The 114,546-nt window shown below is 58.3% G+C and carries 106 protein-coding genes and 1 riboswitch (2 of these 107 running past the window's edge); of the genes, 49 read left to right on the plus strand and 57 right to left on the minus strand.

The features are described from left to right. Positions 1–92 carry the beginning of a YcjX family GTP-binding protein gene (locus AC2TDJ_RS07470; protein WP_480841431.1) on the minus strand. The gene continues 1,324 nt to the left of window position 1, outside the view, so 92 of the gene's 1,416 nt are visible here — the first part of the coding sequence; the start codon lies at positions 90–92; its stop codon lies beyond the left edge, outside the window. Between the two features lie 107 nt (positions 93–199). Between AC2TDJ_RS07470 and truA the strand changes: the two genes are divergently transcribed. Continuing rightward, positions 200–964: a tRNA pseudouridine(38-40) synthase TruA gene (gene truA / locus AC2TDJ_RS07475; RefSeq protein ID WP_480840786.1), complete on the plus strand. Its 765-nt coding sequence runs from the start codon at positions 200–202 to the stop codon at positions 962–964. Here truA and AC2TDJ_RS07480 read toward each other — a convergent pair. The 4 genes from AC2TDJ_RS07480 to AC2TDJ_RS07495 all read right to left on the minus strand — a co-directional run bounded on the left by AC2TDJ_RS07480 (position 961) and on the right by AC2TDJ_RS07495 (position 4,650). Further along, positions 961–1,896, minus strand: a complete 936-nt coding sequence (locus AC2TDJ_RS07480; RefSeq protein ID WP_480840788.1) for a nickel/cobalt transporter — start codon at positions 1,894–1,896, stop codon at positions 961–963. The two genes, truA and AC2TDJ_RS07480, sit on opposite strands and share 4 nt — an antisense overlap. Then, entirely contained in the window at positions 1,881–2,528 is a 648-nt protein-coding gene (locus tag AC2TDJ_RS07485) for a DUF1007 family protein (RefSeq protein ID WP_480840790.1), read from the minus strand. Before AC2TDJ_RS07485 ends, AC2TDJ_RS07480 begins: the two co-directional genes overlap by 16 nt. A 75-nt stretch (positions 2,529–2,603) precedes the next feature. Continuing rightward, positions 2,604–3,410, minus strand: coding sequence for a thioesterase family protein (locus AC2TDJ_RS07490; protein WP_480840792.1), 807 nt, complete (start codon positions 3,408–3,410; stop codon positions 2,604–2,606). Positions 3,411–3,414: 4 nt separating this feature from the next. Next, positions 3,415–4,650 carry an acyl-CoA dehydrogenase family protein gene (locus AC2TDJ_RS07495; protein ID WP_480840794.1) on the minus strand — a complete coding sequence of 412 codons (1,236 nt, stop codon included), beginning with the start codon at positions 4,648–4,650 and terminating at the stop codon, positions 3,415–3,417. A gap of 128 nt (positions 4,651–4,778) precedes the next feature. On the opposite strand from AC2TDJ_RS07495, the gene AC2TDJ_RS07500 reads away from it, so the two are divergent. Then, complete coding sequence (locus AC2TDJ_RS07500; RefSeq protein ID WP_480840796.1) at positions 4,779–5,714, plus strand: 2-hydroxyacid dehydrogenase; 936 nt, start codon at positions 4,779–4,781, stop codon at positions 5,712–5,714. A 24-nt stretch (positions 5,715–5,738) separates the two neighbouring features. On the opposite strand, the gene AC2TDJ_RS07505 is transcribed toward AC2TDJ_RS07500, so the two are convergent. Beyond that, on the minus strand, positions 5,739–6,095 hold the full coding sequence (locus AC2TDJ_RS07505; RefSeq protein WP_480840798.1) for a hypothetical protein: 357 nt from the start codon (positions 6,093–6,095) through the stop codon (positions 5,739–5,741). A 166-nt stretch (positions 6,096–6,261) separates the two neighbouring features. On the opposite strand from AC2TDJ_RS07505, the gene AC2TDJ_RS07510 reads away from it, so the two are divergent. The 3 genes from AC2TDJ_RS07510 to AC2TDJ_RS07520 all read left to right on the plus strand — a co-directional run bounded on the left by AC2TDJ_RS07510 (position 6,262) and on the right by AC2TDJ_RS07520 (position 8,540). After that, on the plus strand, positions 6,262–7,095 hold the full coding sequence (locus tag AC2TDJ_RS07510) for a bifunctional allantoicase/(S)-ureidoglycine aminohydrolase (protein ID WP_480840800.1): 834 nt from the start codon (positions 6,262–6,264) through the stop codon (positions 7,093–7,095). Between the two features lie 80 nt (positions 7,096–7,175). Further along, positions 7,176–7,502: a hypothetical protein gene (locus AC2TDJ_RS07515; RefSeq protein WP_480840802.1), complete on the plus strand. Its 327-nt coding sequence runs from the start codon at positions 7,176–7,178 to the stop codon at positions 7,500–7,502. A 51-nt stretch (positions 7,503–7,553) separates the two neighbouring features. After that, on the plus strand, positions 7,554–8,540 hold the full coding sequence (locus AC2TDJ_RS07520) for a type I glyceraldehyde-3-phosphate dehydrogenase (protein WP_480840804.1): 987 nt from the start codon (positions 7,554–7,556) through the stop codon (positions 8,538–8,540). A 90-nt stretch (positions 8,541–8,630) separates the two neighbouring features. On the opposite strand, the gene AC2TDJ_RS07525 is transcribed toward AC2TDJ_RS07520, so the two are convergent. Together AC2TDJ_RS07525 and puuE are read right to left on the minus strand one after the other, a co-directional pair. Next, positions 8,631–9,119, minus strand: a complete 489-nt coding sequence (locus AC2TDJ_RS07525) for an ureidoglycolate lyase (RefSeq protein WP_480840806.1) — start codon at positions 9,117–9,119, stop codon at positions 8,631–8,633. Continuing rightward, entirely contained in the window at positions 9,116–10,534 is a 1,419-nt protein-coding gene (gene puuE / locus AC2TDJ_RS07530; protein WP_480841433.1) for an allantoinase PuuE, read from the minus strand. The genes AC2TDJ_RS07525 and puuE overlap by 4 nt, the downstream gene beginning before the upstream one ends. Positions 10,535–10,699: 165 nt before the next feature. Here puuE and uraH point away from each other — a divergent pair, with 165 nt between their 5' ends. Then, entirely contained in the window at positions 10,700–11,056 is a 357-nt protein-coding gene (gene uraH, locus AC2TDJ_RS07535; protein ID WP_480840808.1) for a hydroxyisourate hydrolase, read from the plus strand. A 194-nt stretch (positions 11,057–11,250) separates the two neighbouring features. Here the strand turns inward: uraH and AC2TDJ_RS07540 are convergent, their stop codons facing one another. Further along, the gene (locus tag AC2TDJ_RS07540) at positions 11,251–12,171 is read right to left on the minus strand and encodes a LysR family transcriptional regulator (protein ID WP_480840810.1); all 921 of its coding nucleotides are present in this window, start codon (positions 12,169–12,171) and stop codon (positions 11,251–11,253) included. 96 nt (positions 12,172–12,267) lie between these two features. Here AC2TDJ_RS07540 and AC2TDJ_RS07545 point away from each other — a divergent pair, with 96 nt between their 5' ends. The 3 genes from AC2TDJ_RS07545 (at position 12,268) to AC2TDJ_RS07555 (ending at position 19,543) form a co-directional block, all read left to right on the plus strand. Then, on the plus strand, positions 12,268–13,491 hold the full coding sequence (locus tag AC2TDJ_RS07545; RefSeq protein WP_480840812.1) for a urate hydroxylase PuuD: 1,224 nt from the start codon (positions 12,268–12,270) through the stop codon (positions 13,489–13,491). A 125-nt stretch (positions 13,492–13,616) separates the two neighbouring features. Further along, positions 13,617–15,455, plus strand: a complete 1,839-nt coding sequence (locus AC2TDJ_RS07550) for an autotransporter assembly complex protein TamA (RefSeq protein ID WP_480840814.1) — start codon at positions 13,617–13,619, stop codon at positions 15,453–15,455. Next, the gene (locus tag AC2TDJ_RS07555) at positions 15,452–19,543 is read left to right on the plus strand and encodes a translocation/assembly module TamB domain-containing protein (RefSeq protein WP_480840816.1); all 4,092 of its coding nucleotides are present in this window, start codon (positions 15,452–15,454) and stop codon (positions 19,541–19,543) included. The genes AC2TDJ_RS07550 and AC2TDJ_RS07555 overlap by 4 nt, the downstream gene beginning before the upstream one ends. Before the next feature lie 22 nt (positions 19,544–19,565). On the opposite strand, the gene AC2TDJ_RS07560 is transcribed toward AC2TDJ_RS07555, so the two are convergent. The 5 genes from AC2TDJ_RS07560 to AC2TDJ_RS07580 all read right to left on the minus strand — a co-directional run bounded on the left by AC2TDJ_RS07560 (position 19,566) and on the right by AC2TDJ_RS07580 (position 26,469). Next, the gene (locus AC2TDJ_RS07560) at positions 19,566–20,078 is read right to left on the minus strand and encodes a thioesterase family protein (RefSeq protein ID WP_480840818.1); all 513 of its coding nucleotides are present in this window, start codon (positions 20,076–20,078) and stop codon (positions 19,566–19,568) included. A 12-nt stretch (positions 20,079–20,090) separates the two neighbouring features. Further along, positions 20,091–20,885 carry a cyclase family protein gene (locus AC2TDJ_RS07565; RefSeq protein WP_480840820.1) on the minus strand — a complete coding sequence of 265 codons (795 nt, stop codon included), beginning with the start codon at positions 20,883–20,885 and terminating at the stop codon, positions 20,091–20,093. Between the two features lie 116 nt (positions 20,886–21,001). Continuing rightward, on the minus strand, positions 21,002–23,785 hold the full coding sequence (fdhF, locus tag AC2TDJ_RS07570) for a formate dehydrogenase subunit alpha (RefSeq protein ID WP_480840822.1): 2,784 nt from the start codon (positions 23,783–23,785) through the stop codon (positions 21,002–21,004). Positions 23,786–23,798: 13 nt separating this feature from the next. Continuing rightward, on the minus strand, positions 23,799–25,502 hold the full coding sequence (locus AC2TDJ_RS07575; RefSeq protein ID WP_480840823.1) for an NAD(P)H-dependent oxidoreductase subunit E: 1,704 nt from the start codon (positions 25,500–25,502) through the stop codon (positions 23,799–23,801). Between the two features lie 85 nt (positions 25,503–25,587). Next, on the minus strand, positions 25,588–26,469 hold the full coding sequence (locus tag AC2TDJ_RS07580; RefSeq protein ID WP_480840825.1) for a LysR family transcriptional regulator: 882 nt from the start codon (positions 26,467–26,469) through the stop codon (positions 25,588–25,590). Positions 26,470–26,635: 166 nt separating this feature from the next. Between AC2TDJ_RS07580 and AC2TDJ_RS07585 the strand changes: the two genes are divergently transcribed. Next, on the plus strand, positions 26,636–27,148 hold the full coding sequence (locus AC2TDJ_RS07585) for an ester cyclase (protein WP_480840827.1): 513 nt from the start codon (positions 26,636–26,638) through the stop codon (positions 27,146–27,148). A gap of 54 nt (positions 27,149–27,202) precedes the next feature. Here AC2TDJ_RS07585 and ychF read toward each other — a convergent pair whose 3' ends face one another. Beyond that, on the minus strand, positions 27,203–28,300 hold the full coding sequence (gene ychF / locus AC2TDJ_RS07590; protein WP_480840829.1) for a redox-regulated ATPase YchF: 1,098 nt from the start codon (positions 28,298–28,300) through the stop codon (positions 27,203–27,205). A gap of 195 nt (positions 28,301–28,495) precedes the next feature. Between ychF and AC2TDJ_RS07595 the strand changes: the two genes are divergently transcribed. The 8 genes from AC2TDJ_RS07595 (at position 28,496) to AC2TDJ_RS07630 (ending at position 36,475) form a co-directional block, all read left to right on the plus strand. Next, positions 28,496–28,981, plus strand: coding sequence for an acyloxyacyl hydrolase (locus AC2TDJ_RS07595; RefSeq protein WP_480840831.1), 486 nt, complete (start codon positions 28,496–28,498; stop codon positions 28,979–28,981). Positions 28,982–29,060: 79 nt separating this feature from the next. Then, complete coding sequence (gene trpA / locus AC2TDJ_RS07600) at positions 29,061–29,852, plus strand: tryptophan synthase subunit alpha (protein WP_480840833.1); 792 nt, start codon at positions 29,061–29,063, stop codon at positions 29,850–29,852. 166 nt (positions 29,853–30,018) lie between these two features. After that, entirely contained in the window at positions 30,019–31,185 is a 1,167-nt protein-coding gene (locus AC2TDJ_RS07605) for an alpha-hydroxy acid oxidase (RefSeq protein WP_480840835.1), read from the plus strand. A 122-nt stretch (positions 31,186–31,307) separates the two neighbouring features. Further along, entirely contained in the window at positions 31,308–31,976 is a 669-nt protein-coding gene (locus tag AC2TDJ_RS07610; RefSeq protein ID WP_480840837.1) for a 50S ribosomal protein L25/general stress protein Ctc, read from the plus strand. Between the two features lie 166 nt (positions 31,977–32,142). After that, positions 32,143–34,062 (plus strand): DUF3604 domain-containing protein, encoded by a 1,920-nt coding sequence (locus AC2TDJ_RS07615; RefSeq protein WP_480840839.1) that lies wholly within the window; start codon positions 32,143–32,145, stop codon positions 34,060–34,062. 99 nt (positions 34,063–34,161) lie between these two features. After that, the gene (pth, locus tag AC2TDJ_RS07620; protein ID WP_480840841.1) at positions 34,162–34,845 is read left to right on the plus strand and encodes an aminoacyl-tRNA hydrolase; all 684 of its coding nucleotides are present in this window, start codon (positions 34,162–34,164) and stop codon (positions 34,843–34,845) included. 82 nt (positions 34,846–34,927) lie between these two features. Further along, positions 34,928–36,091, plus strand: a complete 1,164-nt coding sequence (locus AC2TDJ_RS07625) for a serine hydrolase domain-containing protein (protein ID WP_480840843.1) — start codon at positions 34,928–34,930, stop codon at positions 36,089–36,091. Between the two features lie 9 nt (positions 36,092–36,100). Then, a complete protein-coding gene (locus tag AC2TDJ_RS07630) occupies positions 36,101–36,475 on the plus strand; it encodes a DUF2237 family protein (RefSeq protein ID WP_480840845.1) in 375 nt (124 codons plus the stop codon). Positions 36,476–36,543: 68 nt separating this feature from the next. On the opposite strand, the gene AC2TDJ_RS07635 is transcribed toward AC2TDJ_RS07630, so the two are convergent. The 8 genes from AC2TDJ_RS07635 to AC2TDJ_RS07670 all read right to left on the minus strand — a co-directional run bounded on the left by AC2TDJ_RS07635 (position 36,544) and on the right by AC2TDJ_RS07670 (position 44,194). Continuing rightward, positions 36,544–38,016, minus strand: coding sequence for an autotransporter domain-containing protein (locus AC2TDJ_RS07635; RefSeq protein WP_480840847.1), 1,473 nt, complete (start codon positions 38,014–38,016; stop codon positions 36,544–36,546). A 691-nt stretch (positions 38,017–38,707) separates the two neighbouring features. Beyond that, positions 38,708–39,955: a tryptophan synthase subunit beta gene (trpB, locus tag AC2TDJ_RS07640; protein WP_480840849.1), complete on the minus strand. Its 1,248-nt coding sequence runs from the start codon at positions 39,953–39,955 to the stop codon at positions 38,708–38,710. A gap of 67 nt (positions 39,956–40,022) precedes the next feature. Then, complete coding sequence (locus AC2TDJ_RS07645) at positions 40,023–40,358, minus strand: hypothetical protein (RefSeq protein ID WP_480840851.1); 336 nt, start codon at positions 40,356–40,358, stop codon at positions 40,023–40,025. A 47-nt stretch (positions 40,359–40,405) separates the two neighbouring features. Continuing rightward, positions 40,406–41,050, minus strand: coding sequence for a phosphoribosylanthranilate isomerase (locus AC2TDJ_RS07650; protein WP_480840853.1), 645 nt, complete (start codon positions 41,048–41,050; stop codon positions 40,406–40,408). Between the two features lie 9 nt (positions 41,051–41,059). After that, the gene (locus AC2TDJ_RS07655; protein WP_480840855.1) at positions 41,060–41,410 is read right to left on the minus strand and encodes a lipopolysaccharide assembly protein LapA domain-containing protein; all 351 of its coding nucleotides are present in this window, start codon (positions 41,408–41,410) and stop codon (positions 41,060–41,062) included. A gap of 7 nt (positions 41,411–41,417) precedes the next feature. Further along, a complete protein-coding gene (gene ihfB / locus AC2TDJ_RS07660; protein ID WP_008758048.1) occupies positions 41,418–41,702 on the minus strand; it encodes an integration host factor subunit beta in 285 nt (94 codons plus the stop codon). Between the two features lie 271 nt (positions 41,703–41,973). Next, entirely contained in the window at positions 41,974–43,650 is a 1,677-nt protein-coding gene (gene rpsA / locus AC2TDJ_RS07665; RefSeq protein WP_068337749.1) for a 30S ribosomal protein S1, read from the minus strand. Between the two features lie 16 nt (positions 43,651–43,666). After that, complete coding sequence (locus tag AC2TDJ_RS07670) at positions 43,667–44,194, minus strand: DUF6525 family protein (protein ID WP_480840857.1); 528 nt, start codon at positions 44,192–44,194, stop codon at positions 43,667–43,669. 194 nt (positions 44,195–44,388) lie between these two features. On the opposite strand from AC2TDJ_RS07670, the gene AC2TDJ_RS07675 reads away from it, so the two are divergent. Continuing rightward, a complete protein-coding gene (locus AC2TDJ_RS07675) occupies positions 44,389–45,864 on the plus strand; it encodes a sulfatase family protein (RefSeq protein WP_480840859.1) in 1,476 nt (491 codons plus the stop codon). Between the two features lie 295 nt (positions 45,865–46,159). Here the strand turns inward: AC2TDJ_RS07675 and AC2TDJ_RS07680 are convergent, their stop codons facing one another. The 13 genes from AC2TDJ_RS07680 to miaB form a co-directional block, all read right to left on the minus strand. Next, entirely contained in the window at positions 46,160–47,842 is a 1,683-nt protein-coding gene (locus AC2TDJ_RS07680) for a tryptophan halogenase family protein (protein ID WP_480840861.1), read from the minus strand. Positions 47,843–48,142: 300 nt separating this feature from the next. Then, positions 48,143–48,658, minus strand: coding sequence for a hypothetical protein (locus tag AC2TDJ_RS07685; RefSeq protein ID WP_480840863.1), 516 nt, complete (start codon positions 48,656–48,658; stop codon positions 48,143–48,145). A gap of 91 nt (positions 48,659–48,749) precedes the next feature. Beyond that, positions 48,750–49,376 carry a (d)CMP kinase gene (locus tag AC2TDJ_RS07690; RefSeq protein WP_480840865.1) on the minus strand — a complete coding sequence of 209 codons (627 nt, stop codon included), beginning with the start codon at positions 49,374–49,376 and terminating at the stop codon, positions 48,750–48,752. Continuing rightward, positions 49,376–50,734, minus strand: coding sequence for a 3-phosphoshikimate 1-carboxyvinyltransferase (aroA, locus tag AC2TDJ_RS07695; protein WP_480840867.1), 1,359 nt, complete (start codon positions 50,732–50,734; stop codon positions 49,376–49,378). The genes AC2TDJ_RS07690 and aroA overlap by 1 nt, the downstream gene beginning before the upstream one ends. A gap of 98 nt (positions 50,735–50,832) precedes the next feature. Next, positions 50,833–51,807, minus strand: coding sequence for an amidohydrolase family protein (locus AC2TDJ_RS07700; protein ID WP_480840869.1), 975 nt, complete (start codon positions 51,805–51,807; stop codon positions 50,833–50,835). Between the two features lie 189 nt (positions 51,808–51,996). After that, positions 51,997–52,710 carry a tRNA (guanosine(46)-N7)-methyltransferase TrmB gene (gene trmB, locus AC2TDJ_RS07705; RefSeq protein ID WP_480840871.1) on the minus strand — a complete coding sequence of 238 codons (714 nt, stop codon included), beginning with the start codon at positions 52,708–52,710 and terminating at the stop codon, positions 51,997–51,999. Between the two features lie 113 nt (positions 52,711–52,823). Beyond that, the gene (gene metK, locus AC2TDJ_RS07710; RefSeq protein WP_480840873.1) at positions 52,824–54,005 is read right to left on the minus strand and encodes a methionine adenosyltransferase; all 1,182 of its coding nucleotides are present in this window, start codon (positions 54,003–54,005) and stop codon (positions 52,824–52,826) included. Positions 54,006–54,010: 5 nt separating this feature from the next. Beyond that, positions 54,011–54,059, minus strand: a riboswitch (SAM-SAH riboswitch). Positions 54,060–54,102: 43 nt separating this feature from the next. Beyond that, on the minus strand, positions 54,103–55,608 hold the full coding sequence (gene lnt / locus AC2TDJ_RS07715) for an apolipoprotein N-acyltransferase (RefSeq protein ID WP_480840875.1): 1,506 nt from the start codon (positions 55,606–55,608) through the stop codon (positions 54,103–54,105). Then, positions 55,605–56,492, minus strand: coding sequence for a hemolysin family protein (locus AC2TDJ_RS07720; protein ID WP_480841435.1), 888 nt, complete (start codon positions 56,490–56,492; stop codon positions 55,605–55,607). Before AC2TDJ_RS07720 ends, lnt begins: the two co-directional genes overlap by 4 nt. Before the next feature lie 37 nt (positions 56,493–56,529). Next, positions 56,530–57,024 carry an rRNA maturation RNase YbeY gene (ybeY, locus tag AC2TDJ_RS07725; protein ID WP_480840877.1) on the minus strand — a complete coding sequence of 165 codons (495 nt, stop codon included), beginning with the start codon at positions 57,022–57,024 and terminating at the stop codon, positions 56,530–56,532. A gap of 41 nt (positions 57,025–57,065) precedes the next feature. Next, positions 57,066–58,088: a PhoH family protein gene (locus AC2TDJ_RS07730; RefSeq protein ID WP_480840879.1), complete on the minus strand. Its 1,023-nt coding sequence runs from the start codon at positions 58,086–58,088 to the stop codon at positions 57,066–57,068. A gap of 159 nt (positions 58,089–58,247) precedes the next feature. After that, positions 58,248–59,009: an outer membrane protein gene (locus tag AC2TDJ_RS07735; RefSeq protein ID WP_480840881.1), complete on the minus strand. Its 762-nt coding sequence runs from the start codon at positions 59,007–59,009 to the stop codon at positions 58,248–58,250. A 169-nt stretch (positions 59,010–59,178) separates the two neighbouring features. Further along, on the minus strand, positions 59,179–60,498 hold the full coding sequence (miaB, locus tag AC2TDJ_RS07740) for a tRNA (N6-isopentenyl adenosine(37)-C2)-methylthiotransferase MiaB (RefSeq protein WP_480840883.1): 1,320 nt from the start codon (positions 60,496–60,498) through the stop codon (positions 59,179–59,181). 121 nt (positions 60,499–60,619) lie between these two features. Here miaB and AC2TDJ_RS07745 point away from each other — a divergent pair, with 121 nt between their 5' ends. Continuing rightward, entirely contained in the window at positions 60,620–61,483 is an 864-nt protein-coding gene (locus AC2TDJ_RS07745; RefSeq protein WP_480840885.1) for a hypothetical protein, read from the plus strand. A 54-nt stretch (positions 61,484–61,537) separates the two neighbouring features. Here the strand turns inward: AC2TDJ_RS07745 and AC2TDJ_RS07750 are convergent, their stop codons facing one another. Then, a complete protein-coding gene (locus tag AC2TDJ_RS07750) occupies positions 61,538–62,335 on the minus strand; it encodes a phytanoyl-CoA dioxygenase family protein (RefSeq protein ID WP_480840887.1) in 798 nt (265 codons plus the stop codon). On the opposite strand from AC2TDJ_RS07750, the gene AC2TDJ_RS07755 reads away from it, so the two are divergent. Next, positions 62,334–63,317: a LysR family transcriptional regulator gene (locus AC2TDJ_RS07755; RefSeq protein WP_480840889.1), complete on the plus strand. Its 984-nt coding sequence runs from the start codon at positions 62,334–62,336 to the stop codon at positions 63,315–63,317. The genes AC2TDJ_RS07750 and AC2TDJ_RS07755 overlap by 2 nt on opposite strands. On the opposite strand, the gene irrA is transcribed toward AC2TDJ_RS07755, so the two are convergent. Next, the gene (gene irrA, locus AC2TDJ_RS07760; protein WP_480840891.1) at positions 63,318–63,737 is read right to left on the minus strand and encodes an iron response transcriptional regulator IrrA; all 420 of its coding nucleotides are present in this window, start codon (positions 63,735–63,737) and stop codon (positions 63,318–63,320) included. A 188-nt stretch (positions 63,738–63,925) separates the two neighbouring features. Here irrA and fabA point away from each other — a divergent pair, with 188 nt between their 5' ends. Genes fabA through AC2TDJ_RS07780 form a run of 4 tightly spaced genes read left to right on the plus strand, consistent with a single transcriptional unit; the run spans position 63,926 to position 66,733 of the window. Next, positions 63,926–64,435, plus strand: coding sequence for a bifunctional 3-hydroxydecanoyl-ACP dehydratase/trans-2-decenoyl-ACP isomerase (fabA, locus tag AC2TDJ_RS07765; protein WP_480840893.1), 510 nt, complete (start codon positions 63,926–63,928; stop codon positions 64,433–64,435). 32 nt (positions 64,436–64,467) lie between these two features. Then, a complete protein-coding gene (gene fabB, locus AC2TDJ_RS07770; protein ID WP_480840895.1) occupies positions 64,468–65,697 on the plus strand; it encodes a beta-ketoacyl-ACP synthase I in 1,230 nt (409 codons plus the stop codon). Between the two features lie 5 nt (positions 65,698–65,702). Next, entirely contained in the window at positions 65,703–66,494 is a 792-nt protein-coding gene (locus AC2TDJ_RS07775) for an enoyl-ACP reductase FabI (RefSeq protein ID WP_480840896.1), read from the plus strand. Positions 66,495–66,553: 59 nt separating this feature from the next. Continuing rightward, positions 66,554–66,733, plus strand: coding sequence for a hypothetical protein (locus AC2TDJ_RS07780; protein WP_480840898.1), 180 nt, complete (start codon positions 66,554–66,556; stop codon positions 66,731–66,733). 23 nt (positions 66,734–66,756) lie between these two features. On the opposite strand, the gene AC2TDJ_RS07785 is transcribed toward AC2TDJ_RS07780, so the two are convergent. Further along, on the minus strand, positions 66,757–67,185 hold the full coding sequence (locus AC2TDJ_RS07785; RefSeq protein WP_480840899.1) for an FKBP-type peptidyl-prolyl cis-trans isomerase: 429 nt from the start codon (positions 67,183–67,185) through the stop codon (positions 66,757–66,759). 124 nt (positions 67,186–67,309) lie between these two features. On the opposite strand from AC2TDJ_RS07785, the gene AC2TDJ_RS07790 reads away from it, so the two are divergent. The 9 genes from AC2TDJ_RS07790 to AC2TDJ_RS07830 all read left to right on the plus strand — a co-directional run bounded on the left by AC2TDJ_RS07790 (position 67,310) and on the right by AC2TDJ_RS07830 (position 75,497). Continuing rightward, on the plus strand, positions 67,310–67,996 hold the full coding sequence (locus AC2TDJ_RS07790; protein ID WP_480840901.1) for a haloacid dehalogenase type II: 687 nt from the start codon (positions 67,310–67,312) through the stop codon (positions 67,994–67,996). Beyond that, positions 67,996–68,823 (plus strand): alpha/beta fold hydrolase, encoded by an 828-nt coding sequence (locus AC2TDJ_RS07795; protein ID WP_480840903.1) that lies wholly within the window; start codon positions 67,996–67,998, stop codon positions 68,821–68,823. The genes AC2TDJ_RS07790 and AC2TDJ_RS07795 overlap by 1 nt, the downstream gene beginning before the upstream one ends. Beyond that, positions 68,820–69,794, plus strand: a complete 975-nt coding sequence (locus AC2TDJ_RS07800; protein ID WP_480840905.1) for a threonine ammonia-lyase — start codon at positions 68,820–68,822, stop codon at positions 69,792–69,794. The genes AC2TDJ_RS07795 and AC2TDJ_RS07800 overlap by 4 nt, the downstream gene beginning before the upstream one ends. A gap of 74 nt (positions 69,795–69,868) precedes the next feature. Beyond that, a complete protein-coding gene (gene pcaD / locus AC2TDJ_RS07805) occupies positions 69,869–70,657 on the plus strand; it encodes a 3-oxoadipate enol-lactonase (RefSeq protein ID WP_480840907.1) in 789 nt (262 codons plus the stop codon). Between the two features lie 12 nt (positions 70,658–70,669). Then, entirely contained in the window at positions 70,670–71,383 is a 714-nt protein-coding gene (locus tag AC2TDJ_RS07810; RefSeq protein WP_480840909.1) for an alpha/beta fold hydrolase, read from the plus strand. Between the two features lie 83 nt (positions 71,384–71,466). Next, on the plus strand, positions 71,467–72,666 hold the full coding sequence (locus tag AC2TDJ_RS07815) for a TCR/Tet family MFS transporter (RefSeq protein WP_480840911.1): 1,200 nt from the start codon (positions 71,467–71,469) through the stop codon (positions 72,664–72,666). Between the two features lie 82 nt (positions 72,667–72,748). Further along, positions 72,749–73,837 (plus strand): Zn-dependent alcohol dehydrogenase, encoded by a 1,089-nt coding sequence (locus AC2TDJ_RS07820; protein ID WP_480840913.1) that lies wholly within the window; start codon positions 72,749–72,751, stop codon positions 73,835–73,837. Between the two features lie 27 nt (positions 73,838–73,864). Next, entirely contained in the window at positions 73,865–75,097 is a 1,233-nt protein-coding gene (locus tag AC2TDJ_RS07825) for a mandelate racemase/muconate lactonizing enzyme family protein (protein ID WP_480840915.1), read from the plus strand. 112 nt (positions 75,098–75,209) lie between these two features. Further along, positions 75,210–75,497 carry an ArsR/SmtB family transcription factor gene (locus AC2TDJ_RS07830; protein ID WP_480841437.1) on the plus strand — a complete coding sequence of 96 codons (288 nt, stop codon included), beginning with the start codon at positions 75,210–75,212 and terminating at the stop codon, positions 75,495–75,497. A 6-nt stretch (positions 75,498–75,503) separates the two neighbouring features. Here AC2TDJ_RS07830 and AC2TDJ_RS07835 read toward each other — a convergent pair whose 3' ends face one another. Continuing rightward, positions 75,504–78,500: an ABC transporter transmembrane domain-containing protein gene (locus AC2TDJ_RS07835; RefSeq protein WP_480841439.1), complete on the minus strand. Its 2,997-nt coding sequence runs from the start codon at positions 78,498–78,500 to the stop codon at positions 75,504–75,506. 213 nt (positions 78,501–78,713) lie between these two features. Between AC2TDJ_RS07835 and AC2TDJ_RS07840 the strand changes: the two genes are divergently transcribed. Next, entirely contained in the window at positions 78,714–79,103 is a 390-nt protein-coding gene (locus AC2TDJ_RS07840) for a DUF3307 domain-containing protein (protein ID WP_480840917.1), read from the plus strand. Positions 79,104–79,106: 3 nt separating this feature from the next. Here the strand turns inward: AC2TDJ_RS07840 and AC2TDJ_RS07845 are convergent, their stop codons facing one another. Continuing rightward, a complete protein-coding gene (locus AC2TDJ_RS07845) occupies positions 79,107–79,568 on the minus strand; it encodes an Lrp/AsnC family transcriptional regulator (protein WP_480840919.1) in 462 nt (153 codons plus the stop codon). Between the two features lie 143 nt (positions 79,569–79,711). On the opposite strand from AC2TDJ_RS07845, the gene AC2TDJ_RS07850 reads away from it, so the two are divergent. Continuing rightward, complete coding sequence (locus AC2TDJ_RS07850; protein WP_480840921.1) at positions 79,712–83,107, plus strand: indolepyruvate ferredoxin oxidoreductase family protein; 3,396 nt, start codon at positions 79,712–79,714, stop codon at positions 83,105–83,107. Here AC2TDJ_RS07850 and AC2TDJ_RS07855 read toward each other — a convergent pair. From AC2TDJ_RS07855 to AC2TDJ_RS07880, 6 genes are all read right to left on the minus strand, one after another. Continuing rightward, a complete protein-coding gene (locus AC2TDJ_RS07855; RefSeq protein ID WP_480840923.1) occupies positions 83,104–84,408 on the minus strand; it encodes an NAD(P)/FAD-dependent oxidoreductase in 1,305 nt (434 codons plus the stop codon). The genes AC2TDJ_RS07850 and AC2TDJ_RS07855 overlap by 4 nt on opposite strands. Further along, positions 84,395–85,078 (minus strand): TetR/AcrR family transcriptional regulator, encoded by a 684-nt coding sequence (locus AC2TDJ_RS07860; protein WP_480840925.1) that lies wholly within the window; start codon positions 85,076–85,078, stop codon positions 84,395–84,397. Before AC2TDJ_RS07860 ends, AC2TDJ_RS07855 begins: the two co-directional genes overlap by 14 nt. Beyond that, entirely contained in the window at positions 85,079–86,620 is a 1,542-nt protein-coding gene (locus tag AC2TDJ_RS07865) for a trimethylamine methyltransferase family protein (protein ID WP_480841441.1), read from the minus strand. 5 nt (positions 86,621–86,625) lie between these two features. Next, on the minus strand, positions 86,626–89,028 hold the full coding sequence (locus tag AC2TDJ_RS07870; RefSeq protein WP_480840927.1) for a GcvT family protein: 2,403 nt from the start codon (positions 89,026–89,028) through the stop codon (positions 86,626–86,628). A 109-nt stretch (positions 89,029–89,137) separates the two neighbouring features. Further along, positions 89,138–89,767, minus strand: a complete 630-nt coding sequence (locus AC2TDJ_RS07875) for a glutathione S-transferase (protein WP_480840929.1) — start codon at positions 89,765–89,767, stop codon at positions 89,138–89,140. A gap of 90 nt (positions 89,768–89,857) precedes the next feature. Next, positions 89,858–90,355: a class I SAM-dependent methyltransferase gene (locus AC2TDJ_RS07880; RefSeq protein WP_480840931.1), complete on the minus strand. Its 498-nt coding sequence runs from the start codon at positions 90,353–90,355 to the stop codon at positions 89,858–89,860. A 233-nt stretch (positions 90,356–90,588) separates the two neighbouring features. Between AC2TDJ_RS07880 and AC2TDJ_RS07885 the strand changes: the two genes are divergently transcribed. The 5 genes from AC2TDJ_RS07885 to AC2TDJ_RS07905 are packed head-to-tail and all read left to right on the plus strand — an operon-like array spanning position 90,589 to position 97,813. Continuing rightward, positions 90,589–92,361, plus strand: a complete 1,773-nt coding sequence (locus tag AC2TDJ_RS07885; RefSeq protein ID WP_480840933.1) for an ABC transporter ATP-binding protein — start codon at positions 90,589–90,591, stop codon at positions 92,359–92,361. Further along, the gene (locus tag AC2TDJ_RS07890) at positions 92,354–94,267 is read left to right on the plus strand and encodes an ABC transporter substrate-binding protein (RefSeq protein ID WP_480840935.1); all 1,914 of its coding nucleotides are present in this window, start codon (positions 92,354–92,356) and stop codon (positions 94,265–94,267) included. The genes AC2TDJ_RS07885 and AC2TDJ_RS07890 overlap by 8 nt, the downstream gene beginning before the upstream one ends. Positions 94,268–94,281: 14 nt before the next feature. Continuing rightward, positions 94,282–95,310 (plus strand): ABC transporter permease, encoded by a 1,029-nt coding sequence (locus AC2TDJ_RS07895; RefSeq protein WP_480840937.1) that lies wholly within the window; start codon positions 94,282–94,284, stop codon positions 95,308–95,310. Further along, the gene (locus AC2TDJ_RS07900) at positions 95,307–96,461 is read left to right on the plus strand and encodes an ABC transporter permease (RefSeq protein ID WP_480840939.1); all 1,155 of its coding nucleotides are present in this window, start codon (positions 95,307–95,309) and stop codon (positions 96,459–96,461) included. The genes AC2TDJ_RS07895 and AC2TDJ_RS07900 overlap by 4 nt, the downstream gene beginning before the upstream one ends. After that, entirely contained in the window at positions 96,458–97,813 is a 1,356-nt protein-coding gene (locus AC2TDJ_RS07905) for a CoA transferase (protein WP_480840941.1), read from the plus strand. Before AC2TDJ_RS07900 ends, AC2TDJ_RS07905 begins: the two co-directional genes overlap by 4 nt. An 87-nt stretch (positions 97,814–97,900) precedes the next feature. On the opposite strand, the gene AC2TDJ_RS07910 is transcribed toward AC2TDJ_RS07905, so the two are convergent. After that, on the minus strand, positions 97,901–100,285 hold the full coding sequence (locus tag AC2TDJ_RS07910) for a mechanosensitive ion channel family protein (protein ID WP_480840943.1): 2,385 nt from the start codon (positions 100,283–100,285) through the stop codon (positions 97,901–97,903). Positions 100,286–100,653: 368 nt separating this feature from the next. On the opposite strand from AC2TDJ_RS07910, the gene AC2TDJ_RS07915 reads away from it, so the two are divergent. From AC2TDJ_RS07915 to AC2TDJ_RS07945, 7 genes are read left to right on the plus strand one after another with little or no spacing between them, the layout of a single operon-like run. Beyond that, positions 100,654–101,868 (plus strand): glycosyltransferase family protein, encoded by a 1,215-nt coding sequence (locus AC2TDJ_RS07915; RefSeq protein WP_480840945.1) that lies wholly within the window; start codon positions 100,654–100,656, stop codon positions 101,866–101,868. After that, on the plus strand, positions 101,865–103,112 hold the full coding sequence (locus AC2TDJ_RS07920; protein WP_480840947.1) for a glycosyltransferase family 4 protein: 1,248 nt from the start codon (positions 101,865–101,867) through the stop codon (positions 103,110–103,112). The genes AC2TDJ_RS07915 and AC2TDJ_RS07920 overlap by 4 nt, the downstream gene beginning before the upstream one ends. After that, complete coding sequence (locus AC2TDJ_RS07925) at positions 103,112–104,188, plus strand: glycosyltransferase family 4 protein (RefSeq protein WP_480840949.1); 1,077 nt, start codon at positions 103,112–103,114, stop codon at positions 104,186–104,188. Before AC2TDJ_RS07920 ends, AC2TDJ_RS07925 begins: the two co-directional genes overlap by 1 nt. Then, positions 104,185–104,769, plus strand: a complete 585-nt coding sequence (locus AC2TDJ_RS07930) for a histidine phosphatase family protein (RefSeq protein ID WP_480840951.1) — start codon at positions 104,185–104,187, stop codon at positions 104,767–104,769. The genes AC2TDJ_RS07925 and AC2TDJ_RS07930 overlap by 4 nt, the downstream gene beginning before the upstream one ends. Further along, positions 104,766–105,908, plus strand: coding sequence for a glycosyltransferase family protein (locus AC2TDJ_RS07935; RefSeq protein WP_480840953.1), 1,143 nt, complete (start codon positions 104,766–104,768; stop codon positions 105,906–105,908). The genes AC2TDJ_RS07930 and AC2TDJ_RS07935 overlap by 4 nt, the downstream gene beginning before the upstream one ends. After that, positions 105,905–106,690, plus strand: coding sequence for a polysaccharide deacetylase family protein (locus AC2TDJ_RS07940; RefSeq protein WP_480840955.1), 786 nt, complete (start codon positions 105,905–105,907; stop codon positions 106,688–106,690). The genes AC2TDJ_RS07935 and AC2TDJ_RS07940 overlap by 4 nt, the downstream gene beginning before the upstream one ends. Next, positions 106,677–107,177, plus strand: a complete 501-nt coding sequence (locus AC2TDJ_RS07945) for a class I SAM-dependent methyltransferase (protein WP_480840957.1) — start codon at positions 106,677–106,679, stop codon at positions 107,175–107,177. The genes AC2TDJ_RS07940 and AC2TDJ_RS07945 overlap by 14 nt, the downstream gene beginning before the upstream one ends. Here AC2TDJ_RS07945 and AC2TDJ_RS07950 read toward each other — a convergent pair. Continuing rightward, positions 107,154–108,296, minus strand: coding sequence for an alpha-D-ribose 1-methylphosphonate 5-triphosphate diphosphatase (locus AC2TDJ_RS07950; RefSeq protein ID WP_480840959.1), 1,143 nt, complete (start codon positions 108,294–108,296; stop codon positions 107,154–107,156). The two genes, AC2TDJ_RS07945 and AC2TDJ_RS07950, sit on opposite strands and share 24 nt — an antisense overlap. 53 nt (positions 108,297–108,349) lie before the next feature. Between AC2TDJ_RS07950 and AC2TDJ_RS07955 the strand changes: the two genes are divergently transcribed. Beyond that, complete coding sequence (locus tag AC2TDJ_RS07955) at positions 108,350–109,033, plus strand: DUF1045 domain-containing protein (RefSeq protein WP_480840961.1); 684 nt, start codon at positions 108,350–108,352, stop codon at positions 109,031–109,033. Here AC2TDJ_RS07955 and phnN read toward each other — a convergent pair. The 8 genes in view from phnN to phnG are tightly spaced (at most 24 nt apart) and all read right to left on the minus strand, a layout consistent with a single transcriptional unit that may run on beyond the window. Further along, positions 109,015–109,563 (minus strand): phosphonate metabolism protein/1,5-bisphosphokinase (PRPP-forming) PhnN, encoded by a 549-nt coding sequence (gene phnN, locus AC2TDJ_RS07960; protein WP_480840963.1) that lies wholly within the window; start codon positions 109,561–109,563, stop codon positions 109,015–109,017. The genes AC2TDJ_RS07955 and phnN overlap by 19 nt on opposite strands. Continuing rightward, on the minus strand, positions 109,560–110,243 hold the full coding sequence (gene phnL, locus AC2TDJ_RS07965) for a phosphonate C-P lyase system protein PhnL (protein ID WP_480840965.1): 684 nt from the start codon (positions 110,241–110,243) through the stop codon (positions 109,560–109,562). Before phnL ends, phnN begins: the two co-directional genes overlap by 4 nt. Positions 110,244–110,267: 24 nt before the next feature. Beyond that, the gene (gene phnK / locus AC2TDJ_RS07970; RefSeq protein WP_480840967.1) at positions 110,268–111,038 is read right to left on the minus strand and encodes a phosphonate C-P lyase system protein PhnK; all 771 of its coding nucleotides are present in this window, start codon (positions 111,036–111,038) and stop codon (positions 110,268–110,270) included. Further along, the gene (locus AC2TDJ_RS07975; RefSeq protein WP_480840969.1) at positions 111,035–111,895 is read right to left on the minus strand and encodes an alpha-D-ribose 1-methylphosphonate 5-phosphate C-P-lyase PhnJ; all 861 of its coding nucleotides are present in this window, start codon (positions 111,893–111,895) and stop codon (positions 111,035–111,037) included. The genes phnK and AC2TDJ_RS07975 overlap by 4 nt, the downstream gene beginning before the upstream one ends. After that, positions 111,892–112,488 carry an HAD family hydrolase gene (locus AC2TDJ_RS07980; RefSeq protein ID WP_480840971.1) on the minus strand — a complete coding sequence of 199 codons (597 nt, stop codon included), beginning with the start codon at positions 112,486–112,488 and terminating at the stop codon, positions 111,892–111,894. The genes AC2TDJ_RS07975 and AC2TDJ_RS07980 overlap by 4 nt, the downstream gene beginning before the upstream one ends. Continuing rightward, on the minus strand, positions 112,485–113,576 hold the full coding sequence (locus AC2TDJ_RS07985; protein WP_480840973.1) for a carbon-phosphorus lyase complex subunit: 1,092 nt from the start codon (positions 113,574–113,576) through the stop codon (positions 112,485–112,487). The genes AC2TDJ_RS07980 and AC2TDJ_RS07985 overlap by 4 nt, the downstream gene beginning before the upstream one ends. 3 nt (positions 113,577–113,579) lie before the next feature. After that, positions 113,580–114,155, minus strand: coding sequence for a phosphonate C-P lyase system protein PhnH (phnH, locus tag AC2TDJ_RS07990; RefSeq protein ID WP_480840975.1), 576 nt, complete (start codon positions 114,153–114,155; stop codon positions 113,580–113,582). Next, on the minus strand, positions 114,155–114,546 hold the 3' portion of the coding sequence (gene phnG / locus AC2TDJ_RS07995; RefSeq protein WP_480840977.1) for a phosphonate C-P lyase system protein PhnG. 67 nt of this gene lie beyond the right edge of the window; only the last 392 of its 459 coding nucleotides appear in the window; its start codon lies off the right edge, out of view — the gene reads right to left on this strand; the stop codon is at positions 114,155–114,157. Before phnG ends, phnH begins: the two co-directional genes overlap by 1 nt.

Consider the following 114,546-nt stretch of genomic DNA (forward strand, 5'->3'; position numbering starts at 1 on the left):
CGGATCACCGGCTCGAAAAAGGTCTCGGACACGCTGTCGCCGATGGTTTCGAAGCCGCGCACAAGACTGTCTGCCAGTGATGAGATGACCAAGCTGTCGCCCCGCAATTATCGTTTCGTCCAAGATAGGTAGCGGGTCGCAGACATGCCAGAGCTTTCCCGCTCTTGCCCGCAGCGTCCGGGCGCGATACCAGCGCCTCATGGCGAGATACGCATTGAAAGTTGAATACCAGGGGGCGTCGTTTGCCGGGTGGCAGCGGCAGAAGGACCTGCCGTCAGTACAGGGGGCCATCGAAGAAGCCCTGTCGTGCATTCAACCGGGTGAGCACACAATTGCCGCCGCCGGGCGTACCGACGCCGGCGTGCATGCGCTGGGACAAGTGGCGCATTGCGATCTGGTCAAGGACTGGGATCCGTTCCGCCTGTCCGAGGCGCTGAACTACCACCTCAAACCACAGCCGGTTGCCATTGTAAAAGCGGCGCGCGTCGACGACGACTGGCATGCGCGCTTTTCTGCTGTCGAGCGGCAATACCTGTTTCGCATCCTGATGCGCCGCGCGCCTGCGACCCATGACAGTGGGCAGGTCTGGCGGATCAATCACCGGCTGGATGTCGACGCGATGCAGGCCGGAGCGAATACGCTGATCGGAAGACATGACTTTACAACCTTCCGATCCTCGATCTGTCAGGCGGCAAGCCCGGTCAAAACTCTGGATGAACTTCGCGTCGAACAGGTCGAGGGCTTTTCAGGTCCCGAGGTGCATTTCCACGTCCGCGCCCGGTCCTTCCTGCACAATCAGGTGCGCAGTTTCGTCGGCACGCTAGAGCGTGTCGGTGCAGGGGCGTGGACGCCCGAAGACGTAAGGGATGCGTTGGAGGCAACTGACCGTGCTGCCTGTGGTCCGGTCTGCCCGCCACAGGGCCTGTATCTGGCGCGGGTGGGATACCCGGATCTGGTTTTCTAGAGCGTTCGCAGCAGCAATCCCCCTGCGATCACGGCGATCAGCAGACCCGCCACCAGCTCGATGGTGGGGGCCAGCACCGATGCAAAGCGCGTCGCGGAAGCCGAGGCAAGCAACCCTCCACGCAGCCCGAACGAGGTCCAGCCAACGAGCGTCGTAACCAATGCCGTGCCCAAAGCCATGGCAAATGCTCCGGCAATTCCGACCATCGCGATGCCCATCTGCCATGTCAGGATCAACACGAACAAAGCCCCGGTGCACGGCCGCGCCGCAATACCGCCAATCAAAACGAGTGCCTCGCGTAGACTTCCGACACTGGCGACATCTTCGGCGCTGGGTCCGTGGCGATGGCCGCAATCCGAACAGGCTGCATCATCATGTCTGTGGTGGTCGTGATCACGGCCATGATGGTCATGATGAACGTGGGATGCGTGGTTGCGGTGCCGCCTTGCAAACCCGCGCACCCCGCGAAAGACCAGCCATAGGCCAATCGTAGAAATGGCTGCGTAACTGATCGGGGCCATTACCTGTTCGGTCGCGCCAACAAGACTCTGCCGTGACATCTGAAAGATCAGCACACCGGCGTAGACCAGAATAATGGCCGTGACAGCCTGACCGAGACTGGAAAGGACGCTGATGGCCGACAAGCGCCAGAACGCGACACGGCGGCCCAGACCATATCCGCCGATCAGGACCTTTCCGTGCCCCGGGCCAATGGCATGAAAGAAGCCGTAGGCAAAACAGACGGTCAGCAGGGTTGCAACAGCCTCGGGCTGTTCGGCACGGGCCGCCCGCAGCGATCGGGCGATTTCATTCTGAAAGGCGCGCTGTTCTCCGGCGGCCCAGGCGGCCAGGCTGTCGAACCCTCCGCTGCCCCAGAACCAGAGAAGCAGGCCACAGGCGATAGCAACCGGGACAATCAGGTATTTGGACATGAAACGCGGATCTCTGTCGCAAAGCTTTCCCCGACCAAGGGAATATCGTTTTCCTCAAGATCATAGTCCGCGTCCAGTGTGAGCAGAAATGCCTGCATCTGCGCCAGTTGCCCGTCGATATCCGGCTCGGTTCGGTCTATCGAACAGGTGTCCAAACCTGAAACCGTCACCGGCCGCGTGACCTCATAGGCCGTATAGAAGCTTTCGTCGTAAGCCTTTGCCATGAGGCCGGCCGCCGGGATCGGGCCGTCATGGACTGCGCGCAGATGACTTGTAACGATACGGCCGTCTTCGGTCGTGGCCGTTGGCTTCATCGGGCCGGACAACGCGACGGGCTGGCCTTCTGAAAAAACAACCAGATCACCGTTATAGCCTTCGACCCACTGGGCGTCGAAACCGGCCAGAACCTGTTGCTCAGCCGGTGTCAGCTGACCGTCGCCATCCTGATCCAGCCTCATGTCTTCCAGAACCAGCAGCGAGTAAAAGTCATCATAGGCCCAAGTCACCCTGACATGGGTCAGATGGCCGGCATCGTCCACGATGAATTCCAGCCCGGTGTCTATGAAGACATGCGGGTGCGCCATTGCAGGCAGCGGCAAGCAGCAAGTCAGAAACGGGATCATCCAACGCATGGCCGAAAGATAGGGGCAACCATGGGTCCCGGCAACGAGTTTCCAAGCAAAAGCGCAGAAACCAGCCGAGCGGATTCAACCCGGTGGGAACAGAACCAAAGTCTGCAAGGCCGTTCCGATCGGTCCATGAGTATCATACAAGACCGCCTGAGACATACCGATGCCGGACGGCTGCCAGTGCGATATAGATTGCGAGGCCATCCAGTCGGATACAGGTTCACGGTGGATATTCACCGTCAGGTCCGTGTTCATGAACCCCATTTCGGTTGGCTGGGCATTCCAGGATATCCCGTTACCGCAATCCGCCAGCGCGCAGAGTGACTGGATGGGGGATTGCGCTTCACCGTCCAGCAACTGAGGCGTGCGCATCCAGATCGTCTTGGGACCCGGCCCCTGATTGCCTTCTGCCGGATAGAGCACGTCTGCGTAATGGGCAAAACCGGGAAGGCTGTGGCGTAACTGGTTCAGGGGGAATGGTCCCTCGACAACTTCGGCAAGGTCCGGATGGGACGTCGACGCATTCGGAACCGCACCAAGATCCCTGCGCACAATATGCATGGTGGTTGCAGTGGCACATAGCGTGTCATCCAGGTCGTGCACCGTCACACGAGTCGTCGCCAGAGTCTTGGTATGCCGGGTGGTTTCCGCCGCAACGCGCAATCCTGTCAGGGGCAGAGGCCGCAACAGGTCGACCGTCAACCGGGTCAGCATTTTGTCGGGCCCCACCTCGGTTTCTGCCGCACGTACAATCAATCCGCTGACCGGGCCGGCATGGCAGTGGTTCGGCGACCACGGGCCTCGCGCCGGATCGTTACCGACAAATGCACCGTCATCGCGCAGGTGGAAATAGGGCGGTTTCCCGAAATCGTCCCGCATCGTCATGGTCTCAAATCTTTTCCTGAGTGTGTTTCTTCAACTCCGCCCGCGCCACCTGTCGGCGGTGGACCGCGTCGGGACCATCGGCCAATCGCAATGTTCGCACATGGGTCCATGCGCTGGCCAGAGGCGTATCCTGGCTGATTCCTTGGGCTCCGAACATCTGTACGGCCTCGTCGAGCACCTTAAGGGCAACACGCGGGGCAACAACCTTGATCTGACTGATCCACGGTGCGGCCGCGCGCGCGTCGCCCTGATCCATGTACCAGGCCGCCTTGAGGCACAACAAACGCGCCATTTCAATCTCCATCCGGCATTCCGCGATGATGTCGAAATTCGCGCCCAGCTGCGCCAGCTTCTTTCCAAATGCCTCACGCTGAAGGGATCGCTTGCACATCTGCTCCAATGCAATCTCGGCCTGCCCAATAGCACGCATGCAATGATGAATGCGACCCGGCCCCAGACGACCCTGCGCGATTTCGAAACCGCGCCCCTCGCCCAGCAGTATGTTCTCGGCAGGGACACGCACATCTGTAAAACGAATATGCATATGACCGTGCGGTGCATCGTCGTGACCGTAAACCTCCATCGGTCGCAGAACCTCGATCCCCGCAGTGTCGGCTGGCACCACAATCATGGACTGGCGCTTGTGTTTCGGCTGCTCTTCCCCGGCGGTTCTGACCATAACGATATACACCTTGCAGCGCGGATCACCGGCGCCGGAGGCCCACCATTTCTCACCGTTGAGAACGTAGTCGTCACCGTCGCGCACACAGGACATCGAGATATTGGTCGCATCTGACGAGGCCACATCCGGTTCGGTCATCAGATAGGCGGATCGGATTTTCCCGTCGAGCAACAGAGCCAACCATTGCGCTTTCATCTTCTCGGTTCCGTAGCGCTCGAAAACTTCCATATTGCCGGTGTCCGGGGCCGAGCAGTTGAACACCTCGGCGCCCAGGGGCGTCTTGCCCATTTCTTCGGCGAAATAGGCGTATTCAACTGTCGTCAGGCCGAACCCCTTGTCGCTGTCGGTCAGCCAGAAATTCCACAACCCGGCAGCTTTGGCTTTGGCCTTGAGGCCCTCCAGTATTTCCGCCTGCCGCCTCGTGTACTGCCAGCGATCGCCCCTGTTGATCTCGGCCTGATAATCGTTTTCCAGGGGCATGATCTCGGTGCGGATCATGTCTGCGACCCGCTGCAGCAATTCGCGGTTTTCCTCGCGCAATCCGAATGCCATGTTCATCGCGAAATCCTCCTCGGAGCCCGTGGACGGGCTTTACCTTTGGCAAAAGGATGGCTTAGCTGCCCGCACACTGTCCAGTTGGGTGACGGGACGTCACAGAACCCAAATTGAAAAGAAGGAGCCGTCCAATGGCCTTGTTGATCGACGCCGGAATGTCCAATTGGATGACCGATACGGAAATCGCTGACGGTATCCGTAAAACCGCACCCGATCTGGACGTGCGAACACCTGAAACAATTGGCAACGCGGATGAGATTACAATGGTCGCGGTCGTCGGTCTTCGTGACGATCATCTGACGGACCTGCCCAACCTGAAACTGGTGCAAAAACTGGGCGCCGGGGTCGAGACGATTCTCAGCAATCCTGCCCTGCCGAACCATTTGCGCGTTGCCCGTCTGAAACCCGATGCACCTGCACAGGGCATTGCCGAGTGGTTTCTGGCCTATGTCCTGCGCACCCAGCGCAATATGGCCTTTCACGAGGCTGCGCAGAAACGGGCAGAATGGGCCCCAAAGGCGCCTATGTTCTCGCCAGAGACCGTAGTTGGTGTTCTGGGGCTGGGCCATATCGGCAGTCGCACCGCCCGCATGATGCACGCCGTGGGTTTCAAGGTTCTGGGGTGGAGCCGCTCGGCCAAACAAATCGATGGTGTCACCAGCGTTCACGGCATGGCGTCATTGCCTGACATGCTGAGCAAATGTGATCATGTCTGCGCAATCCTGCCGTCGACCCCGGAAACGATCGGGATGTTCGATGCCGGCATGCTGGCGCAGATGAAGCCCGGCAGTCAGTTGTTGAACGCAGGCCGTGGCGATCTGATCGACGAAGAAGCTCTGGTGGCGGCACTTGACCTCGGAACTCCGGCCCATGCGGTTTTGGATGTGACCAGTCAGGAGCCTCTGCCTGCCGTTAGCCCACTCTGGCACCATCCGGGCGTTACGATTACGCCGCATGTGTCCGGTTGGTATTTGGGGGATGCTCTTTCGGATGTTGCCAGAAACTATCAGAATCTGACGGTTGGAGCGCCCCTGCTGCACGAAGTGGACCGGACGCGCGGGTACTGATCCGAGATCTGGCGCGGTCTTCGGCTACGGGGTCAGTATCCACTTACCATTGCCGTCCCTGCAGCGCCGCGTTCGGATCTCCCGCGACGCGTCTGCGCCGGCAGGCTGAACGAAATGCTGCAGGCTGACGCAGTTGTTCTGCACGCTGCGCACCCGGATGGTGCCCTTCGAACCGGTATCCTCATTGACCCAGCTGCGTTCTTGCCCGACGCTGGGCGTGCCGCCTGACAGCATTGCATTCGAGGTCGCGTTGACCACCTCGAAATCTGCGGGGCTCAATCCCATTTCGGCAATGATTCGTGAAATTGACTTGGCCTGCACCGTCCCTGCCGCTGCGAGCGCTGCCAATGTGATAAATGCTAATATCTTTCGGGCTTTCATATCTGCCTCGCCATGGTGAAATCGATTTGCGCCCAAGGATATACTTCGTCACGTAGGTGGCCAAGCCCACCTTCAAATTATCCCGAACAAACCTATTGCACCGCCAGTGCTAGGCCCGGCGCTGCGATCCCGCCATAGTGCACCAAACTTTGTTTCCGAGGCTACGATGGCAAACCCAACCTATTACGCGCCCGCCGGCGGGCACCCTGACCAAACCCAGCTTTTGACGGACCGGGCCATGTTCACCGATGCCTATGCGGTGATCCCCAAAGGCACGATGCGCGATATCGTTACCAGCTTTCTGCCCTTCTGGGAGGGCACGCGGCTTTGGGTTCTGTCCCGCCCCCTCAGCGGATTTGCCGAAACCTTTTCTCAGTACATCATGGAGGTCCAGCCCGGGGGTGGGAGCGACACGCCGGAAACCGATTCAAATGCTCAGGGTGTCCTCTTTGTCGTCGAGGGCAGAGTGACCCTAACGCTGAACGGGGCAGAGCATATTCTGGAAGAGGGCGGTTATGCCTATATCCCGGCAGGCAGTGTTTGGACACTGCACAACCGTGGCGAATCCACCGCCCGCTTTCACTGGGTCCGCAAGGCTTATGAGGCCGTGCCCGGGCTACCTGCCCCCGATCCCATCATTACCAATGAGCGTGATGTCGCCCCCATTTCTATGCCCGGCACCGAGGGGCGCTGGGCCACGACCCGCTTTGCCGACCCCGAAGACCTGCGCCACGACATGCATGTCAATATCGTCACGTTCGAGCCCGGCGGCGTGATCCCCTTTGCCGAAACGCACGTGATGGAACACGGCCTTTATGTCCTGGAAGGCAAGGCGGTCTACCGGCTCAATCAGGACTGGGTCGAGGTCGAGGCCGGCGATTACATGTGGTTGCGCGCTTTCTGCCCGCAGGCCTGTTATGCAGGTGGACCGGGGCGGTTCCGTTATCTTCTCTACAAGGATGTGAACCGTCACATGCCGCTGTCGCTTTCCAAGCGTTAAAAGGCAATGCGCATCGGGGCTTCACAGAAGCGGTTGAATCTGTTGAAATCAGATCAGATTTTCAGCACTGGAGATTTTCGATGCGACTGCGCTTAGCATCTTTGGCACTGGCAACCGCGATTGGCCTGACAGCCATTGTCGCGATGCCCGTTGCAGCCAAGGAAGAGACCAAAACCGTCAATGTCCTCAGCCGCACCTGGGCGGTAACCCAGGTTTCGGACGAGCCGGTGGTGTACCGGGCGACACGCGACAACAACAACCTCAATCCATTTGGTCCGCCGCCGCGCCTGCGCACCGTGCAGGCCATCGCCGCGATTCAAAAGGCGACAGGGTGCAAGGTGATCTTTTCCAGCATGTACCAGAACATATCCGGCCAGTTCTTCTCGCAAGTCAGTTGCGGATCGTGAGGCCGATCAACTGGCATTGAGGTCGGCAGAGCGGCCTGCCATAGCTTGCACATGAAACTCGCAATTAACGGATTCGGCCGAATTGGCCGCACGATTCTGCGGCAGGTTCTGGCCATGCCGCGGGATACGGATATCGAAGTGGTGCTGATCAACGATATCGCGCCACTGGAAACCTGTGCCTACCTGTTCAAATATGACAGCACCTTTGGCCCCTTCCCCGGTGACGTGGCGCAAGGCAACGCCGCCCTTGAGGTCGACGGACGCAGCTTTCCCGTGACTCACAGCCCGGATCTGACCCGTGTTGACCTGTCGGATGTCGATGTCCTGCTGGATTGCACCGGTATCGCGCGCACGTCGGATGTGGCCAGCCAGGGTTTGACAGCCGGGGCCGGCAAGGTTCTGATCTCAGGACCCTCCCCTGCCGCCGAGGTCACAATTGTACTGGGCGCAAATGAGGACAAGCTTGGCAATGCGAGGATCGTGTCCAACGCTTCCTGCACCACCAACGGGCTGGCCCCTCTGGTCGCTGTTCTGGATCGTATCGGTGGCGTTGCGTCCGCTCACATGACCACCATCCATTGCTATACCAACAGCCAGCCAATGGTCGACGCGCCGCGCGGTGATCTGGCCCGGTCGCGGGCGGGTGCCCTGTCCATGGTGCCCACAACCTCCAGTGCCACCCACCTTATCGATGAAATCCTGCCGCATCTGGCCGGGCGTATCTCGGGCGCCGCTGTCCGCGTACCTACGGCCAGTGTTTCGGCGGTGGATCTGGTTGTAACGCTTGAAAACAGGCTGTCGCCTGAGTTCTTCCAGGACACCCTGCGGGGAGCGGTCGACCAATCATTTGTTCTGGGTTGGACAGACCAGCCGCTCGTGTCCTCCGATCTGCGGACACGCCCGGAATCCCTTGTCATTGCAGGCCCCGAAACGCGCATCGTTGACGGACACCAAATCCGCCTCTTTGGCTGGTACGACAATGAATGGGGATTCTCGGCACGCATGCTGGACGTCGCCCGATTGATGGCAAATAGCTGACACAGCATGCGGGCCTGCCCGCTCGCCACCCTCCGCAACTGGTCGGGATACATCTCTGATGCATACGGGTCAGGCGCGAGCTATTGCGCCTCAGCCCGCAACAACTTCATAGGGTGCATCAAACCAGAATTCCTCCAGATTGGCGCCATCGCCGATCCGGTCCACGACCGCAAACAGGCCCGGCGCATGTAGCGGCGTCAGCACCCCGTGCCAGGTGCCGCGATGATAGTTCACAGCCTGCCCCGGCCGGGTCACAAAGGCACGCGGCCGCCCCGGTTTGCCACTGTCATCCAGCGCCACGATGACAAGAAACGGCTGGTGCGTCATTGGAATGAATGCCTGACTGCCTTCCGGATGCCTCTCGACCATGTCGAGTTGATAAGGCAACGCGCGGGGGTTGGCATCGAACAGGCTGATCCCGGCGCGGCCATCGCCGAAATCCAGCTCTGCGCGATCATGGTATCGACCGCATTGGCCCTGATTGATGATCTTGTCCGGCGCGCCGGACAATTCAATCAGGTCCCCGAAAGGCGCAAACACCGCCGCCGAAATCGGCTCGATCACGATCTGCCGGGTCATGACGGCAGCAGATCCTGCAAGCGGAACTCGGCTATACGCTCGACCTGACGGCAGGCCTCGGCAAATTCTGTTTCCCGATCCTGATCAATGCGCCGTTCGAAGGCACGCAAGATCGAGGTTTTGTCATGATCCCGAACCGCGATGATGAACGGGAACCCGAATTTCTCGGTGTAACGTGCGTTCAGTTCTGTAAATGCCGCTTTCTCGTCATCTGTCAGTGCGTCCAGACCGGCCGAGGCCTGTTCGGACGTGCTTTCCTGTGTCAGCCGTTTGGCCTGTGCCAGTTTACCTGCAAGGTCCGGATGCGCCGTCAGAACACCCAGCCGTTCATCTTCGGAAGCGGACCGGAACACACGGGTCAATGCGTTGTGCACTCCTCCGGCAGTATCGTGTGCCGGTCCAAGCTCCAGATCATATGCCCGCTCGGCAATCCACGCGGAATGTTCGAAAATACCACCATATGAAGCAACGAATTCATTCTTCTCCATCTCAGACGGCCTGACACGCTCCGCAGGCGGATGCATCGCGGCCCAGTGTTCCGCGATATCCAGCCGTGTGGCAAACCAGACGTCGGAAAACCCGCGCGCGTAGTCCAGGAAGCGCTTCAGCGCCATCACACGTCCCGGCCGCCCGATCAGACGGCAGTGCAACCCGATGGACAGCATCCTGGGAGATCCGGCCTCGCCTTCCGAATAGAGCGTATCGAAACTGTCTTTTAGATAGGCAAAGAACTGATCGCCGGAGTTGAACCCTTGCGGCGTGGCAAAACGCATATCGTTGCAGTCCAGCGTGTAAGGAACAATCAACTGATCCCGCCCGCCTGTTTGAATCCAATAGGGCAGATCGTCCGCATAAGTATCGGCGACATAGGCGAACCCACCCTCTTCGGCTACCAGTCTCACTGTATTCTCGGAACACCGTCCGGTGTACCAGCCGTGCGGGCGTTCACCGACGACTTCCGTGTGGAGACGCACGGCCTCTTCTATCTGGGCGCGTTCTTCGTCCTCGGGCATATCCTTATGTTCAACCCATTTCAGCCCGTGACTGGCGATCTCCCACCCGGCCGCCTTCATCGCGGCAACCTGATCGGGAGATCGTGCCAATGCGGTCGCCACACCATAAACCGTGACAGGTAAATCCTTCATCAACCGATGCAGCCGCCAAAACCCCGCGCGGGCGCCATACTCATAGATCGATTCCATGTTCCAGTGGCGCTGACCGGGCCATTGCGCCGCGCCCACGATCTCGGACAGGAACGCCTCGGACGCCGCATCGCCGTGAAGAACGCAGTTTTCGCCCCCTTCCTCGTAATTCAGCACGATCTGAACGGCCAGCTTTGCACCGCCGGGCCATTGCGCATCTGGCGGGTTGGCTCCGTATCCGATCATGTCACGGGGGTAACGTGGGGGCTGCATAGCGTCTTCCATTCCGGTTTGGTGTTTCGACAGCATTAGCCTAGAAATGCGCGGGGGATTATCAAATCAATCCGAACGCTGTTTCCGGTTCTTTCGGCATTTCAACTGTTTTGATGTTTGTTCCACACTGTGGCAAACCAAAAAAGCCAATCAACGGAGATCCCCATGGCAGGCTATCTGACGACCCATGTACTGGACACGGCCCGCGGTTGCCCTGCCCAGGGGTTAAAAATCGCGCTCTACAAAGTGTCCGGGAACTCTCATCAATTGCTGGTCGAGATGGAGACCAACTCTGACGGGCGCACCAACAGCCCGATCCTGCCTCAGGCAGACTTTGAAACCGGTACGTACGAGTTGATCTTCTTCGCCGGGGATTACCTGCGCGCAACCGGTCAGGACGGGGACGATCCCCTGTTTCTGGATCAGGTTCCAATACGGTTCGGCATGTCGGACCCCGACGCCCACTACCATGTACCCTTGCTGCTGTCGCCCTACGGCTATTCAACATATCGCGGCAGCTGATCCATATACAGATGCTCTCCCGCCCGTCGGACGCCCCCTTCGGGATCGCCTCCCGTTAGGCCAGGCGCCACGCCTTTCAGGCGCGGCGCGGGAGTGCCCTGCGAAATCATTGCTTCCACGACACATTTCGCAACCGCGCCGCAGCCTAACGCTGCACAGCGCCTATACGGCGCAAGCAGGGGCGGGAGCCTTTGCTACTCTGTTTTTTCCGAGTTTCGGACGACCTTGCCGATATGCGAGACCATAAAATCCATGAACAGTCGCGCTTTGGGGTCCTGATGACGACGATGGGTATACAGGCAGGCCATCTGAACCGGCACCGGTGGCATTTCTTCGGCAACGGTAACAAGCCTGCCAGCCTTCAAATGCTCGGCCACCTCGAATACCGGCTTCATGGCGATCCCCTGCCCCGACAAGGCCCAATCCGTCAACACATCGCCATCGTCACATTCGAACCGGCCCGAGACGGCGAATCGTTTCGCGCCTTCCGGCGTTTCCAGCATCCACTGGAACTCGGTCGCGCCTGGAAACCGCAAATTCAGACATTCATGCCCGCCTGAGATAAGGTCAGCACCGGTGCGAGGCATGCCCCGCCGCTTGACGTAATCCGGCGCGGCGCACAGTACGCGCTGGCAATCTGCGATTTTCCGGATTCTCAGCGTGCTGTCCTCGGGCTGGCCGATGAAAAAGGCCAGATCGAGCCCCTCGGTCGTCAAATCAACAGCTCTGTCCGTTAATCGCAACCGGACGTCAATCTCGGGATATTCCGACAAAAATTCAGGCACATGCGGTGCAAGCAGCCTTCGCCCGACACCCAGTGGGGCGGCCACGAACAGCGACCCGCGCGGGGCCTCGGTCAGATGCATGACCTGCGCCTCGGCTTCATCCACCGCGTCCAGAACCGACACGGCGCCTGGATAAAAAGCTCGTCCCTGCTCGGTCGGTGTCAGGTTTCGGGTCGTGCGCTGGAACAGACGCACGCCAAGATGGTCTTCCAACTGAGAAATCCGCGCCGAGGTCACCGCAGGTGAAATGCGCAGATCCCGCCCGGCCGCAGACATGCTGCCCAGATCATAAACCCTGACGAAGGTACGGATATTGTCGAGATAGGACATCTTATCGTTTTTTTTGATACAGTTTGACAATATACGGGAATACCGAAGAAAAGCCCACTTGCCTAGTGTGACGGCAAGCAATCGGAGACCTCTGAAATGTACGACTTCGCCGTGTTCTGGGACTGGATGGCATTTGCCGTGCGCTGGCTGCACGTCATCACCGCAATCGCCTGGATCGGATCATCCTTTTACTTCATCGCACTGGACCTTGGCCTGAACCGCAATATCCCCGGCCCCGCTGACGGAGAAGAATGGCAGGTTCACGGAGGTGGGTTCTACCATATCCAGAAATATCTGGTTGCCCCCGAGCGGATGCCGGATCACCTGACCTGGTTCAAATGGGAAAGCTATGCAACGTGGCTCAGCGGTGCAGCGCTGCTGATGATCGTCTATTGGGTCGGTGGAGAGCTGTATCTGATCGACGCGCAGAAAGCCGATCTGGCGCTGTGGCAGGGTATCCTGATCTCGGCGGCTTCTTTGACCATTGGCTGGCTGATCTACGACTTCCTGTGCAAATCCGGCCTGGGCGAACGCCCGACGCTTCTGATGCTGCTTCTGTTCGTCCTCCTGGTGGCGATGGGCTGGGGCTACAACCAGATCTTCACCGGACGGGCGATGATGCTGCATCTGGGTGCCTTCACCGCCACGATCATGACGGCAAACGTTTTCTTCGTCATCATGCCGAACCAGCGCATCGTGGTGGATGACCTCAAGGCCGGTCGCACACCCGACCCGAAATACGGCAAGATCGCCAAGCTGCGCTCGACCCACAACAACTACCTGACGTTGCCAGTCGTGTTCCTGATGCTGTCGAACCACTATCCGCTGGCTTTTGCGACGGAATACAACTGGATCATTGCCGCACTGGTCTTTCTGATGGGTGTCACCATCCGGCACTACTTCAACACCCGCCACGCCCGCGCAGGCAACCCGACCTGGACCTGGCTGGTCACCGCGTTGCTGTTCATCGCCATCATGTGGCTGTCGACCGCACCGATGTACAAACCTCTGGAAGAGGCCGAGGCGCAACCGCTTACGCCCTATGAACAGAAATTCGCCGCCGCCGACGGATTTGAAGAGGCACATGACATAGTTCTGGGCCGTTGCTCCATGTGCCATGCGCGAGAACCGGTCTGGGAAGGGATCCTTTGGGCGCCAAAAGGTGTATTGCTGGAAACCGAAGGCGACATCGCCCGCAATGCCGAACAAATCTACCTTCAAGCCGGCGTCACCCATGCCATGCCGCCTGCCAATGTGACATTCATGGAGCCCGAGGACCGCGAAGTCATCATACGCTGGTTCCGCAGTGTCGGACTGTAATGCCGGGGCCTGCCGACCACAGGGCGGACAATTCTCATGCTCTGACGCATAAGGACTTCCCCTGAATGCAATCAAATGCTCTAAGATGAAGTCAACTCGCCGCTATCAAGGTTTTTGCGGCAATAATGATTTCGACCTGGGGCAGTTGGTATCACATGATGATGGGGAGCAGGCCGCGCGGTGTTCTGAGATACTGGCTGTTTGGTGCCGTGGCCGCCCTTGTTCCGAGCCTGTCCGCGGCTTTGGAAATCACCCTGACAGCCCCCGGCGCGTCGAAGGACCTGATTGAGCGATTAAAGGAAACTTCTTCAGTATATACGGCGGATTCGCGCGGTCTGGATACCTCGCTTGAGATTTTGTCTGCCGCGCTTTCAGACTACCGGACCATCGTACAGATCATGTATGACGAAGGTTACTTCGGCCCGGTCGTCAGCATCAAGCTGGACGGAAGAGAGGCCGCGGATATCAACGCGCTTGACGCTCCGGCTCAGTTCCAACGTGCAACAATTTCTATTACGCCCGGACCGACGTATCGCTTTGGGTCAGCTATCGTACAACCGCTGGCACCGGATACCGAGTTGCCGGATGAGTTCGCCACAGGCAAATTGGCAACAACTGGTGCCATTCAGCAAGCCACATCAGCAGGCGTGCAAGGATGGAAGAATGTCGGCCACGCCAAAGCGGATGTTGAGGATCAGAAAGTCATTGCGCGTCACGCACAGGCGCGATTGGATGCCGAGATCGATCTGGCACCTGGACCGCGCCTGACCTTCGGGAAAATGATCATCCACGGCGACTCCAGAGTACGCCACCGCTCCATCGAAAAGATTGCCGGATTTCCCTCGGGTGAGGTCTATTCGCCGCAAGAACTGCAAAAAGTCGGCACCCGCCTGCGGCGTACCGGTACATTCAGCACGGTTTCCATCAAGGAACGGGACACGTCGAACCCCGACGGAACGTTGGATTTCGACGCCACGTTCGAGGATTTGCCTCCGCGGAGGCTGACGTTCGGCGTCGAAATCGCTTCGCGGGATGGGGTCGATGTGACCGCGACCTGGACGCATCGGAATGTCTTCCGACGCGCCGAGAGGCTGCGGTTCGAGGCGGCACTCCGCAATATTGGCGGGTCGGAGGATCTGGATGGTCGCATAGGTCTGCGACTGGACCAGCCTGACCGGCTTGGCCCGGATGACAACACATTCTGGAGCGCCCTGCTGGAGCGGCGCAATACCGACAACTACAACGTGTCTGTGGCATCGCTTGCCTATGGTGCGCGGCGTACGTTTTCTGATCGGCTTTATGCCGAGGCGTCAGCCGGCTTTCAGTGGTCGGATGCAGACGACGCCTACGGCTCAGGGCGGAAGTTCAGGTACTTCATCCTGCCGCTCCGTTCGGAATGGGACCAACGGGACAGTAAGGTCAGTGCTACGCGCGGCTTCTATCTAGACTCACAGGTAATGCCATTTGTCGGGCTGTCCGGAACCGACACCGGTTTGAGGCTGTTCTTCGACGGGCGTGCTTACAATGATCTGGGCACCAGCGGCCGATTGGTTCTGGCCGGACGGGTGCAACTGGGTTCGGTCATCGGGCCACCAGCTGATGGAGTAACTCCGGATTTTCTGTTCTTCTCAGGCGGCGCAGGCACCGTACGCGGTCAACCCTTCGAAAGCCTCGGTATCCCTGTCGGAACGGGCGTGGCAGGCGGCAAATCGTTCCTTGGCTTTTCCGGCGAGGTGCGTGGCCGCGTGACCGAAACGCTGTCTCTAGTCGGTTTCTATGACTACGGAACCGTCGACATTTCATCCTTTATTGGCAGCGGTGCCGAATACCATGCAGGTGCCGGTATCGGTGTTCGCTACGACCTGGGCGGATTTGGCCCGTTAAGGTTTGACCTGGCCTTCCCGGTTCAGGGCAATACCGGGGACGGGTTACAGTTCTATATCGGGATCGGGCAGGCCTTTTGACACGCCGTATCGCATATCCACTGCTTATCGCCTCGGTGGCGATGGCCATGCCCGTGCCTCTGGCGGCGCAGGATGACGGCGGCGGCAGCATGATCGAACGGTTTCTGCAGGACACTTTGTCGGGTGACGACCAGAATGTCCGCGTCATCGGCCTGCAAGGCGCGCTGAGTTCACGCGCCACGATTCAGGAAATCACGGTCGCCGACGATGAAGGCATCTGGCTGACCATCAAGAACGCAGAACTGGACTGGAACCGCCTGGCGCTGATCCGGGGGCGGTTCTCGGTCAATGCCCTGACGGCTGAAGAGATCGACGTCGCCCGGGCTCCGGGTACGACGACCAAGGAAACTCCTCCGCCCTCGGCTGAAACCCAGCCGTTCCAGCTTCCGGAGCTGCCGGTTTCGATCGAGATCGGGGAACTGCGCGTCGACGACCTGTCTTTGGGTGAGCCGTTGATTGGCGTCGCCGCCGACCTGCAGGTAAATGGAAACCTGACACTTGCGGATGGGGCATTGAACACGTCTCTGGATATCGACAGGCTTGACCGGGCCGGTGACACAATTGATCTGACTGCCGGGTTCAGCAATGAAAGTCGCCAGATCGACCTGGACCTGACCGTAACCGAAGCCTCGGGCGGGCTGATTGCCACCGCCCTGGGCATTCCCGACAGCCCCCCTATCGGTCTTACGGCAAAAGGATCCGGCCCGGTAAACGACTTTACCGCTGATATCGGACTCAGCAGTGACGATCAGCCGCGCGTGACGGGTCAGGTTCGGTTGCGAGCCGCCCCGACAGCGGCCGCCAGTGCAGATGACGGAATCGCGTTCACAGCCGATCTGGGTGGTGATCTGACACCATTTTTGGCCGAGAACATGGATTCGTTCTTTGGCACCGACACGAAACTATTCGTCGATGGCTTGACGCACCCTGATGGCGCACTGGACATCACGGACATTGAAATCACCGCACAAGCGCTCAAGCTCGAAAGCCAGCTGAGCCTTGCGGCAGGTGGAAAACTGCAATTGCTGGCTGTGCAAGGCCGGATTACCCCTCCGGAAGGCGACAGCGTTGTGCTGCCCATAAGCGGGGGCAAGACCTCTATCGGAGCGGCACAAGTATCCGCGCTGTTTGATGCCAAGAACGGCAACCTGTGGGACCTGAGCCTGACAGCGAATGACGTCTCGGCGGAGCAGTTGAACCTCAACCGCGCGCAGATAACGGGCCAGGGGACGCTGGATCAAAGCAGCGGACTGAGCGTAGATGGCGACCTTCAGGCAGCACTTGATGGCATCGACATGTCAGACCCAGCACTAAACTCCGCTATCGGAGATCGCGTGACGCTGGATGGTCAGTTCGACTATGGCGCAGATCAGTCCTTGCAGCTTTCCGGTTTCGAACTTGTCGGCAGCGACTATGCGTTGGCTGCTGATGCCATTATCAGCGGGCTAGCCACCGGATTGCAGGTCGATGGCTCGGCGTCTTTACAAGCCACGGAATTAAAACGGTTTTCGGATCTGGCCAAGCTCGACTTGGGCGGCAAGGCCTCGATCAGAGTTGAGGGAAACGGTTCGCCTCTCGAAGGCAGTTTCGACGGCAAGCTGGTCGTGAATGGCAGCAACCTGTCCACCGGCCGCAACGACATCGACCCGGTGATCGACGGGGAGACGGAAATCACGCTGGACGCCAAGCGCGACTCGGATGGCATCACCATCCGCGACTTTTCGATCACGTCCGAGGAATTGACCGCGCAGGCCAGCGGCGATGTCACGACCCCGAACGGAAACCTGACGCTGGACGGTCAGGCCAGCGTTGATGCAAGTGACTTGTCGATTTTCTCGGGGCTTGCGCAGCAGAATCTCAGCGGCGCGGTTCAGGCAAAACTGGACGGCAAGGGCTCCTTGCAATCGCTGGAGTTCGACGGCACGGCCAACGTGACCGGTGACAATATCCAAACCGGATTGGCCCAATTTGATCCGTTGCTGATGGGTCAGGTGAGCATTGAAATTGATGGCACCAAAACCGGCGATCTGATCACGATCCGTAATGCCACAGTGAACAGTCAGGCCGTGAATGCGCAAGTCGCGGCCACAATTGACGATCCCGCCGGAAACCTGAGCGTCGATGGTCAGGCGCGACTGGATGCGCCGGATCTCTCGCTGTTTTCAGGACTGGCAGGGCGCGATCTTGCTGGATCTGTCATGGCAAACGTGACCGGGAATGCCGCGCAGGGCAGCAAACTCTTCGACATTCAGGGCAGTGTTTCGGCGGATGACATTGCAACTGGCATCGATATGGTGGACGCGCTGACTCAAGGGCGTACAACCTTGACAGTCGATGCCGTGAATGACGATCAGGGTCTGAACATTCGAACGTTCCGCCTGAATGGTACGGCACTGACCGCCACGGCGTCCGGTCAACTGGACCGCGACGCCGGAGGTTTGAGTTTTTCGGCTGAACTCGACAATTTGGGGCGTCTCTCCCCCGCGCTTTCCGGCCCTATGAAGCTGGACGGGAACGTTGCACCAACCGGGTCGGGGCTGGAAGGCACTGCCAGACTGCAAGGCCCCGACAGTTCCTACGCCAACCTGACGGGTACGGTCGAAACCGACGGATCGGCCGATCTCGACTTCGAAGCCCGGTTTAACCGGATCGAGCGGTTCGTGTCCGAGTTCCCCGGCACGGTTTCGGCAAACGGTACCGCAAAGCGGGACTCAGGCGTCTGGACAATCGATGCGAAGGCAGAAGGCCCTGCACAGATCAACACCACTGTCGCGGGAACTTTTGACGAAGGCAGCGGCACAGCGGATCTGGCCATGCGGGGTGGCGTGAACATCGGTATCGTCAACGCATTCATATCGCCCAACAATATAGATGGAACCGCGAGTTTTGATCTTGCCCTGAAAGGTGCCCCGTCGCTCGGCGCGATAAGCGGCACTATCTCCACCTCCGGCACCTCCGTCGCCATTCCGAATGTGGGACAGACCATCACGGGGATCGGAGGGTCGGTCAACATAGCACAAAGCCGCGCTACGATATCGCTGCAGGGCGGAGTACGCGCCGGGGGTGGTTTCACGGTCAGCGGGCCGGTCGAATTGACGCCCCCGTTCAACGCGCAGATTACCACCGCGCTGAACAACCTCGTGCTCACCGATGACCTGCTGTACGAAACCACTTTGAACGGACAGATTGCGCTGAACGGCGCATTGACGGGCAACAGTTCACTGGCCGGGCAGATCAATTTCGGCGAGACCAATATCAATCTCGCCGCTGCCGGTGGCGCCGTTGGTGCCGCACCCATCCCGCCGATTGTGCATGTCAACGAAAGCAATGCCAGTTTCGTGACCCGTGAACGCGCGCAACTGGTCGAAACCGAAGAGAAAAGCAAAAGCAACTCGCGCATCTCGCTGGACATAGGGCTGCTCGCCCCCAAGGCGGTTTTTGTACGTGGGCGCGGTGTGAACGCAGAACTGGGAGGGCGCATTCAGATTGGCGGAACTACAACGTCGGTGGTTCCATCCGGCCAAATTGAACTCATCCGAGGCAACATCGACATTCTCGGTCGCCGCCTGGCGCTGACCAAGGGCCTGGTCACGCTGCAGGGTGACCTGACGCCTTATATCGAGTTCGAATCTTCGACCAGCACGTCGGATGGCACAGCCACGATTGAAATCGCCGGTCCGCTGGATTCGCCCGAGGTCGACGTGTTTTCCGACCCTGAGCGCCCAACGGAAGAAGCCTTGGCCATGCTGCTGTTCGGCAACCGTTTTTCCGAGCTTTCACCATTTGTCATCGCCCAGATGGCGGCGTCGCTGGCACAGCTGAGCGGTGCAGGTGGTGACGCAACCAAGGGTGTGCGCGAGGCAACCGGGCTGGACACAATCGATATCGGCGCATCAGAAGGAGGCGCAGGCCGACTGGGTGCGGGAGCTTACCTGAGCGACAACCTCTACACCGACTTCACCGTCAACACGGAAGGCGATACCGAGGTGAACCTAAACCTGGACGTGACCGACAACTTCACCGTTCGGGGCACGGTGGACGGTCGGGGCGAAACCGGTATCGGCCTGTTCTTCGAGCGGGACTATTAGCGCCAAGACCGTCCAACACCCGTCACTTGCGCCGAATACCGATTGGTTGTCCGATCTGGGGTGCAGGTTCCAAATGCTGGTGGTCTTCGACCATCTGCGCCAAACGCGCAATCGCCCAATCCGGATAGGCAGTGGATCGCCCGGTGGCATGGCTGACATTCATGAAAATCACTTCCTGCGTCGCACAAACCTGATCATTGCCGGATGAAATCATCTGGGCAAAGTAGTGCCCGCGTTTTTGATCTGCATCCAGCATGCGGAAATGAAAGTGGAATTCCTCATCCGCACGGATTTCCCGGAGGAATTGAAGATGCGATTGAAGAACATACGGCCCCTGCCCCAACGCCTGCACCTGCGCCTCACCCAGGCCCAACTGGCCGACCAGCACTTTTTCAAACGCCATATCAAAAACGACGCCGTAGTACCCGACGTTCATGTGGCCGTTATAGTCGATCCATTCAGGCTGTACCGTGAATCCTGTGACCTCAACCGGCGCCGCATATGGGCCGTCATGCCCGCCATGTGGATTAGTCATTGCCTGCATCCTTCATTCGCTTGGTTCGTCCAGATCATCAAAGATTGCAACGGCCCGGACAAAGCCTGCGGAGGCGCCTTTGATCTTGTATGGGAAGCAAGAGATTTCAAACCCTGTCGGCGGAAGGTCTTCAAGGTTGGTCAGTTTCTCGATATGGCAGTAGCCGATGTCCATCGAGGCGCGGTGTCCCTCCCAGATAGTCGAAGGATCTTGCGTTTCCGCGTATTCCTGCGCCGTCAGTGGGAACGGGGCATCCCAACTCCAGGCATCCGTACCGGTCACGCGAACGCCGCGCCCGGTCAGGTACAGCGTCGCCTCACGACCGATCCCACAACCTTTCATAAGATAGTCAGGCTCGCCATAACGCGTCCCGGCTGAAGTATTGACCACGACAATATCCAGCGGCTGTAACTCATGGCCAATGCGCTTCAGTTCAGCCTCGACATCCGCAGCGGTGGCGACATAGCCATCGTCGAAATGACGGAAATCCAGTTTCACACCGGGGTTCATGCACCATTCCAGCGGTACTTCGTCGATGGTAATCGCCCGCTCGCCTTTGTTCATGGTCGAATGATGATGATAGGGCGCGTCCAGATGAGTGCCGTTATGCGTGGCGATCTGCAGACGTTCTATGGCCCAGCCTTCCCCACCGGGCAGGTCCTCTTTTTTCAGTCCGGGGAAGAACGCCATGACCTGTTCGGCTGTTTGTTCATGGGTCATGTATTCGATTATAGGCAACATGATCGGCGGATCGGATACGATGCCGGTTTCCAATGGTACGGACAGATCGACAAAGCGGCGCGGCATGAACTCCTCCGGGGCTGGATGCCGCCACAGGGTTGGCCGCGCGCAACCTGCTGTCAAGACGTGAAAAAGGCGACCCAACTGGGCCGCCTAATCCTGCTTCGTGAGTGGTAGTGGTATTACTCCGCCGCGATGGCGTCTTCGATTTTTTCGACCCGGATGGCCGAGAATTTGAACTCGGGGATCTTGCCATAAGGGTCGATGGCCGAGTTGGTCAGTATGTTCGCCGCCGCCTCGACATAGGCAAACGGGATGAAAACCATATCCTCGGCAATGGCCCGGTCAGCACGCACCATGATCTCGATGGACCCGCGACGGGTGGTCAGGCGGATCGTCTCGCCCGGTTCGATCCCCATCAGCTTCAGCGTGCGGGGATTCATCGAGCAGTTCGCCTCGGGCTCAACCGCGTCCAGTACATTGGAGCGGCGTGTCATCGAACCGGTGTGCCAATGCTCCAGCTGACGGCCGGTGGTGGCAATCATCGGGTATTCATCATCCGGGGCTTCATCCGGTGGGATGATGCTGGCTGGTGTGAATCTAGCCCTGCCGTCCGCCCGCGGGAAACCGTCGCCAAACACAATCGACTGACCCGGATCAGTCTCGCTGAGCGAGGGGTAAGTGATCGACTCGGTCTCAAGCCGTTCCCAAGTGATGTTGTCCAATGACTCCATTGTCAGCTTCATCTCGGCAAAGACTTGGGACACATCGGTATAGTCCCAATTCAGCCCGATCCGCTGTGCCAGTTCGACGGTGATCGCCCAATCCTCACGCGCCTCACCCGGAGGCGCCACGGCAGGGCGTACCCGCTGAACCTGACGGTTGGTGTTCGATACCGTGCCGTTCTTTTCGTACAGCGCCGAGGCAGGCAGGATGATGTCGGCATAGTTTGCCGTTTCGGTCAGGAAGATGTCCTGCACGATCATCAGATCCAGCTTGGCCAATGCCTCACGCGCGTGGCCCACGTCCGGGTCGGACATGGCCGGGTTTTCACCCAGAATATACATGCCCTTGATGTTGCGCGCATAGATCTGGTCGATGATCTCGGTGACGGTCAGGCCCTTCTCGTTCGAGAAATCGTCGGACCCCCAAACTGAGGTGAACTGAGCCCGGATATTGTCATCCGTGACGGTCTTGTAGTCCGGCAAGAACATCGGGATCAGGCCCGCATCGGATGCCCCCTGCACGTTGTTCTGACCGCGCAGCGGATGCAGACCCGCGCCGGGCTTGCCGACATTCCCGGTCATCAGAGCCAGCGAAATCAGGCAGCGTGAGTTGTCGGTGCCGTGGATGTGCTGGCTGACGCCCATGCCCCAGAAGATCAGGCCGGCCTTGGCCTGCGCAAAGGTGCGGGCGACACGGCGGATTTGATCCGGTTCAATGCCGCAGATCGGGGCCATCGCCTCGGGCGTGAACTGGCGCAGGTGCTCTTTCTCGGCTTCCCAGTTCTCGGTCCAGCGGTGGATGTACTGGCTGTCGTACAGCTCTTCCTCGACGATCACGTTCATGATCGCGTTGAGCATCGAGACATCGGCACCGGGACGGAACTGCAGCATTTCATCAGCAAACTTGCGCATACCGACGCCGCGCGGGTCCATCACGATCAACTTACCGCCGCGTTTGGTGAACTGCTTGAAATAGGTCGCGGCAACAGGGTGGTTTTCGATCGGGTTGGCCCCGATGATGATCGCCACATCTGCGTTCTCGATCTCGTTGAAGGTCGCGGTCACAGCGCCAGACCCGACGTTCTCGATCAGAGCCGCAACGGACGACGCATGGCAAAGACGGGTGCAGTGGTCGACGTTGTTGTGCTTGAAGCCCTGACGGATGAACTTCTGGAATAGGTACGCTTCTTCGTTGGTGCACTTGGCCGAGCCAAAGCCCGCAACACTGCGCGGGTCTTCGTCGCGCAAGGCTTTCAGCTTGGTCGCGGCCAGATCCATCGCCTCTTCCCACGTCGCTTCGCGGAAATGGGTCGACAGGTTGCCCGGATCAACGTTCAGACCTTTGGCTGGTGCGTCCTCACGACGGATCAGCGGTTTGGTCAGGCGGTGCGGATGGTGGATGTAGTCGAAACCGAACCGGCCTTTTACGCACAGACGGCCTTCGTTTGCGGGGCCGTTGATGCCCTCGACATACTTGACCTTGCCGTCCTTGACCTTCAGCGAGACTTTGCAGCCCACGCCGCAGAACGGGCAGACGCTTTCGGTTTCGCTGTCGTAGTCCTTGCTGTCGCCCTGCTGCTTGTCGTCCAGCACGGTGGCGGGCATCAGAGCACCGGTCGGGCAGGCCTGAACACATTCACCGCAGGCCACACAGGTTGAATCACCCATCGGGTCGTTCTGATCGAACACCACTTGTGCGGTGTGACCACGACCTGCCATGCCGATCACGTCATTCACCTGCACGTCACGGCAGGCGCGGACGCAGAGATTACAGTTGATGCAGGCATCCAGATTGACTCGCATCGCAACGTGGCTGTCATCCAGCAGCGGGATTTTCTCGGGCTCTTTCGCCGGGAAACGGCTGTCGCTGACATCGTTCAGCTTGGCCATGTCCCAGAAATGGCTTGAGGCGTCATGTGCCTCTTCCGGCTGATCGGCGACCAACAGTTCCATCACCATGGCGCGCGATTTCTCGGCGCGGTCGGTGTCGGTCTTGACCACCATCCCCTCGGCCACCGGTCGGATACACGAGGCGACCAGCGTACGTTCGCCTTCCACCTCGACCATACAGGCGCGGCAGTTGCCGTCGGGTTTGTAGCCGGGTGCCGGCTTGTGACACAGGTGCGGGATCACCAGTCCACGGCCATTGGCCGCGTCCCAGATCGTGGTGCCCTCGGGCACGGTGACGTCATCGCCGTTCAGGTTGAAGGTGACGGTCTTGGTTGGGCTTGCATCAAGCATGGCTCTGTCTCCCTCAGATTTCGTCAGCGAAGTGTTTCATGACCAGGCGGATCGGGTTCGGGGCCGCCTGCCCCAGACCGCAGATCGAGGCATCGCCCATGACCTGACACAGATCTTCCAGCAGGTCCTGATCCCACTTGTCGGCCTGCATCAGCTTCACCGCCTTTTCACAGCCCGCCCGGCAGGGCGTGCACTGGCCACAGCTTTCATCTTCGAAGAACCGCAACATGTTCAGTGCCGCATCGCGGGCGGTGTCCTGATCGGACAGAACCACAACCGCAGCGGACCCGATAAAGGTGCCCAGCGGCTGAAGGGTGTCAAAGTCGAGCGGGACGTCGTCTATCGTAGAGGGGAGAAGACCTGACGACGGCCCGCCCGGTTGATACGCCTTGAACGCATGACCTTCGGCCATGCCGCCGGCGGCATCAATCACGTCAAGAATGGTCGAGCCTGCGGGCAGCAGGTAAACGCCCGGCTTTGCCACCCGACCCGAGACCGAATAGCTGCGCAGGCCCTTACGGCCATTCTTTTCTGTGCTGTTCAGGCACTCAGGCCCCTCGCGGCACACTTTGGTGACCCAATAGAGGGTCTCGACATTGTGCACCAAGGTCGGGCGATTAAAGACCCCAACCTGCGCCACGAACGGAGGACGGTGGCGCGGCAGGCCCTTCTTGCCTTCAATCGACTCGATCATCGCGGATTCTTCTCCGCAGATATAGGCGCCAGCACCGCGGCGCAGGTCGATATAGCCTTTCTCGACAATCCCGGCCTTTTCCAGCGCAACGATCTCGCGGCGCAGAATTTCCAGCACCGCAGGGTATTCGTCGCGCATGTAGATGAAGCAGGTCTCAGCCTCAACCGCCCAGGCGGCGATCAGCATCCCTTCGAGGAAGACATGCGGCGTGCGCTCCAGATAGTAGCGGTCCTTGAACGTACCGGGTTCGCCTTCGTCCCCGTTCACGGCCAGATAACGCGGGCCTTCGTTCATCCGAACAAAGCCCCATTTCTTGCCGGACGGGAAGCCAGCACCGCCCAGACCGCGCAGGCCCGAGGCCAGGACATCTTCCTGCACCTTCTCCCAGTCGCCACCGTCGCGCAGCTCTCTCAGCTTGGCGTAGCCGCCGTTTGCCTCATAGGCGGCAAAGTTCTCGTAGTCGGGCAAATGCGCGTGGGTATCATCGGTCGCAATCGCGGCCTGCACCTTTTCGGGGGTCGCGTGGTCGATATGGTTGTGGCCGATCTCAAGTACCGGAGCGGTGTCGCAGCGGCCCATACAGGGCGCGCGCACCACTCGGACCTTTGCTGGGTCCAGCCCATCTTCCAGCGCTTTTTGCAGCTGCTGGGCACCTGCCATCTCGCAAGACAGAGAATCACAGACACGGATCGTCAGCGCGGGCGGAGGGGTTTCACCCTCTTTCACCACATCGAAGTGGGCGTAGAAAGTCGCGGTCTCATAGATTTCAGCCTGACCGATGCGCATCTCGACCGCCAAAGCGGCGATATGGTCGGAACTGATATGGCCGTGTTCGTCCTGAATCAGATGCAGGAATTCGATCAGCAGATCCCGGCGGCGCGGGCGATCGCCCAGCAGGCGATGAATCTCAGCCTGCGCCTCATCCGTGAACTGACGGCCTTTGGGCGTGTGCCGCCCTTTGCCTTTACCTGACTTCCAGACGCCCTTGGGTGCGCCTGATGGCTTGGTGTCTAATGGTGCCATGATGCCCTCCGATTGAGGCCCCGTGTCTCATCAGAATATCATATCGTCAAATCGCCAAATTCAATCGCACGATAACGACAGTTTATCACCGCAAAGACGTCACCACGGCGCGCAACGCCTCGACTGTCGGCAATTCAGGGTCTCGGGTCAGCGTCGCCAGACAAATCGGTTTGCTTACAACCGGATCGACCAGAGGCAGCACCTTCGTCCCCTTCAAATCACCCAGCGCCCGGACCAGAACGCGGGGAACAACCGTGGCCGCCAGCCCCTCACGCGCCATGACCATCGAGGCGGTAAAGCCGCTGGTTTCCGCGACCACGTGAGGATGCAACCCCTGTTCAGCAAAAATACGGTCGAGGATGCGACGGTTCTGCATCTGCGGCTCCAGAAGGCTGATCGGGAATTCGGCGACCTGGGCCCAAGGGATCGGACCGGTTTCTTTGGTCATGTGCGACGGGACCAGCAGCACATAGGTCTCTTCGTACAATGGCTGCACCTGTCGCAGGTCTGTGCCGATGCTGTCGCCATAGGTGATGCCTGCGTCCAGACTGCCCTCGTCCAGCCGATGCTGGATGGCCGAGGCCGACATGGTTTCGATACGAGTCAAGATACGCGGATGAGCCTGTTGCAGGCGCTTGATCAGCCGTCCGGTGAACGCGATCGCCGTGGGGATCACGCCCAGAATCAACGTGCCAGTGATCTCTCCACGCGCCGCCAGCACCTGCTGTTCCAGCGCCTTGGTATCGTCGAGGATACGGCGCGCGCGCTGAACGATCATTTCGCCTTCCTCGGTCAGGCCCTGAAACCGATTGGCACGACGCACGATGGAAACCCCCAACCGGTCTTCAAGGTTGCGGATGCGCATCGAGAATGCAGGCTGAGAAATCCCGCATTCCTCTGCCGCCTTGGCAAAATGGCGGTGCCGCGCAAGGGCAGTCAGGAGTTCCAGGTCGCGGAGGTCGATCATACTGTCTTTGCTCAACTTGGTCAGAAGCGCACAGTAGCGCGTTTGCGGCGTGGCGAAAGCTCTAGTTGTAATCCGCCTATGGCATTGAGCCGAGTAGTGCGGTTTCTTCTATTTAAATGAGCGCGCTATCGTGATCAGGAGTCGACATAGCGGGCGGAGGACATCAATGGTCAGAAATCGTATCGGCTTGAATATGCGTATTTGGACGCTGGTGGTGTTGCTGGCCTTTATGGCAGGAGGAACTTCCATGGCACAAGAGAACAACATTTTTACATCAAAGAACCTGTCTCGACAGGCCGTTGAAATGTGGGCTGCCGACGCCACTATTGACGAGTCAATATTTGCCGAGAACTACCAAAACCATCAGGCACCATTGGCCACTGGCGGCACCGGAACCGTCGATTTGACCACCTGGGCTGGCATTGTCCGGGAAAACCACAAGGCATTTCCTGACCTGCAGGTCGAAATTTTTACACAAATCGCCGAAGGTGATCGCGTGTCCACCCATTGGCGCTTTTTTGGGACCCAGCAAGGTCCATATCTCGGCACGCCTGCCTCAGGCCGTCAGGTTAGCTGGACCGGAGTTCAGATCGACCGGATCGCAGATGGAAAAATCGCGGAAAGCTGGGTCGTCTGGGACTATTTCACGCTGCGACAAGCGCTGGGATTGGGAAACTAGGGTCAGATACTCGAGTACGACCACTTTCTAAGGATCTGTGAACTCAAGCAGTGCTCAGGTGTTGAACAGGAAGTGCATCACGTCGCCATCCTTGACGATGTAGCCCTTGCCCTCGGCCCGCATCTTGCCGGCTTCTTTCGCCCCTTGCTCGCCATTGGCGGCGATGTAATCGTCATATGCGATTGTCTCGGCCCGGATGAAACCCTTCTCGAAATCGCCGTGGATCACACCAGCGGCCTGCGGGGCGGCGGTGCCGGTGCGGATGGTCCATGCCCGGGCCTCTTTTGGGCCGACAGTAAAATAGGTTTCCAATTTCAGCAGGTCGTAACCGGCGCGGATCAGACGGTCGAGGCCGGGCTCGTCCAGACCCATCTCTTCCAGGAACATCTGCGCTTCGTCCTCTTCCAGCAGGCTGATCTCTTCTTCGATCTTGGCGCTGATGATGACATGCGCGTTGCCCTGCGCCGCTGCCATCTCGGCAACTTTGGCTGAATACTCGTTGCCCTCGGCGGCCTCTTCTTCCGACACGTTGCAGACATAGAGCACCGGTTTGGTGGTCAGCAGCTGCAGCATTTTCCATGCCTTGGCGTCTTCGTCGGAAACTTCGACCAGCCGAGCAGGTTTGCCGTTTTCCAGCATCTCTTGCGCCGTGGCCAGCAAACGATCCTGCTGTTGCGCCTCTTTGTCATTGCCCTTCAGCTTGCGCACCAGGTTGGCCCGGCGCTTTTCGATGCTTTCCAAGTCGGCCAGCATCAGCTCGGTCTCGATGGTATCGGCGTCGGCCACCGGGTCGACGCGACCATCGACGTGGGTCACATCGCCATCTTCGAAACAACGCAGAACATGGGCGATGGCATCGGTTTCGCGGATGTTGGCCAGAAACTGGTTGCCCAGCCCCTCGCCTTTGGACGCACCTTTCACCAAGCCAGCGATATCCACAAAAGTCATCCGGGTCGGAATGATCTGTTTCGAGCTGGCAATCGCCGCCAGTTTATCCAACCGGTCGTCGGGAACCGCAACGTCGCCCACATTGGGCTCGATGGTGCAAAACGGGAAATTCGCCGCCTGAGCAGCCGCGGTTTTGGTGAGCGCGTTGAAGAGGGTCGATTTGCCCACATTCGGCAAACCCACGATTCCCATTTTAAAGCCCATGACGGTCTCCTGATGCCATTCGAGCGCTGCTTCTATGCAGGTCCGCGTTGATACGCAAGCCGGACAGAAGGAACATCCACAATGTCTAATTTTGCAACATCACAAAGACGTTGGAAAAACGTGAGCTTGCACAGATTGAAAACTGCGCTTTATGGTCACCACTAAACTGTTAAGAGCAATTAAGTAGTGAAGAAAATGAAATACCTTGTCGTTTCGGCTGCATTGTTGGCAGCCACCACGTCCGCACATTCTCAATCCCTGATATTCGGGGCGGGCTATGCCGATTTCTCTGACAGTCAATCTGAAGATCAGGCGATCTTTTCGCTGGAATACCAGCATCAGCCATTTCATGAGGCCACCAGATTCAGCGCAACATGGGGGGCGGCGTTGTCCATAGACACGGATGGCGACACCCATATCGGAGCTGGCTTGATCGGAATCTACGCATTCTCGGACCGCTGGTTTGTCGAAGGCAGTGTCATGCCCGGATATTTCAGCGAGGCCGACGAGTTGAACGATCTGGGTGGCAGCTTTCAGATCCGCAGTCTTTTGGGTTTGGGGTATACGCTGAACAATGGCAACAAAATCTCTGTGGCCATCACCCATAAATCCAATGCCAGCACGCAGGAAGAAAACCCGGGCGTAAACTCTTTGCTCCTGCGGTATCATTACGCCTTCTGACACCGCTCTGCTGGTGCGGGATTGATTTTCGGGCAAAGTTTCTGCACATCAGGTTCAAACCCGAGTGCAAGGACATCTGATGACCCGTATCGACGCCAAATTCGCTGCTCTGAAAGACGAGGGCAAGAAAGCCTTTGTCGCTTATATCATGGCAGGAGATCCAGACTTTGAAACTTCGCTGGAGGTTGTAAAGGGCCTGCCCGGGGCCGGTGTCGATGTTATAGAATTGGGTCTGCCCTTCACCGATCCCATGGCGGACGGCCCGACCATTCAGGCCGCAGGACAACGGGCGCTGGACTCTGGCATGACGCTGCAACGCACCCTGGACCTGGCGCGCGCCTTCCGCGAGAGCGACGAAACCACCCCAATTGTTCTGATGGGGTACTACAACCCGATCTACAACCGGGGCGTCGACACGTTTCTGGCCGACGCCAAGGAAGCCGGGATCGACGGTCTGATCGTTGTCGACCTGCCCCCAGAAGAAGATGACGAGCTGTGCCTGCCAGCGCAGGCGGCCGGATTGAACTTTATTCGTCTGGCTACGCCGACGACCGACGACAAGCGCCTGCCGCGCGTTCTGCAGAACACGTCGGGCTTTGTCTATTATGTTTCGATCACAGGCATCACCGGCGCGGCCGAGGCACAGGCAACCGATGTGGGTCCCGAGGTTTCGCGGATCAAAGCGGCCACCGATCTACCCGTCATTGTCGGGTTCGGCATCAACACGCCGGAAAAATCCAAAGCCATCGCCAGTGTCGCTGATGGTGCAGTTGTGGGCTCTGCCATCGTAAGCCAGATCGGCGCGGGCAAACCCGCCAGCGAGGTGCTGGATTTCGTCAAGACCCTCGCAGATGGGGCCCACGCTGCCTGAAAAATACTTCAATCCGATAGGATTGGTGCACCGCGGTTGGCCTTGGCCTGCCGCGGTTTTGTTTTACACCTGTATCAGCGCGGCAACCAACCGCATAACTGCCAAGTTGCGGTCGGTTGGAATAATTGGTAAAGAAACCTAACCAATATTGCGAAAGCCGGAACTCATGCCCGTCATCACCAATATCCAGGACCTAAAACGGATTTACGAACGCCGCGTGCCGCGGATGTTCTTCGACTATGCCGAAAGCGGCAGCTGGACCGAGCAGACGTTTCGCGAGAACACCACAGATTTCGAGGATGTCCGGCTGCGCCAACGGGTTGCTGTGGATATGTCCGGGCGAACGACTGCTTCCCAGATGATCGGGCAGGACGTCGCGATGCCCGTCGCACTGGCGCCAGTGGGTCTGACCGGCATGCAGCACGCCGATGGTGAGATCAAAGCCGCAAAGGCCGCCGAAGAATTCGGCGTGCCGTTCACCTTGTCGACCATGTCAATAAACTCCATCGAAGATGTCGCCGAAGCCACGTCCAAGCCTTTCTGGTTTCAGTTGTACACCATGAAGGACCAGGATTACGTCAGTCGTCTGATACAACGCGCCAAGGATGCCAAGTGTTCGGCGCTGGTGATCACCCTGGACCTGCAGATTCTGGGACAAAGGCACAAGGACCTGAAGAATGGCCTGTCAGCCCCGCCAAAGCTGACGGCCAGGACCATCGCCAACCTTATGACGAAATGGTCATGGGGTATTGAGATGCTGGGGGCCAAGCGGCGCGAGTTCGGTAACATTGTAGGCCATGTCGACACGATCACTGACACCCGTTCGCTGGGCACCTGGACGGCGGAACAGTTCGACCCAAGCCTGGATTGGAAAAAGGTCGAAAAACTGATGGAGCAATGGGGCGGAAAGGTGATCCTCAAGGGTATACTTGACGCCGAGGATGCCAAAATGGCTGCAAAGCTGGGGGCCGATGCCATCGTCGTCTCTAACCATGGTGGGCGGCAACTGGACGGCGCGCTCAGTTCCATTCGTGTATTGCCGGAAATCATGGATGCGGTCGGAAGTGACGTCGAAGTCCATCTGGACAGCGGTATCCGGTCCGGTCAGGACGTACTTAAAGCGTTGGCTCTGGGGGCCAAAGGTACATTCATTGGCCGGGCTTACATCTATGGGCTTGGCGCCATGGGGCAAAAGGGCGTGACCACCGCGCTTGAAGTCATCCAGAAGGAGCTTGATACAACCATGGCGCTGTGCGGTGAACAGAATATTGACGGCCTGGGCCGGCATAATCTGCTCGTACCCGAGGATTTTGGCGGGCGCTGGCAGGACTGATCCGCATACCGTTCCGAAAGCTGTAAAAACCCCTTTCCAATTGCAATGAATCAAGTTATGGACGCGGCTTCACGCGGGCATACAGCCTTGGAGGATGCCCGCCCTTACATTGGAGATTTATCATGGCTGGTGAGATTCCTGATCTCGTAGCTCTGGAACGGACGGGGACAGGCAAGGGCGCCGCTCGTCAGGCACGCCGCGACGGCATGGTTCCGGGCATTGTTTTTGGTGGCGACAAAGATCCGCTGCCGATCCAGATCCCGTTCAACGAACTGTTCAAACGACTGAAAGCGGGCCGGTTCAAGTCGACCCTGTTCAACCTGAAGGTCGAAGGCCAGGAAGACGTCCGCGTCATCTGCCGCGACGTGCAGCGTGACATCGTCAAAGACCTGCCGACCCATCTGGACCTGATGCGCCTGCGTCGGACCACCAAGATCGCGCTGTTCATTCCTGTTGAGTTCATCAACGAAGAAGCGGCCCCCGGAATCAAGAAGGGTGGCGTTCTGACCGTTGTCCGTCCGGAAGTTGAACTGGTCTGCACCGCGGGTGACATTCCTGAGAAGATCACCGTTGATCTGACCGGCATGGAGATCAACGACGTTGTGACCATTTCGTCGGTTGAATTGCCCGTCGGCACCAAGCCGACCATCGACCGTGACTTCGTGATCGCGAACGTCTCGGCACCGAGTGGTCTGTCGACCAGCGATGACGAGGAAGAAGGCGAAGAAGTTGCAGCCGATGAAGTCGAAGTCGTCGGCAAGGAAGACGGCGAAGGCGAAAGCGAAGAATAGCTCCGGCCTCAGTCATCCGGATCATCAAACGGGGTTCTTCTGGAGCCCCGTTTTCTTTTGCAAGATGCAAATTTTGGAATTTGTTCACAGATTGTGGTAGGTTCGCCGGCAGCGGCCCAGTTTCGTGGCCGCATTTCCTTCAATTATTTCATTGGAGCCTGCGATCATGACCATGCGTTTCAAGTTCCCAGCAGCCTTGATTTCAACGATTGGCGGCGTTGCCTGCGGGTATGCAGCGCTTGCGCAGGTGCAGGACACGCTGCCCAGTAAAGACGATGTTGCCGAGCGGTTCACGTCGGATCACTTCTCGCCTTACGCAGGGCGAAATTTCCCGACCCGGCCACTTTGGGGCGACACACATCTACACACCGAGGTTTCGGTGGACGCCGGCACAATGACACGTCTGAGCCAGGAAGCTGCCTTCCGCTTTGCGCGTGGTCATGAGGTCACGACAACGCATGGCTTACAGGCAAAGCTGTCCCGGCCTTTGGACTGGCTGGTTGTTTCAGATCATGCCGAAATGTACGGGTTGATGCCCCAGCTACTTGGCGGTGATCAGAATATCCTGTCCACTCAACAGGGCAAGGTGTGGTACGACGCGCTTACCAGCAACGACAAGGACCTGGTCTTTGCGACCGCGATGGAAATCGTGGCGTCCCTGTCTGGTGAAGAACCCCCAATCGACAACCCGAAAGCCATCAAGGACGCCTGGCAGGAGTACACGGCCCTTGCAGACCGCTACAACGAACCCGGCATATTCACGGCACTGATCGGATATGAATGGACCTCGGAAGGCGGGGACAACATCCACCGCAACGTGATTTTCCGCGATGGGGCCGAAATGGCGAACCAGGTACTGCCGTTTTCACAGTTTGACAGCAAGAACCCCGAAGACCTTTGGGCGCATCTGGCAGAATTCGAAAATCGCACCGGCGGAGATGTGCTGGCTATTCCACACAATGGGAACCTGTCCAACGGGCGCCTGTTCTCTGTATCGAACTTCGATGGCTCGCCGCTGACAGAGGAAAACGCACACCTGCGGGCCCGGTTCGAACCGGTCATCGAGACGACGCAGATCAAAGGTGACGGTGAAGCGCACCCGTTCCTGAGCCCTGATGACGAGTTCGCCGACTTCGATACATGGGATGCGTCGAACCTGAACGGGACCGAGGCCAAGACACAGGACATGTTGCAATACGAATACTCGCGCGAGGCTTACAAAACCGGTCTGATGCTGGAAGAGCAACTGGGTATCAATCCGTACAAAGTCGGCCAGATCGGTTCGACGGACGCGCATACAGGTATGGCAGCGGTTGAAGAGGAAAACTTCTTTGGCAAGCATTCCGGCGTGGAACCCGAGCCGAACCGATGGGAGCATCTGGTCATCGAAGCTCCGAACCCGGAATTCTCGATTTACGGTTGGAAACAGGCCTCAGGCGGTTACGCTGCGGTCTGGGCCATCGAAAACACACGCGAAGCCATCTTTGATGCGCTCGAGCGGCGCGAGGTATACGGCACCACGGGTTCGCGTATCATGGTGCGGTTCTTCGGAGGCTGGGACTTCGAGGAATCAGACGCCTCGTCTCGCCTGCCAGCCGATATTGGTTATGCCAAGGGCGTGCCGATGGGGGCGGACCTCCCGGCCAGATCCGGTGAAGGTGCACCGAACTTCCTTATTGCGGCATTGAAAGATCCCTACAGCGGTAATCTCGACCGCGTGCAGGTCATCAAAGGTTGGTTGAATAAGGACGGTACGCGAGGCGAAAGGGTCTATGACGTGGCATGGGGCGGAGACCGCTCGCCCGGATCGGATGGCAAATTGCCACCGGTGGGAAACACGGTGGATGTTGAGAACGCCACATGGACCAACACGATCGGCGCGCCGGAACTGATCACGTATTGGCAGGACCCGGACTTTGATCCGGCACTGAAGGCTTTTTACTACGTCAGGGTGATCGAAATCCCCACCCCGCGCTGGACTGCGTACGAGGCCAAGAGGTTCGGTATTCAGATGGATCGGGAGGTGCCGATGACAACGACCGAGCGGGCCTACACCTCGCCCATCTGGTACACGCCTGAGGGCTGACACCTCTCGTTCAAGCAGTAACGGCAAGGCTCGACTGGATTTCTGATCCATTTCCGGGCATGAGAAGGCGAAGCGAAAAAAGACACGCGGAGCGCTGCCATGAAACTATTTGTCGGATTGGGTAATCCGGGCCAGAAGTATGCCCGGAACCGGCACAATATCGGCTTCATGGCTGTGGACAGGATTGCCGCGGATCATGGATTTGGCCCGTGGCGGTCCAAGTTTCAGGCCGAAATTGCCGAAGGCCGCCTGGGCTCCGAAAAGATTCTACTTATGAAACCGCAGACGTTCATGAACCGCTCGGGCCAGTCGGTGGGCGAAGCCATGCGGTTCTACAAGCTGGATTCCACTGACGTAACAGTGTTTCACGATGAGCTGGATCTCGCCCCCGGAAAAGTGCGCGCCAAGGCCGGCGGAGGTCATGCAGGTCATAACGGCTTGCGCTCGATTCACGACCACATTGGTGCCGCCTATGACCGGGTGCGCCTTGGAATCGGGCATCCGGGTCGGAAGGAGATGGTCTCTCCTTACGTGCTGAGCGATTTTGCCAAAGCCGACGCCGATTGGTTGGAGGACGTCCTGCGCGGTGTCTCGGATGGTGCGGCGTATCTTGCGGAAGATCAGGGTGGCAAGTTCATGAATGCGGTCGCCCTGCGTACCGCACCTGCCCGGTCTTCAAAAACCCCAACCGCCCCCGCAGCGCAGACCAAACCGGCAGACAAACCGGAGCCCGTGACCGACGAACGCTCTGCCATGCAAAAGCTTCTGGACAAGTTCAGGTAGTTCTCTGGCGGGTGCCGCAACGTTTTGATTGCGGGCCAGTTACTGCCGCGCTCCTATATAGCAGGCTAAAGGGAGGCGACGGATGAGAACCGTGATCAAATGGCTGTTGCGTATCGTGCTGGCGCTGGTTCTGGCCGCCGTGGTCGTCGGCGTGTGGAAGCGCGAAGAGCTAACGCGCTTGATGGCCGTGAACTCTCTGTTTTCCGAAGAAAAGATCGTCCACAATTTTTCGCACATGGATGAAGCCTTCCTGACCGTCGACCTGCCGCGCGGCAATGGCCCAACCTGGGAACTTCCCTATGGTTCCGGGTTCGAGTTGCCAGAAGGTACTGACGCATGGATTGAGGAGCGTGCCGTAACCTCCCTCATGGTTCTGCAAAACGGGCAGATTCGGTTTGAAGAATACTACCTGGGCACAGGCCCGGATGATCGCCGGATTTCATGGTCTGTCGCCAAAAGCTATCTCTCGGCCCTGTTCGGCATCCTGTTGGACGAAGGCGCGATTGGGTCGCTGGACGACCCGGTGATCCAATACGCACCAAAGCTCAAAAGCAGCGCTTACCAGCAAGCGACGATCCGAAACGTACTGAACATGGCCAGCGGTGTCACGTTTGACGAAGATTATCTGGACTACAACTCGGACATCAACCGCATGGGCCGTGTCGTGGCACTGGGTGGCGAGTTGGATGACTTCGCCGCCTCGCTTCAAGACAGCTTCACCGCACCGGGGGATGTCTGGCAATACGTGTCCATCGACACGCACGTGATCGGAATGGTGATCCGTGGCGCCACAGGGCGCAGCGTGGCAGACCTGATGACCGAAAAGATCGTGCAGCCACTGGGGTTGGAACGCGATGGCTACTACATCACCGACGGCGCCGGTGTCGCCTTTGTGCTGGGCGGACTGAACTTCACGACCCGCGACTTCGCCCGCTTTGGGCAGATGATCCTACAGAACGGAATGCGCGACGGCAAACAGCTGGTTCCGGTGGATTGGATCGCTGAATCGACTTGGCCCAGCGCCCCGACCGAGCCCGGCAAGATCGGATACGGCTACCAGTGGTGGATCCCCATCGGAGCGCACGAGGGTGAATTCCTGGCGCGCGGTGTATACGGCCAATACATCTATTTCGACCAGCCACGGGGCGTTCTGATCGTGTCGACCGCGGCCGACCGAAAGTTCCGGGAACCCGGTGTCAGCGACCAGAACGTCGAAATGTTCCGCAAGATCGCGCAAAACCTGTAAGGTGGCGTTATGCAGAAACAAGACAGCATCAATGTGCTCGGCGGTGTCCTGGCCCCCTGCTCGCGCAAACCCTTGACGGGGTTCTTTCGGGACGGCGCCTGCAACACCTGCCCCGAGGATCAAGGCAGCCATACTGTTTGCGCTGTCATGACAGCCGAGTTCCTGGCCTATTCGAAATACGTCGGCAACGACCTGAGCACACCCCGCCCCGAGTTCAATTTCCCTGGCCTCAAGTCCGGCGACAGCTGGTGCCTGTGTGCCGGGCGCTTCTTGCAAGCCTATGACGAAGGGTGCGCACCCAAGGTGCATTTGGAGGCCACGCACCAGCGTGCGTTGGAGGTTGTACCGCTAAAGTTGCTTCAGCAAAACAAGGTGGATACTTAGTTCGCACGCCGTGACTGAATTTCCTGCGCCTGCAAAATGACCCTGCATAACCAGGCAAATCTGGTCGTTCAGAACGTCATCTGCCACGTCAAGCTGAGGCTGTAGCTTTCAAAGCTGTTCTCGCCGATGCCATCGTAGAAAACGTTTGCCGCCAAAATGCTGTCGTTTTCCATCTGGTAATCGAAGCCGAGATCCACACGCGCGCGCGCCGTGTCTCCGATCGGGGCGACACCCGGCACCGTTCCCGTTCCGGAAGTCGTGCTCCAGATACCCGATAGCCCTCCGGTCAACATCATCTCGCCGCGCGTGACTGCGATGGGATGGCTGAAATCCAAACCCAAGCGGGCCGTGCTCAGGCTGAAGTCTTGCTGGGCGATCAGATTGCCAAGGCTGTCAGTATAAGCATTTTGATCGTCGCTGACATAGCTGACGTCCAGCAAAGGCATCAGTGTCAGGTCGCCGCGCTTCAATTCGCCTGTGACCCTGGATTGGATCAACCAGCGATCACTGTCAAAGCTGTCCTCATACGTGCCAAAGGGTGAAATATCGTTGTCCGCCTGCCCGTAGAGCACGCGCCCCTCGAAAAACACCGGCTGACTTGGCAGCTTTGCAACCAGATACGGTCCGACCAGCCAGCCAGTACCATCGACACTGGATGCACCTTCTTCCGTCTCGGCATAGTCAATCTGCAGCATCGCGCCGATCAACAGGTTCTGATTGATCAGCCGGTGCGCCCCCAGAACAGCCAAAGCATAGGAACTGTCGAAACTGTCCTGCGAGCTCCAGTTGCCCGTCAGGTTGAACCAAATCGGATGCTCCGGGTTGCTTGCAAAGTTCAGATATCCATTGTCGCGCGTGACCGATGTATCAAAATTGCCTGCCCCGGTTCGCTGCAGGAACTGCGTTAACTCGGGTTGGTTCGTCACCAAACTGTTCGCGCGGGCGTTTTGAAATGCCTGTATCTGACGCTGGGTGTTGGTGACCGCCTGAAGCGAGCTCACCCGGTTCGACTCGAGGTTCGTGTTTCCAGCCGCATCAGAAAAAACACCGGCCGGGATAAACAATTCGATTGTCCCGTTATTCTGGGGTGTCAGGGTGGCGACGTAGTTTGTCCCGGACCCGGTCATATTGGCCGTGGCATTGGTGACGGATAAGTCGCCAACGGTGAAATCCGTGCTTGGTTCGCTCAGCGTAATCGTCGCTTGAAAAGTGCCGCTGCCAGTTGGGGTCAACGCACCGATTGTTGCTGTTGGCTGCGTTGTATCGACCATGGTGCGCGTGTTGATAATTTGGGTATTGGTTACGCCAGACAAGGCGATTTCATACCGGTAAAGCGGTCCTCCAACTGTTTCGCGCGCAGTAAAGACAACTCCAAGATAATTGTCCGCAGCATAAGTCGAGTCTGCACCGTCCTGACTGATGATGGTTGCCCCGATCCATCCTAGGGCCGCTAGACCGGCTGGCGTGATTGCAGGAAGCGACGTATCAATTCCGCCATTGAAATAGTATGACCCTGCAGGCACCTCCGCAGGACTTCCCATCGATACAAATGCAGTGGATGTTGGAGGTATATTGTTAAAAAAGACTGTGCCCCCATTTGGTGTCGAAACCGAGGTGGCAATGAAGCCTCCGCCCAAGGCGACGGCATCTTTGTTGCTGCCAATCACAAGAGCCGAAACCAGAACAATGAGGCTGCAAAACCTCGATACCAGGGACCAGAACATTCAAACCTCCTACGACACCGATTGGGTGCGAAACACCGGGGCGTTCGGATTGGTTTCAAACCGCGAACAACATCACTCTACGTCCCATCAACATGGAGACTCCCCGGAACCGGCGGCCCACAAGCGCCGGTTAACAAAACGCTAATTCATTTCGGTTGCGCTGTATAGAAATCCAGAAACTTCAATTGCGGGACGGAAATGGTCGATCAGAGGTTTCACCGGGTGATTGTCTGGAGGAGCACGCGTGCGTCACACAAAATTCTGTTGTTTATTAAGCTAACCCCGCCAAAAAACACAGATGCTCGCCGTAACAGGCGAACCAAGGCCTCAATTCACCTCGGAATGAACCGCACTTCTCGATCCGCAAATCTGCAACAGTCCACCAAATTTTCCGGCACTAATTCCCTTGGGTAAACGCCGTGGCGGCTACCCAAACAAAAAGACGGCAGCCGATTCTATGGGCTGCCGTCTAGAGCGTGTCGATTCCCGCGCGATAAAGTCGCGCGCTCTAACCGGCTTCGCGACCTTCCGTATCTGACATGTCAAAGTTCAGATACTTCGCAACCGTCTGCACATCCTTGTCGCCGCGACCGCACATATTCATGCAAATGAGGTGATCCTCGGGCAGATCAGGAGCGATTTTCATAACGTGAGCCAGCGCGTGACACGGTTCGAGCGCCGGGATGATCCCTTCAGTTGCACAGCACAACTGGAACGCCTCCAGCGCCTCTTTATCTGTGATCGAGACATATTGCGCACGGCCGACTTCGTGCAGCCAGGAATGCTCGGGGCCAATACCGGGGTAATCCAGACCTGCCGAAATCGAGTAACCCTCAAGAATCTGCCCGTCGTCATCCTGCAACAGATACGTCCGATTGCCATGCAGCACGCCCGGACGGCCGCCGGTCAGCGAGGCGCAATGCTCCATCTTTTCGTTGACGCCCTTGCCACCAGCTTCGACGCCGATGATGTTGACGGATTTGTCGTCGAGGAACGGATAGAACAGGCCCATTGCGTTTGATCCACCGCCGATAGCGGCGATGATCGTATCGGGCAAGCGGCCTTCGGCCTTCATCATCTGTTCCTTGGCTTCCTTGCCAATAATCGACTGGAAATCACGGACCATCGCCGGATAGGGGTGAGGACCGGCCACGGTGCCGATGCAGTAAAAAGTGTCGCGCACATTGGTCACCCAGTCGCGCAACGCGTCGTTCATGGCATCTTTCAGGGTGCCTCGGCCAGAGGTCACCGGAATCACCTCGGCTCCCAGCAGGCGCATGCGAAACACGTTCGGGGCCTGGCGCTGAACGTCATGCGCGCCCATGTAAACCACGCATTTCAATCCAAATTTGGCACAGACAGTGGCAGTTGCCACGCCATGTTGTCCTGCGCCGGTTTCCGCAATGATACGGGTCTTGCCCATGCGCCGTGCCAGAATGATCTGCCCCAGCACGTTGTTGATCTTGTGCGCGCCGGTGTGGTTCAGCTCATCGCGCTTGAGGTAGATCTTGGCTCCACCCAAATGCTGGGTCAGGCGTTCCGCAAAATACAGCGGCGAGGGGCGACCCACGTAATTTGCCCAAAGGTCGTCCATCTCGGCCCAGAAGGTCGGATCATCCTTGGCTTTGTCATATTCCTCTTCCAGCGACAGGATCAGTGGCATCAGCGTTTCGCTGACAAACCGTCCGCCAAAAATGCCAAAACGGCCGCGTTCGTCAGGGCCGGACATGAAGGAATTGAAAAGATCGTTGGCCATGGGTGTCTCCATCGTCGTACCCGTTGTTCATAGGAGGTGGCCGCAGGATTTGCCATGGCAAAACGTATTATTCCGCGTCCTCGCGGTGCTGCCTCCAAACCTCCAGGGCCTGCGCACGGGTTGGGACGGCAATGCAGGCGAACTGGCAAAACCGATCTGTTTCTGCCAGCCGGGAAGACATCTGCATGACCCGGCGATGCGGGCCGGATTGGGCAAAGGTCAACATCGCTTCGACGTCGTGCCAGACAGTGAGCGAAAAATAGAGGCCCTGATGCGGAAAAACCTCGGCGTGAAGACACAAAGGGTCGCCTTTTGCCTGTCGCAATGCCTGGCCCGCGCGCCAGAAAAATTCCGGCGCGTGATACCAGTGTTTCAGGGCAACTCCACCAATCGCTGCAAGCATTTGCGCGTCCTCCACAAGGTGAAGTACGCGGTCAGTACCCGGTCAGATCACTGGGCGGCGTCGATAAATGCCTTGATAAGGTTCGGGTCCTTGACGCCCGGGGCGCTTTCCACCCCGGAAGCGACATCAACCTGCTTCGCGCCGGTCATTCGAATGGCCTCGGCCACATTGCCCGGATTGAGCCCGCCTGACAGCATCCACGGCGTGCGCCAGTACTTGCGCCCTGCCAGCAGCCGCCAGTCAAACGGCAGCCCATTCCCCCCTGGCAATTCCGAGTTTTTTGGGGGTTTGGCATCAATCAGCAGTTGGTCTGCCGTTTCCGAATATCGGTCGATCGCCGCCAAATCCTCGGCTTCGGCCACACCGATCGCCTTGATGACGGGCAGCCGATAGCGCTGCTTTATCTCGGCAACACGTTCGGGACTTTCCGCCCCGTGAAGTTGCAGCATATCCAGCGGGACACCAGCAACAATCTCATCAAGCTGCGCGTCCGAGAAATTCACGGACAATGCCACCTTGGCTACGCCGGCGGGCACATCGGCGGCCAAAGACGCTGCCTGCGCAATGGGGGCAAAGCGCGGTGACTTGGGAAAGAAATTGAACCCGATGTAACGCGCGCCGGCATCAACGGCAGCACGCACGTGTTCCGGAGCGGTCAGACCGCAGATTTTGACACTTACCTCGGTAGACATAGGATGTCCTCAGCTGGCCTCATCCAGCAGCGCCAGAACGTCGTCCTGGCCTTCATTCTGCTTTTTCTTGAGCTTCTTGACCTCACGCTCAAGTTTTCGCACTTCGCTTTTCTTTACGGTGGCGTCCCTGCGGTGCTTGTGCTCGCGCAGCCATTCCCACAGGAATCCGATCACCAAACCGGCCACAACGCCCCCCAGAACCACGATAAACAGCGGCAGAGATGTAGACAGGTTAAAGCCCAGTAACTCGGACAGTGCATCGGGCATCAGTTTGAGTTCAACCATCTCGCGGTTGGCCAGTGAGATTGACACCAGAACAATCCCCAGAACGCCCAGGAATCCATATCGAAGATAACGCATCATAGGGTCAGGCTTTACCGTTCAAACGATCCCTTAGCAACTTGCCAGTTTTGAAGAATGGAACGCATTTTTCCTCGACCTGAACCGTCTCGCCGGTTCGCGGGTTCCGACCCACACGCGCATCCCGCTTTTTGACCGAAAACGCACCGAATCCACGCAGCTCGACACGGTCACCACGTGACATGGCATCCGTCACTTCTTCGAATACGGTATTCACGATCCGTTCGACATCCCGCTGATAGAGATGTGGATTTTCGTCGGCGATTTTCTGAATCAATTCTGAACGGATCATGCGTGTTACCCTCCCAGGTGACCGGTTAACCATGCCTATTATTCTGGACAGTATAGAAAAAAACCCGGAACGGGGGAACGTAAACTCTGTGTGCAAAGGCTCTAATTTTCAGGAAACTCACGCAATTTTTTGCTTGTCGGGCGGGTTTTCACACCTATTGCGCGAACGATTGCACGATTAACCCGAGAATTTGGAACACATTGATTCGCAACAAAAACGGCCCCGCGCGCTCGCACGGGGCCGTAAATTCAGCTTGGACTGTCGTCCGGGCTTAGTCGCCGGATTTCAGCGCTGCACCCAGGATATCGCCCAGCGATGCGCCCGAGTCGGAAGAACCGTACTGTTCCACGGCCTCTTTCTCTTCGGCGATCTCGCGCGCCTTGATCGACAGACCCAGACGGCGGGTTTTGCTGTCGACGTTGGTGACGCGAACGTCGACTTTGTCACCGACCGAGAAACGCTCGGGGCGCTGTTCGGCACGATCACGCGACAGATCGGAGCGGCGGATGAAGGACTTCATGCCTTCGTATTCCACTTCGATGCCGCCATCTTCAATCGCAGTCACTTCGACCGTGATGACCGAGCCACGCTTCACGCCGCCCACGGCTTCGGCAAACTTGTCACCGCCCAGGGCTTTGATCGACAGCGAGATACGCTCTTTCTCAACGTCAACTTCCGAGACAACCGCCTGAACAACGTCGCCTTTGCGGTAGTTCTGGATCGCATCCTCGCCACGCTCGTCCCAGGACAGGTCGGACAGGTGAACCATGCCGTCGATGTCGCCTTCGAGACCAATGAACAGACCGAATTCGGTGATGTTCTTGACTTCGCCTTCGACCTCGGTGCCCTCGGGGTGTGTTTCTGCAAACACTTCCCATGGGTTGCGCTGAGTCTGCTTCAGGCCCAGAGACACGCGACGCTTGGCGCCGTCGATTTCCAGAACCATGACGTCGACTTCCTGGCTGGTCGAAACGATCTTGCCAGGGTGGACGTTTTTCTTGGTCCAGGACATCTCGGACACGTGCACCAGACCTTCGACACCGGCTTCCAGCTCGACGAACGCGCCGTAGTCGGTGATGTTGGTGACGCGACCCTGATGGACCGAGCCCAGCGGGTATTTCGCAGCAACCAGATCCCACGGATCTTCCTGCAGCTGCTTCATGCCCAGGCTGATGCGGTGGGTCTCTTTGTTGATCTTGATGACCTGAACCTTGATGGTTTCGCCGATCGTCAGGATCTCGGACGGGTGGTTCACACGGCGCCATGCCATGTCGGTGACGTGCAGCAGGCCGTCAACGCCGCCCAGGTCAACAAATGCACCGTATTCGGTGATGTTCTTGACGACACCCTCGACGGTCTGACCTTCGGACAGGTTGCCGATAACTTCGGCACGCTGTTCGGCACGCGATTCTTCCAGGATTGCACGACGCGAAACAACGATGTTGCCACGGCGACGGTCCATTTTCAGAATCTGGAACGGCTGCTTCAGACCCATCAGCGGGCCAGCGTCGCGCACGGGGCGAACGTCAACCTGCGAGCCGGGCAGGAACGCAACTGCGCCACCCAGATCGACGGTGAAGCCACCTTTGACGCGACCAAAGATTGCACCTTCGACGCGCTGGTCGTCGGCGTATGCTTTTTCCAGACGATCCCATGCCTCTTCACGGCGGGCCATCTCACGCGAGATGACGGCTTCGCCACGGGCGTTTTCTGCGGCGCGCAGGTAAACTTCTACCTCGTCACCAACAGCGATTTCAGGGGCTTCGCCGGGATTTGCGAATTCTTTCAGATCAACGCGGCCTTCCATTTTGTAGCCTACGTCGATGATGGCTTGGCCGGCTTCAATCGCCAGAACCTTGCCTTTGACAACAGAACCCTCTTCGGGTGTGTCCATTTCGAAGCTTTCATTCAGGAGGGCTTCGAATTCCTCCATGGATGCGTTAGCCATGTGGCGTTGTTTTCCTTTACATACGTTTTTGCTGGCCGAGCGGTTGTCTCCGCCGGTCTTGTTTCATGATGTCTTCAGGCGTGACCCGGTGCGTCCCTGAGCAAACAAACACAAAGGGCCGAGGTTTCCCGGCCCTGCTCAGAAACGCCATCCGGACGTTGACCGCCCTTGTGTTGACAGCGCGCGTATAGGCGGATTCCACCGCAGGCGCAAGAGCAAACCCCTGCAATGCAAGGCCTTGACCGCCGCAGGCGCGATCCCGCTTATCAGTCTGATCACCGACCCATGTCCCAGACCCGCGCGTCCTTCTGCAACATGGATTCTCGATCGCATTCAATCGGGAATAGGCCGCGACAGGATTTTGGGCACCACCTGCCCTGTCCCAAATGCGCAAAGCCGATGCCGGGCTCCAGGGTAGACAGGCCGAGGCAAGCCACCGCCGCAGTTCACCGGGCAGAGCATCATAGGCCTGCATGGGCGATCCGGCCCGCCGGCGACGTTTGATCTGGCTGCGCAGATTTCGCTTTTTTCCACGATCGCTCATCACACGCTTCGGCAATTTTTCGCATGGCTCGGTTTTTGCATTGAAGACAGAATTTTGTCATGCTCAACCCTCATTGTGCAATGTTATTACATTTTCATAACACGCGCACAACCTACTTTTCCGGCAATGAATGTCGTGTTTGGGAAAGAAAGGAGTACCCGCAAAGCACATCTTTGGCGTACTTGGAGGAACTTATGAGCCAGCAACTCAACTTTCTTGTCATCATCTCAGACGAACACCGCAAAGACGCTATGGGATGTGCGGGCCACCCGATTGTGAAAACTCCGAACCTGGATGCGCTGGCGGCGCGCGGTACGATGTTCGACGCTGCTTATACGCCTTCGCCAATGTGTGTCCCGACCCGTGCGGCGTTGGCCACCGGGGACTGGGTCCATAAAACCGGCAATTGGGACAGTGCCACGCCCTTTGATGGCGAACCGCGTAGCTGGATGCGACAATTGCGGGATGCAGGCCGCGAAGTTGTTTCCATTGGAAAATTGCACTTTAGATCCAACGAGGACGACAACGGGTTCTCGCAGGAAATCCTGCCGATGCATGTTGTCGGCGGAGTCGGTTGGGCCGTCGGCTTGCTGCGCGAGAACCCGCCTGCCTATGACTCGGCGGCTGAGTTGGCGGGCGATGTAGGCGTCGGACCCAGCACTTATACCGACTATGACCTGGACATTACTGCTGCGACCGAGGCATGGCTGTCCGATCCAGCCCGGAAAAGTCAACCTTGGGCCGCATTCGTGTCGCTGGTCAGTCCGCACTACCCGCTGACGTGTCCCAAGGAATGGTACGACCTCTATGATCCCGCAAAGATGGACCTGCCAGTCGGTTATGGCAAAGGCCTGCCCGACCATCAGGAACTGAGAAATATCGCCTCGTTTTTCAACTATGACGACTACTTTGACGAACGGAAGATGTGTGAGGCCAAGGCCGCTTATTACGGACTGACCTCCTTGATGGACGATTGCGTCGGGCGCGTCTTGCGGGCCCTCTCCGAAAGCCAGCAGGCCGAAAACACGGTGGTGATTTATGTCTCGGATCACGGAGACATGATGGGCGATCAGGGGTTCTGGACCAAGCAGGTCATGTATGAGGCCAGTGCCGGCGTTCCGATGATCGTGGCTGGTCCGGGCGTTCCAGCCGGACGCCATGTGGCCACATGCACAAATCTGACCGATATCGCTGCCACCGCCCGCGAGGTTTGCGGCGTAGCAGATGACGAAGGTAACGCAGGCCAACCCGGCCAGTCCCTGCGTGCCATTGCGAATGCAGACGACGACCCCGACCGCACCGGATTCAGCGAGTACCACGATGGCGGATCGAAAACCGGTAGCTTCATGGTGCGTTGGGGAAACTGGAAATACGTTCACTATGTCGGCTATTCGCCGCAACTGTTCGATCTGTCATCGGACCCCCACGAACAGGTCAACCGTGCTCTTGAAGGGGTGAATGATCCGCTGGTTCAGGCTGCACTAGTCGAAGGAGAGCGCCGCTTGCGTGAAATCTGCGATCCCGACGAGGTCAACGCTCGCGCCTTTGCCGATCAACGCAGGAAGATCGAAGAGTTGGGCGGAGAGGAGGCCTGCCGCACCGCATTCGTGTTCAACCATACTCCCACGCCTTCAGAGCAGGAAAAGATGCGCGAAGGTCCGGCACTCTGAATTCAGCATTCCTTGCTCTACGTGAGGTTCTGTTCGATCAATGCAATCGGCAAGCCGTATCTGTCGCCGCCGCAAAGCCGAGCGGCACAGCCGGAAAACAAAGGTGTCATAGGTCTTGGCTGTATTCACCGTCTGCGCGAGACCCGACGACCCCCACGACATCCCACAAAGCCATTTTGTCAGAGTGCCACCAAGACCAACTCAACACCCTAATCGCCGCGCCGAAGGCGGAGATTTTCCTCCCCGCCCCTCATCTTATTCTCAAAAACGCACTGCGCGCAGAGCAAAAGAATTGCTAGAACAGTTGCAAATCCTTTTTGCCGCTTTGGATTTCGGCGAGGTTTGGCATGTTCTGGATCACCAACGGCGCTGGCGCCGTGCCCGGGATCGCAACTGTCGGTGTCATCGCTGCCATACCAAATGTGGGTTGCTCCAGCTCTCCCCGGATGTCGCGCAGTAGCGTTTTATGATCCGGCATCGCTTTGAGTATCTGCGCAAGATCTACTTTCGCACCTTTCCACCACTGGAACCAAATCGGTTTCTTCAACGGCCGCAGACGATCTCGGATGCCGGTGCCATAGCCTGTGTCATAGACCTGTTTGCCCAAAAGAACGGTCTGATAAACGCGATGGTCAAATAAAGTGGCAAACTCAACATCGTGTTGCATCGGCAGGCGGTGCTTCCACAATTCCAGGTTCTCGGCCAAACGGTCGGGGACCTTCATCTCGGTCCGCGCGTCGATCCAATATTGGTCATCTGTACGGTTGCCCAAACGGTAATGCAGACAGATAAACTCCAAAACCTCGTTATAGAGTTTATCCATCTGCCGGTTATATCTGTCTCTCAGCGACGGCTCGATATCTCGCGTGGGCAAGTGCTCTGCGAACCAGCGTATCGCGTGATCAATCATATGGATCGCAGTACTTTCAAGCGGCTCAATGAATCCTCCAGACAACCCGATCGCCACACAGTTCTTGACCCAGGCATTGCGTACGCGCCCGACGCGCATCGGTATCACGCGCGGCGTTGCACCCTTGCCACTGTCACCCAGCCACTCAAGATATTCATCTGCCGCCTGATCATCCGTACGATGCGCGGACGAATACACGTAGCCCGTGCCCACGCGGTTATAGAGTGGCACCCGCCATGTCCAACCTGCGCCCAGCGCAGTAGACCTTGTAGCGCTTTCGATCTTGTCCGGATCGGGATGCTCGACCTGCAATGCCATTGCGCGATCGTTGGGCAGATAGTCTGAGTAATCCAAGAATGGTTCACCGAGCGCCTTATTGATAATCAACCCACGGAACCCTGTGCAATCAACGACCATCTCGACGTCGTGGCGGCCTTTGGCCTCCAGCATGAGATGGCAGACATTGCCCTGCTCATCTAGTTCGACGGATTGCACCTCATCCTGGATGTGTTCCACGCCCCGCTTGGTGCAGACTTTGGTGAGCATGCCTGCAAATTTCACGGCATCCAGGTGATAGGCATAGCCAAACCGTTGCTCAAATTCGGGCTGACCCAATTGCCGCGCACCTTTGCACAGGCGGGCCAGATCATCATGCGGCGAGATGGACTGTGTAAAGTCCCGGTCCCTATTGCCAAAGCGCAGGAAATACTCCGCGGCCTCCAGTCCCTCCAGCATCTGACCGTGGGCAAAGGGGTTCATGTAATCGATACGATTACCCTTGGCGTCGTTGTTCCAATTGCAAAACTTAACACCCAGTTTGAACGACGCGTTTGTTTCGCGAAAAAAATCCCGCTCTGAAATGCCCGCCTGACGGAGCGTGACCGGCATGCGTGGCACCGTGGCCTCGCCTACACCGACGGTGGAGATATTGGGGCTTTCGATCAGGCAGATGCGCGGGCGATCCTTGGGTGCTGAGGTGCGGGAAAGCACCATCTCCAGGATTAGTGCGGTCATCCAACCAGCCGTGCCGCCACCAACGATGGTGATTTTGCTCAAACGATTGTTCATGTGGTTCTGTCCCTGTTGGTTCGGGGGATTTATTAGCTGCATCCCCTTTTTGTTTTGGGGTTAATATTGCAGCTTTCCCTTTTTGTTTGAGGGGTAGTATAGCAGCTATCGCGCATCCAGCTAGGGCCTTCCTGGCCTGAACGTGCTCCGGACCCGCGACCCGCAGTGACCGTTTCTTGGCCTTCTTGTCAGTACGGAACCGCGAAGCGGTCGCCACAAACCTTGCCGCGTATCTTCCTTAGCTTTTTGGTTTCTTCCAAACAGGATTGCATCAGGATAAGCGCACTTTCCGGGCAACCGTCAGATTTCTTCGCCTTTCTTCAGTAGCTCTTCGATCAAAGCGCGCTGCAAATCATGGCTGTCGCCTCCGCCGAATTCCGCCGCACCACCGGAATACAAGGTGCCGTAAGTCTTGGCGATGTTCACGGTTTGCGCCAGCCCCGAGATCAACTGGTTCTTGTCCAGTCGAGACAACGGGTGGATGAATGCAGCCCACAATGTGCCATTGGCGATCGCGTAACGCGCATCCAGCGTACTGTCGAAATTCGCCTGCATCATGCGCTTCAGGTCCGCGGGCGACAAATCTTCTGCGCTGCCGATCGCGACCATTGCCCGCATCCGGTCCGCATTTGTGTCTGTGACAACAAGCACCGTCACATCCGATACCGTCAACTCAAAGCCCGGCCCAAGCGGTCGTGCCTCAGGATCAAGCGCAAAGAGAATTTTGCCCAGCCTTTCGTAATCCATCGAAGGTTCCGCCTCTTGGGCGGCAAGGCTTCCGGCCAGCAATACCAGAACAAGGGCAAGGCGGATCATGATCATTCTCCAGACGACAATGATCCAACCTTAGGCGCGCAGCGGTTAGCTGACCAAACACAGCTTGGTGAACTCTGTTTTCGCTTCGACGTTACTGCCCGGCGCGCCACTTGTCCGCGACTAAGGCAATCGCCTCGCTCAGCGCCTGATCAATCGACAGATCGGAGGTATCCAGCAGCACCGCATCCTTTGCGGGTTTCATTGGGGCCGTACTACGTTCGGCGTCACGCGCATCCCGCTCGCGCACGTCGGCAAGAACCTGTTCTCGGGAAAGTTCCGCACCCTTGGCAATCAGTTCCAGAAAACGGCGCTCGGCCCGAACCTCGGCGCTGGCGGTGACGAACACCTTGACCTCAGCTTCCGGGCAGATCACGGTTCCGATGTCGCGGCCGTCCAGAACCGCACCGCCCGATCGTCTCGCAAAAGCACGCTGAAAATCGACCAGCGCGGCCCGGACCTCGGGGATGACCGCGACTTTGGATGCCGCTTGCGCGATTTCTGCCGTGCGCAGGTCTCCCTGCTCCAATTCTTCCGCGGTCAGCGATTGCGCCGCAGCTATCGCGTCCAGTCCGTTCAACGTGCGCCGTCCGACCGCACGATACAGCAGACCGGTGTCAAGATGCGCAAAACCGAACGTCTCAGCGACCGCCTTGGAGATCGTCCCCTTGCCTGCCGCAGCAGGCCCGTCAATGGCAACCGTGAAACTGCGGGTTGTCATCAGACTTGCCGGTTGTTGCGCGCCAACTGAGCGCCCAACCGCTCCATCAAGGGCTCGAACACCGGGAAGGACGTTGCGATGGGTCCGGCGTCATCGACGGTCACCGCATCAATTGCGCCCATGCCAAGGATCATGAATGACATCGCGATGCGGTGATCCAGAAAGCTCTCGCAGATACCACCACCTGGAACGTTGCCAATGCCCAGCCCCTCGACCGACCACCATTCCTCGCCCTCTTCAACCGTCACGCCATTGGCGCGCAGGCCGCGGGCCATTGCGTCAATCCGATCGCTTTCCTTGACGCGCAGTTCCTTGACGCCAGCCATCATCGTGGTGCCCATGGCGTTGGCCGCAACAACGGACAACACCGGGTATTCATCGATCATCGAGGCCGCACGTTCGGCCGGCACGTTGATCCCCTTCATGTTCGGCGAATAGCGCGCGCGCAGGTCGGCAACGGGCTCGCCACCTTCTTCGCGCTCGTTTTCATAGGTCAGGTCGGCACCCATTTCGCGCAGCGTGGTAAACAGACCAGCGCGGGTCGGGTTCAGACCAATCCCCGGCACCAGCACATCCGAATCCGGCGTGATCAGCGCCGCACAGACCGGAAAGGCGGCACTGGACGGATCGCGCGGCACGGCGATAACTTGCGGCTTCAACTCGGGTCGACCGGTCAGAGTGATCACACGACCCTCGTCTGTGTCCTCGACAGAAATTTCTGCACCAAACCCGGCCAGCATCCGTTCAGAGTGATCGCGCGTGGCCTCTTTCTCGATCACCACGGTTTTGCCGGGCGCGTTGAGACCGGCCAGCAGTACAGCGGACTTCACCTGCGCCGAGGGGACCGGCACTTCATAACGCACCGGAACCGGGTCGGCGGCACCCACAATGGTCATCGGCAACCGACCGCCCGTGCGTCCAACCGATTGAGTCCCGAATAGCGCCAGAGGATCCGTGACCCGCGCCATGGGGCGTTTGTTCAGACTGGCATCGCCCGTGAAGGTCGCCGTGATCGGAGAGGTCGCCATAGCGCCCATGATCAGGCGCACTCCGGTTCCCGAATTGCCGCAATCGATCACCTGATCCGGCTCGGCAAAACCACCAACCCCGACACCGTGGACGGACCATTCGCCGCCGCCATGATCTGTGACTTCAGCCCCAAACGCGCGCATAGCTTTGGCCGTGTCCAGTACATCCTCGCCTTCCAGCAGGCCCGTGATCCGGGTCTCACCCACTGCCATGGCCCCAAGGATCAGCGAACGGTGCGAGATCGACTTGTCTCCGGGCACTTCGGCCGTGCCGGTCAGCGGACCGCAGGGATGCGAGGTCATCGGGATGGGCGTGCCGTGTCCGGACATGGGGGCTCCTTTTGCGCTATCAGTGCTCAAGCCGATTAGCGAATTGGGGCCGCTTGGTCCAGCGGCAATGATGCGCTGGTTGGCTGCGAAAGCGCTTGTCAGGCCTCTCCCAGCCATTTGGCGGGATTCTCTTCGGCGATCTGCCGGAAAATTTCTTCGCCCAGCGCATTTCGCAGACGGATGCAGACCGCTCTTTCCGACAGCTTTTCCTGCCGGGTCATGTAGTAATCCGACCCGAACAGAACCCTTGACCGCAATCGCGCGCTTTCTTCATCGTCGCCGGTCAGGAAAATTCTAAGGAACGGAGCGTAGTCCTCGAACTGAAACAGTGTGTAGGAAATGTCGGTCCATAGCCCAGGGTAATCCCCGCTGCCAATCATACGCCGGATCGCCACCTGCCAGTTTCGACTGAACGCATCATCCAAAGGATCCTCGCGATCCGGGTTGGCGTAAGCTTCCCAGTCGCGCTGACCGCCGAAATGCGCGAGGCAAACGCGGAGCGTAGGATGTGCCCGCATCACAGGAATAAATGCCTCTGGCTCAGTGAAACGATCAGCCCAGTAATCCGGCAGATACCGCCCCTGAACACCCCCGCGCGAGCAGTGGGACATCACCGGCAGGTTCTTTTCCGCAAGTCGGGGATACACGTGGCGCATCAACACAGGGTCGTCCGGGGCGAAGCCCAGTCGCGGGTATAGCTTTAGACCACGGAAACTTAGACCATCAATCGCGCGCCATAGCTCTTTCGCCTCGGGGTCCGCCCGTGGGTCAATCGTGGCAAAGGGAATAACCGAGCCACCAACGGCCGGATCACCAGCCAGCTTTGCCAGTTCGTCGTGTTGCGCGCTGAGCGGCAGGGACGGCGCACCGTACCCAAATGCCGACAGATCCATCGGCAGCACAACAAAACGGGTATTGCCCGGATAGTGCCGCCTTAGGTTGCTCAGAATGTCCCGTTGGCTGTCTTCGGCGGTCTCCCTCTGAAACCGGTAGAGTCGATCCAGTTTTTCCGCGACCGGGTGCTGCCCGATAAGGCGCGCACCGAATGCCAGTGCTTTCAGAAGCCAAGGCATTTTCTTGAATGGTTTCAGCGCAGGATAAGGGTAATCTTCTGGAACATGGCCCGCGTGGAATAGGTGGGTATGGCAATTTGTGATCCGAATATCAGACATGGCAATTCCCGAAATATACTTGAGCGAACAGACCGCGTGTGGCCTGCTCAACCTAGCATAGCGTTCAGGATTACAGAAATCTGAAAAGGGTCAGTTTTCGGTGCGCCGGAAGGTCAGGTAATGCGGTGTGCGACCTTCGCGCAGCGCCTTTTGTTCATACCGGGTCGAGATCCAGTCGTCCCAAGGCTTACGCCAGTCCGCAGGGCGCTCGGCCAGCCATTCGAAACCGGCGCGCGGCACCTCTTCGAGGGTCTGGCGCACATAGTCCGGGATGTCCGTCGCCACCCGGAAAATCGCGCCGGGTTTCAGTGATCTGGCCAGCGGTTCAAGATGCTCAGGTGTGACAAAACGGCGGCGATGATGCCGCGTCTTTGGCCACGGATCAGGATAAAGCAGAAACGCACGCGAGATACTGGCGTCGGGCAGCACGTCGAACAGGTCACGCGCATCGCCAGGATGAACGGCAAGATTTTCAACACCAGCCCGGCGGATTTTGCCCAACAGCATGGCGACACCATTGATATACGGCTCTGCCCCAATGATACCGATATCGGGGTTGTTCCTTGCCTGATGCACCAGATGCTCGCCGCCGCCAAAACCGACCTCAAGCCAGACCGGTTTGCCACCAAACAACGCGTCGAGGTCAAGTGGTGTGCGTTCAGGGTTCGCCTCCCAATCGACTGGGCCGGGCGACAGGGCCGCAAGGTCTTCCGACAGATAGGTCTTTTGGCTGGGCTTCAGGGTTTTGCCCTTGAAGCGGCCATAGAAGTTCCTGCGGGGGCGTTTTGGGGTCTCGGTGCTCATGGCGGTGGCATTACTTTGACGCCGAAACCGTTGCAAGAGGCGAGGTTTGGTCAGCTGGTAACTGGCCTAAATGAAAAACGCGCCTCAAAGGGCGCGTTTTTTTGAATTGAAGATCAGACTGCTTTTTTAAGGGCGTCGACCAGATCGGTGCGTTCCCAACTAAAGCCACCATCCTCATCCGGGTCACGGCCAAAGTGGCCATAGGCAGCCGTACGCTGATAGATCGGCTTGTTCAGTTGCAGATGCTCACGGATGCCACGCGGCGTCAGGTCCATTACCTCGCCGACCGCTTTTTCGATTTCAGCGTTCGCGATCTGGCCCGTACCGTGTGCGTCCGCGTAAATCGATAGCGGCTTGGAGACACCGATCGCGTAGCTTAGCTGGATCGTGCATCGCTCTGCCATGCCCGCGGCCACAACGTTCTTGGCCAGGTAGCGCGCAGCATAAGCGGCCGACCGGTCAACCTTGGTCGGGTCTTTGCCCGAAAAAGCGCCGCCGCCATGAGGGGCAGCACCACCATAAGTATCCACAATGATCTTCCGCCCGGTCAGACCTGCGTCGCCATCCGGCCCGCCAATCACGAACTTTCCGGTTGGGTTTACGTGCCACTCGGTCTCGGCCGACAGCCAGCCGTCGGGCAGAGTTTCGCGAATATACGGCTCGACAATCTGGCGGATATCGTCCGAGGTCAGCGACTCGTCCAGGTGCTGCGTCGACAGCACGATCGAACTGACACCAACCGGCTTGCCGTCACGATAAACCACCGACAACTGTGATTTCGCATCCGGGCCGAGGGCAGGTTCCGTACCGTTCTTGCGAACTTCTGCCAGGCGCCGCAGGATTGCATGCGAATACTGGATCGGTGCAGGCATCAGAGCCGGCGTTTCAGTCGTCGCGTGACCGAACATGATCCCCTGATCGCCTGCGCCCTCGTCCTTGTTATCCGACGCGTCAACACCCTGCGCAATATGAGCGGATTGTTCGTGCAGCAGGTTCGTCACTTCGACGGTTTCGTGGTGAAACTTATCCTGTTCGTAACCGATATCCTTGACACAGGCGCGCGCAATCTCGTCGATGCGGCCCATGTAGTCATGCAACGTGTCCTGATCCGACAGGCCAACTTCGCCGCCGATAACAACGCGATTGGTGGTTGCAAAGGTTTCGCACGCCACGCGCGCTTCGGGTTCTTCGTTCAAAAACGCGTCGAGAACGGCATCCGAAATGCGGTCGCAGACCTTGTCCGGGTGCCCCTCGGAAACGGATTCCGAAGTAAATGTGTAGTTCTGTCGGGACATGAAAGTGCTCCATTAAGATTTCCCCGCCACGCCAGGAAGCCGTTGTGACAGGCATTTCGAGGGGATACGCCCGCAGAAAAAAAGGGTCAATCGGAAATTACCCGTGATCGTGCCGGGCGTTGCGCCAGAGCAGCAAAAAAGTGGCCAATAGCGCAATTAGAATCGGATTATCTCCAATTCGAGAATAAATCGTCGACGCCATAGCTTGCGGCAACTCCGCGTCGATATAGCCCGCCTGCCCCAACGGTAGGGCATCGGTAATCTGTCCCAACGGGTCAATCATCGCCGAAACGCCTGTGTTGGCCACGCGCACCATTGGCAACCCCTGCTCGATCGCGCGCATCTGCGCCTGCGCCAGATGTTGGTACGGACCGGACCGCGTACCGAACCACGCGTCGTTTGTGATCTGCAACAAAAAATCCGCGCGTTCCGGAGCCGCAAGAACATCCTGTGTGAATACGGCCTCGTAACAGATCAGCGGCAGGGCGGTGCCCAAATTACCCGCGTCCATCACTGCCGCCCCCGGCCCTGCACTGAACCCATTCCCGGTTGTCGTCGCCAGACCCGCAATGCCAAACCGCGCCATCAGATTGCCGAAGGGCACGTATTCGCCGAAGGGTGCCAGATGATGCTTGTCGTAGAGCCCCGCCTGACGTCCCTGATCGTCCAGATAGATCATCGAGTTGTAGATCCGCGCGCCGTTCGCCCGTTGAATTCCAAGGACAACCGGAGTGCCCTGTGCCGCCTCGGCTATGGCCGTCAAATAGGGCTGGGCGCTCCCCAACCAGGCTGGCACCGCTGTTTCGGGCCAGACGATCAAATCCGGTCGAGGCTCCGCTGCCGTAAATTCGATTTGTCGCGCGAAAAACAGTGGAGCATAATCCGGGTCCCATTTCTGATGCTGAGGCGCATTGGGCTGCACGAGCCGGACAACATGTTCGGACAGAGACACCTGGGGACGCGTGGCGGCATATCCCGTGGCCAGCACAGCGGTTCCAACCGAAATGACAAGGGGCACAGCCAAACCACGCAACGTTCGGCTTTCGGCCAAGGCCGCCCCGAATGGAAGGGTGGCGGCCAAGGTCAGAGCCCCCAACCCGTATGGCCCCATCAGCGACAACACCTGGACAACCGGCGTATTGACCCAGACTTGAGCGACTCCGGCCCAGGGAAACCCGGTCAATAGATATCCCCGGCCAATTTCTGCCAGAGACAAGCTTACAGTCAAATACAATGCCTGTTGCACAGGGTCCGATTCCGGCCTGCGTGCGACCCAAAACGCCAGCCCCCAAAAAAGGGCCAACCCACCGGCCAATAACACCAGTGCGAACGGTGCCATCCAGGCATGACGTTCAGCATCGACCTGAAAAGGTTCGATAATCCAGCTTAGCGCATTGGCGAAATATCCGGTGGCAAATGCCCACCCCAACCAGGCGGCTTGACGACGGGTTTCGCAGGACAGAAATAAGGGAGCGATCAGAACAAACGCCAGAAGCGTCGCGCCCCAATAGCCGAACGGCGCCAACCCAAACGCACCAAGCGCACCCAGCGACGCAGCCAATGCAAGCCTTAGCCAGAACGGCCAACCCTGCGCTGGGTTCATGTAACGGCGTCCGGCAGCATGACACGCAACCGCTTGATACGGCGCGGGTCGGCATCTAGCACTTCAAACTCGGGGCCCTCGGGGTGCAGCACAACCTCTCCCCGCGCCGGAACGCGCCCCGACAACATGAAGACCAACCCACCCAGAGTGTCGATTTCTTCTTCGTCCACATCTTCGTGATTGGTCAGCGAGCGGCCAATCTCGGCCTCGAAATCCTCCAACGGGACGCGGGCCTGAACAACATAACAGCCCGGCTTTTCCTGTACCCACAGTTGATCTTCGTCTGCGTCATGCTCATCCGCAATCTCGCCCACAACCTGTTCGATCAGGTCCTCGATCGTCAGCAACCCGTCGACGCCGCCATATTCATCAATCACCAGCGCCATGTGCCGGCGCTCGGTCTGCATCTTGGTCAGCAAAACCCCAATCGGCATCGATGGCGGTACGAACAACAAAGTGCGCAACATCGAACGCAGGTCAAACTCGGTCGACTCTCCGTTGAATCCATGGGTGAGGGCAAAATCCTTGAGATGGACAAATCCCAAAGGGGTATCCAGCGTTCCGTCATAAACCGGAATCCTGGACAAACCGCTGTCCCGAAACAAAGCCGCCAATTCGTCTTTGGTAATTGTCAACGGAACCGCAATGATCTCAGCCGTCGGGATCGCCACGTCCTCAACCCGCATTCGGCGCAGGTTGATCATGCCCCGGGATTGCGGGTTGGTCGCATTGTGCCCATTGACCGGGCTTGGCTCTTCGTCGCCTGGCGGAGAAAACGCATCAATGATGCGAGAGAAAAATCCGCTTTTTTCTTCTGTGTCTGTGCTGCTGTCCTGAGGTTGCGCGCGCTGCGCCGCCCTAGAACTGCCGTCTATATCGCCCATTACTCTGTTCCAGTTGATCGAGCCCAAATGGCCCACTCTAAGCATTATATGGGTCATCTATACCCATTTTGCCAAGTATCTCGACTTCTGCGGCCTCCATTAAAGTGGCGTCCGCGTCACGAATGTGATCATAACCCAGCAAATGCAACGTCCCATGAACGATCAGATGAGTAACATGATCATCCATGGATTTACCGGCTTCGGCGGCCTCTCGCGCGCAGGTATCGTAGGAAATCGCGATGTCGCCCAGCGCGATTTCACCCGTAAAATCGGGTTCTGCGGCCATGGGCATTTGGCCGGCTTCTTCTGGCGTCAGATCCTCTGCCGGCCAGCTTAGCACATTTGTCGGAACGGGTTTTTCGCGAAACTCGGCATTCAATGCGGCAATACGGGCGTCATCGCATCCCAGCACACTGACTTCGCAGCTCTCCGCATCCAGGCCGCAATGATCCAGGACGGCCCCGACGGCCGACCGCGCCAGCTTGGCCAATCCCTGCCAGCGGTCATCTTCAATGGTGATTTCAAGATTCATGACGTCAAATACCAAGGCCCCGCACGCGAGACCTCGGCAACTCAACCCGTTTCGCGACCCGCGTCGGCCTCATACGCTTCAATAATGGCGGCCACAAGCGGGTGCCGCACCACATCTTTCGATGTGAAGTAGTTGAAGCCAATATTCGGAATCGTCTTCAGCAAGCGTTCGGCGTCCTTCAGTCCCGATTGCACCCCGCGCGGCAAATCAACCTGAGACCTGTCACCAGTGATGACCATGCGGCTGCCTTCCCCCAGACGAGTGAGAAACATCTTCATCTGCATGGTTGTGGCATTCTGCGCTTCGTCCAGCACCACGAAGGCATTGGCCAGAGTGCGGCCGCGCATGAATGCCAGCGGCGCGATTTCGATCCGTTTTTCTTCGATCAGTTTGGCAAGCTGTTTACCCGGAAGAAAATCGTTCAATGCGTCATAGAGCGGCTGCATGTAAGGATCGACCTTGTCCTTCATGTCGCCGGGCAGATAGCCCAGCTTTTCACCGGCCTCGACGGCCGGGCGACTGAGGATGATGCGGTCCACATGGCCCCCAATGAACATCGAAACGCCGACGGCAACCGCCAGATAGGTCTTCCCGGTACCCGCCGGCCCGATACCAAAGGCCAGTTCATTCTGGAACAGCGATTGCACATAGGCCTTTTGCGCATCTGTTCGCGGTTCGACCAACTTTTTGCGGGTCTTGATTTCGACCGTGCCGCCCTTGAACATCTCCAGCTGATCGCCGTCACGGGTTCCTGTTCCAGCTTCAGAATTGCCCATCCGCAGCTCGCGGTCGACATCCGCGGCTTCCACGTCACGCCCACCTTCCAAACGGGTATAGAGTGCCTGCAGAACATCGACGGCCTGTTTCTGCGCCTCCTCGTCACCCAGCACGACAAGCTGATTGCCGCGCCGCACGATCTGGACCGTCAGTTTTTGCTCGATCTCTGCAAGGTTGCGATCATATTCGCCGCATAAATCAATCAACAATCGGTTGTCGGGGAATTCAACAAGCGCCTCACGCTGGGGCATGTCATCTTGCGGTGGGGTCAGGGCACCGATGGCCAATCCGTTCTCCTGTCTTGGCGGTTCACCCTGAGCGTGACAACAAATCCGGGTCGACGCAAGGCGCAGATTCAAATTTTCCAGCCCCGATGACAAATGCGCCAGACAGCCGGGTCAAATCCCTGCAGTTTCTGACAAGCAGGGCACCTGAACCAGAAGCGTTTAGAAAGCGTAATTCAACCCGAACCGGACCCCGCGAAAGCTGGGTGTTGATTTGGTCGAAAACCCCGACCCCAAATCCACGACCTTCGATTCGAACTGCATGTACTCGATTTCACCGGTGATCGACCAGCGTTCGGTCAGTTGATGCTCCGCACCCAAACTTGCCGAAAAGCCACTGCGCCGGTCCTGCTCCTGAAAACGCGTCACCGGGCCGCCAGCGGCCAAAGAACTCGACGTAGTGATATCGCCGGTGACATATCCAACAGTCGCAAAATAAAGAATGCTGCGGCTCTTGTTGCTCAGACCGCTGCGCAGCCGTACCGAAAAAATGTCGGAAATAGATGACTGCGCCGTAACAGTCGTGATCCCGATTTGCGTCGATGCACTGTCGTCCAGGGTTCCGAAATCATACCCGATCTCCAAACCGTATACATAGTCCCGCCCGCCCCGCGCGGGCAGAATACCCCGCCAACCTCCACGGACGCCGCCATAACTTCCTGACGGTTCCAGATTGCCGATTGGAAACAAACCGCCCGAGGTTCTGAGGCCAAACTGGTCCTCTCCGCCAGACCCATAGCCGCCACTCAAACCCAGATAAAAGGCGCTGACATCACGTGAAAGTTCCAGCGGAGCAATGACATCCGGTTCGGTCACATCACCGATTACATCACCGGCCAGCGTCGGGGCGGCACTGAAGGCGGCGATCACCATTGCGCTGAACAACCGGGACGCACCAAATCCCCTGAAACACGTCCTACTCACTACTCGCGCCCTCCTTCACACGGATCCCAACATTAAGATCCGGGCAGATTTCTCATAGTACCCAAAAGACCTGCATGAAAAATCTGGCTATTCTCGGAACATAGTTCCAAGCCATAAATCAAGGGTTAATTTCCTGATATTTCGTCAGTTATGACGTTCAGGCACCCGTTCAGATTACTTCGCCAGCCAGCGAGTTCGCACCCGACCCTGTGATTTTGACCGCTCGCAGATCCCCGGCGCCGATTTCCGCGTTTGTGACGTGAACTGCGTGAAGATACTCGGATTTTCCGACCATCTGATCGGAAAGGCGACCGGGTTTTTCGAACAAAACTTTCACGGTCCGACCAACCATCGAGTCCTGGATCTCCCGCTGGTGGCGCGTAATCACGGCCTGCAGACGCTGTAGACGCTCGTCGGCCACTTCCGCTTCGACCTGTGGCCGTTCTGCCGCAGGCGTTCCCGGCCTGGTTGAGTACTTGAAGGAATAGGCGTACCCGTATTTGACTTCTTCCACCAAATCCAGCGTGGCCTGAAAATCCTCATCCGACTCTTCCGGGAAACCGACAATAAAGTCACCAGACATGAGAATATCCGGCCGTGCCGCGCGGATGCGTTCGATCAGGCGCAGATAGCTTTCGGCGGTGTGGCTGCGGTTCATCCGCTTAAGTATCTTGTCCGAGCCTGACTGAACCGGCAGGTGCAGGTAGGGCATCAGCTTGTCACAGGTGCCGTGCGCCTCGATCAGATCATCGGTCATGTCGTTGGGATGTGATGTGGTAAAGCGGAGGCGTTCCAGCCCATCCACTTTGTTCAGTTCCCATATCAAACCGGCCAGTGACATATCTCCGTCAGCGCCAGCGCCATGATAGGCATTGACGTTCTGCCCCAGCAGCGTGATCTCGCGCACACCCCGTTCAACCAGATCCCGGGCCTCGCGCAGAATGCGGTCCGCCGGACGACTGACCTCGGCGCCGCGTGTATAGGGCACCACACAGAAGGCGCAGAACTTGTCGCAGCCTTCCTGCACCGTCAGAAATGCGGTCGGCCCACGTTTGGCCTTGGGGCGGTTCTTGAGCTTTTCGAATTTGTCCTCTTCTGGGAAATCCGTATCCAGCGCCTTTTCGCCTTCGCGCGTCTTTGCTTCCATCTCGGGCAAACGGTGATAGCTTTGCGGGCCTACCACCAGGTCGACCAGCGGTTGGCGGCGCATGATCTCTTCGCCCTCGGCCTGCGCAACACAGCCTGCAACGCCAATTTTCAGATCCGGCTTTTCCGCTTTCAGCCCTTTGAAGCGCCCCAGCTCAGAGTAAACCTTTTCGGCGGCCTTTTCCCGGATATGGCAGGTGTTCAGCAGGATCATGTCCGCGTCATCCGCAGACTTGGTCTCGACATAGCCCTGACCACCCAACGCCTCGGCCATACGCTCGCTGTCATAGACATTCATCTGACAGCCATAGGTCTTGATAAACAGCTTTTTCGGTTCGGACATGGTGCGGGCCTTTGCAGTCGCTGGATCGGCGTCATCTATATGCTTCGAACGCCGCTTGCAATGGCGGCGCAATTACCCGAATTTGGCCGGTAATTCCAGCAAGGCGGAACTGAAACAGGCAATGCACTACGAATCCCCCGAGCATTTTCTGAAAACAGGCCAGACGGTCCTGGCAAAGGGGCCTGTGGCCCTGATCTTTGCCGAAGACGACGTTGAACTGAACGGTACACTGCGCCATCACCTCGAACTTGGGTTCAAGTCTGTGATTGCTTTCATGCCGAGGGAGTTCCACCTGGAACCGGACATCACAGACACAGTTCACCGCGTTACCTTGACCTGTGCGCCCCGAACCGTTGTGTTCGATACGATCAATCGGATCATTCAGGCGGCACCGGGGCTATGGATGTATTACTGCTATAACGCCGAGTACCTGTTCTTTCCCTTTTGTGAGACACGCACTGTCGGCGAGATGCTTGCCTTTCATACAGAGGAACGGCGCAGCGCGATGCTGGCGCATGTCGTCGACCTTTATGCCGATGATCTTGCCGCCGCACCCAACGGGGTTGCCCCCGACCGGGCCATGCTGGACAGCAAAGGCTATTACGCACACACCCGCCATGACGCTGCGGGGCAACCGTTGGAGCGGCAATTGGATATGTCCGGTGGCTTGCGTTGGCGGTTCGAGGACCACATCCCGTATGAACGCCGCCGCATCGACCGCATCGCCCTGTTCAAGGCGAAGAAAGGCCTGACTCTGCTGCCGGATCACACCTTCAACGACGCAGAATTCAACACTTATTCCTGCCCGTGGCATCACAATATGACGGCGGCGATCTGCTCGTTCCGCGCGGCCAAAGCTCTGAAAACAAACGCCGGCTCAACCTTCGACATTCCCAGCTTTCGCTGGCGCAATTCGATCGAATTTCAGTGGTCTTCACGCCAATTGCTTGACCTTGGCCTGATGGAGCCTGGGCAGTGGTTTTGACCGCAGCTCCCCTTTAGCCTCGCAAGGTCAGCCGAGCCAGCGGCCGTGATCCTGTCAACGTTTTAAAAGCACCGGGAACCAGTCTTCGCGCAAACGCTGACCCGGCGTCATGTCATGGCCAGGAAATGGGGGCGAAGTCCGTCCCGGACGTTCGACATATCGCGCATCGTCTCCGACCAGACGCAGCGAAAATGCCCGGCGCCGGCTGTCGGACTGATTGCCACGCGCCCCATGCAGCGTGCGATAGTTGAAAGCCACCGCATCTCCGGGCTCCATCTCGAATTCGACCACTTTCATGCCCTCGGCATCCGGTTCAGGCACGGGGATGTATTGGCCTTCATCCGGAAAGTAACCCTCCTCCGAAACCCAACGCGTGGGCAAAACTTCTTTTTCCCAACGATGTGAGCCGGCGACACAGCGCAATGTTGCCTGTTTCACCGGGTCCAGCGGCGACCAGAAGCTGATCGTCTGCTGGCCTTCGACGAAATAATACGGTCCGTCCTGATGCCACGGCGTTGACATCGAGGTTCCCGGTTCCTTGACCAACACGTGATCATGGAACATCTGAACCGTCTGCGACTGCATCAGATCTGCGGCCACTTCGGCGGCAGGAGACGTTTCAATCACCTCACGAAACTGCGGAATGCGCGTCCAGTTGCAGTAGTCATCGAAGAAGCGACCAGTTTCACCTTCCTTCTGGTTCTCGGACGCATACGGGCCGGGCTCTGCCATATTTGCCGCAACCCCGTCCCGCAGAGTGTCCACGTGATCAACAAACAGGCCCTTGATCAGGACCACACCGTCATCCTGATAGGTGTCGATCATCTCTTGGGTCACGAGGGGATGGGGCATGTCAGTCTCCATGGAAAAGCTGACTGATCTGCGCATGAAAAGTACGTCTGTTCAAATCATATCTTTCAAAGTAAGCATTAACTTCATATTATATATTTCCCTGCGCCAGTATGAGTACGTTTGCGCGATTGGCCAGTTTGGCAGCCTGTCCGCAGCGGCCCAGGCTCTGAACGTGTCACAACCTGCTTTGTCGAACGCTCTGACCCGTGTCGAAGCACACTTGGGGTATCAGCTTTTTGTCCGCCGTCGTGGCGCTGCGATGGTATTGACGCCACAAGGGCGTGTTTTCGTCGAAGAGGCCGAAGCGCTCTTGCAAGGTGCGGCTCGGCTGGAAGGATCAGAACAACTTCGCACAGGTTCAAACCGCCTGAGACTGGGGTGCTTCGTGGATCTGGCACCTTTCGTACTGGCCCCTGCTCTGCATCTGTTACGCCACCACCTTCCGGATGCCGAGGTAAGCAGTATCGTTGATGGGTTCGAAGGGCTTATCAACGGGCTCGTTGACGGACAGATCGATCTGGCAATCACTTATGATCTTGGGATGGATGCAGGTTTTACACGTGACAAGCTTTTTGAAAGTACTCCGCACGCGCTAATGGCACCGGATCATCCACTGGCAGCGGCCGAGGACATCACACTCGAAGACCTTGAACGTTACCCTCTGATTCTGTCTCAGGAGGGGTTGTCGGCCCAACATGTTTTGGGGTTGTTCAGACGCAACGGCTTGCATCCGACCGTTGCACATCGCGCGGCTTCGCTGGAAATACAACGGAGCCTGGCAGCTCATGGCGAGGGGATTGGCATCAGCTATGCGAATCCACCCGGCAACTTCAGCTACGACCGCATGCGGCTAACCAGTGTTCCAATCAGCAATTCGGATGCTACAGAATCCGCAGTTCTGGCATTGCACGGCACCGGCCCGGCCGGCACGGTTGTTACCAGTGCCCGAAAAGCGTTGAAAAATGGCCTGAGAAAGCTTTGACTACTGCTTCTTACGCAGACGGATTACCACATCCACCGATGCAATCTCGACGCCTTCCGGCGCCTCGGGCAGGCGTTGGATCACCAACTGCTCCGACGGCGCATCGCTCAACCGGCTTTCGTCTTCCCAGAAGAAATGTGGGTGGTCATGGGTGTTGGTGTCGAAATAGCTTTTTGAGCCATCTACGGTAATTTCCTGCAACACACCGGCCTCACAGAACGCCCGCAATGTGTTGTAGACCGTTGCCAGCGAAACGGCGTCACCGTTGCGCTTTGCGGACTCGAAAAGGCTTTCTGCCGTCACGTGGCGATGGCGCCCGTCACCGACAAGCAACTCTGCCAACGCAACGCGCTGACGCGTCGGCCGCAATCCAGCGTCGACCAGCCAGTTTGTCGCGATTTCTCGGCTCTGAGGTGTCATGAATCCGATACCTGTTGTTGCTGACTGTATATATAGGTGCGCTCGGCCTGCAATTTCAAATGAAATTCATTCGCAAAGAATATCGTAGGCACAACAAGATGTGGCGTGGCGCTCTTGCAGGACCTTGCCTACGGGTGATAGACGAGGCCAGATATGACGAACGGACCCCTGGCAGGAGAGGCGGCAGAATGGCCCAATTCCCGAGCAGTTTTGACAAGGACGATCTGCTGAAATGCGCCCGTGGCGAATTATTCGGCCCGGGCAACGCGCAGTTGCCTGCTCCGCCCATGCTGATGATGGACCGGATCACCGATATTTCGGGTGATGGCGGAGCGCATGGCAAAGGTCATGTAATCGCTGAGTTTGATGTGACGCCGGACCTTTGGTTTTTTGACTGCCACTTTCCCGGCAACCCGATCATGCCCGGCTGTCTGGGGCTGGACGGTTTGTGGCAGTTGACCGGCTTCAACCTGGGCTGGCGTGGCTGGCAGGGTCGCGGAATGGCCGTCGGTGTCGGTGAGGTCAAGCTGACCGGCATGGTGCGCCCGGACCGCAAGATGCTGACCTACAGAATCGATTTCAAAAAGGCGATTCAGACCCGCCGCCTGACCATGGGTGTGGCGGATGGTATCGTCGAAGCGGACGGCGAAATGATTTACGACGTCAAAGACATGAAAGTCGTTCTGTCCGAAGCCTGAGCCTGACCGGCCCGAAATGAAGGAGCACGCACATGCGTCGAGTAGTTGTCACCGGGTTGGGGGTCGTCTCCTCCATCGGGAACAATGCCGAAGAGGTTCTGGCCTCACTCAAAGCCGGCAAATCCGGGATCGAGGCCAATGAGCAGATGGTCGAACATGGCTTCCGCAGCCAGATCGCCGGATCGCTCAAGATCGACGTGACCGAGCATGTGGACAAGCGCACCCTGCGTTTCATGGGCCCCGGCGCAGCATATGCCCATATTGCCATGAACCAGGCGATTGCGGATGCAGGTCTGACCGAAGAACAAGTCGTCAACCCGCGCACTGGGCTTGTGGCCGGATCCGGTGGCCCGTCGACCAGCGCGATGCTGACCGCGCACCAGACCGTACTGAAAACCGGCGCAACAAAGCGCATCGGCCCGTTCGCGGTTCCGAAATGCATGTGCTCGACGATCTCGGCGAACCTCGCGACAGCGTTCAAGATCAAGGGCATCAACTATTCGATCACGTCGGCTTGCTCGACCTCGCTGCACTGTATCGGCAATGCGGCCGAACAGATCATGCTGGGCAAGCAGGACGTGATGTTTGCCGGCGGCGGAGAGGAACTGGACTGGACCCTGTCCTGCCTGTTCGACGCGATGGGTGCGATGTCGTCGAAATACAACGATACGCCCGAAAAAGCCTCGCGCGCGTTTGACGAAAACCGCGACGGATTTGTGATCTCCGGCGGTGGCGGGATCGTTGTGCTCGAGGATCTGGACCACGCGCTGGCTCGTGGCGCCAAGATCTATGCCGAGGTCACCGGATATGCCGCCACCTCGGACGGCCATGATATGGTCGCCCCGTCCGGCGAGGGCGGTGAACGCGCGATGCGCCTGGCCCTGTCGACCCTGCCCGAAGGGCGCAAGGTCGGGTACATCAACGCCCACGGCACCTCGACCCCGGTCGGCGATGTGGGTGAGGTTGAGGCCGTCCGCCGCATCTTTGGCGAAGGCAATGTGCCACCGATTTCTTCTACAAAATCAATGACAGGCCACGCACAGGGCGCGGCCGGTGCGCTTGAGGCGATTTTCTGCCTGCTGATGTTGCACCATGACTTCATTACTCCGTCGATCAACGTCGACACACTTGCCGAAGGCATCCTGCCCGGTGAAATTGCTACTCAAGTAGTTGAAAACGCAGGACTGGACAGCGTGATGACCAATAGCTTCGGCTTTGGTGGCACCAACGGATCCATGGTTCTGTCAAAGTATAACGGGTGAATGTGATGTCGGAACTTCTAAAGGGTAAACGCGGCCTGATCATGGGCGTGGCCAATGACCGCTCGATTGCGTGGGGCATTGCCAAGGCTATGCACGAGGCAGGCGCCGAACTTGCATTCACTTATCAGGGCGAAGCCTTCGGCAAACGGCTTGAGCCGCTGGCTCAAAGCCTTGGCAGCGACTTCATGGTCGATGCGGATGTAACTGACGACGAGTCCCTGGACCGCGCATTTGGTGAACTGGCTGCACGCTGGCCAACCATCGACTTTGTGGTTCACGCCATCGCCTATTCGGACAAATCCGAATTGACGGGCCGGTTCCTGAACACCACAAGGGCCAATTTCAAACACTCGCTGGACGTATCCGCCTATTCCTTTATCGAAGTCGCGCGCCGCGCCTATCCGTTGATGAAGGATACTGGAGGCACACTGCTGACCCTGACCTATCAGGGCTCGAACAAGGTTGTTCCGAACTACAACGTGATGGGCGTCGCCAAGGCCGCGCTGGAATCGGCCACACGTTATCTGGCCAACGATCTGGGCCCCGAAGGCATCCGCGTGAACGCGATCTCTCCCGGTCCTATGAAGACGCTGGCCGGGGCCGCCATCGGCGGAGCACGCAAAACCTACAAGTTCTGCGACCAGAATGCACCCATGCGTTCAAATGCGACGCTTGAAGCTGTGGGCGGCACTGCTGTCTATCTGGCGTCGGATGCTGGCGCCTATACTTCGGGTGAGATTATTCGTGTGGATGGCGGGTACCACATATTGGGCATGCCACAACCCGAATCCATGTGACCATAACTTTCCCTGCCAACGCCCAGATTTAACCATCTTTGGGCGGCAGGGATTGGATCATGAGCAAAGTTGACCACATCCTAGCCAGTAACGGCCGCGTTCCGCACGCGACTAAGACACCCGGGATTCGCGGTGGGCGCGCTCGCGCGCTGCTGGTCACCCTGATCGCCCTGCTGACCGCGTTTGTATTTTTCACGCAGCCAGAGGTCGTTGGGGCGATCGAAGCGTTGATTGGCTAGGTATCGATCTTTGAGCGGTCCGCTCAGTTGATCGAAACGATTTCGAAATCGAACACCAGGTCCTGTCCGGCCAGCGGATGGTTTGCATCCAGCATCACAGTGGCCTCGTCTGCTTCGACCACGGTAACAGGCACGGCCTGCCCCTGCGGCGTCTGCATCTGCAACTGAGTACCGGGCTCCAGCGGGATATCGTCAGGAATACCCTCGCGCGGAATTTCTTGTCGCATCCCGGGATTGATCGGGCCATAGGCATCAACGCAGGCAATCTCGACACGCTTTTTCTCACCGATTTCCATACCGGGTAGCGCGGCATCCAGACCGGGGATGATCTGTCCCGAGCCGACCACGAACTCCAGCGGGTCGCGTCCTTCGGAACTGTCGAACACTTTACCGTCCAGCAACGTTCCTGTGTAGTGGATGCGAACGGTGTCGCCTTGTTTGATAGCGGTCATGGTGGCCTCCGGCCTCAAGGGGAATGAACCGCGCAGCCTAGGGTTTCAAACAGTATTGTAAACCCTAGGCCCTTTAACCCACGCAGTGGTTATGCTTACCTGCGCCCGATCAGGGGAGGAGCAGATGGCAATCACCACTTGTGTATTCGACGCCTATGGTACGTTGTTCGACGTGGCGGCTGCCGCGCGTCAGGCTGCGGCTGAGCCCGGCTTTGAGGCCCTGCTGAACAAATGGCCCGAGTTGGCCAACCACTGGCGCCTGAAACAGCTGCAATATACCTGGTTACGTGCCGTCGCTGACGCCCATGCCGATTTCTGGGACGTCACGCAAGACGGCCTGGATTGGGCGTTGGAGGCAACCGGCCTTCAAGGTGACGCCGCCCTGCGTCAGAGGTTGCTGGACCTGTATTGGCAGCTACAGGCGTATCCCGAAGTACCTGCGATGCTGGCTGCTCTCAAGGCCGGAGGGAAGCAGACCGCCATCCTCTCCAATGGCTCCCCGCCGATGCTGGATGGTGCGGTGCAATCCGCCGGGATCGGCAGCGTGCTTGACGATGTATTGTCGGTCGAAAGCGTCGGTATCTTCAAACCGCACGCGCGGGTCTACGATCTGGTTCAACAGAGGTTTGGTTGCGCCCGTGATGAAGTCCTGTTCGTCAGCTCGAACGGATGGGACGCAGCCGGGGCCAGCGGGTATGGATTTGTCACCGCGTGGGTAAATCGGGCGAAAGAGCCGATGGATCGCCTGCCCTGGACGCCCGCCCATGTGCTTTCGGATCTGACAACAATTCCTGAACTGGCTGGGCTGTAATGGCATTTTTCACCACGACCGACGGAAAGCGCATTCACTATGAGGACGCGGGTACCGGGTTACCGGTTTTGTGTCTGGCCGGTTTGACCCGAACAGGTCGCGACTTTGGTTATTTGGCACCGCATATGTCTGACATGCGGATGATCACGATGGATTATCGCGGGCGTGGTCAGTCTGACTTTGATCCGGATTTCATGAATTACAACATCTTCCGCGAATCCCATGATGCTATCGAATTGCTCGATCACCTGAGCCTGAACAAAGTCAGCGTTCTGGGAACATCCCGCGGCGGCCTGATCGCTATGGCGCTAGCCGCCAGCCACCCTGAACGGTTGGCGCGGGTCATTCTCAATGATGTCGGACCGGTGATCGAACCCTCAGGAATCGCCCAGATCATGGACTACGTCGGCAAGCAACCGACCGCAAAGTCTTATGACGAAGCCGCGCAGGCACTAAAACTGTCGATGGAAACGCGCTTTCCCGGTGTTCCGTTGGAAAGATGGCGCCAGCAGGCCGAAGTGCAATATTCCGTGACCGAAGCGGGGCTTGCGCTGCGATATGACCCGGCCCTGCGTACCGCCTTGATCGAGCAGTCCGCAACAGGCGCTGTCCCAGATCTGTGGTTGTTTTTCGAAGCATTGCGCGACATTCCGACCGGTGTGATCCGGGGCGCAAACTCAGACGTTCTGGGGGCGGAGACCCTGACGGAAATGCATAACCGGCATCCTGGCCTGATCTCGGCCGAGGTGCCGGATCGCGGCCATGTTCCATTTCTGGACGAGCCTGAGTCACTTGATCTGATACGCAAGGTATTGAGCAAACCATGAGTACGTTGGAAATGATTGAGGCCGCTGCCTTGCGGCTGCAAGGGCACGTGCGCGAAACGCCGATTCTGACATCGCCCTTTCTGGACGAAATCGCAGGCCGCCGGGTTCTGGTAAAACCGGAATGCCTGCAACACACCGGCAGCTTCAAGTTTCGCGGCGCGTGGTCAGCCATTTCGGCGCTGGATGAGACTGCCCGCAAACGCGGGGTCATCGCCTATTCGTCGGGCAACCATGCCCAAGGTGTTGCCTATGCCGCCTCGTTGCATGGTGTGTCGTCGGTCATTGTCATGCCCTCGGACGCGCCACAGTTGAAAATCGAAAACACCCGCGCATTGGGGGCCGAAGTGGTGCTGTATGACCGCGCCAACGAAAGCCGGGAAGAGATCGGCGAAGCCTTGGCGGATCAGCGGGGCCTGACCCTGATCCGCCCGTATGACGAACCGCAGGTCATTGCCGGGCAAGGCACCGCAGGGCTTGAACTGGCACGGCAGGTGCAAGAGTCGGGTGTGACAGAGGCGGATGTTCTGATCTGTTGCGGGGGCGGCGGTTTGACCTCGGGCATTGCACTGGCATTGGAAGGTCACGCCCCGGGTTTACGTCCTCGTCCATGTGAGCCGGAAGGGTTCGATGACGTCAAACGCTCGCTGGCTGCCGGACGCATTCAAAACAACAATGCCGCGTCAGGAAACATTTGCGACGCGATTTTGACGCCACAACCGGGTGAAATCACGTTTCCCATCCTGAAACGTCTTTGCGGGCCAGGATTTTCCGTGTCTGAACAAGAGGCTCTGCGAGCCATGGCGCTGGCTTTTCTGCGGCTGAAGATCGTGTTGGAACCAGGCGGCGCTGTTTCTCTGGCGTCGGCCCTGTTTCGCAAGAACGACATCGAAGGCGACGCTGTGATCGTCGTGGCCTCGGGCGGCAACGTGGACCCGCGGATTTTTGCGCAAGCGTTGGAATTCCTGACCTGACAATCAGATGCAACAGGTGCAAACTTCGGCAACAGAAATTCGCTCAGCAAGCTGAACTCACGGGGACCATAACCATGCAATTCGCCGACCTCGGAGACGTGGGTCTACACTATCGAATCGACGGCGAGGAAGATGGCGCGCCTCTGGTGTTTGCCAACTCGCTGGGAACCGACTTGCGCCTGTGGGATCCGGTGTTGCCGTTTTTGCCCAAAGGTCTGCGCATCATTCGCTTTGACAAACGCGGACACGGATTGTCGTCTCAACCTCCTGGCCCATACTCCATGGGAAGCCTGGTCCGGGACACCGAAAGGCTGCTGGATCATCTTCAGGTCAAGGACTGCGTTTTTGTCGGCCTGTCCATCGGCGGCATGATCGCGCAGGGCTTGGCCGTTAAGCGCCTGGATCAGATCCGTGCATTGGTGTTGTCCAACACGGCGGCCAAGATCGGCACGCCCGCGATCTGGGACGAACGTATTGCGGCAGCACGCGCGGGCGGTGTCGAAGCTTTGGCGGATGCCACCATGGAGCGCTGGTTTTCGAAGTCCTTCCAAGCAAGCGCCCGGATGACCCTCTGGCGCAATATGATGGTCCGGCAACCACTGGAAGGGTTTTTAGGCTGCTGCGCCGCGGTATCGGGCACCGATTTCTACACGCCCACCAGCGGATTGCGCCTGCCGACGCTGGGAATTGCCGGCAGCGAAGACGGCTCGACCCCTCCTGATCTGGTGCGTGAAACGGTTGATCTGATCCCGGGCTCTCGGTTTGAACTGATCCGAAAAGCCGGACATCTGCCCTGTGTCGAGCGACCCACAGAATACGCGGCCTTGCTCACAGAATTTCTGACTGAGATTGGGCACATTTGAGGAAGAAAAGTCATGGCGGATTTCTTGTTGGTCCACGGCTCGTGCCACGGTGCGTGGTGCTGGCGCGATCTGGCTCCTGAACTAAGGGCGCTGGGCCACACTGCCCGTGCCATCGACTTGCCAAGCCACGGTTCCGATCCAACGCCGATTGCCGACGTCACACTGGACCTGTGCCGCGACACTGTTCTGGCCGCCTCGACACCGGACACGATCATATATGGCCATTCCTGGGGCGGTTATCCGATCAGCGCTGCGGCCGAAGCAGATCCGGGCGCCATGCGCGGGTTGATCTACCAAAGCGCCTATGTGCCCCAATCCGGGCTGTCCATGGTCGAGATGCGCAAACGCGCGCCCCGTCAACTGATAGTCGACGCGGTCGAGAAATCTGCAGACGGACTGTCCTACAGTGTGCTCCCCGACCGGGTTCAGAGCCTGTTTTATCACGATTGCCCTTCGGAGGTCGTGACCTATGCCCTGGCTCGCATGTGCCCACAGGCAATCCGGCCGCAGAACACGCCTTTGGTTACCGGTGACAACTTTGACAAGGTGCCAAAAGCCTACATCCGCTCTACTGACGACAGAACAGTTCCAACGGAATATCAGGCGCAGATGAGCCAATGCGCCGACCCGGATCAGCGATTGACCATAGACAGTTCACATTCGCCCTTTTTCTCTCATCCCGGGCAATTGGCTGAACTGATCGACCGGGTTGCAAGACGGATGTGACGGTGCGTTTGACCAACAGTACATCTCTTTTCACGGCGCATTACCGGGGCTAGGGTCCGGCTACGAACCAGCTTTGGATTCCCATGCGCCTGCCATTTCTATTCGTTCTTGGAACCGTGATGATCGACGCGATGGGCATCGGTCTGGTCCTGCCCATCATGCCGCAACTGATCGTGGATGTGCAGGGCGGCACGCTGGCCAGCGCGGCCATATGGGGTGGTGTTCTCAGTACAGCCTTTGCCACCATGCAATTTCTGTTCGGACCGGTTCTTGGCAACCTCTCGGATGCCTACGGGCGCAGAACGGTATTGCTTGTGTCGCTGTTTGTCATGGCTCTGGACTATGTGGTGATGGCCATTGCAGGAAGCATCTGGTTGTTGCTGGCCGGCCGCATTGTCGGAGGCATAACTGCCGCCACGCACTCCACGGCGGCGGCATTCATGGCCGATGTCTCGAAACCTCACGAAAAGGCCGCGAATTTCGGTCTGTTGGGCGCGGCTTTCGGGCTTGGGTTTGTTCTGGGGCCTTTGATGGGCGGGTTATTGGGTGAATTTGGAACGCGTGCACCCTTTTGGGCCGCCGCGGGCCTCTCGGCCTTCGGGTTTCTGGTCGGTTTGCTGGTGATGCCGGAAACTGTCACGGACAAGAACAGACGACCCTTTCGTTGGAGACGGGCGAATCCGGCCGGAGCGCTGAAGGCTGTTGCTGCCCTGCCAGGCATTAGACCGCTTCTGTGGGTCTATTTCCTGTATTCCGTTTCGATTTACGTCTACCCGGCGATCTGGTCCTATTTCACGCTCGAACGTTTTGGGTGGTCTCCGCAGATGATCGGGCTGTCCTTGGCCGTTTATGGGCTCGGCATGGCTGCGGTTCAAGGCGGGTTGATCCGGCCGGCGACGCGGCATCTGGGGGAAAGGGTGACGATCATCTGGGGCATGGGGTTCGAGATCGTCAGTTTTGTCCTTTTGGCCTTTCTTACAAACGGCTTCATTGCCCTGATGCTGATACCCGTGACTGCCCTGGGCGCAGTTGTTACGCCAGCACTGCAGGCGATGATGTCCAAGGCAACTCCGGATTCGCAACAAGGCGAGTTGCAGGGCGTGCTGGCTGCGCTGCACGCATTGTCGATGATAGTCTCGCCGCTGATGATGACCTACGTCTTTGCAAAATTTGCCGAACCGGGTGCTTTGATCTACCTGCCGGGCGCGCCATTCCTGCTGGCGCTTGTCCTGATGCTCTTTGGACTCATGCTGTTCCTGCGCCCCGCGCGGGCTGTAGCGTAAAACGACATGGTCGTGACGGAAACCGTCTTGCAGGTCGCCGCGCGAAAGGTCACCGTGGCCAGAACTGGAAACGGGGACAGATATGCAATCCATCAAAGCAGCCGTTTGCCGCGCGTTCGGCGAACCCTTGGTCATCGAAGAAATCCAGATCGCCCCGCCCGGCTTGGGTGAGGTCGAAGTTACTCTGGATGCGGTGGCAATCTGCCACTCGGACATTACTTATGCCAGCGGTGCCTGGGGCGGGTTTCTGCCCGCCGTCTATGGGCACGAGGCCGCAGGAGTCATCACAGCGCTGGGTGACAATGCCGGTGATTTCAGGATCGGCGATTCCGTTGTCGTCACACTGATCCGGGCGTGTGGGTCCTGCCCCTCCTGCGCGGGCGGTAAACCCACCATTTGCGAAACGCCCCATGACACAGTCAAAGGTCCGTTGCGCACGGCAGACGGTGGACCACTGGAGCAGGCAATGGCTTGCGGTGCCTTTGCAGAAAAGGTCGTGGTCAGTCATCGTCAGATCGTAAAGATACCCGAGACCATGCCCAAGGACGTGGCGAGCCTTCTGTCTTGTGGGGTCATCACCGGTGTCGGCGCGGCCGTAAACGCCGCCGGGTTGCGCGCGGGTCAGGATGTGGTTGTGATCGGCGCTGGAGGCGTTGGGCTGAACGCCATTCAAGGCGCGCGCATTGCCGGTGCGCGCCGCATCGTAGCGGTGGACATGACCGAAGAGAAACTTGAAATCGCCCGCGAATTTGGCGCCACGGATGGTGTGCTGGCCAGCCGCAAAGAACCATGGAAAGCTGCCTACAAAGCCATGGGAGGCCGAGGCGCGGACGCGGTTCTGATCACCGTGGGGGCAATTCCAGCCTATGATCAGGCACCACGTTATCTGGGTCGGGGCGGCAAAGCGATTATGATCGGAATGCCGCATTCGGGTGATCAGTCCACCTATGAGCCCGTTATTCTGGCCGCATTGGGGCAAGGTCTGATCGGCTCAAAAATGGGTGACGTGGTCATCCAGCGCGATATCCCGTGGATGATTGACCTCTACGAACAAGGACGGTTGAAACTGGACGAGTTGATCTCGGGCCGCTGGACCCTGTCGCAGATCAACGAAGCGATTGAGGACACCAAGACCGGTTCAGCCAAACGCAACGTGATCATGTTCGACTAGGGCCAAGTCGCGGCGAAAGGACATCAGATGAAACTGCAGGATCTTGATATCATCGTCACCGCCCCACCCGCGCCGGGCTGGGGTGGGCGCTATTGGATATTGGTCAAAGTGACAACCGACACCGGGATCACGGGTTGGGGCGAATGCTATGCTTCGTCTGTTGGTCCGGAAGCCATGCGCCATGTGATCCGCGATGTCTTTGACCGGCATATGGCCGGCGAAAACCCCGAAAACATTGAACTGATGTTCCGCCGCGCCTATTCGAGCGGCTTTACCCAACGCCCGGACCTGACGGTGATGGGCGCGTTTTCGGGGCTGGAGATTGCGTGCTGGGACATACTGGGAAAGGATCGCGACAGGCCGGTCTACGCACTGCTCGGCGGGCTGGTGAATGATCGCATCCGCGCCTACACATATCTTTATCCCCTTCCCCGGCATAATCTGACCGACTTCTGGACATCACCGGACCAGGCCGCCGAATGCGCGGCCGAAATGGTCAGACAAGGGTTTACGGCAGTGAAATTCGATCCGGCCGGGCCCTACACGATCCGGGGTGGGCATATGCCTGCGATGTCCGATATCTCGATGTCGGTCGCGTTCTGCAAAGCAATCCGCGAGGCGGTTGGCGACAGGGCCGACCTGCTGTTCGGCACTCATGGCCAGTTCAACACTGCCGGCGCAATTCGTCTGGGTCAGGCGTTGGAGCCCTACTCTCCGCTGTGGTTCGAAGAACCCACACCTCCGGACATGATCGAGGATATGGCCCGCGTCGCGCGCAATGTCCGCATACCGGTGGCGACCGGAGAGCGCATGACAACCAAAGCCGAGTTCGGGGCCGTTCTTCGCGCGGGGGCTGCGGAAATCCTGCAGCCTGCCTTGGGTCGCGCGGGTGGCATCTGGGAAATGAAGAAGGTTGCAGCCATCGCCGAAGTGTTCAACGCCCAGATGGCGCCGCATCTTTATGCCGGTCCTGTAGAATGGGCCGCCAATGTCCATCTTGCGGCCTCGATTCCGAACCTGTTGTTGCTGGAAACCATCGAAACCCCGTTCCATGCCCAACTGATCAAAGGATCAATCAATGTGCAGGACGGCTTTGTGCCTGCACCCTCGGCGCCGGGTTTGGGCATTGAAATCGATGAAGATCTGGCCCGCGCGCACCCGTATGCCGGCGACGGGTTGCACCTTCAGATGCAGGAAGATCCTTGCGATTACGTCAACGGTAACGCTTTTCAAGGCGGGGCTCCGGCGCGGGAGGGGTGACAAAGCTCAAGGAAATACGGCATATTGCATCAACCACTCATTGCAATCCGGTTCTTGCGTGACTGTTCAAAACACCACTTCGTCTCATCTTCCGCCGAAGAACCCGGCCGATATGGAAGAAAGCGCGGCTTTGGCGGCGGCCTTCCTCAAAGCCCTTGCCCATCAGGGCCGCCTTATGATTCTGTGCCATCTGAGCATGGGTGAACGCTCTGTCGGCGAGTTGGAGGCCTTGTTGGACATGCGACAGGCGGCAGTCAGCCAGATGCTGGCACGCCTGCGGGAAGAGGGGTTGGTGAAGAACCGCCGCGAAGGCAAGACCATCTACTATGCCCTGCACGACGGGAAGACTGCCCAGGTTATCGAACTGCTGTACGACCTGTTCTGCAAACCGACCGACTGACGTCGGTTAGTTGGAGACATACCCGGCGATCACCTGCATCAACTTGAAGGCCGTCGCCGCATCGTTTTCCACAACGGCCAGGAATTCCTCTTCCCCGACGCGCAGACAAGACAGCTCGGTCTCGGCGATCATGCTCAGCGCGCGGGGTTCTTTTCTGATCAAGCCCAACTCGCCAACCAGTGCACCGGCACCTACCTTGGTGATCAGTTGATCCGGCCCATCGGGTTGCGGCAGATACAGCCCTGCCTCACCTTGAAGGATTACATAAGCCCCATCGGTGGGCTGATCGTCTTTAAGAAAGACAATCTCTCCCGGTTTTGCCGCAAACCACTGCGCTCCAAAAGCCAACAGGCGCAATTGGCGCCTGTCCAACCCCGAGAACAACGGGGTCTGTTCGAGCGCGCGCAACTTGCGCGCCAGATCGGCTGAAGAGGCACCGTCTTCTTCCACGTCTGCGGGTCCTTCGTCCGAAACAACCCGGCCCTGGCGAATTTCGACAAACATGTCAAACGCCTGCGGGTTCTGAAACTGGTCATTCAAGTATATGACAGTCGTCTCTGGCAACAAAGCCCGCAGGTTCTTGTATACCGCCACCTGTGTTTCCATGTCATAGCTGGCCAACGCATTTTCCAGGATCAGGACATCGGGTTTTTTGATGGTGGCCCGGGTAAAGGCCAAAGGTTCAGCAAATACCGCAGGCAGGTTCTGGCCGCCCAGCGCCACGGGAACATCGTAGATCAATTCGACCACCAATGGCCGGGCGCCGTTTTCCGTCAGCACATCGACAATCGTTTTGCGAACCTCGTCCGAGCGCGCACCACCGATCTGGCTGACTTTGCCGAACAGGGCATTTTCCATAACCGTCAGCCCTGGCGCAAATTCGTTCATGTCCAAAGGGACAAACACATCATGCAACCGCTCCATCAGCTTTTCGGAGTGACTGGCCCGCAGCTCGAGAATTCGATTCTTCAATCCGTCCGTGAACGCGGGTCCGATCTGTTCGGCCGAGATGACAAAGGGGACGGCCAACAGGCTGGCCAACTGTTCATCATCCAGTCCCGACGCTCCCTCTTTCCTTGTGTGTTCCACAAGTTCAACCGCGGCTTCATAGGTCTGCACCTCCAGCCCCAGCTTGCGGAACAGCGGGTGATCGGTTCCGTCCAGCCCAAAGATCTGGCGCAACATGTCGATCACATCGCGGGTCAGTCCGATCAGGGTTTCGTCCAGTCCCAACTCGCGCAACTGACCCAGGAAAACTGTTTGCCGGGCCAGCAACTCCTGAGTGACCGGAACGCGCGGCGTGGCAAACAGCAGGTTTTCGACGACGGGCAATGCGGGATTGTAGGTGTCGCGGTCGAAAACCAGCGCCTGTTGCTCCAACCCGGCGTTCTGCACGGCCTGTTTCACGAGCGGGCGAAGCTCGACCAGTTTTCGAGCCAATTCCGGATGCTCGTCTGCATCAAATGCCTGTTCCGCACCGCGCAGGAACAGCGCGGTTCCGGACCCCATTCCGTCGATCAGTTGCAACCACCAGTCGCGCAGGTTTTCAGGACCCTCAAACCCGGCCAACGACGGATCCAGCCATTCGGCCCTGAAGGGATCGTCGCTGTTGCCGGCGCGCAAAGTCTCCGCGAAATCGGCGTCGTCAAGATTTTTGGACAGGGGCCTGATGCGCATCGGCATCATCACGTTATCGCCCAACGAACCCTGAAACATGACCGGCCGGGACGAAGCATAGCCAATGCGCGCGGCCACGACCGCCTGATGCAGCTCCGACAGGTTCTGGCCCCCTATTTCCACTCGCCCGGAGCTGGGCAGGATTTCACGGGTCAGCAAGTCGGCCAGCGCGCGCCGATCCTCTTCACTTGGGGCTGAGATACCTACGGTCTTACCGGCAGGAAAAGTCAGTTCCAGATCGTCTAATACGTGGTTGCCATCCATATCGCGAACCGAAACATGATCCAGAACGATGTCACCAGTCAGTCGAGGACGCGTTTCCGGATCACCTTCAAACAGCTTTTCGTCGACCATGCCGGATGGCGCGAAGCGTTCAACCACAACTTCCCAGCGCAGCGACATGTCCTGCGTCTGGTTGTAATAGGTCAGCAGTTCTTTCCAAGGAGAGCTCAGATCCTTGTAGGCCGCCAACGCCGCAACCAATGCGCCCAGCGAGACCGAGCCCTGCAGAACCAGTAGACCACCAACAAGATAGAACATGAAGGGCGTAAGTTGCGAAATGAAGTTGTTGATAAACTTCATAAAGAACTTTTTCTGGTAGATCTCGAACCGGATGCCGAACAACCGCCCCAACTGATCTGAAATCATGGCCCGACGATAGCGCCACCCACCGTTGGCGCGCAGGGTCGAGGCACCGGCCGCATTCTCGCCGATCTGAGCGGCCAGAACGCGCACTTCCTGAATACGTTTCTTGTTCAGCAGATTGATCTGACGTTGCAGGCGCGGGATCAGCCAGGCTTGCAATGGTATCAATGCAACAGCCGCAAGACCGAACCAGAAGCTTTGCAAAAACAGGAACGACAGGATTGTGATCATCTGCCCGGCTTGCAGGACAGGTTGGCTGATCGCATCGCCCATCAAACCACCCATCGGCTCGCTCTCGGCCGTGATCATCGATACCATCTCGCCCTGGCTGACCCGCTCGAAATACGGTTGCGGAAAACGAAGGGCGCGACTGATCAACTGATAGCGAAACCGACGCAACATCCGTTCGCTCAGCACGCCTTTCATCGTGTTGATACGCATTTTCATCAGGCCATGGGCCAGTACCGCGATTAGAAAGGCAAAGCACAGGATCATCAGGAACGTTGTCTGTTCCAGGCTGAACCCCCAGACATTCACGACGGGACTTGCGGCACCAATAGCATCGTTGATGATACGCTTGGGTAATTCCAACGTCAGGTAGAGCAGCGGAAACAGCGTGGAAGTCACGGCCAGCAGGATCAGCTGATCGCGTTTTGAGTACTTCCAGATAAACCGAAAAATCGTGCTTTCTATGGAACCTGCCCCTGCTTCTGTTCCGTCGCTTAAATCACTGATTTCGACGCGAATACAACGGTCCGAATTTACCGCAATCGTATCCAACGACGCAAATGAATTCCCGATTTACGCCAAATTTCCCTTGTGTGAACAAGTTCATTTGCGTGCAGCAGTTTTAACCCCTAGTCTTTGGTTCAGGACGATATCGGGAGGGTCCATTTGCCTGTTACAATAGGCACCGTGTTCCTGTTGCTCTGCCTGCTGCAGATCAAACACATGTTTGCCGACTACTATCTACAGACGCCCAAGATGCTTTCCGGGCGAGGCACATATCTCCATATGGGCCGGGCTCAGCATGCCGCGGTGCATGTCGTGGGGTCTGTCATTATTTTTGCTCTTTTTCGCGCGCCGGTTGAGTTTATTCTGATCATTGCGGCGCTTGAATGGATTGTTCATTTCCACATCGACTTTGCCAAAGCCAGCTATTCCGACAAGAAACAGCTACAGCCCAATCAGGCTGCTTTCTGGCGCGCGGCAGGGTTGGATCAGTGTCTGCACAATCTCACTTATATCGCCATGGCGTGGGCCTGGGCGACGTTTGCGGCTTGACGGTCAAGGCACAATCGGCCGATTGCGTTTGATCGTACGCAACACAACATTTGTCTGCGCGCTGGCGACGGCGGGCAGACGAAACAGGAAATCTTCCAAAAATTCGTTATAAGCCGCCAAATCTTGGCAAAGAACGCGCAGGTGATAATCGGCCTGCCCTGTCGTGGCATAGCATTCCTGCACTTCCGGGCTCACCTCCACCGCTCTGATAAAGTCGACAATCCTCTCCGGGTCGTGGCGGGTCAGGTGAACGTGGACGATGGCCTCGAATGCCAGCCCCATGGCGGGCGGATTAACCACTGCGCCATAACGTTCGATGATCCCCGCCTCTTCCAGCGCGCGCACCCTGCGCCACAGTGCCGAAGCGGACATGCCCACCCTGTCTGCCAAATCGGCGTTCGACATTCGGCTGTCCGTCTGAAGATGCTCCAGGATAAGGCGATCTCTGTCATCCAGCTGGCTCAATGTGGACGCTCCTTTCAAAATTCGCCTCACTACTGAACAGATTTTTCGTCAAACCTTCAATACCTAGTCAACCTTGGCACAATTTTCCACCGAAAGTGGGCTAGAATTCCCGGGTATCACAGGCAATCCGACGGAACTACGCGATGACCCACCCCAACCCTGCGCTGCGCACCTATCAACTTGAGGACCGATATACACAGACTGAAGGTCGCGTTTTCCTGACCGGCACTCAGGCTCTGGTCCGGATCATGATGGATCAGGCCCGACGTGACCGGAAGGCGGGCCTGAACACGGCCGGTTTTGTCTCGGGCTATCGCGGTTCCCCGCTGGGCGGTCTGGATCTGGAGCTGTGGCGGGCAAAGGATCGCCTGCAGACCGACCGCATCACCTTTATGCCAGCGGTGAATGAAGACCTGGGCGCAACCGCCGTACTGGGCGCCCAGCAAGCCACACTGGACCCACATTGCGAGGTCGAGGGCATTTTTTCCATGTGGTATGGAAAAGGGCCAGGTGTTGACCGCTCGGGTGACGCACTGAAACACGGAAACGCTTACGGGTCGGCCCCCAAAGGAGGGGTGCTGGTTGTGGCGGGCGACGACCATGGCTGCGTCAGCTCCTCGATGCCCCACCAGTCTGACGTGGCTTTCATGGCTTGGTTCATGCCGACGCTAAACCCCGCTTCGGTCGAGGAGTATCTGGAGTTTGGCGAATACGGTCTGGCACTGTCGCGGTTTTCAGGCACATGGGTCGGTTTCAAGGCAGTGTCTGAAACCGTGGAAAGCGCACGCTCCGTTGAACTGCGCCCGGACCGTCAATTCATCCTACCGCAGATTGAACTGCCGCCGAATGGATTGCACGTGCGCTCGGCCGATCTGCCATCGCCAGAAATCGAAACGCGCATTCAGCACAAGCTGCGCGCGGTCCGGGCTTTTGCCGAAGAAAACCCGATCGACCGGCGAATCTATGACATCGAGAACGCTAAGTTCGGGTTCGTCACCACGGGAAAAGGGCATCTCGATCTGATGGAGGCGCTACGTCTGCTGGGGTTAGACGAGGCCGCCTGCCGCCGCTTGGGCATTGACATCTACAAGGTCGGTATGGTCTGGCCACTGGCCCGCCGCAACGCGCTGCGCTTTGTGAAAGGCAAGGCCGAGGTGCTTGTCGTCGAAGAAAAGCGCGGGATTATCGAAAGCCAGTTCAAGGAATATTTCTACGACTGGCCCGGGGACAAGCCACACAAGATGGTCGGCAAATATGACAGCCATGGCGAACCGTTGATCCCCTGGACCGGTGAGCTGAGCCCTCTGATGTTGGCGCCGATCGTCGCCACGCGGCTGCACACCTTCTTCCCCGAGGAAGGGCTGCCTGCCAAGGCCAAAGCGCTGACCGGAACACCCCCCCAACTGATCAACGTACCGGGGGCCACGCGCACGCCGTATTTCTGTTCAGGCTGTCCGCACAACACGTCCACCAAAGTTCCTGAAGGCTCGACCGCAGCCAGCGGAATCGGGTGTCACGTTATGGCGTCATGGATGGACCGCGAAACCGCCGGCTATGCGCAGATGGGCGGTGAAGGGGTGCCGCATGTGGTCGCCTCGAAATTCAACGGCGGAAAGCACATCTTCCAGAATCTTGGCGAAGGAACCTGGTATCACTCGGGCTCGCTGGCGATCCGGCAGGCGGTCGCTGCAGGAACCAATATCACCTACAAAATCCTCTATAACGACGCCGTCGCCATGACCGGAGGGCAACCGGTCGATGGGCCGGTCAGCGTTCCGGGCATCGCCCAGACCTGCCGTGCCGAGGGCGTCGACCGGATCGCGGTGGTTTCGGATGACATAGGCAAATTTCGTCATGCGGACTTTCCGCAGAGGACTTCATTTCACGACCGCTCCGAACTGGATACCATGCAGCGCGAACTGCGCGACATACCCGGCGTTTCCGTCCTGATCTACGAACAAACCTGTGCCACCGAAAAACGCCGCCGCCGCAAGCGCGGCACGATGGCGGACCCGGACCGCTTCGTATGGATCAACGATCTGGTCTGCGAGGGGTGCGGGGATTGCTCCGTCGCCTCGAACTGTTTGAGTGTCGAACCGCGCGAAACACCCTTTGGCCGCAAACGCAAAATAAACCTCAGCACCTGCAACAAGGATTTCTCGTGCCTGAACGGGTTCTGCCCCAGCTTTGTTACCGTGGAAGGTGCCAAACGCCGGAAACAAGCCGTCTACCTTGATCTGAGCGATCTGGAGAGCGACCTGCCCGCCCCAGCGTTGCCAAATTTGGATCAGCCTTACGACCTGCTGGTCACCGGGGTTGGCGGAACCGGCGTTGTGACCGTCGGCGCCCTGATCACCATGGCAGCGCATCTTGAAGGCAAAGGAGCATCCGTTCTGGACTTTACCGGGTTTGCCCAGAAGTTTGGGACAGTCCTCAGCTATATTCGCCTCAGCGCGTCCCCGGATGCGCTGAATCAGGTTCGCATTGACACACGCGCCGCGGATGCCGTGATCGGATGTGACGTGGTGGTCAGCTCGGCGCCCAAGGCTTCGGCGCATTATCGCAAGGGTACGCAGATTGTGTTGAACCGGGCCGAGATGCCAACCGGGGATCTGGTTCTGCACCGCGATGCTCAGTTGAACGTATCCGCCCGAGAACAGGCGATTGAAAGCGTCGTGGGATCTGAAAACCTGTTGGGGTTTGATGCAAACCGGGCTGCTGAAACCCTTCTTGGGGATGCTGTTTTCGCCAACATGATCCTGCTGGGTTACGCATGGCAAATGGGTTTGGTTCCGGTGTCTCACAGCGCCTTGGGACAGGCAATTCTTTTGAACGGAGTTGCAGTTGAGAAAAACCGGCTTGCCGTAGCCATCGGGCGATGCCTTGCCGCTGATCCCGGCCGTCTGCCGGACGGTGTCGAGCCGCAAGACAAAGCCGAAACACTGGAACAGATGATTGCACGTCGCGAAGCCTTCCTGTGCGATTATCAGAATGCGGATTATGCGAAACGCTACACTGATCGAATTGCCACCCTGCGTGCTGCGCAGCCGCAAATCTCGGACCGCGTCATCGAAAGCATTGCTCGAAACCTGTTCCGGTTCATGGCTTACAAGGACGAATTCGAAGTCGCTCGTTTGCAGACTTCAGATGCTTTCACAGACGAGCTGAACCGCACATTCGATGGTGAATTCAAGACGAGATACCATTTCGCCCCGCCGCTGATGAGCTGGCGAAAAGACGCGCAAGGCCGACCGGTCAAATGGCAATTCGGACCCTGGTTCCGCCCCGTGTTGACGAGAATTGCCAGCGCCAAAGGGTTGCGTGGCAAGTTCTGGAACCCGTTCGGGTATCACTCCGAAGCGCGGCTGCACCGCAATATACTCGCTTGGTACGAAGACCTTTTGATCCGGCTGGAAACAGACTATTCCGCCCGGTCTGAGAAAAGCTGGCTGGATAGCCTGTCAGCAGCCGATCAGATTCGAGGTTACGGGCCTGTTCGAGCGTCCAGCTTTGAACAAGCCCGCAAAGCCACCGCCTAGCCCAGAACCGAGAAACTGCTATCCGTGTTGATCGGTCGTTTTCGGGAATAGAACCCGACATCGATTGTGCGCTTGATATAGGGCAACTCGAACTGCAGAGGCGCGGTGTCGTGGTCCTCCCCGCCTTCGCAATATTCTATGAGGGCCGCCATCATCTTGCCGGCAATCGGTGCGTTCTTGTATTGGTTCCCGCTTGTACCGCAAGCCATGTAAAACCCCGGCAGGCTGGATTTATCGTAAATCGGTATCCAGTCGGTTGATGCATCATACAGATCAACGACGCCGCGTGTTTTTGACGGGATGCCCAGGCTGGGCACGCGTTGCGCATACCGCATGGCTTGCGTCGTCCACTGGTCCGTGAAGTCGTGATTGTAGTTCCGATCATCCTCACACCACTGATGCGGATCGCACTCGGGATCCTCGGACCCGATCAGAATGTGGTTACCGTGTTCCGGCCTGCAATAAAGCGCGATGTCACTGTCCGAAACGATTGTACCCTGATGTTCAAAGTCAAAGCCTTCGGGCGCAGGAACGTGCACCACCTCCTGCCGCAAGGGGCGGGTTTCGATCGTCATGTCGCCCAGAACGCCCGCCATTTTGTTGACGATTGCAGACCCCGGGCCGGCAACGTTCACGACGATTTTGGCCTGAATCTCTTCGCCCGAATCCAGCTTGACACCGGACACACGGTCGTTCTGCGTCAGGATTTCGACCACTTCCGCACCTGTGCGCACTTCCGCGCCATGCGATTTGGCCGCATCCATCAGGTTTTGCGCCGACAGCGCCGGGTCCGTGACATATCCCGCTTTTGGCCAGAAGACAGCACCCTGTAAGTGGCCGCCGTTTGGTTGCCCGAATTCCGGGTCATCCACGCGTCGCGCGGGGGCATAGCTTTCCAGCGAATAGATCGGCAGGTGTTCGACGATTTTCTCTGGCGACCATTCCTCGAAGGGGCACTCCAAGGCCAAACTGTTTTGTTTGTGCTTTTCCAGCATTTCGTTGGCTTCAGTCTTCATCACCAGACAGCCCGTTTCACGAAACTGCGCCAGGTTGGCATCGTCTGGCAGACCCAGATAGTCCGCCCAGTCGCGCCAGTAGTGATATCCTTCCCATGCGAAGGCGGTGCCGTCGAAGGTAGAATAATGCATGCGAATGATGGCACAGGACCCGGCTGTCGACCCGTGTCCAATCTGAGTATTTCGATCCAGCGACAGGGTTTTCCATCCCTTCTTCGCCATCTCGAAGGCAATAGCTGCACCGATCACTCCGGTCCCGATGATGATTGCGTCAGGTTGGCTCATGATCTGTTCCTTCCCAAAACCGTTTTGCGTAATCGCTGAATTCTTCGATCTCTTCTGGCCGTGGCTCGACGCCGGTGAAGACATAAAGGTAGTGCGGAACCATCGACAACCGGATGGCCATCGGCTCGTTCAGCTGGGCCAGATCGTATCCGATCTGCATGTAGTACAGTACACGGGCGCGGGTTTCGGCCTCGGTCTCGTCATAGCCAAAACGGATGAACATGGCGCACAAGGCTGCCAAGCGCCGCGCATCCGACTGATCCAGCATTCTCCGCACCTTGCCGGACCGGCGTGCCCAATCGCGCACTGCGAAATCCAGCGCCGTATCGAACAGTTCGGTATTCACGACGCATCGCTGCACGTTACAAACCGCCGCCGTAATCGTATCTGCCGGTAACTCGGACTGGGCGATCAAGGCCGCCGTGTTGGTCGCCTGCCACCGGGCAAGCAACGCATCCAGCAATTCCTGCCGGGATTTGAAGTACCAGTAAAACGATGACCGGGAAACAGCCATCCGCTCGGCCAGGTTCATTACCTTGACCTGCTCGACCCCGTCCGAGATCAGCACGTCCATTGCCACGTTCAGCCAGTCATCCCGCGTGACCTTGATGTTACCGACCAAGGGCTCGGCCTCGGGATCATCACGGTGAAGGATCGGTTTGGTGCTCATTTAACTCTCCGGCGGCGCGCCGCCTTCTTCGGTGCGGCGAGCGATGAAGTCCTGCAACGCCCCAAGGCGACCCGCATCCTGATCGGGTGCTTCGAAGTTGGCCAGAATGTCTTTCCAAACCCCGGTTGCGCGATGATTTGCGTCGATCGCCCCGCGCTCGGTCCAGGTGCCGAAATTGGCATAGTCGTGCAAGTGCGGTTCGTAAAAAGCGGTGTTGTAGCGATCCATCGTCTGGCTGGTTGCAAAGAAATGGCCGCTGGGATCAACTTCGCTGAGGGCAGTATCGTACCCTATCTCGGCCGCGCTGGCCTGTGCCCCGGCGCAAAGCTCGGCCACCATATTTAGCACTTCGGCGTCGCAGATCATCTTTTCGAAGGACACAGTCAAACCACCCTCCAGCCAGCCAGCCGAGTGGATGATCACTGTCGCGCCCGCCATCAGGCAGCCCCAAAGCCCAAACTGGTTTTCGTTGGCGGCCTGCACGTCGTTGATGTTTGCGGCCGATCCCGCCGCTGAACGCCATGGCAGGCCCAAATGCCGGGCCAATTGGCCGGCTGCCAGCGACGCTTGAAAATGCGAAGGCGTGCCAAAGGCGGGCGCTCCCGATTTCATATCGACATTGCTGGTGAATGTCCCGTAGCAGACTGGCGCACCGGGGTTCGTCAGTTGGGTCAGCGTCAGCGCCGCAAGTGCTTCGGCATGAGACAACGTAATCGCACCGGCCACGGTTATCGGCGCCATCGCCCCCATCAGGGTGAAAGGCGTGATAATCGACATCTGGCCGTGCCGCGCAAAGTCGATCAGACCCTGCGCCATGGGGATATCCAATGTGCGCGGGCTGTTGGTGTTTATGATTGTGTAGCAATGCGGATTGGCGCGGAACTCATCAACTGTCAGCCCGCGCGCCATCGAAAGCATCTTGAAGCAATCCATTACCTGCGGCGTTCCGCGTGAGAAGAAAAATGGAAACTTGTCGGTCAACTCCATCTGCGCCTGCGTCGTGAAGTAGTGGCGCAGGTGGGTCGGTACGTCCTGTGGCTCGACCTGTGGCGAGATCATCTGGAACACGTCGAAATGATGAGTGAGTTTCAGGAATTCCAGATAATCCTGTCCACTTGCCGGGCGACGCCCGCGCTCCAGATCGGTCGCGTTCGGAGCCCCTGCCCCCGGCTGAAACACCAGACTGCCCAATTCCAGTGTGAAGTCCCTGCGCCGCGCTCCGGCCCTGCAAGCGATGGATTTCGGGGCCGAGGTCACCGCGGCCTCGACCATATCGCGCCCGATGAAGACCATTTCGCTGTCTTCATCCACCCGCGCGCCACCCTGAGCGTAGATTTTTCGTGCCTCCGGCAGCAGGACTTTGACCCCCAACTCCTGCAATGTTCGCAGCGCAGTTTCGTGCATGTCAGCGACTTGATCCGACGGGAACACTTCCATCAACGGGAAGGGGTTTCGCAACTGGCGATAGTTCACATCGCGGCTGGGCTGCGGAGCAGCTTCAGCGCCCCGCCCCCGCCGTCGTCGCCCTCGGTCCTGAGTCATCATGATCAGCCCCGCATCGCTTTGCCCTGAGGATCGTAAGGCGACGGAGCGATCACTCGCGCGGGGCGTTCAACACCCACCACGTGGACCGACAATTCGGTTCCCGGCGCGGCTTTGTCGCGGTCGATCAGAGCCATTGCCAGCGACTTGCCGGTATAATGTCCGTAGCCCCCCGAGGTAACAAAACCCACGCGTTCACCATTGGCCCAGACCGGCTCATACCCGCTGGCATCGGCATCCAACGCGTCGATTTCAAGCGTCGCCTGCACCTGAGCCGGGCCGTTGCCGTCACGTTCGGCCATTGCGGCTTCTTTGCCAACAAACTCCTTGTCCCAGTCTACCCAGCGATCCATGCCGGTCATACCCGGCGTGTAAAGCTGCGTGAATTCCGCTGACCAGATGCCAAAACTCTTCTCCAACCGCGTCGACAGCATCGCATTGAACCCGCATTCGCGGATTCCTTCCTCAACCCCGGCCTCCAACAATATCCGGCGCAGCTTGATGTGATCGCCATAGCGGCAGTTGATCTCGTATCCCTTTTCACCTGTCACTGACATGCGCGCGACACGAGCGCGGACGAGACCGATGTCAAAATCACCGCAGCCCATGAATTTCAGACCCGAGATATCCTGTTCCGCCAACTTCTCGATCACCGCCTGCGACTTCGGGCCAACAAGACCAAAGCCGCAGTATTCCTCACCCAGATCGCGGACAGTTACGCCATCCATCATGTGATCGTCGAACCAACGCATATGCCAGGCGCGCAGGTAGTAGCTGCCCATGATCCACCAGCTGCCATCACCCCAGTTGAGTACGGTCAGATCACCCTTGAGACGTCCGTTTTCGCCCAACATCGGCGCCAGCTTGGCCCGCCCCGGTGCAGGCAGTTTCGAGGCCATGACCTTATCCAACCAAGCCTCGGCGTTTGGACCCGAAACCTCGAAACGCGAAAAGCCCGAGATATCCAGCAGCCCAACGCCTTCGCGGATCACCTTGCATTCTTCGGCCACGATGTCATGCGCGTTTGACCGTTTCAGCGTTGGGGTTTCCTCGAACCCTTTCGGCGCGAAATAGAGCGGGACTTCCAGATCCCAGCTCACGCCCCACTTGCAGCCCGCCTCGGTCATTGCATCATGTGCCGGAGCCATTTTCAGCGGACGACCGGCGGGAAGTTGTTCGTTTGGGTATGTCATTACGAAACGGCGTGAATAGAACTGACCGGTCGTCTCGCGGATATACCGCTTGTTCTGAGCAAAATCGCCATAACGCGCAACATCCATCGGCCATGCGTCGGCTTCTGGCTCGCCATGGATCATCCATTCGGCCAGCGTTTTGCCCACGCCGCCACCTTGCAGGAAGCCCGCCATCACCGCACAGGCCGACCAGTAGCCGCGCTTGCCCGGCACCGGACCGACCAGTGGGTTACCGTCCGGCGAGAATGTAAACGCGCCGTTCACCCACGTCTTGATGCCCACATTCTGAATCGAAGGATAGCGTTCAAAGCCCAGCGTCAGTTCGTTCTCGATCCGGTCCAATTGTTCCTGAAACAGCTCTTCGCCATAGTTCCACGGCGCGCCGTCCATGGCCCAGTGCTCGTGGTCAACCTCATAAATCCCGACCAGAACACCCTTCTGGTCCTGCCGCATATAAGTGAAGCCTTCCAGGTCCACGGTCATCGGCATCTCGAATTCGGCCTCGGCCACCTCGGGCACGGTGTCGGTGATCAGATAGTGGTGTTTCAGCGGAGACACCGGCAGTTCCACCCCAGCCATGCGCCCAACCTGCTTGGCCCAGAGACCCGCCGCGTTGACCACATGCTCGCAGGTAATCGTGCCCCGGTCGGTCACCACCTGCCAGCCATCAGCAGTCTGGATCAGTTCTTCGACCTTGGTTTCCTCGTAGTATTCGGCCCCACGTTTCTTGGCTGCCGTTGCGTAGGCCTGCACCGTGCCAGTCGTGTCGATATACCCTTCACGATCGGCCCACATCGCGCCCAACACGCCATCGGTGGACATGATGGGGCAGCGTTTTTGCGCCTCTTGCGGTGTCAGTAACTCGCAGTCATCAATGCCGATGGACTGGAAGATGCGATAGTTCGCCTGCAACCACTCCCACCGCTCGGGCGTTCCGGCGAGCGTCAGGCCGCCCGTCATGTGCAAGCCGATATTCTGGCCCGACTCTTTCTCGATCTCGCTCAGCAGGTCGATGGTATAGGCCTGCAACGACGCCATGTTTGGATCGGCGTTCAGCGCATGGATGCCGCCTGCCGCGTGCCAAGACGACCCGGACGCCAATCGCCGCCGCTCAAGCATGACCACATCCGACCAGCCGAACTTGGCCAGATGATACAGGACCGAGGCGCCAACAACTCCGCCCCCGATGACCACGACACGATACTGGGATTTCATCCCAACCTCCCCTGAACAGAATCTGAGGAGACGCTAATAGCACTGTTCAGTTCTGTCTAGACATTTCTGTACAGTACAGGAGAAACGCGGGTATGCGCTGATGCGAGAACTAGATTTCTGCGCTGGGCCGGGCCTTGATGCTGTCAAACCAAGCTCGTGAGGCCGTATTTTCATCGGGAATACGCATCTTAATGACCCGGGCAAAATCAACGAAAACAAAGGCCGAGATATCGGCGAGCGAGAAGAATTCGCCAGCGACAAATGTGCTTCTTTCCAAACGCGTTTCCAGCAGTTCAAAGAACGCGTTGACCCGGTCGCGACCGCGATGTGCCAGTTCAGGAATCTGCGCATAGCTGACAGGGCCGGGAATGGCGCGGTTTTCGAAGGCGGGATGCGTGTTGCGCAGTGTCTCGGCAATCGGTGCGCCGCCTTGCTGTTCGACAATTGCGTTCCACATGAGCACGGCACCCTTCTCATCCGCGGTCTTGCCCATCAGTGAAGGCTCAGGAATACGCGCCTCGAGATAGGCCGCAATCCCCAGATTCTCCGTCAAAACGGTACCTTCGTCCGTCACAAGAACAGGGACGGTCGCTCTTGGGTTCACCGCCATGAACGCGTCACCCAGCTGCTCCCCTTTCGCGATTGAAATGTCGCGGGTTTCGATCTCAAGCCCTTTTTCCGCAATGAACATCCTGGCGCGGCGCGGACTTGGCGCGGTCGAGCAATCATAGAACAGCATTCGGGCGATCCTTCCTGAAGCAACATGCTGACAGGTTAGACCGTGAAAATTGTGTAAGGCGAGTCGCAGCCGGTGTGACGCGACGGCAGATCAGCGTTGATAGATGAAACAGCGCCCCTCGACTGCGCCATCGGGCAGCGGCACTTCCTTGAGGTTCGCGAAGTACATCCGGTCGCTGGATACCATCAACCCACCCGGCGCCAGCAGCGGTTCGATCAGAGGTGAGACCAGGCGGGCAAACACGTCGTTCTTATCGCGGTTGTGTCCACCAAGATCGGCGTGGATCAGACTGGCGGTCGCGCCAAACCGGTCAACCGACGCGGGAAGAGTATCCCTGACATCGCCCAGAATCACCTGATCATCCGGCGGCGTCGACTCCGGGTGCGAGGCGATGGCGCGTTCGAAGACATAGACGGGACGATTCCGGATGTGTTGCATCATGTGGTGGTAAGTGCGCCCGTTGCCCAGCCCCAACTCAAACACCGGACCAGCCTGATCTGCGGTCCGCGCAATGGCGTAATCCAGGCAGGCGCGTTGCGATACCATGCGGTCAATAAACAGATCCAGGCGACTTTGATTGTTGGGCACGGGCCAAACCTCTTGTTTTGTTCAAACGACACTTAATCGGTGCCGATCGGAGGCTTGATGACAAAATCTCAACACTTTGTGTAGTCGCACCGGTCCGGATTTCATGATTCCGCGACGTTTCTGCCCAATAAGGTGTTTGACTAGCCCGCCCCAACCGCGCGAAACTGCATCAAAAAAGACAGGGAGTTGAAACAGCCGATGTCAATCCACGGCCAGCCGGGTGGAAATCCCGAATGAACGCGTTGTTGTCCGTCCGTGATCTCAGCATCGGTTTTGGCGCGGGCGCCGACGTTGTTCAGAACGTCAACTTTGATGTCGATCCGGGACAAACGCTTGCCTTGGTCGGAGAATCCGGCTCGGGCAAAACGATCTCGTGCCGGGCCGCTCTGCGAATTCTTCCGCGCACGGCGCAAATTCGTAGCGGCACGATCACGCTGAACGACTCCAAGGGAACGGCGGACCTGACCGCAATCAGCGAACGTCAGATGCGTTCTGTTCGCGGAAACAGGGTTTCGATGATCTTTCAGGAGCCAATGAGATCGCTATCGCCTCTGCACAAAATCGGCAATCAGGTGAGTGAGGTTCTGTGGCTGCATCGCGGCGCATCAGAGGCGCAGGCCCGAAAGGAAGTTCTGACCCAGTTTGAACGGGTCGGCTTTCCGGACCCTCAACGGGCCTATGATTCATATCCTTTCGAGCTGTCTGGCGGGATGCGCCAACGGGCCATGATCGCGATGGCCATGGTCGCCAAACCCGAACTGCTGATCGCCGACGAACCGACAACGGCGCTTGATGTCACAACTCAAGCGCAGGTTCTGGGCCTGATCAAAGAGTTGCAGCTGGAAACGGGCATGGCCCTGATCCTGGTCACACACGACCTCGGCGTCGTGGCGAATATGGCCGAGCAGGTTGTGGTCATGCACAAGGGGCGCGTGATGGAATCGGGTCGGGCCGATCTGATCCTCAACGATCCCGCTCACCCCTATACGAAACAACTGTTCGATGCTGCGCCGGAAATCCCGGATCAGGAAGCTGTCGGCCTGCCAATGCCGGACGAGGACCTGATCCTTCGGATGACCGGAGTGTCCAAGACCTATACCATGCGGTCCTCCCGGGGGTGGAAGGCGGACAAGCTTATTCACGCCTGCCGGGGGGTGGATTTAAAACTGGCACGCGGAAAAACACTGGCGATTGTCGGCGAAAGCGGCTCCGGAAAGACAACGGCGGCACGAATCGCCCTTGGGGCCGAGTTGCCCGATCCCGGTGGTGAGGTTCTGTTCCGCACGTCGGCCGATGCAGAACCCATAACGGTGCACCGGATGACACGAGAGGAACGGACAGCCTTTCAGCGCAAAGCGCAAATGGTATTTCAGGATCCTTACAGTTCGCTCAGCCCACGAATGCGCATTCAGGACGCCATGACCGAGCCGTTGGAGATTCATCGCCTTGGCTCAGCCGCCGAGCAACGGGACAAAGCCGCTGATATGCTCAAGCGGGTTGGGTTGAATGCCGACATGCTCAAACGCTATCCGCATGCGTTTTCAGGTGGCCAGCGCCAGCGCCTGTCGATCGCACGCGCCATGATGCTGGATCCTGCCCTGATTGTGTGTGACGAGCCTACTTCGGCGCTGGATGTATCCGTTCAGGAACAGATACTGACCCTTCTTGAAGATTTGCAGGACAGTTTGAACCTGTCCTATCTTTTCATCTCTCACGACCTTGCCGTCGTGGCCCGCATCGCGGACGAGGTTGCTGTTATGCGTCAGGGACTGGTTGTCGAACAGGCACCGCCCGAGACGCTGTTCTATAATCCTCGCCACCCCTACACCAAGGCTCTGATCGCTGCTCAGCCTGAACCTGACATCAATCGCCCGATCAACCTCAAACTGGTTGCTTTGGGCGCAGGTTCGCCGGACAGTTGGGAAGACGCCTTTCGTTTCACGGACTCCATGCTACCCTCACTTGTAGAGATGGAGCCCGGCCATAAGGTACGTTGCCATGTTTAAGACCACTCGACATCTGTTTCTGGGGCCTGCGCTGGCCTTTTTGGGGATGCTGCCCGCTATGGCAGAGATTCCCGCAAATCTTCAGGAAAGCGCATTTTGGAAAGCCGAAGTCGACAGCGGCCACCTGCCGCCTGTCGCCGAGCGCGTGCCACAGGAACCGCTGATCGTCGATCTGGCAGCCAAGGGTCGTGAATTCGGCAAACCGGGCGGGACTTTGCGCACCATGGTCACACGATCCAAGGACATTCGGCAAATGGTTGTGTATGGTTATGCGCGTCTGGTCGGATTTGACCACAACTACGAAATTACTCCTGACCTGCTTGCCTCATTCGAAAACGAAGACAACCGCAAGTTCACTTTGCGCCTGCGTGAAGGGCATAAATGGTCTGACGGATCGCCATTCACGTCCGAAGATTTCCGTTACTGGTGGGAAGATGTTGCCAACAACGAGCTGCTCAGCCCGTCAGGCCCACCCGATTTCCTGCTGGTTGAGGGCAAACCGCCTGTCGTGACTTTCCCTGATGACAAAACCGTAGTTTTCGAGTGGGAAAACCCAAACCCGAATTTCCTGCAATCTTTGGCGCAGGCCCGACCACCGTTCATCTATCGACCATCTGCGTTTCTCAAACAATATCACGAAAAATTCGCCGATCAGGAAGAACTGGCCTTCCTGGTCGAAGATGCCCGCGTCAAAAGCTGGGCCGCGCTGCACAACAAACTGGACAATCTCTATAAGTTCGACAATCACGAACTGCCGACGCTGCAACCCTGGCTAAATGCAAGTTCTGGCAAAAAGATCCGGCACAACTTTGTGCGCAACCCTTATTATCACCGCATCGACAGCAATGGCGTGCAACTGCCTTATATCGACGTGGTCGAAATGGAAATCGTGGCCCCCGGACTGGTCGCCGCCAAAACCAACGCGGGCGAAAGCGACCTGCAGGGGCGCGGCTTGGCGTTCCGCGATGCTTCGATCCTGAAAAAGGGCGAGGCCGAGGGCAATTACAAGACGCTGCTCTGGAAGACAGGCGTCGCATCGCAGATCGCCATCTATCCCAACCTGAACTTCGAAGACGAAACCTGGAGAGAGGTCCTGCGCGATGTCCGCGTGCGGCGCGCCTTGTCGCTGGCGATAGATCGCAAGACCATCAATCAGGCGCTGTACTTCAAACTGGCGCAACCGGGTGCCATGTCCGTTCTGCCTGCATCCCCTTTCTATGATGCAGAGAATGCCAAGGCCTGGGCGCAATACGACATCGACATGGCAAATGCCCTTTTGGACGAGGTCGGCCTGACCGAACGGAACAGGGACGGTATCCGAATGCTGCCCGATGGCCGACCGATGGAATTTGTCATTGAAACGGCCGGGGAACGGCAAGAGGTCGAAAACGCCCTGCAAATCGTTACCGATACGTGGCGCGAGATCGGTGTGAAGCTGGTGATGCGCCCGCTGGACCGGGACATCCTGCGCAATCGCGTCTTTTCAGGCAGCACCATGGCCTCGGTCTGGTTCGGCTGGGATGACGGTATTCCGCAATACCATACTTCTCCGGCTTACCTTGCCCCGACCGATCAGGTGTTTCTGGCCTGGCCCAAGTGGGGACAACATTATCAGACCGGTGGCGACGCCGGCGAGCCGCCCGACATGCCGGAAGCCGAGCGCCTGATGCAGCTTGCGCATGACTGGGAAGTTGCAACAACGGACGAAGAGCGCACCGCCGTCTGGACGGAGATGCTGAAAATTCACGCCGATCAGTTATTTGCAATAGGTATCCTGAACGGTGCACCTCAGCCCATCGTCGTTTCGAACCGGCTGCGCAATGTTCCTGAACAGGCCATGTGGGCCTGGGAGCCCGGCGCCCATTTCGGCATCCACCGCCCGGACGAGTTCTTTTTCGCCGACTGACTAGGAGCAGCTAAATGATCATGCTCCGCTATGCGGTGTATCGCTTTTTCACCATGCTGCTGACGCTTCTGGTGGTCTCGGTTCTGATCTTCGTGATCATCAACTTGCCACCCGGTGACTACCTCAGCAATCAGATCGCGGAATTGCAGGCTTCGGGCCAGTCCGCAGGCGTGGCCAAGGCCGAGTTTCTGCGCAAGGAATACGCGTTGGATCGGCCAATGTGGGAGCAGTATCTGATCTGGGTCGGATTTTGGCCCGGCCCCCATGGATTTGAAGGGCTGCTGCAAGGTAACTACGGCTGGTCATTCGAGTTTGACAGACCAGTATCCGAAATCGTTGGCGACACTCTCTGGCTGACCGTCGTGGTCAATCTGGCCGCCATCCTGTTCGTCTATGCCGTTGCCCTGCCCCTCGGCGTCCTTGCCGCAGCAAGGTCACGCACGTGGATCGATTATACCTCGGCTTTCGTCGGTTACCTTGGTCTGGCCACGCCGAACTTTCTGCTGGCCTTGATCCTGTTTTATTACGGGCACCGCTATTTCAACCTGCCCATCGGCGGACTAATGGACCCGGTCTATGAAGGTCAACCGATGAGCTGGGACAAGCTCAAGTCCATTCTCGTGCACCTGATCGTGCCCACCTTTGTGATCGGCACCTCAGGAGCATCAGCAATGATGCAGCGTCTGCGCGCGAATATGCTGGATGAGCTGGGCAAACCCTACGTGGAAACCGCGATTGCCAAAGGCATGGCACCATCTCGGATGCTGACGAAATACCCGCTGCGCGTTGCTTTCAACCCGTTTGTTGCGGACATCGGCAACCTGCTGCCGTCGATGGTATCGGGATCGGTTCTGGTATCGGTCGTGCTGGGATTGCAGACCATTGGCCCGACCCTGCTGACCGCGCTCAAGACCCAAGACCAGTTCCTGTCCGCCTTCATCCTGATGTTCGTCGCGCTGCTGACCCTGATCGGCACAATGATCTCGGACATCCTGCTGGTCATGCTGGACCCGCGCATTCGATATGAGGGGCGCGAAGCATGACCAAACAACCTGATGGTCGCTATGTCGACGACGCTCCCTTTGATCCGCAGGCGTCTCTGCAACAACTTGAACGTGCCGATCTGGACGCCCCGAACTGGGTATTGGTCTGGCGCAAGTTCAGGACCCACAAGCTGGGCCTGATATCCGGTGTTTTCTTGCTGCTGTGCTATCTGATGCTGCCGTTCGCGGGGTTCATAGCACCCTATGGTCCGAACGACCGAAACGGCGAACATCTTTATGCACCGCCTCAGTCGGTGAACTGGTTCCACGATGGCGAATTCGTTGGCCCGTATGTTTATCCAATCGTGGCCGAGGCAGACCTCGAGACCTTCCAGTGGAAATTCGTACCCGATACCGAAGACCCCCGACCGATCCGTTTCTTCTGCGAGGGGTCCGAATACAAACTGGCAGGTCTGATCCGTTCGGATACCCATCTGTTCTGTGCCCCCGAAGGCGCAACCCTGTTCCTGTGGGGGTCGGACAGGCTTGGACGGGACGTATTCAGCCGTATCCTGTACGGCGCTCAACTATCACTGACCGTCGGCCTGATCGGCATATCTGTCTCGTTCTTTCTGGGCATCCTGTTCGGATCGCTGGCGGGATATTTCGGCGGCAAGATCGACTGGGTCATAAACCGGGTGATCGAAATCCTGCGCTCATTGCCCGAGCTGCCTCTGTGGCTGGCTCTGTCCGCCGCGGTGCCTTCGAACTGGAGCCCGGTCGCCGTCTTCTTCATCATCTCGATCATCCTCGGCATCCTTGATTGGCCCGGCCTCGCCCGCTCCGTGCGTGCAAAATTCCTGTCCCTTCGGGAAGAGGAATATGTGCGCGCTGCCGAGATGATGGGCGCCAGTTCCGGTCGCGTGATCCGCAAGCACCTGCTGCCGAACTTCATGTCACACCTGATTGCCTCGGCAACTTTGTCGATCCCCGCGATGATCCTGGGGGAGACGGCCCTCAGCTTCCTTGGCCTTGGTCTGCGTGCGCCTGCAGTCAGTTGGGGTGTCATGCTGAATGACGCACAGAACCTCGCATCAATCGAAATCTATCCCTGGACCGCTATCCCGATGCTGCCGATCATCATCATCGTGCTGGCCTTCAACTTCCTGGGCGACGGGCTGCGCGACAGCCTGGACCCCTATCAGCAATGAGTCTGCTGGCATCTCTCCCTGCGGCCGACACCTATGAGGTGAAAGGGACAGGTGCCCGCCCCAGTGCCTTTGCGGTCTCAGAACTGGCAACCGCCAGCTTTGCGACTGTCGGTAAAGAACTCTCGCGCCTTTCGGTGGACCTGAACCTGACCGACAAGCCGCCAAAGGTGGCCGTTGATCACCGGCTCGCCTCTTTGTGGTTCGGGTATTCGTTCAAACCGGACGGGTGGGAAATGCCTGGTCTTTGGGACGCCATCGCGGGTGACTATCGGGCATCTGACGGCTGGATCAGACTTCACACCAATCTGCCACATCACCGCGCTGCAGCGTTGAAAGTTCTGGGCGTCAAAGCGGATCGAAACCTCGTCAGCGAAGCGGTAAAAAGTTGCCCGATTTCCGAGCTGGAAACGGCAATCGTGGCCGAGGGCGGCGTCGCCGCAGCCATGCGCAGCCGGTCCGAGTGGCAGGATCATCCACAAGGCCGCGCCGTGGCGCGCGATCCGCTGATCGGCTGGCAGGGGCCACGCAGCATCACGCTGCGCGAACGCCCGCGGGCGACAGCCGAACGCCCCTTGGCGGGTCTGCGCGTCCTTGACCTGACACGTGTGCTGGCGGGGCCAGTCTCCACGCGTACCCTTGCCGGGTTCGGCGCCGACGTACTCCGCATCGATCCTCCTGGTTGGGACGAACCCGGTGTGATCCCGGACATCTCGCTTGGTAAAACATGCGCCTATCTGGACCTGAAATCGCCTGTGGGGCTTGACCAGTTGAAAGATCTGCTGGCGCAGGCTGATGTTTTCGTCCACGGCTATCGCCCCGGTGCGCTGGATGCACTTGGACTGAATAAATCCCAGAGGGACACGCTGGCCCCCAACCGTATCGAAGTGACACTGGACGCCTATGGCTGGCAAGGCCCATGGGCTTCGCGGCGTGGCTTTGACAGTCTTGTCCAAATGAGTTCCGGGATCGCGGATGCAGGACGCGACTGGGCTAAGTCTGACAAACCGACGCCTCTGCCCGTACAGGCTCTGGACCATGCAACCGGTTACTTCATGGCTGCGGCGGTATTGTCAGCTTTGGCTGAGGCCGCATCGCAAAACGCCGTGATGGATGCCCGGCTGTCGCTTGCCCGTACGGCCGAATTGCTTACCAGCCTCGCCAAATCCAGCGCTGGAGATGACATCACGGATGCAGCACCCGACGATTTCGACCGGACAATTGAAACATCCGGCTGGGGACCCGGTCACCGTCTGAAACCCGCTTTGAACGTCGGTGCCGCAAACATGCACTGGTCTCTTCCAGCCTCAAAAACGGGAACGTCTGAACCGGTCTGGCCCTCTTTGAAATCCTGAGCAATCGCCGTGCGGAACGCACGGCCCGGCCCAACGCTTTGACCGGCGTCTCGCCAGAGACGCAGATCAAAGGGGCGGGAGACCACCCTATCGGTCATCCCCGCCAGCCGGGCCGATTTCGTCCAGCATGTCTTCGTCTATGGCGGCCTGCACCGCCCCTGTCACCGCTTCGCGCTGCTTCGGTGTCAGATCGTCGGTATCCTTTCCGTCCGCCAACCGTACGGTGACTTCGCGGTGCGCAAAGCGGATGCCTTCGCGCGCAAACAGTTCGCGGATTTCCTGATACACTTTCTTGCGCACCAGCCACTGATCACCCGGCTTCGTCATGAACTTGACCCGGATGATCATCGCCGAATCCTGCATCTCGATCACGCCCTGGGACTTCAGCGGCTGGATGAAATTGTCTCCGATGACCGGATCGCTCAACAGTTCCTGACCAAGCTTCTTGATCAGCTTGCGTACCTTCTCGACATCTGTGTCATATGTCACACGCAAAGGCAGCTTCATGATCACCCAGTCGCGAGAGTAATTTGTCAGAACCTTGATTTCGCCAAACGGGATCGTGTTCAACGCGCCCAGATGGTGCCGTAACTGGAACGACCGAACCGAGATTTTCTCGACCGTCCCCTTCACATCCCCGATGTCGATATACTCACCCTTTCGGAACGCGTCATCCATCAGGAAAAACGCGCCCGAGAAAATATCCCGAACCAGCGTCTGCGATCCAAAGCCGACGGCCAGACCAACGACACCGGCGCCAGCGAACAACGGGCTGACATTGATGCCCAATTCCATCAGCACGATCAGAACGATCGTGACAACCACGACCGCAAGGATCGCCCCCCGAAACAACGGCAGCAACGTAGCCAGTCGGCTCTGTCCACCTTCGCCGCCTTCATCGCCCAACTCGGCTTCCGCTGCTCCATCGTCGGATTCCTCGGCGATCTTGCTGTCGATCCAGATGCGGAAGAAATGAAACAGAATGTAACCGATGAAGATGATGACCATCACATCAAGGGCGCGTTCGACCGGCAGTTCCTCGCTCCAGTCCGCGTCCGGATACCAGATCACCACCAACGCATAGGCGCCGATGACAAAGGCCAGAATTCCGGCAACCCTGCGCGCCAGATCTTCGTATGTCAGCAGATAGTGCTTTCTCTGCTCAGCTTCGGGGGTTTCAGCGATTTCGATTTCCTCATCGCTGTCGGCGCCCTCTGCATTCATCTCCTCAATCTTGCGAGAGCGATCGAAGTAGCGCTCCAGAAAGTAGTTCATCGCGCCATATGCGATGACGACAGACATGAAGATCAGGTATGTGCTGGCAATCAGAGGGATCGGCGTCGGGTTTTCAAGCGCCAGATCGACCGCCAGCCGGAACCAGCTGAACACGATATAGACGATCAGCGCAGGTGCCCACCCGTACGAGACGACCCGCAGAATCCAAGACACCTGATCCGCCGCGCGTCCGCCCCGGATGGCATTCGAAATCGCCCGCGCATTGAACAGGATCATCAGGATATTGCCCAACGCACCGAGCATCGTCAGCACGCCGTAAACCATGGCGTAGACGTTGTAATTCAGTCCGAAATCCGCCACCCAGGTCGAAAACATCACGACCGAGATATCAAAAGTGGCCAGAGCGGACGCCCAAATATACAGCCGCTTTGCATCCCGGTCTGAGAATGGCGGTAGTCGATATTGGCTCAGATACGGTGACAGGACCATTCGCCACAAGTCAGACACGGTGCGCGACAGGAAGAAGGCGGTGAAAATGGCCGTTACCGTGAACTGTATCGAGATGTCCTTTTCCGTTCCGATAAAGAACAACTCTCCGACGATATACGCCAGCACCATCGCGAATACCGTCGCACCAACCCCCATGAGGAAACGGAACACCAGAAAGGGCATTTTTTCACGATAACCTTGCGGGTTTTCCTTGATGCGCGACACCACATGACGGCGGGCAATGCGCTTTCCGTATATCTCGATCGACAGCCAGCGGCCGATCATCAGGAACAGGATCGCCCAGAGCAAAACCTCGACATAGGTCATGATCCGCCCGTCCGGGCTGGTTTGGCGCAGGACGTACTGAACTTCGAAGATCGAATAGGGCAAGGCCTGCAAGCGAGAGTCGAGCGATGCGCGGAATTTCGAAAGCCGCTCCTGCGCCTTCATCAGTTGCGACCCTTCGCCCATTGGGTCCGCAGATGCATCTTCGCCGGTTCCGCTGGTCTGCTGGCCGGTGGATGAAACGACCTGACCAGCACTGTCGATCACGATTACGCTCGCGCCCGCCTCGGAGGCAGCGCGGATCGCTGCAGCCAGATCTCCGTCGGATGTGGCAGTGGTCTCTTCGGTCGTGCCGGATGGGTAACCAGGTATCAACGACGTCTGCGCCGCAACTTCTTTTGCAAGGCCCAAAGCCGCCAGCCAGAACACCAGGATCAGCCCGGCAAGATAGTTCATTTTCATAGTATGTTGCATCCAGTTCGCAGTTGTCAGGCAGATTACAGAAGCCATGAAGCCTGTACAATCTTCTGCGTGCAGCCCCTGAATATGTGCTTTGCTCCAGTTCCTGCGGCGGCTGAGGGGATAATGTGTTTCCAACTCTCAGAAAATTGAATATGACCGCTCGGGGTAACCTGTATGTGCTCGGCGTGAGCCAGGCGAGTTTGACAGGCAGGCAATCTGTTGTGTTCGCGCGGATCGGCTGTTGCCAAATCGCAATGCTTGTCGCATTTGCTGGATCACGAAAGTCCCTTTGGCAAGCAGGGGCATAAGATATACGATAACTGGTGCAAACGCGCGGATTTGCACCGAAACCTTAGACAGGCGAAGGCATGAGCCTAGGCACTATAAACGAAAAACAAGGCCGCGCTCCGCGCATCCTGTTCTACAGCCACGACACGTTCGGGCTCGGCCATCTACGCCGGTCGCGAGCTTTGGCTTCCGCAATGACGCAGGCGGACCCCAGTGCATCGGCCCTGATCCTGACAGGATCTCCCGTGGCGGGGCGTTTCACGTTCCCGCGCCGCGTTGATCATGTGCGTTTGCCGGGTGTAACCAAGCGTGCGGATGGCTCTTATGCGGCGCGAACAATTGGCATGGGCATTGACGAAGTGACCGAACTGCGCTCGGGCCTGATCCAGACGGCGGTTCAGCAATTCGACCCCGACGTCCTGATCGTCGATAAGGAGCCGACCGGGTTTCGGGGAGAGCTCTTGCCGACCCTGGAACGGCTCGAACATTCCCAAGGTACGCGGCTGGTTCTGGGCCTGCGCGACGTTCTAGACGAGCCGGAAGTCCTGGCTGCTGAATGGGACCGGAAAGAGGCCGTTGCAGCGACTGAACGTTTTTATGACGAGATCTGGGTATACGGTTTGCGCTCGGTCTATGATCCAACTGAAGGATTGCCACTCAGCCCGGCGACGCAGGCACGCATTCATTGGACGGGCTATCTGCGCCGGGATCTTGGCCCGATCGGCGAAGCGCCCGAGCAACCGTATATCCTGATCACGCCAGGTGGCGGCGGTGACGGCAAGTCGATGGTCAATCTGGTCCTGTCCGCCTACGAAAAAGACCCCAACCTGAACCCGAGGGCCATACTGGTCTACGGTCCGTTCCTTTCTGGCGAGTTACGCGAGGAATTCGAAACCCGTGTTGCGGCGTTGAACGGGCGGGTTACGGCAGTTGGTTTCGAATCGCAGATCGAAACCCTTTTTGCCGGTGCCGCTGGCGTAGTCTGCATGGGCGGCTACAACACTTTCTGCGAGGTGTTGTCCTTTGACAAGCGCGCCGTGATTGTTCCCCGAACCACGCCCCGACTGGAACAATGGATACGCGCCTCACGCGCGGAAGAGCTTGGGCTGGTGCGGATGCTGGACGAAAACCGCGACGGGCTGACAGCAGACGCCATGATCAACGCGATCCGCGAACTGCCACATCAACCCCTGCCCTCTCAGGCCATTCGGGCCGGTTTGCTGGATGGGTTGCAATACGTCACCCATCGCATTGATGCCCTGCTGGGCGCGGAACAAGAGCGCGCGACCGGATGACGGCGAAAAGCCCCAAACTGGCGGTGCTGGTCAAAGGATGGCCGCGCCTGTCCGAGACGTTCATTGCGCAGGAACTGGTGGCCCTGCAAGAGGCCGGGCATCGGTTCGATATCTGGTCACTGCGTCATCCCACAGATGCCAAGCGCCACCCGTTGCATGACCGGTTTCGTGGCCAAGTCCATTATCTGCCCGAATACCTGTACGATGAACCGGCTCGCCTGACCGCAGCCCGCGAGGTCGCGACCCGCCTGCCGGGCTATGCGCAGGCCTATCAGATCTGGCGGCAGGATTTGCGACGCGACCCAACGCACAACCGCATTCGCCGTTTCGGCCAGGCCTGTGTTCTGGCCGCCGAGTTGCCAAGGCAAACACGCGCTCTTTATGCACATTTCATGCACACGCCATCTTCGGTCGCACGCTACGCGGCGATCATGCGCGGCTTACCGTGGAGTTTTTCAGCACACGCCAAGGACATCTGGACCTCACCCGATTGGGAAAAGCGGGAAAAACTGCAAGCCGCAACATTCGGAGCCGCCTTTGGAGCAACCTGCACGGCCATCGGTGCCAACCATCTGCGGGGGCTCTCGGATGACCCGGCACGGGTCGATCTGATTTATCACGGGCTGGACCTCGCTCGATTTCCGGAAGCGCCAAATAGGGCAAAGCGAAGGGTGAATGGGCCATTTCACATGCTCTCGGTCGGACGGCTGGTCGAAAAAAAAGGCTTTGACCGCCTGATCGATGCCTTCGCTCTGTTGCCTCAGTCGTTGGACTGGCATTGGACGCACATTGGCGGCGGCACTCTTGGGGACGTTTTGCGCGAAAAGGCAGCAAAGGCTGGCCTTTCGAACCGTATCACCTGGAAAGGCGCCTGTGACCAGCCTGAGGTCATTGCAGAAATGCGGCGCGCAGACCTGTTTGTTTTACCCAGCCGAATTGCAGCGGACGGCGATCGGGACGGATTGCCCAATGTCCTGATGGAGGCAGCCTCGCAACGCCTGCCGATCCTGTCCACGCCAGTTTCGGCAATTCCCGAGTTCATTGCTAACGGGACACATGGAGTTCTGTCCAATGATAAACCCAGCGCTTTGGCTCAGGCCATCGTGGACCTGGAGTCTGACCCCGAAAGAACGGATAAAATGGCCGCAATGGCCCATGAAAGATTGATTGCCGAATTTCGTATGGACCCGGGCATCGCCCGCCTGTCCGCGCGTCTCAGCGCCCTTTGCGCGGGTGACGCCTGATGGCACGCGTGGCTTTCTACGCACCGATGAAATCCCCCGACAGCTCCAACCCCTCGGGTGACCGCGAAATGGCGCGCAACCTGATGGCAGCCATCGGCGCCCAGGGTGATCGCGTGGATTTGGTGTCCCGGTTGCGGGTTTACGACAAAACAGGTGATGCTGCGGTTCAGGAAGCGCTGCGCGCCGAGGCTGAGATTGAAGGAAACAGGCTCATAGCCGAACTGCCGGCCGACATTGACCTGTGGGTCACCTATCACAATTACTACAAGGCCCCCGATCTGCTGGGACCACTGGTTTGCCGCGCCCGAGGCATTTCTTACGTGCAGTTGGAAAGCACCCGCGCAAGCAGCCGCCTTAACGGTGGATGGGCTGACTTCGCAAAGGCTGCGCATCAGGCCTGCGACGCTGCTCATATCATTTTCTATCATACCGCAAACGATCTGATAACGTTGAAGCGGGAACGGTTCGGGGAACAGCGTCTGGTGGAATTGCCGCCCTTCCTGCCCATTTCGAAACTACCGACGGCGTCCAACGGCGACGGACCAATTTTGACCGTGGGGATGATGCGGCATGGGGACAAACTTGCCTCCTATCGGATACTGGCCGATACCTTGACTGAACTGACCGGCGAGTGGGGTCTGAGCATCGTGGGCGACGGACCGGCCCGGTCAGAGGTTGAGGCCCTGTTGGAGCCGTTCGGGGCGCGTGTGCGATTTCTGGGACAATTGGATCGCGATGATCTGCAACAGCAGTATCAATCGTCCTCGATGCTCCTTTGGCCCGGTGTGAACGAGGCGTACGGTATGGTTTACCTCGAGGCACAAGCCAGCGGATTGCCTGTCGTTGCGCAAGACCGGCCCGGTGTGCGCGACGTTTTGGCCCCGTCGGACCATCCGACAGTGGAATGCGGACCAAAAGGCCTGGCGCAGCGCATTCGGAGGCTTAACTCTGACCTCGACCTTCGCCGCGCCGAAGGGGTAAAGGCACGCTCTTACGTTGCGAAACGCCACCTGATGCCGTCAGCCACCAACCGCTTCTGGACGGCGGTGCGCCCTTTGTTGGAGGCCGGTCCATGACACGATTGGCATTGCTGCGCCACGGGCACACAGCATGGAATCGCGCGGGTCAGATTCAGGGCCGCAGCGACATCCCTCTGGACGCCGAAGCCCGATCCGAGCTTGCAGGCTATCAGCTGCCGGAACCATGGGACGCCGCAACCCTTTGGTCCAGCCCGTTGTCTCGTGCGGTTGAAACCGCCCGCCTGGTTGCCGATCGTGACCCGCTGACTGCACCCGCGCTGACCGAAATGAATTGGGGCGATTGGGAGGGCAAACGCGGCGCAGACCTGATCGAACAACCTGAAAGCGGTTATTGTCATATCGAGGATTGGGGTTGGGACTTTCGCCCTCCGTCGGGGGAAAGTCCGGCCGAATTATGGAACCGCCTCGCACCCTGGCTGGCAGAGCTGCAGGGCGACAACATTGCCGTATGTCATATCGGCATCATGCGCGTCATTCTGGCGAGGGCCTGGGGATGGGGATTTCGTGGCCCCGCGCCGTTCAAGATCAAACGGAACCGCCTGTTCATTCTGGACATCGGCAATATGCGGCCCGTGAGCGAACCCGTTCGACTTCAAAAACGTCAGGTGTCCGGATGAAGGTCATGATCGTCGTCACGCACCTTTTGGGCACTGGACATCTGAGCCGCGCACTGACGATTGGCCGCGCGTTTGCGGAAAAGGCTCACGAGGTCCTTGTCGTCTCGGGTGGAATGCCTGCGCCGCAGTTGAACAGTGCGGGAATGTCCATGCTGACGCTTCCGCCGCTCCGGTCGGATGGTGTCGATTTTACTCGCCTGCTGGACCAGAAAGGTCGTGTTGCGGGGGAAGGGTATTTTTCCGCACGAAGGACAGCCCTTACTCAAGCTGTTCGCAGTTTTAAGCCTCAGGTCTTGATTACCGAGCTTTATCCCTTTGGCCGCAGGTCCCTGACGGAAGAGTTTCAGGCTGTTCTGGAGGCCGCGCGAAGCTTGCCACATGATCCGGTCATTCTCGCCTCGGTCCGTGACATCCTTGCACCACCTTCCAAACCGTCCAAGGCGACCCGCGCGGACGAAATTGTGACGCAGTTCTACGACGGCGTGCTTGTTCATTCCGACCCGCAGATCACATCGCTAGAGGTCAGTTGGCCGGTTTCAAAAAATCTGGCGGCGCATCTGCACTACACGGGGTTTGTTGCACCAGCGTCGGCAGATCGGCACCCTGAAGGCGAAGGACAAGGCGAAGTTTTGGTCAGTGCCGGTGGTGGTTCCGTTGGGCAACCGATCTTTCGCGCGGCCATCGAGGCCGCCCGCAAGATGCCCCACAGGCGCTGGCGCCTGTTGGTCGGCGGATCAGACGCGCGCGAACGCATCGACGAATTGTCACGGTTGGCAGAAGGCGCGCCGGTCACTTTGGAACCGGTGCGACCTGATTTCCGGCAAATGTTGCCACTGGCCGCGGCCTCGGTCAGCATGTGTGGTTACAACACGGCGATGGACCTGCTGCAAAGTGGCGTCCCGTCGGTCTTGATCCCTTTCGACGATGGAAAGGAAGTCGAGCAGAGCCTGCGAGGACAAAGCCTGTCGCAACTGCAGGCTGTGGAAGTCACGCGGAGCGCTGACTTGTCAGGTCAGGTGTTGGCCGAAGCTGTTTCCAGGGTGATCACAGAAGGGCCACGCGCCCCGATCACCCAGGGCTTCGATGGTGCAAAGCGATCCGTTGAAATTGCCGGACGTATGGTGGAGGCGAAAGATTGACTGCGGATTGGACGTCACTGCAAGCCGAGTTGCGGCGATGGCGGGCCGAAAATCTGGATTTGCCGCTGTGGTGGCGTGATGACGACGCGATTGCAGTCACGCCTCAGTTAGAGCGCTTGTCAGAGTTATCGGACGAGTTGGGGCTGCCGGTGCATCTCGCGGTCATCCCGCGCCACGCAGAGGAGGCTTTGGCAGAATACCTCGCCAACAAGTCAGGTCTGATGCCAGTGGTGCATGGCTGGGCCCATCAAAACCACGCCCCGGTAGATGAGAAAAAATCCGAGTTTCGTCTGCATCGCCCCATGGACAGTATCATTGAAGATGCCAGAGCGGGGGTTTCCCGTCTGAGCGAACTTTTTGGAGATCGGCTGCAGCCTATGTTCGTGCCGCCGTGGAACCGCATCGCACCAGAAGTGGCCGCACATTTACCGGACTTGGGATATCGGGTGCTGTCCACGGCAACGCCACGCGGTGCAGCGTTGGCCGCCCCGGGATTGGAACAGATCAACACGCACCTGGACCCGATCGACTGGCGCGGAACCCGTGGGCTGATCGATCCAGACGCCTTGATTGCCACTACAATCAAACTCTTGCAGGATCGCCGCAGAGGACGCTCGGACAACAGCGAGCCCTTTGGCGTGTTGACCCACCATCTTGTTCATGATCAGGACGTCTGGCGCTTTTCCCGCGACCTGCTCTGCCGGTTGCTGGATGGTCCCGGATTTGCCTGGACCGGAATAAAACGCGGAAAGACGAGGGAGACCCCGAATGAGCCGACTTGATTCAATGCTGCGCCGCCTGACCGCCCAACGTGACGGGTTGAATTGGGCTGCGGCGCAAATTGGTGAATTGGGCGGCGATGTTCTGGACATGGGGTTGGGCAACGGCAGAACCTATGATCACCTGCGTGAAATCCTGCCCACGCGCCGGATCTGGGTGATGGACCGGGTGCTGCAATGCCATCCCGACAGCACACCTCCTGCCGGGGATTTCCTGCAGGGCGAGGCCGAGCCCATGCTGCACAGGCTGACTGAGGCAGGCCACCGCATGGCGCTGGCGCATTACGATTTCGGGCGTGGTATCAAGAGCGAGGATGTGGCCGAGGCCGCCCGCCTCAGCCCCCTGATCGCGCAGGTGATGCAACCGGGGGGGCTGCTGATCTCTGGACAACCTCTGGTCGGGTTCAGACAGATCAAGGGGCCTGACACGATCGCGCCGGATCGCTACCTGTTCTATCGCGCCGGATCAGGCGACTCGATGGCCACGTGACCAGACGGCTCTCAGTGCGGGCACATCCGCACGCATCCGGAACCGGATCAGATCGGCGCGGGCGCCTGGGCGCAGTTCTCCGCGATCCTCCAGACCCGCAGCCTGCGCAGGCGTTTGCGTAACCGTTCGCATTCCGCGCGCCATATTACCCCACAACTCGCCCAGCCGAGTGGCCGACAGCAGTAGCGCCGAAGGAACATAGTCCGAAGACATGATGTCCAGATATCCCAGTTCGGCCAGTTCGCGTGCCGCGACATTGCCGGAATGCGATCCGCCCCGGATCACGTTGGGGGCACCCATCATAACCTTGATGCCGTGATCGTGACATGCGCGCGCGGCTTCGACCGTGGTTGGAAACTCTGCCAGCCGAATTCCGTGCTTCGCAGACACGCGAACCTGTTCGTGGGTGGTGTCGTCATGGCTGGCCAAAACGGCACCAAACCGGCGCGCGGCCTTCACCGTCTCGACCTCATGTTTGTCACCGTGGCGATCCCGCAAAGCCTGCAGCTGAGCAATGTGCTGCAGGAACGCGTCATCGACCAGCCCATATTTGCCCTTCATGTAGTCTTCAAGCTTTGTGATATCGCGAAACTGGCGTTGACCCGGAGTGTGGTCCATCAGCGAGACCAAACCAACCCGATCCTCCGGGCCGAACTCATCCAGTTCCTCGATCAGCGTCTCCGAACACACTTCGGCCCTAAGGTGCAGGAAATGGCTGATTTTCAACGCATCCTGTTCGCGCAACTGCCATAGCTCCCGGGACAAACCCCGTGCATATTTCAGATACCGCCCTGCCCCGCTTGGGATCGACCCCACTCGCATCGCGTCAAATACGGTTGTGATGCCGGTGCTGGCCAGCTCGGCATCATGCGCGATAATGGCCGAGGCATGAGGCCAGTCCACTTTGGGGCGCGGTTGGATGTGGCGTTCAAGATTATCCGTATGAAGTTCGACCAGACCGGGGCTGACATAGTCACCTTCGCAATCCACCGCTCCGGACGGAACTGCCGTGCCTGTGTCGACCTCGACGATGGCCTCCCCGGCGATCCGGATGCTGCCGGTGACGATCTCGTCAGGCAGAACAAGCGTGGCATTGGCAAGGATCAATTCTTCTGTCATCTGAACTTCACGTGGTTTGAGAAATTGGGATGGCCACGCAATAGGAGGCCAATGTGACATTCACGCGATACGCGATCTACTACGCACCCCCGGCCGATGCGGAGTGGGCGAAATTCGCAACCAGTTGGCTGGGGTGGGACATGGAGACCGGGCAACCGGTCGCACATCCGGAAATCGATGGAATGGATGTTGCAACTGTTACCGAGGTGCCCAGAAAATACGGGTTGCACGCGACGATGAAACCACCGTTTCGGCTGCAGGCCGGGCATTCGATTGCAGGATTGCAGGATGCCTGCGCTCAGCTTGCGGCCCGTTGTACACCGGTCATGATCGAGGGTCTTGAAGTCGCGCGGCTGGGCCGGTTTCTCGCGCTGCGCCCGCTGGGCGACACCAGCGCGCTGAACGCATTGGCCGCAGCTTGCGTTCGCGATCTGGACAAGTTTCGCGCCCCGACCTCGGACTCCGAGATGGCTCGCAGGCGCAATGCGAACCTGACCGCCGGGCAGGAAGCCAACCTGATCCAATGGGGCTATCCATACGTGATGGAGGCGTTCCGCTTCCACATCACGCTCAGTGGCAAGCTGAACGAAACCACGCTGGCGCAGGTGCAGTCCACGTTGGAGAATCACCTGACCCCGTTGCTGCCCTCGCCTTTCCCGATCAGTGATCTGGCATTGATGGGCGAGGCCGAAGACGGGCGGTTTCACCTGATCCATCGCTACGCCCTCACAGCCTGAAGCTGGCGCAATATCGATTCCACGGTCGCATCCAATGTGCCGGAATTGTCGATTTCGATCAGACGGTTCAGGCCGCTTGGAAGCGGCGCCCCGGATCGGCCAAGTCGCCGCATCTGTTCATCTGCGCTTTCTCGTCCACGGGCCATCAGGCGTTGTGCCAGAACCTCTGCATTTGCGGTCAGCGAAACAACAATAAAGTCACCAAAAACCTCCTGCGCAAGCAGCAACACACTGCGCGACAGGTTCACCAATACGGCATCGGCTTCGCGTCGCTGTGTTTCGATTTGCCTCGGAATTCCATAGTGCAACCCGTGTGCCGGCCAACTCAGGGCAAAGTCGCCGGCCTGTTCCATCTGGTCAAACGTTTTGACAGAGACCCGATCGAAATCTTCGCCGTCTTCGCCTTCGGGCCGGGTGATTACCCTGCGGGCTCTTGCAAAACCGGGTGCGCGCGCGATCAGCGCTTCCATCACACTGTCCTTGCCAACCCCGGACGGGCCGACGACCGCTATGACCGGAGCAGGGCTCATGCTGCCAATTCCGGTGAAAAGCCCGAGACATTGACCTCGCGATCACAGACACGATCCCGCGCACCGACATCATGGAATATCCCGACAATCGCAGCGCCGCGCGCTTTGGCATCTTCGATCAGTGAAAGGACGGTCTCGCGGTTCTGGACATCCAGACTAGCCGTGGGTTCATCCAACAGCATCGCCGGGTAGTCATGGGCAAAACCGCGCGCGATATTCACACGCTGCTGCTCGCCGCCGGAAAACGTGGTCGGGCTGAGGGGCCACAGGTTTTCGGGAATATTCAGGCGCCGCAGCAGGGCTTTCGCCTTGTCCATCGCCTGTTGCCTGTCACAGCCGAGCGCCAGCAGCGGTTCGGCCACAACGTCAACCGTCGGAACCCGCGGAACGACTCGCAAAAACTGACTGACATACCCCAATGTCTCACGTCGCAATGCCAGAATTTCACGCGGCTCTGCCTTGGCGACGTCCAGACCACCCACCATTACCTGACCGGTTGCGGCAAGATAGTTGCCGTAGATCACCCGCATCAACGTCGACTTACCGGCGCCGGAGGTACCGGTCAGGGCAACACATTCCCCGGGCGCGACCGAAAGCGAGGCGCCCTCCATCACCGGAATGACCGCACCGCCTTGATTGTGCAAAGTAAAGCTCTTGCTGACGTCCTTGAGTTCAATCATCGCACTTCATCTTTTTCCAAATACTCAAACTTGCAGAACGCTCGACACAAGCAACTGCGTATAGGCGTGTTGCGGGTCGTCCAGCACCTGATCGGTCAGCCCCGCTTCAACGACAAACCCGTCCTTCATCACCATCAGGCGATCCGCCAGCAATCGGACAACGGCCAGATCGTGCGTGACGATGATTGCGCTCAGTCCCATTTCTCGAACCAACCCGCGCAACAGGTCGAGCAAGCGCGCCTGCACCGAAACATCCAGCCCACCGGTCGGTTCGTCCATGAACACTAGCCGGGGGCCGGTCACCAGATTGCGCGCAATCTGCAATCGTTGCTGCATCCCGCCTGAAAACGCGGTTGGACGATCGTCGATGCGCGTTTCATCGATCTCGACCCGGCCCAGCCAATCCATGGCCTTGTCCCGGATGCTTCCGTAGTGACGGTCACCAACGGCCATCAATCGCTCGCCGATATTACCGCCGGCACTGACCGACATCCGCAACCCGTCGCGGGCATGTTGATGCACAAAGGCCCAGTCGGTACGGCCCAGCATCCGGCGTTCGGGTTCCGACATTGTGACCGTATCCACCTGGCCATCAACCCGCGTGTCAAAGATCACCTGCCCGGCATCGGGTTCCAGATGACCCGCCAAACAATTCAACAAGGTCGACTTGCCCGACCCGCTTTCGCCGACGATCCCCATCACCTCACCGGGATAAAGATCGAAACTTACATCCGCGCATCCGATCCGCGCGCCATAGTTTTTCTGGATGCCTCTGACCTGCAACAAAGGTGTCATGCCGCGTTCTCCTCGGCCAGTCGGCCTACATGGCCCGCCTCGCGGCGTGACCGGCAATAATCGGTGTCCGAGCAAACAAACATCCGGTTGCCCGCGTCATCCATGATCACTTCGTCCAGATAGCTGTCCTCGGCCCCGCACAGGTCACACGGATGATCGGCCCTGGTGGCCTCGAACGGGTAGTCTTCGAAATCGAGGCTAACCACTTTGGTATGTGGCGGTACCGCATAAATCCTCTGCTCTCGCCCAGCGCCGAACAACTGGATCGCGTCCATTTCAAGCTTGGGGTTGTCGAATTTCGGAATTGGCGATGGGTCCATCACATAGCGCCCCGACACTTTCACCGGATAGGCATAAGCTGTCGAAATCGCGCCATGCTGGCTGATATCCTCGTATAGCTTCACATGCATCAGACCGTATTCCTCGAGGCTGTGCATCTTGCGCGTTTCGGTCTCGCGCGGTTCCAGAAACCGCAGCGGCTCCGGGATCGGCACCTGATAGACGATGATCTGATCCTCGCGCAGCTTCGCCTCGGGGATGCGGTGGCGGGTCTGGATGACTGTCGCCTTGCCCGTTTCTTCAGTTGTCTCCACGCCCGCCGTGTTCTCAAAGAACCTGCGGATCGAAACGGCATTAGTCGTATCGTCCGCGCCCTGATCGATCACCTTGAACATGTCATCTGGCGTTAGCGTCGCAGCCGAGACCTGAACGCCGCCGGTGCCCCAACCATATGGCATGGGCATCTCGCGGCTGGCGAAGGGAACTTGATAACCCGGAATAGCCAATCCTTTAAGGATCGCACGCCGGATCATGCGCTTGGTCTGTTCGTCCAGATAGGCGAAGTTGTATTCGCTCATAGCATCCCTCGCTCGATCAGGGCCGTTTCAAAGGCTTGGGGGGTTGTGAAGTGAACCGCGTCCATACCTGCGGCACGGGCACCCTCGACGTTCTTCGGACTGTCATCGACGAAGATGCAGTCCTGCGGCGCAAGGTCGGTGCGGTCGCAGAGCAGGTGGAAAATCTCAATCTGTGGTTTCAGCAGTTTTTCACGCCCCGACACGACCGTGATGCCGAAAACCTCGTCCAGTTCAGGGTGCACGGACACACCTCCGGGCCAGGTTTCAGCGGACCAGTTCGTGATGGCGTGGATTGGTGTTCCACGTTCCTTAAGCCGGTAGAGGATGTCCCACGTACCTTCGATCTTGTGCGGAACAGTAGTCGCATAGCGCTCGACATAGCTGGCCAAGCGCTGCTGATCCTCCGGGCAATCCAGTTCTGCCGCCGGCGCGCTGAAGGTTTCGCCCGCGTCCGCTCTCATGTTGCGGTCGAAAAAATCGACACGTGTCAGGAATTCGTCGACGGCCTCGCGGCTGCCCATATCGTCCAGCCATGCCAGATGCGGGTCCCATTTGATCAGGACATTACCGATATCGAAAACGACCGCTTTCATTCTGCAGCCTCCCTTGGCGCAATGCGTTCTTCGGCCTCACGACGCAACTTGCGAACCAGCTCCAGTTCGGACTGGAAATCCACGTAGTGCGGTAGTTTGATATGTTCGAGAAACCCGGTGGCCTGAATGTTGTCCGCGTGGCTCAGTACGAACTCTTCGTCCTGCGCGGGGGCACCCAGGTTGTCCTCTCCCAACTCTTTCCAACGCAGTGCACGATCCACCAGTGCCATAGCGATCGATTTGCGTTCAGATTGACCGAAGACCAGCCCATAGCCGCGCGTGAATTGCGGCGGTTCGGTCTTGGAGCCTTTGAACTGGTTCACCGTTTCGCATTCAGTCAGCTCGATCTCGCCGATCTCAATCTCAAAGCCCAGTTCAGGAATATCCATCTCGACCGCGACCTTGCCGATCCGCAACTCGCCCACGAAGGCGTGGTTTCGGGCATATCCGCGCTGGGTCGAATAGGCCATTCCCAGCACAAACCCCTCGTCCCCACGCGTCAGAGATTGCAGACGCAATGGTCGGTTTGAAGGAAATTCCATTGGCTCCCGCGTCAGATCCCCGGGAGTGGTATCGATTGCGGGCTCGTCCTGGATGATGTCCTCATCCTTGAGGAACTCAGTGATGTGTGGCGTCGGTTCCTGCCGTGCTGAGCCTCTCGGCGCAGGTTCGACTTCGCCATCGGCGGCCAGTTTGAAATCCAGTAACCGGTGAGTGTAATCGAAAGTCGGCCCCAGCACTTGGCCACCGGGCGCATCCTTGAATGTTGCCGAAATCCTGCGCTCACAGGCCATGCCTCCGGTATCAACCGGGTTCGAATAGCCAAAACGCGGCAACGTGGTACGGTATGCGCGGATCAGAAAGATCGCCTCGATCAAGTCACCACGCGCCTGTTTGATGGCCAATGCGGCAAGGTCGGGATCGAACAGGGATCCTTCGGCCATGACCCGGTTGACCGCCAGACTAAGCTGTTCGCGGATTTGCGCAATGCTCAGTTCCGCCACGTCCGTGTCACCACGCCGCTCTTCAGCCAGCCAGGCGTGGGCGTTCTCGATGGCTTTTTCACCCCCTTTAACAGCAACATACATGGCCTAACCCTCTGCCTCGATCTGTGTGCTGCGCGGAAGCGCCGCGACCCGGTTGCCACTGGTGAAAAAGAAATCGCACCCTAACGGATAGAGCGTCGAATTGCCCTGCAGAGCCACGACATCCGGCAGTGACAAACGCGCGGTGTTCTTTATGCCCGGCCCTCGCAGGATCGCACCTTGCGGCCGTAAAGCTTCGCATTCGACAATCAGCGTCGCAGAACGGTCCGGGTATTCAGGCGTACCAATGCGATAATTGCTCAACGGCATCAGATTCAGCCAGGCGCCGACGGCAAAATCGGCCTGAGATGCACCAACAATCGGTGCGCCCGTGTGGAAAGTCAGCCATTGGCGTATATCTTCAGTGTCCACCGCACCGGCCAGAAAAACGCCGGTATCCGCATCACACAGTGTCAGCAACAGCGTGCCCGCTGCAACTGATAGCGGTGCCGGAGGCTCGACCCCAGCAATCGTTCGAATTTCGCCGGGTCTCGCCATGACGGTCATTGCCGCGCGAAACGCATATGCGGCGTCTCTGGGGGCGTCGTGAAAACCGCCGGAAAACGGCGTTTGCGCATTCATCAGTCTTCTCCCCGAACCAGTGTGAAGAATTCTACCTTGGTGGCGGCGGCCTTGGCTGCACGTGCGTTTCGTGCGGCCTGCATCTGCTGTTTCAGTGGCTCGATCAGTGTTTCTCGGATCCCGCTGGCGGCTTTGGTCTGCATCAGCGCGTCGATCAAGGCCGCCACTTCGGCCCTGGATTTCGATCGCCCCCGCACATATCCATGCCCCACCGTGCCATCCTTCAGCACCAGAGAGCAGCGCGTCACCGTCATCTCACCAAGGTTGAACGGCGCGCCGGTTGCCCCTGTGCGCCCTCGTACCATCACGCCGCCAATTTCAGGGCTGCGCAGCCACTCGAACGACGGACGCTCTGCGACGTTGGCCCAGAGGGCCATCAACGCCTCTTCCG

This window comes from Ruegeria sp. HKCCD6647-2 (genome assembly GCF_057221075.1).

Coding starts and splice junctions, on each gene's coding strand:
- AC2TDJ_RS07520 (WP_480840804.1), top strand. CDS start 7,554: ATGAAACTCGCAATTAACGGATTCGGCCGAATTGGCCGCACGATTCTG.
- AC2TDJ_RS07925 (WP_480840949.1), top strand. CDS start 103,112: ATGGCACGCGTGGCTTTCTACGCACCGATGAAATCCCCCGACAGCTCC.
- AC2TDJ_RS07490 (WP_480840792.1), bottom strand. CDS start 3,410: ATGACGATGCGGGACGATTTCGGGAAACCGCCCTATTTCCACCTGCGC.
- AC2TDJ_RS07930 (WP_480840951.1), top strand. CDS start 104,185: ATGACACGATTGGCATTGCTGCGCCACGGGCACACAGCATGGAATCGC.
- AC2TDJ_RS07905 (WP_480840941.1), top strand. CDS start 96,458: ATGAGTCTGCTGGCATCTCTCCCTGCGGCCGACACCTATGAGGTGAAA.
- AC2TDJ_RS07750 (WP_480840887.1), bottom strand. CDS start 62,335: ATGCCCCATCCCCTCGTGACCCAAGAGATGATCGACACCTATCAGGAT.
- AC2TDJ_RS07865 (WP_480841441.1), bottom strand. CDS start 86,620: ATGACTCAGGACCGAGGGCGACGACGGCGGGGGCGGGGCGCTGAAGCT.
- AC2TDJ_RS07895 (WP_480840937.1), top strand. CDS start 94,282: ATGATCATGCTCCGCTATGCGGTGTATCGCTTTTTCACCATGCTGCTG.
- AC2TDJ_RS07650 (WP_480840853.1), bottom strand. CDS start 41,050: ATGTCTACCGAGGTAAGTGTCAAAATCTGCGGTCTGACCGCTCCGGAA.
- AC2TDJ_RS07545 (WP_480840812.1), top strand. CDS start 12,268: ATGTACGACTTCGCCGTGTTCTGGGACTGGATGGCATTTGCCGTGCGC.
- pcaD (WP_480840907.1), top strand. CDS start 69,869: ATGCAATTCGCCGACCTCGGAGACGTGGGTCTACACTATCGAATCGAC.
- AC2TDJ_RS07800 (WP_480840905.1), top strand. CDS start 68,820: ATGAGTACGTTGGAAATGATTGAGGCCGCTGCCTTGCGGCTGCAAGGG.
- AC2TDJ_RS07510 (WP_480840800.1), top strand. CDS start 6,262: ATGGCAAACCCAACCTATTACGCGCCCGCCGGCGGGCACCCTGACCAA.
- AC2TDJ_RS07615 (WP_480840839.1), top strand. CDS start 32,143: ATGACCATGCGTTTCAAGTTCCCAGCAGCCTTGATTTCAACGATTGGC.
- AC2TDJ_RS07890 (WP_480840935.1), top strand. CDS start 92,354: ATGTTTAAGACCACTCGACATCTGTTTCTGGGGCCTGCGCTGGCCTTT.
- AC2TDJ_RS07625 (WP_480840843.1), top strand. CDS start 34,928: ATGAGAACCGTGATCAAATGGCTGTTGCGTATCGTGCTGGCGCTGGTT.
- AC2TDJ_RS07550 (WP_480840814.1), top strand. CDS start 13,617: ATGATTTCGACCTGGGGCAGTTGGTATCACATGATGATGGGGAGCAGG.
- AC2TDJ_RS07540 (WP_480840810.1), bottom strand. CDS start 12,171: ATGTCCTATCTCGACAATATCCGTACCTTCGTCAGGGTTTATGATCTG.
- AC2TDJ_RS07685 (WP_480840863.1), bottom strand. CDS start 48,658: ATGATCCGCCTTGCCCTTGTTCTGGTATTGCTGGCCGGAAGCCTTGCC.
- AC2TDJ_RS07785 (WP_480840899.1), bottom strand. CDS start 67,185: ATGACCGCTATCAAACAAGGCGACACCGTTCGCATCCACTACACAGGA.
- AC2TDJ_RS07810 (WP_480840909.1), top strand. CDS start 70,670: ATGGCGGATTTCTTGTTGGTCCACGGCTCGTGCCACGGTGCGTGGTGC.
- AC2TDJ_RS07850 (WP_480840921.1), top strand. CDS start 79,712: ATGACCCACCCCAACCCTGCGCTGCGCACCTATCAACTTGAGGACCGA.
- phnN (WP_480840963.1), bottom strand. CDS start 109,563: ATGAGCCCTGCTCCGGTCATAGCGGTCGTCGGCCCGTCCGGGGTTGGC.
- AC2TDJ_RS07480 (WP_480840788.1), bottom strand. CDS start 1,896: ATGTCCAAATACCTGATTGTCCCGGTTGCTATCGCCTGTGGCCTGCTT.
- uraH (WP_480840808.1), top strand. CDS start 10,700: ATGGCAGGCTATCTGACGACCCATGTACTGGACACGGCCCGCGGTTGC.
- aroA (WP_480840867.1), bottom strand. CDS start 50,734: ATGTCCGGACACGGCACGCCCATCCCGATGACCTCGCATCCCTGCGGT.
- AC2TDJ_RS07525 (WP_480840806.1), bottom strand. CDS start 9,119: ATGACCCGGCAGATCGTGATCGAGCCGATTTCGGCGGCGGTGTTTGCG.
- ihfB (WP_008758048.1), bottom strand. CDS start 41,702: ATGATCCGTTCAGAATTGATTCAGAAAATCGCCGACGAAAATCCACAT.
- AC2TDJ_RS07515 (WP_480840802.1), top strand. CDS start 7,176: ATGCGACTGCGCTTAGCATCTTTGGCACTGGCAACCGCGATTGGCCTG.
- AC2TDJ_RS07975 (WP_480840969.1), bottom strand. CDS start 111,895: ATGAGCGAATACAACTTCGCCTATCTGGACGAACAGACCAAGCGCATG.
- phnL (WP_480840965.1), bottom strand. CDS start 110,243: ATGATTGAACTCAAGGACGTCAGCAAGAGCTTTACTTTGCACAATCAA.
- AC2TDJ_RS07980 (WP_480840971.1), bottom strand. CDS start 112,488: ATGAAAGCGGTCGTTTTCGATATCGGTAATGTCCTGATCAAATGGGAC.
- AC2TDJ_RS07500 (WP_480840796.1), top strand. CDS start 4,779: ATGGCCTTGTTGATCGACGCCGGAATGTCCAATTGGATGACCGATACG.
- irrA (WP_480840891.1), bottom strand. CDS start 63,737: ATGACACCTCAGAGCCGAGAAATCGCGACAAACTGGCTGGTCGACGCT.
- miaB (WP_480840883.1), bottom strand. CDS start 60,498: ATGTCCGAACCGAAAAAGCTGTTTATCAAGACCTATGGCTGTCAGATG.
- AC2TDJ_RS07495 (WP_480840794.1), bottom strand. CDS start 4,650: ATGAACATGGCATTCGGATTGCGCGAGGAAAACCGCGAATTGCTGCAG.
- truA (WP_480840786.1), top strand. CDS start 200: ATGGCGAGATACGCATTGAAAGTTGAATACCAGGGGGCGTCGTTTGCC.
- AC2TDJ_RS07900 (WP_480840939.1), top strand. CDS start 95,307: ATGACCAAACAACCTGATGGTCGCTATGTCGACGACGCTCCCTTTGAT.
- lnt (WP_480840875.1), bottom strand. CDS start 55,608: ATGAACCCAGCGCAGGGTTGGCCGTTCTGGCTAAGGCTTGCATTGGCT.
- AC2TDJ_RS07485 (WP_480840790.1), bottom strand. CDS start 2,528: ATGCGTTGGATGATCCCGTTTCTGACTTGCTGCTTGCCGCTGCCTGCA.
- AC2TDJ_RS07690 (WP_480840865.1), bottom strand. CDS start 49,376: ATGACAACCCGCAGTTTCACGGTTGCCATTGACGGGCCTGCTGCGGCA.
- AC2TDJ_RS07935 (WP_480840953.1), top strand. CDS start 104,766: ATGAAGGTCATGATCGTCGTCACGCACCTTTTGGGCACTGGACATCTG.
- AC2TDJ_RS07645 (WP_480840851.1), bottom strand. CDS start 40,358: ATGCTTGCAGCGATTGGTGGAGTTGCCCTGAAACACTGGTATCACGCG.
- trpA (WP_480840833.1), top strand. CDS start 29,061: ATGACCCGTATCGACGCCAAATTCGCTGCTCTGAAAGACGAGGGCAAG.
- trmB (WP_480840871.1), bottom strand. CDS start 52,710: ATGAGCACCGAGACCCCAAAACGCCCCCGCAGGAACTTCTATGGCCGC.
- AC2TDJ_RS07815 (WP_480840911.1), top strand. CDS start 71,467: ATGCGCCTGCCATTTCTATTCGTTCTTGGAACCGTGATGATCGACGCG.
- AC2TDJ_RS07670 (WP_480840857.1), bottom strand. CDS start 44,194: ATGAGCGATCGTGGAAAAAAGCGAAATCTGCGCAGCCAGATCAAACGT.
- ychF (WP_480840829.1), bottom strand. CDS start 28,300: ATGGGCTTTAAAATGGGAATCGTGGGTTTGCCGAATGTGGGCAAATCG.
- AC2TDJ_RS07790 (WP_480840901.1), top strand. CDS start 67,310: ATGGCAATCACCACTTGTGTATTCGACGCCTATGGTACGTTGTTCGAC.
- AC2TDJ_RS07920 (WP_480840947.1), top strand. CDS start 101,865: ATGACGGCGAAAAGCCCCAAACTGGCGGTGCTGGTCAAAGGATGGCCG.
- trpB (WP_480840849.1), bottom strand. CDS start 39,955: ATGGCCAACGATCTTTTCAATTCCTTCATGTCCGGCCCTGACGAACGC.
- phnK (WP_480840967.1), bottom strand. CDS start 111,038: ATGACACCTTTGTTGCAGGTCAGAGGCATCCAGAAAAACTATGGCGCG.
- AC2TDJ_RS07505 (WP_480840798.1), bottom strand. CDS start 6,095: ATGAAAGCCCGAAAGATATTAGCATTTATCACATTGGCAGCGCTCGCA.
- AC2TDJ_RS07655 (WP_480840855.1), bottom strand. CDS start 41,410: ATGCGTTATCTTCGATATGGATTCCTGGGCGTTCTGGGGATTGTTCTG.
- phnH (WP_480840975.1), bottom strand. CDS start 114,155: ATGAATGCGCAAACGCCGTTTTCCGGCGGTTTTCACGACGCCCCCAGA.
- AC2TDJ_RS07885 (WP_480840933.1), top strand. CDS start 90,589: ATGAACGCGTTGTTGTCCGTCCGTGATCTCAGCATCGGTTTTGGCGCG.
- fabB (WP_480840895.1), top strand. CDS start 64,468: ATGCGTCGAGTAGTTGTCACCGGGTTGGGGGTCGTCTCCTCCATCGGG.
- AC2TDJ_RS07720 (WP_480841435.1), bottom strand. CDS start 56,492: ATGGGCGATATAGACGGCAGTTCTAGGGCGGCGCAGCGCGCGCAACCT.
- AC2TDJ_RS07675 (WP_480840859.1), top strand. CDS start 44,389: ATGAGCCAGCAACTCAACTTTCTTGTCATCATCTCAGACGAACACCGC.
- AC2TDJ_RS07575 (WP_480840823.1), bottom strand. CDS start 25,502: ATGGCACCATTAGACACCAAGCCATCAGGCGCACCCAAGGGCGTCTGG.
- AC2TDJ_RS07855 (WP_480840923.1), bottom strand. CDS start 84,408: ATGAGCCAACCTGACGCAATCATCATCGGGACCGGAGTGATCGGTGCA.
- AC2TDJ_RS07560 (WP_480840818.1), bottom strand. CDS start 20,078: ATGACTAATCCACATGGCGGGCATGACGGCCCATATGCGGCGCCGGTT.
- AC2TDJ_RS07580 (WP_480840825.1), bottom strand. CDS start 26,469: ATGATCGACCTCCGCGACCTGGAACTCCTGACTGCCCTTGCGCGGCAC.
- AC2TDJ_RS07680 (WP_480840861.1), bottom strand. CDS start 47,842: ATGAACAATCGTTTGAGCAAAATCACCATCGTTGGTGGCGGCACGGCT.
- AC2TDJ_RS07780 (WP_480840898.1), top strand. CDS start 66,554: ATGAGCAAAGTTGACCACATCCTAGCCAGTAACGGCCGCGTTCCGCAC.
- AC2TDJ_RS07635 (WP_480840847.1), bottom strand. CDS start 38,016: ATGGGAAGTCCTGCGGAGGTGCCTGCAGGGTCATACTATTTCAATGGC.
- puuE (WP_480841433.1), bottom strand. CDS start 10,534: ATGCAGCCCCCACGTTACCCCCGTGACATGATCGGATACGGAGCCAAC.
- rpsA (WP_068337749.1), bottom strand. CDS start 43,650: ATGGCTAACGCATCCATGGAGGAATTCGAAGCCCTCCTGAATGAAAGC.
- AC2TDJ_RS07860 (WP_480840925.1), bottom strand. CDS start 85,078: ATGAGCACCAAACCGATCCTTCACCGTGATGATCCCGAGGCCGAGCCC.
- AC2TDJ_RS07945 (WP_480840957.1), top strand. CDS start 106,677: ATGAGCCGACTTGATTCAATGCTGCGCCGCCTGACCGCCCAACGTGAC.
- AC2TDJ_RS07775 (WP_480840896.1), top strand. CDS start 65,703: ATGTCGGAACTTCTAAAGGGTAAACGCGGCCTGATCATGGGCGTGGCC.
- AC2TDJ_RS07910 (WP_480840943.1), bottom strand. CDS start 100,285: ATGAAAATGAACTATCTTGCCGGGCTGATCCTGGTGTTCTGGCTGGCG.
- AC2TDJ_RS07595 (WP_480840831.1), top strand. CDS start 28,496: ATGAAATACCTTGTCGTTTCGGCTGCATTGTTGGCAGCCACCACGTCC.
- AC2TDJ_RS07605 (WP_480840835.1), top strand. CDS start 30,019: ATGCCCGTCATCACCAATATCCAGGACCTAAAACGGATTTACGAACGC.
- AC2TDJ_RS07755 (WP_480840889.1), top strand. CDS start 62,334: ATGTCAGTCTCCATGGAAAAGCTGACTGATCTGCGCATGAAAAGTACG.
- AC2TDJ_RS07610 (WP_480840837.1), top strand. CDS start 31,308: ATGGCTGGTGAGATTCCTGATCTCGTAGCTCTGGAACGGACGGGGACA.
- AC2TDJ_RS07875 (WP_480840929.1), bottom strand. CDS start 89,767: ATGCTGTTCTATGATTGCTCGACCGCGCCAAGTCCGCGCCGCGCCAGG.
- AC2TDJ_RS07950 (WP_480840959.1), bottom strand. CDS start 108,296: ATGACAGAAGAATTGATCCTTGCCAATGCCACGCTTGTTCTGCCTGAC.
- AC2TDJ_RS07795 (WP_480840903.1), top strand. CDS start 67,996: ATGGCATTTTTCACCACGACCGACGGAAAGCGCATTCACTATGAGGAC.
- fdhF (WP_480840822.1), bottom strand. CDS start 23,785: ATGCTTGATGCAAGCCCAACCAAGACCGTCACCTTCAACCTGAACGGC.
- AC2TDJ_RS07825 (WP_480840915.1), top strand. CDS start 73,865: ATGAAACTGCAGGATCTTGATATCATCGTCACCGCCCCACCCGCGCCG.
- AC2TDJ_RS07565 (WP_480840820.1), bottom strand. CDS start 20,885: ATGCCGCGCCGCTTTGTCGATCTGTCCGTACCATTGGAAACCGGCATC.
- AC2TDJ_RS07820 (WP_480840913.1), top strand. CDS start 72,749: ATGCAATCCATCAAAGCAGCCGTTTGCCGCGCGTTCGGCGAACCCTTG.
- AC2TDJ_RS07700 (WP_480840869.1), bottom strand. CDS start 51,807: ATGCCTTGGCTTCTGAAAGCACTGGCATTCGGTGCGCGCCTTATCGGG.
- AC2TDJ_RS07745 (WP_480840885.1), top strand. CDS start 60,620: ATGCACTACGAATCCCCCGAGCATTTTCTGAAAACAGGCCAGACGGTC.
- AC2TDJ_RS07870 (WP_480840927.1), bottom strand. CDS start 89,028: ATGAAATCCCAGTATCGTGTCGTGGTCATCGGGGGCGGAGTTGTTGGC.
- AC2TDJ_RS07830 (WP_480841437.1), top strand. CDS start 75,210: ATGGAAGAAAGCGCGGCTTTGGCGGCGGCCTTCCTCAAAGCCCTTGCC.
- AC2TDJ_RS07985 (WP_480840973.1), bottom strand. CDS start 113,576: ATGTATGTTGCTGTTAAAGGGGGTGAAAAAGCCATCGAGAACGCCCAC.
- pth (WP_480840841.1), top strand. CDS start 34,162: ATGAAACTATTTGTCGGATTGGGTAATCCGGGCCAGAAGTATGCCCGG.
- fabA (WP_480840893.1), top strand. CDS start 63,926: ATGGCCCAATTCCCGAGCAGTTTTGACAAGGACGATCTGCTGAAATGC.
- AC2TDJ_RS07630 (WP_480840845.1), top strand. CDS start 36,101: ATGCAGAAACAAGACAGCATCAATGTGCTCGGCGGTGTCCTGGCCCCC.
- AC2TDJ_RS07585 (WP_480840827.1), top strand. CDS start 26,636: ATGGTCAGAAATCGTATCGGCTTGAATATGCGTATTTGGACGCTGGTG.
- metK (WP_480840873.1), bottom strand. CDS start 54,005: ATGTCCCGACAGAACTACACATTTACTTCGGAATCCGTTTCCGAGGGG.
- AC2TDJ_RS07915 (WP_480840945.1), top strand. CDS start 100,654: ATGAGCCTAGGCACTATAAACGAAAAACAAGGCCGCGCTCCGCGCATC.
- ybeY (WP_480840877.1), bottom strand. CDS start 57,024: ATGAATCTTGAAATCACCATTGAAGATGACCGCTGGCAGGGATTGGCC.